The organism is Enhydrobacter aerosaccus (genome assembly GCF_900167455.1).
In the GTDB taxonomy this organism is placed as follows: Bacteria; Pseudomonadota; Alphaproteobacteria; order Reyranellales; family Reyranellaceae; genus Reyranella; species Reyranella aerosaccus.
This window is the reverse complement of record NZ_FUWJ01000001.1, coordinates 56836-171635: the sequence shown is the minus strand read 5'-3', so window position 1 is coordinate 171635 and position 114800 is coordinate 56836. Positions and strand designations below refer to the sequence as shown.

Below are 114800 nucleotides of genomic sequence, written 5' to 3'. Positions count from 1 at the left end.
CCGCCATCGATGGTCAGGACTTCGCCAGTGATGAACTTGCCCGAGGGACCGGCCAGGTAGACACAGCCTTCGACGACGTCCCAGACGTCCCCTGGGCGGCGCATGGGGTTGCTCTCGTAGAAGGTCTTGCGGCCCTCCTCGGAATACTGCGCGAAGCCGCTGCTCTCCACCGCACCGACGCCGAGGCAGTTTACCCGGATGCCAAGGGGCGCCCATTCCACTGCCACCGTCTTCGACAGGTAGATCACTCCGGCGCGCGCCGCCGTCGAATGCGCCATGTGCGGCAATCCGCGCTCGATCGTGGCCGTGATATTCACGATGTTGCCTGCTTGGTCGCGATCTCGCCAGCGCCGGGCGGCGGCCTGCATCATGTACCATGTGCCGTTCAGGTTGGTGTCGATGACGGCTTTCCAACCCTTGACGGTGAAATCGATCGCTGGCTGCGCAAACTGCCCGCCAGCGTTGTTGACGAGCACATCAAGGCGACCGTGTCTCGACCATACGCGCTCCATGAGGGATTCGACCTCGTCCGGTTCGCGAATGTTCATCGCCATGGCATCGACGTCGCTGCCAAGGCCACGCAGCAAGGCGACCGCGGCTTCGAGTTTCTCTGGCTTGCGGCCACAGAGAACGAGATGAGCACCCAACCGGGCAAACAGAACGGCGATTGCCTTGCCGATACCGCTGCCGCCCCCTGAGACAAGGACCACCTTGCCTCTGAAAAGGTCCGAAGCGAATACGGTAGGGTGCGCGACGAGCTCGACATCGGTGAAGCCGAACCGGCGATCGCCGGGAGACGTCGGGCCGGTCATGAATGCAAACGTTTAGCCGGCATGATCAAGCCGCATCTGCGAAGCGAGGCATGACTTTGGTCGCCATCAGCTCCAGCGATCGCCGGATCTGGCCGCGGTCGTGCAGGCCTTGTGGGATGAGCAGGACGATCTCGTCCTGCCCGGGTATAGCTTTCTGGACTGCCTCAAGCCGGCGCGAGATGGTATCTGGCGAGCCGACGAGGAGCTCGGGCAGGCCCTGCCCGAACGGAGTTGACCATTGGTCCCAAAACCAGCGCATGTCCTTGAGCTGGTTTTGCGCTTCGGCATCAGTGGGCGCACAAATGAAGATGCCGCCCCAGGCCGTCGCATGACCGGGCTTGATAGCTCGGCCGTGCTTCGCCGCCTCGTCGTGATATGCACGATTGAGATGACTGTAGAAGTCGAGGTTGTCCGTCAAGACGATCGGCTTGCCACCATACTTTGCCCAGAAGAGCACCGTACGCATTGAAGCCGCGAAGCCACCATAGAGCGGCGGGTGCGGCGTCTGCAGCGGACGGGGGGCGATGCCGACCTCGTCGATGCGCATATCGGAGGCGACCCCCTGTCCATAGGCCGTGTAGACGCCGTGCGGATGCGGATTGATCATGCCGACCGGCGGGAAATTCCAGTACCGGCCGCGATGGTTGAAGGTATCGTGGGTCAGCGCCTTGACCACGACATCGACGAACTCGCTGAAATACTCGCGGTTGGCTTCGTCAGCTGGCGAGTCCTTGTTCCAGGGGCCGACCGCGTGCAGGTCCTCCCGGACCTTGAAATTCTCGACCCAGCGCGCCTGGTAGCCACGCACCAGCCCCACACCGAAGCGCCCGCCCAGCATGTGGTCCATGGTGGCGATGTCCTCCGCCACCCGCAGCGGATTGTGCGTTGTCGATACGAAGCCGCAGGTGATGACCCGCAGCCTTTTTGTGTGCTTGCCCAGCCACATCGCCATCAGCCGGGGATCGTTCGAGATCTCGAAGCCCTCGATCTGCAGATGGTGTTCGGGATGGCCAAACCCGAAATAGCCGGCATCGTCGGCAAAGCGCGCATATTCAGCGATCTCTTCGAGCATTCGCTGATAGAGCTCGGGCTTGCGGCCGGCCATTCCGCCTTCGAGTTCAGCCCGCCGGCCGATCGTGCAGTAGACGAACAGGCTGAACTTCATGAGGTCCCTCGTTGCTTCCGAACTTGCTTCCGGCTCAGGAGGAGAAGCGGGGTGCGGTTAGGCCGCAAGCTTGTAGAGGTCTGCCACGTTGTCGTGCAGGACCCGTTGCCTCAAGGATGGACTGAGATGTGCGGTCTGCTCGGCGATCACGTCCTGACTCCACGGCCAGGTCGAATCGCTATGAGGAAAGTCGTTGGCCCACATCAACTGCTGAGGCGCCAGCATGTCGGCGAGCTTGAACGCAACGTAGTCGTCTTGGAACGTCAAGCTGATGTTGTTGCGGAAATACTCTGACGGCAGCCGCGCCAGCTCCTTGCCCTTCATCCAGTAGCGGTGGCGCTTGTACGCATGGTCCATGCGGTACATGAAGTGCGGCGCCCAGCCGGCATCGGCCTCGACACACACCACCTTAAGCTTGGGATGGCGTTCGAACACGCCGCTGTAGATCAGCATGCTCATGATGTCCTGACAGCCGCGGATAATCGAAAGAAATCCGCTAATCTTGGGACCGCGGTGCGAATTGATGCTGTCGGTCTTCGACGTCAGGATATGGAACGACAACGGCAGGTCCAGGGCCACGGCCGCTTCCCAGAAGGGATCGTAGGCCGGGTCATCATAGTCGAGTTCGCCTGGGTTGCCGGGCATCATGACGCCCCTAAAGCCCATTGCCTTGATGCGCTCGAGATCGGCGATACCTTCGTTGACGGTTCGAATGCCGGTCTGGCCGATGCCGATCAGGCGGTCCGGCGCGTGCGCGGTATACTGCTGGAGCCAGCGATTGTAGGCGTCGAAGCAGACCTTCTTGTAGTCCTGGTCCGGATGATTGCAGAGCACCATGCCGACGGTCGGATAGATGACTTCGGCGCCCACACCATCGCGGTCCTGGTCGGCCAGCCGGGCTGCCGGATCCCAGCCGCCGCGATGAAGGTCCTCGAAGTACGCGCCGCCGGGGCGGAGGCTGCTGGGCTCGACGCCGGCCGCAGCAACCAGGCCCATCGGGATGGTCTGCTTCATGCCTTCGACGACATAGACGTCGCCGAACTTGGGATCGCGCTCGATGTGGGGCGCGCGTTCGCGCCAAGCGGGCTCGATATGGTCGCGATAGCAATTTGCCGGCTCGGTGATGTGCGAATCTGCGGATATTGGAACGAAAGTCATGGTTGTCTCCTCGCGTAGCTGATCGTTGATGGGCGTGCCCCCTGGAGAGGATTCATGCTCCTGGAAGCCCCAGTGCCTTGTGGACGGAACGATGGAAATGTGCCAGCGCCGGCTCGTTGCGGCCGAACAGCAGGTGGTCTTGCGCGCCGGAATGGAAGCCGCGCTGCATGTTCTCCCCCAGCGGGAAGTCCTCCTGTTCTACCGTGTCGAGCAGGATCTTCATGTTGCGATCCCAATGGCGTTTCGCCTTGTCGGTGAGTGCCGGTTCCGGAATGTAGAGCGAGGCATGCATCACACTCTCGTCGGGACTGGCCCCCGGGAAGACGCGCCAGGTCTCCATGTGGTCGCCCTGCCAGACCAGCACGGTGTTCGGGAACAGCGCATAGACGACCGCCGTGTGCCTCAGCACGTCCCAGTCGCGCTCCGGCGTTTCGCGCAACGCCGCCAGCCCCGGGCGCGGCACCGCCATGCGCCCATGGCGGCCATAGGCATCGAAGGTGGTGTGCGCGCCGAGAATCAGCGGTGCGATCGTGTTCCGATGAAGGACCTTGATATGATAGCCCTCCAGGAAGGTGCCGATGACGAGCTTCCAGTTCATCGCCCGCCGCAGCGTTCGTGTCTCGTAGTGGCTGTAGCGCTCGAAGCCGTACGCCCCGAATTCCGACGTGAGATCGCCCAGGATCGCGTCGGGATCAAAGGGCGTGTCGCCGCCGGGCCGAACCCAGATGAATCCGTGGCGTTCCACCGCCGCAAGCCGCCGCAGGCCGTGCGTGGCGCGGTCGACGTCGCCGAACGCCTCAGCGTCGCGCACGCCCAGCAATTGCCCATCCAGGCCATACGCCCACCCATGGTAGGGACACGTGAAGGAGGCGCCGGCCCGCGCACAACCTTGTGCGAGATCAGCTGTCGCCAGCTTGGCGCCACGATGGCGGCAGACGTTGAGGAACGCGTTCACCTTGCCGTCTTTGCCGCGAACAACCAGGATCGGACGGCCGGTGAAATCGTTGGTAAAGAAATCGCCGGGCTTTGGAAGGTCGGCAGTCATGCCGAGGATGAGGGGATGCTCGCGGAACAACAGGTCGCGTTCGTGCGCGGCCTGACCTGAACAGATATAGTCTCGGACCGGATTGGCAAAGGGCGATACGCTACGCGCCTGCTCGCCCTTGTCGATGTATGAGAACATAGTGCGAGCCAGTTCGACTTGTGTTGCGTGCTCCATGAGTAATCCTCCTGATCGCGTACAAGGTGCACCGGACTAACTGAATTTCGGGATCCGACGGGCCTGAAAGGCGGCCAATCCTTCGGAGACGTTCTCCGATCGCAGCGCGTCGACGACGCACTCGCACTCGCGCGCCAGCCCCTCGGCCAGCGGTACGTCGAGGCCTTTGCGGGCGAGCGACTTCATCGCCGCGATGGCCTGTGGATTACGAGCCTCCAGCGTCTGCGCATACGTCATGGCGCGCTCGGCAAGCGCCGCTTCCTCGACCACAAGATTTACCAGGCCCCATTCGCGCGCTGTTACCGCGTCCAGCCACTCGGCGCTGTACATTAGGTGTAGGGCCCGCCGTAGGCCGACCATGCGAGGCAAGCGCTGAGTACCGCCCCACCCTGGGATCAGTCCGTACTGCGCATGCTGATCCCCGAAACGCGCTGAATTGGCGGCGACTACGACATCGCACGCCATCATGAGCTCAAGCCCGCCGGCGAGGCATAGGCCATGCACTACCGCCACGATTGGCAAGCGCGAGTGCTCGAGGGCAGTGAGCGCGTCGTGTCCTGCGGTGATGAAAGCTTCGAGGGTGGCGCGGGTCTCGCGCGCCGCGAGGACTTCGTCCAGATCAGCGCCGGTGCAGAAATGCTTGCCGTTGGCATTGAGCACGACGACACGACACTGAGCGTTGGCCTCCAAGGATCGCACCGCCGCAGACAGGCCGTCCGCCAGACCGCGCGATATGCAGTTGAACTTGCCGGGACGATTCAGCGTTACCACACCGATATTGCCTTGCAGCTCGGTGAGGACGGGCGACTCTTCGGCCATCGGCACCCCCCGTCTAGTACGGTACCGCCACGCGCCCGATCCTCTCGCGCGCGATGATCATCTTCTGGATCTGTTCCGTGCCGTCGCCGATTTGCAGACCCAACACGTCGCGCAGCCGCTGCTGATGCGGCAGGTCCATAGTGTAGCCCGAATGGCCGTGTGTCAGGAGGCAACGGTGGATCGTCTCGAAGGCTGTCTTGGGAGCCCACCATTTGCACATTGCGGCTTCCGCCGTGTGGGGCTTCCCTTGGTCGCGCAGCCACAGCGTTCGGTAGCAGAGAAGCCGTGCGGCCGTGAGCAGCGTTTCCGCCTCGGCGAGTGGCTCTGTTACGCCCTGGTAGCGCGCCAGCGGATGGCCGAAGGCCTGGCGCTGGGTGACGTACTGCCAAGTCTCCTCGAGCGACGCGGCGGCTGGCGCCAGCACCTGCAGCCCAATCAACGCTCTGCTATAGTCGAAACCCTGCATGACCGTGCGGAAGCCTTCGCCTTCAGCGCCGATGCGCCATTCGTCAGGCACCTTGACGTCCTGGAAGAAGACCGATCCACGGCCGACCACCTTCGAGCCCACATCGTTGAAGCTGGAGCGGCTGACGCCCGGCAAGTCGAGCGGCACATGAAAGGCAGTCACGCCACGAGCACCGGAACCTGCCTCGCCCGTGCGGGCAAAGACGACGATCGATCCAGCCTGCTCGATCATCGAAATCGAAGTCTTCTCGCCATCGAGCACGTATCCGTCGTTGGTGCGACGCGCCTTGAGCTGGAGATTCGCCGCATCGGACCCGCCACGGGGCTCGGTCAGGCCGAGCGCCACCACCGTCTCGCCGCGGCAGATCCTCGGTACCACCTCCTTCGCAACTTCGACCGGCGCGTGGTGCGCCAAGATCGAGCCCATCAGCGACCCCAGAAGCTGGACGTAAGCAATGCCGAGATCGGCCGCTGCCACGCCTTCGATCACGAGCCCAGCCGTCACCCCGTCGGCGTCGAGCCCACCGAACGTCTGTGGCAGGTCGACCCCGATCAGCCCAAGGCCGCCCATCTCCCTGATCAGTGACGGAGCGATGCGTCCGTCCTTTTCGCGAGCGATATAGCCCGGGGCGAGCTTCTCGACACCGAAGCGCCGCGCCGTCTCGCCTATCTGCTGCTGTTCGGGGGTCAGGGAAAAGTCCAACCTACAGCTCCTACTTGAGGAAATCCCGGAAGCGCGGCGGCCGCTTCTCGTTGAGGGCCTTGACCCCTTCCTGGGATTCGGCGGTTGCGTAGTAGAGCCGCAGGGCCTGCATCCCGAGCCCCCCGATACCGCGAATGCTGTCGCTGTCGGCATTGAAGGACTTCTTGGCGATGGCGATGGCCGTAGGACTGCGCTGCACCAGTTCGGCACACCAGGTCTCGACTTCGGCGTCGAGCTTGTCGTCGGGCACCACGGCGTTGACCAACCCCATCTCCATCGCCTGGCGCGCCGAGTAGCGCCTGCACATGTACCAGATCTCTCGCGCCTTTTTCTCACCAACCACACGCGCGAGATAGGCGGTGCCGAATCCGGGGTCGACGGAGCCCATTTTCGGTCCAACCTGACCGAAAATCGCGCCCTCGCCGGCAATGGTGAGATCGCAGATCGTCGCCAGAACATTGCCACCGCCAATCGCGTATCCGCGCACTTTGGCAATGACCGGCTTGGGCACGTCGCGGATGACGCTGTGCAACTCCTCGACCGGCATGCCGACCGTACCGCGCGTCGACCCGTCGCCGTATTGGCCGCTGTGATCCGACTGGTCCCCACCGGTACAGAACGCCTTGTCGCCAGCGCCGGTGAGCACGATCGCACCAATATCGCTCGCCCAGCCCGCTTTGAGGAATGCGTCCAGCAACTCGACCACCGTGCGCGGGCGGAAAGCATTGTAGACCTTTGGCCGGTTGATCGTGATCGTGGCGACCTGATTGGCCTCAGCATAGAGGATGTCCGTATAGTCCATCGGCTTACCCGTGCATTGTGAGGCCGCCGGAGACGCTGATCGTCTGGCCGGTGATGAAGCTGGCATCGTCGCTCAACAGGAAGCATACGATGCCGGGGTAATCATCGGGCTTGCCCAAGCGGCGGAGGGGGATTGCCTTTTTGAGCGCCTCCGCAAGCCCTGCCGCGGATTCGCTGACAGTCGCGAACAAAGGTGTGTCCGTCGGTCCCGGACAGACTGCGTTGACCACGATTCCTTGACGCGCAACTTCTCGTGCAACCGTCTTGCCGAACGCAGCAATGCCGCCCTTGCAAGCCGAATAGACCGCTTCGCCCGATGAGCCGACCCGACCCGCGTCGGAGGCTATGCTGACAATATGGCCCTTGCCGTGCTCGACCATCTTCTTCAGCACGACGTGCGTGACGTTGAGCGGGCCCCAGAGATTGATGTCGATCACCTTTCGCCAGAGGGCCCGGTCCGTCTCCACGAAGCGAACCGCCTTGTCCCAACCCGCGTTGTTCACCAGTCCACTGATCGGTCCGGCAGCTGCTTCAAACGCATCAACGGCCCGTGCCACCGCGTCATAATCAACAATGTCGACCTTGTACCCGAATGCACGGCCGCCGTTCTCTCGAAGCGAGTTCGCTGTGGCCTCCGCCGCTTGGCCGTTGATGTCGAAGATGCCAACCACGGCTCCTTCCACGGCCAAGCGTTCAGCGATCGCGCGGCCAATACCACTGCCACCGCCGGTCACAATGACGGGTTTGTCCTTCAGTCCGCGCATCTTGGTCACAGCCATCCCAAAAGACATACGCTGGGCGATTGGGATCGCTAGCCCACACGCATGCTTTTCAAATATACATTAGAAACCTAGGTAGATGTTATCGATGTGTCAAGCAAGTCCAATCGCCCGTGCGAATGCCTAGCGGCACGCTTCTGTCGGCGGGCATCGATGATGCTTGGCCTACAGCCTTGGGACAAGGAAGCCGTTTGCGCCAATTGACGAGATGCGTCAGAACTTCTAACGTTCATTAGAGAATATCGCCCACCGGCAAGCGTCGAAGCGGTCAATTGGGTCAGAACCGTGACGCAAGCAGACTCCTCAATGGTTTATTGGGCGCTGTGCAGGGAGGATTCTGGAGATGCCCGAGCAAAAGGTCCTTCAAGTCGTCGTCGATCCAGCGCTATGCCAGGGACACAACAGGTGCAAGGCGATAGCACCGAAATTGTTCGAACTGGATGAGTTCGGGCATGCACACGCGGTCGGCGACGGCACAGTGCCTGCCGGCCTTGAGGACAAGGCCCGGCTTGCAGAAGCCAATTGCCCCGAATTCGCTATCAAGGTGGTGCAAGCATAAAGGAGGTCACGATGACGGATCGTCCGCCTGTCCTGGATTGGACCACCGATTTTGATCATCTGGACCCACGCTGGGTCACTGAGCCCCACCAGATCTGGGACGAGTTGCGCCGGCAATGCCCAATCGCCCACACCGAAAGATATCGTGGCGTCTACTTCCCCAGTCGTTACGCCGATATCCGGGCGATTGCGTACGATACGGAACACTTTTCTTCGCGCCGTGTTGTAGTTCGCGAGATGCCACCTCGCGCATCATCTGGTTCTGAGGAGGAGAAGTCTTCTGCACCAGCGTCGACACTGGCGTCACCACCGATTACCTCTGATCCTCCGCATCACCGGCCGTCGCGCATGCTGTTGCTGCCTGCGTTCACGCCTGACGCCATAAGCCGCCTGGAACCCAAGACGCGAAAAATCTGCGGCGAGCTGATCGATCGCTTCGCATCGAACAATGGCTGCGACGCGGCAGCGGACTACGCGCAGCATGTTCCCGTCGCCGTCATAGCACACATGCTCGGACTGCCAGAGGAAGATGGCGAGACGTTTCGGCGTTGGATCCAACTGCTTCTCCACGATGGCATTGCCGAAGATGTGTCCTTCCGCAAAGCGCTTGATGAAATGGACGACTACTTCAGGCAACATATCGCCCAACGACGCTCGGCAGGCGGGGAGGATCTCATTACGTTCCTGCTCAAGGCCCGAATGGCTGATCAGCCCCTGTCCGATGAGCACATACTCGGCACGCTTCGCCTTCTGCTAATTGCGGGTATCGACACGACCTGGAGCGCCATCGGCTCATGCCTATGGCATCTGGCCCAGCATCGCGATGACCGTCGCCGGCTCCTCAGCGAACCGGCACTCATGCCGACTGCCATAGAGGAGTTTCTGCGAGCCTACGCCCCGGTGACGATGGCCCGCCAGGTCGCCAAGGAAACCACGGTTGGCGGCTGCCCGTTCAAGGAGCGCGAAATGGTGTTGCTGTCTTTTCCGGCGGCGAACCGCGATCCAGAGGTCTTTCCGCAGGCTGATCGTGTGGTGATTGATCGGACGGAGAACCGCCATGCGGCGTTCGGGCTGGGCATTCATCGTTGTATCGGCTCGAATCTGGCCCGCATGGAGATCACCGTTGCACTCGAGGAATGGCTCGCCCGCATTCCTGACTTCGAGCTCACTGATCCGGCCTCGGTGATCTGGTCGCACGGCCCGGTCCGCGGTCCTCGTAAGCTTCCATTGGTTTTTAAATGACCTTGGGAGCTTCGCCCGCTTCTTGATGCTCGTTGACACTTGCAGTTTGTGGAACGCTGCTCGCTCCCGACCGGACCGGCTCTGCTCAGCTGCTCTTCGTCGGGCACCCTAACAGCGGCGGGAACCAAGGTGGCTGCGCCATCACATGGATGAACGGCGCGTGATGGAAATTGGCGTAGCGGTGGCGGTTGGTCACGCAGGAAGGGAAGATTGGATGGTCGCACGGGTAGAGATGTTGTCAGTCGACCAAGCGAAGGCCGTTGCCCGAGAGTGCGGTATTCGGGAGTCGATGGCTAGCCTCAGCGTTTACCGAACGCTGTTGCGTCATCCGCAACTCGCGGCTGCGGTCAATCACTTGCTGACCACGCTTCTGTTCACCGGCAACAAGCTGGACGTCCGTCTTCGCGAGCTGCTGATCATGCGTATCGGGTGGATTACGGGCGCCAAGTACGAATGGACCCAGCACTGGCATTTCGCGGCACGCGTCGGGCTGCCCCCGGAGGACGTCCTCGCAGTCCGCGATTGGCGCTCGTCGACGCGGCTTGGCGCGGCCGACCGCGCGGTGCTGGCCGCAGTCGACGATACACTGGGGCATGGCAAAATCTCCGACTCCGTGTGGGCCGAGTGCGTGCGGCACGTCGGCAGTTCCGAGCAGATGCTCGAGATGGTCATCGCGATCGGAAACTGGAACATGTTCGCACAACTTCTTCGAAGCCTCGAGATCCCTTTGGAAGAAGGCGTCAAGGGCTGGCCGCCCGATGGCAAAATCCCTGAGGGAGGCGATGCCTGAGACGTGCATGCGTCTTGCCCAACCAATGCGTCGACATGTTCCGACCGTAGCATTTGGCTGGGACCTGATTTGGTTAAGTGTATGCAGGAGACGTCCATGGAAGAGTTGAGTTTGGTAGGCGTTGATGGAAATCGGCTTGCCGCCAGTGTTGTCGGGAGAGGTGATCAGCCGGCGATCCTGCTGGCCCACGGTGGCGGCCAGACCCGACACGCGTGGGGCAATACCATTAGAAAGCTGTCCGCCCGAGGTTATCGCGCCATTGCGCTCGACCTGCGCGGACATGGTGACAGCGACTGGTCGGAACATGGACGATACGAACTGGACGCATTCGCCGAGGACTTGATCGCAGTTGCTCGACATCTCGGCCGCCCGCCCGCGATAGTCGGCGCCTCTCTCGGCGGACTCGCCGCTCTTGTTGCCGAGGGAGAGAAAGCGCCGGGAACATTCTCCAGTCTGACGTTGGTTGACGTCACGCCAAGAATGGAGATGGCAGGGATAGATCGCATCGTGGGCTTCATGACCGCCCATGTTCAGAAGGGTTTCGGATCAATCGATGAAGCAGCAGACGTCATTGCTGACTACTTGCCTCATCGCCAGCGGCGCCGAAACCTGAATGGTCTCACCAAGAACCTGCGGCTCGGACCAGACGGTCGCTACCGATGGCATTGGGATCCACGTTTCATCACCAATGTGCAGCCACCAGAGCACGAACGGCGCTTCGAGCGACTGGAAAATGCCGCTCGGCGCGTTGGCTGTCCGATCCACCTAGTTCGAGGAGGAATGAGCGACCTGGTCAGCGAAGAGGTCACCAAGGCATTTCTGGAGCTTGTTCCAGGCGCAAGGTATTCGAATGTCGCGGATGCAGGGCATATGGTGGTCGGCGATCAGAACGATCGTTTCTCGGACGCCGTCCTTGGGTTCTTGGAAACCCTCTACCCGACCAAGTGAGAGACAATACTCCGGGTCATACACAGCGGCCGCCTCAGCGCAGGCGGCCTTAGAACTGGATGACTGTCCGGGCCGGTTCGCCAGTTTTGAGTTGCGCGAACGCATCGTTGATGCCGGTAAGCCGGGTGCGCCCCGAAATGAGCTTGTCGAGCTTCAGATCGCCCCGCAGATAGAAGTCAACCAACCGCGGCATATCGATCCGGAACTTGTTGGATCCCATCGCGGAGCCCTGGATGCGCTTCTCGCCAAGAAGCTCCGCCCCGGAGACCTCAAATCGGGTGCCCAGTGGCATCATGCCGATGATCGTGGCCGTGCCCCCGCGCCGCAACATGCGGAACGCCTGCTCAACCGTCGTCTTCGAGCCGACACACTCGAACGAGTATTCGACCCCACCAGCGGTCATCTCGCGAACCGCCTTGATCGGATCGGCCGCGCTCGCGTCCAACACGTCCGTCGCGCCAAACTCCTTCGCCAACTCGAGTTTTGAGGCGACCTTGTCGATCGCGATGATGCGACCGGCGCCAGCGATTGCAGCGCCGTTCACGGCCGACAGGCCAATGCCACCCAGCCCGATCACCGCAACCGTTGATCCTGGCTCGACCTTTGCAGTTCGGAACACTGCCCCCGCGCCCGTCATGACGGCACATCCAATCACCGCCGCCCGGTCCAGCGGTATGTCGGAGCGGATCTTCACGATCGAACGCTCATGCACCAGCATATATTCGGCGAACGACGAAAGATTGCTCGTGTGCGGTAACGGCGTCCCGTTCAGCATAATGCGCTGTGGCCCATTCGGATCGCGGCGCGTGCTTGGGCTCAAGCAAAGCGATAGCCGGCCAGTCATGCAGTACTCGCACTCGCCACAGAACGTAGAGATGCACGTGATCACATGATCGCCTGGTCTCACGTAGGTCACGTCGTCGCCGACCGCCTCTACCACACCGGCCGATTCGTGGCCCAGAACGCACGGGCACGGACGCGTGTAGAGGCCCTCTATGTAGTGCAGGTCACTATGGCAGACGCCCGCAAAGGCGGTGCGAATCAGCACCTCGCCGCGGGCCGGCTTGTCGAGAAGTATCTCTTCGATCCTCAACGGTTCGTTGATGGCGTACATGACGGCGGCTTGGGCTTTCACTTCGTTCCTCCCCGACGCTTATCCCGGCGCGATTGAGTTCTGCCCGATAGGCAGTGCTGTGGCAAACGCGGCTGAACTCTTCGATCGCCAAGCAGGCTGCCAGGACGTTGTTCATGCCGCCATAGTCCGTCGGAACCGGCAATGTGAACAGGCCAAGCATGTCCTGCGGATATTCGTCCTTGGCACCGGTCTCCTGGGCGCGCACGGCGATTTGCTCGCGCGCCAGGTGTCGCCCGAGTTCTGCGCCTGGCGTTGTTCGTTCGTTAGGAAATCGATCATGCGAGCGACGTCACGATTGTCGGCCGCCCCGGGAATCTGGCCGACCGGACGTACCCGGCGCTCTGCCGTGGACGGATCGTCGCAAGAGCGCCACGAAGACAAAATGCCACCAGAAAACGTCTGGCCATCGCGTTACCTCGTGCGCTTCGTGGCGCGCTACTCTGCAGCAAGCTTTGCTTTCCCGAACGCCGGCATGACATCGCGCGCGAACCAGCGCAGCTGCTCCTTGAACTCGGCTGGCGACAATCCTTCAGCCCAGTGGATCATGAAATCCTCAAGCCCCGGATACTTGGCTTCGATTGATCTGATTCCGTCAATGACCTCGGCGGGAGTGCCACAGAACCATGCCTTCTGCTTCACACCCTCGCGGATCGACGGGATCGTCGACGGCGCACCAGGAGTGCCCCACGTACGGCCCTGGTCATCGGCGTAGCGCACGAACCCGAACGGCGCGAACCACTTGTAGCGCTCGTCATGGGCCGGCTCGACGCGCCGGATCGCCTCCTCCTGGCTGCCAGCAAGGTATAAGCCCGCGCCCCAGATCATGTCCTCGCCGAGCTGCTTGGGGCGGCCGTGGCGGGCGCAGGCGGCATGGTACGCGCGCACGACATCGTCGAGTATCTTCTCGCCGTTCAAAGTCACCATGGCCTTGAGGCCGTAGCGCGCCATCATGTCGATGGTCCGGCCGCTAGCGATGGGCATCCAGATGTCGACCGGCAGGTGCTTGGGACGCGGCACCATCGTGATCTCCTTCAGCCGGTAGCCGCGGTAGTCGACCGGCGGCGGGCACTCGAAGTATTTGCCCTTGAAGTGGAAGGAGTCCTCATTGAAGCACTTCAGCAGGAGCTGGAGCTGCTCCTCGAAATACTCGCGGTTGGCCTCGGCATCGAGCAGCGGCGCGCCGAAGGTTTCCACCTCGCGGCTGTGGTAGCCGCGGCCGACGCCCATGATCACCCGGCCGTCGGTCACGATGTCGGCCATGGCATAGTCCTCGGCCAGCCGGATCGGATGCCACATCGGCAGGACATTGAAGGCGCAGCCGAACTTCAGGCGCCGGGTCTGCGTGGCGAGCCACAGGCCGAGCTGTATCAGGTTCGGCAGGCACTCGTAGCCCTCGCGCTGGAAGTGGTGCTCCGCCGCCCACAGCGCGTAGTAACCGAGATCGTCCATGGTGCGCGCCACGTCGCGAGCGGTCCCGAAGACCTCGCTCAGGCGCTGGTCCGAGTAGCGGCGGTCGTTGGCGGGCGTGCCCTTGAGACCGATATTGTCCAGCTCGATTTGTCCGACATAAAGGACATGGAAGCGTTTGATCATGTAGGTCGGTCCTGACTTGAAAGACGCCTATACCTTCAGGATCGATCGTTACATGCTCTCGAAGAGGTCAACTCGGCGGCTCGCTGCCGCACTGTCGCATAATGAGGTAATGGCTGCGACGGCCTACCGTCTCAAGATACACGAAAGTCGAAATCCTGGACATGGGCCAATTTCGAATGGCCGTTAGATACGCTAGGCACGCCGTGCCAGGAAGTCAAGGGACTGGCCGACAGAGACTGGCCGTTCGTAACCAATCGCGACAACGGATCATCCTACTATTTGGGCCGCATATCGATATGATGAGAACATCAAAATGGCGCTTCGCGCACCGAGTGCGGCGGCAAATGCTGCAATCTTGTTGGGTTTGAGCCAATCCACGCTGGCTCCAAAGGGGGTTTTGAGTGAGTCAACAGGAAGTGTCGACGCGGTCCCGTCGTACGTCCCATCCGAAATCGGCTATCACGCGGCAGCGCATTCTCGATGCGGCGGCACGCGCGTTCAGTCTCAAAGGATATGCCGCAACGACCATTAACGACATCGCAATGACTGCAGAGATGCAGGGTGGAAGCATCTACTATCACTTCGAGTCGAAGGACGATATCCTGCAGGAGGTGCTCGATGTAGGCATTACCCGAGTGTTCTCGGCGGTCCGTCTCGCCGTCGGGTCCTTGCCGGCTTCATCCGCATTCAGTGAAAAGCTCGAAGCCGCTGTGACAGCCCATCTTACGATGCTTTTGCAGCAGAGCGACTATACGTCGGCGAATATCCGAGTGTTCGAGCAGGCGCCGGCCGCCGTCAAACGGCAGAATCGAAAGCTTCGCGCCGCATATGGTGAGTATTGGGGCCGGCTGCTTTCCGAGGGACAGCGCGCCGGAGCGATTCGAAGAGATGTCGACTTGATGGTTTTGCGCTTGTTGCTGCTCGGTGCAATGAACTGGGCGGCTACGTGGTATCGTCCAGGTGATTTGGCTGTTTCCGAGCTGGCTCAGAATGTATGCGATATCGTGCTGAATGGCGCAGGCTTGGACAGCAACCATCTCGAACGTTCTTCCAAAGGGCGGCGTGCTCGTTCTTGAGTGATCAGAGGCGAGCGCGAGCTGATCGAAGACCATCAAATTTTTGCGCGCGATCATGTCGGGAAGCAGAGACTCTTTTCACCAAGAACGAGATCGCGAGATCCGGCCACTGCGGCGTCAAATCCTGCGATTCCAAATCTGCTTCCAGCGCACATTTCGTTCCCACTTCAACATTTGCGAGCTCTTCAGCGACGACTGAGTACGACAAACGAGGTCCCTATCAGGTCCGTCATCCCGGGGCGCTGGCGATAGCGCACGAGAGACGGCGTCGCTGTGTCTTACGAGCGAACCGATCATTCGGCTCAGCCGCAAAGCTGGGCCCCATTTCGGTGCGGCTGCCGGTTCTTGCGTTATCGAAGATCATGAGAGCCATCGTTTGCGGCGCTTGTAGTGCTTCGTGTCGTGGTAGGATTTGCGTGCCCCGCCTTCATTGAGGCCGAGATAGAACTCCTTGATGTCGGAGTTGCTGCGCAGCTTCTCAGCCGGGCCTTCCAGCACGATCCGGCCGTTCTCCATGACATAGCCGTGATCGGCCACCGCCAGCGCCATGGTGGCGTTCTGCTCGACCAGCAGGACCGAAAGGTTCTCCTGCTTCACCAGACGGCTGACGATGCCGAAGATCTCCTCGACCAGCATGGGCGCCAAACCCAGCGAGGGCTCGTCGAGCAGCACGACCTTGGGCTGGCTCATCAGCGCCCGGCCGATCGCCAGCATCTGCTGCTCGCCGCCGGACAGGTAGCCCGATTGCTGATGCCGCCGCTCGCGCAGCCGCGAGAAATACGAATAAACCAGCTCGATGCCCTGCTTCACCGAAGCACCGTGTTTCTGGACGTGGCCGCCGGCGATCAGGTTCTCCTCCGTGGTCAGATGCTCGAACACCCGTCTTCCCTCGAAGACCTGGGCGAGGCCCAGCCGCGTCACGTCGTGGGCACGCAGCCCGTCGATGCGTTGCTCACCAAGCTGGATCGTGCCCTTGGTGACCTCGCCGCGCTCGCTGCGCAACACGCCCGAGATGGCCTTAAGCGTGGTCGTCTTGCCGGCGCCGTTGGCGCCCAGCAATGTCGTAATCGCACCTTCGCCGACATCAATCGACACGCCCTTCAGGACGAGTATGACGCGGTCGTAGACGACCTCGATGTTATTGATTGCGAGCATGAACCAATCTGTGTGAGGTGCGAGTGGCGGGCGATTGCCGCCCGCCCTTTTCGCGTTCAGGACTTCGAGGCTTCCGCCGCGAGGTGCTTGAGGATGACCGGCCGGTAGCCCTGGAACCAGTCCTTGCTCTTGACGAGCTTGCCGCCTTTGACGGTCCAGATCTGCACCCAGCCGCCGCCCTCGTGGTCGGCCGGGGTGATCTCCATCGGTGGTACGAGGCCACCCAGGGTAAAGCCCTTGATCGACTCCATGCCTTTCTTGACCTCTTCCGAAGTCGGCGCCGCACCGCCCTTGGCCTTGATAGCGTTACGCACCGCCTCGACGTGCAACGCCGCGATGAAGACGCCGCGATTGTAGTAGACGGTCGAGTCCATCTCCTTGGGCGGGCTCTTGCCCTGCGCCTTGTACATCGCTTCGATGTCCTTGATCACCGGGAAGTCCTTGCCGACGCTGGCGAACTGGATGGTGTTGTAACCTTCGGCCACGCCGTAGCCACCGGCGGCGATGACGTCGGCCTCGGCGCCGCCCCACACGAAGGCAATCACCTTGCTGAGTGGGTAGCCCTTGCCCTTCAACTCTTTGATCGAGACCGACGGCGAGCGGCCGAACAAGTGGGTGATGATGAAGTCCGGCTTGTAGCGGCCGGTGATGTCGAGAATCTGCGCGCCCATCTCCAGGCCCGGCGCCGGCACCGCGAAGGTGCGCAGCTCGAACCCCTCGGACTTGGCGAGGTCCTCGAGGATAGGCAGTGGTTCCTTGCCCGCCGGGTTGTCGTAGAATAGATAGGCGATCTTCTTGCCCTTGAGATCGCCCAGCTTCTCCTTGGCAAAAGCCACCGCTGCACCCGCCTGCGACCAGTAGGTTGCGGCGATTGGGAAGGCATACGGAAAGCGCTTGCCGTCAGCCGCCGCAGCCGCCCCGAAGCCGGGCGACGTGCCGAGTATCTTGTCCTCTTCGAGCCTCTTAGTGAGCGCCATAACTACAGGGGTAGCGTAGAGACCCTCGATGATCGCCCCATCCTTCTTGAACCGTTCGTGCGCCTCGATGCCGGGCGGGACCTTGTACTCGTTGTCGATCTCGATGACCCTGATCTTGTGGCCCTCGACGCCGCCCTTGCTGTTCACCAGGGCGATGTAGTCGTGATAGCCGGGGCACAGCGCCGTTCCCACGGTCGCAGTCGCGCCGGTCCTGTCGCATTGCAGGCCGAATACGAGTTCCTTCTGAGCGAAGGCTTGGCCTCCGCTAAAAACGAGGGTTGCGGTGATCGCCGCGATCCCGAGCCAGCTTTTAACGAACCTTGTCATGAGTTGCTCCCTTCGCAGCTATGCCCCTCTAATAGGAGAAGGGCCATACCCGGAAATAGCTCCGGACATTCCTCCACAGACGATTGAGCCCTTCGGGCTCGACGATCAAAAAGAAGATGATCAAGGCGCCGAACAACCCCAGCCGCAGGCCCGAGATGACGTTGGCCATCTCGACTGCGGTGAAGAACAGCGATCCGACGTTCTCCATGAAAATGCGGATCACTATAGGCAGCAATGTGACGAACGTGGCGCCCAGGATCGTGCCCAGCACCGAGCCCAGCCCGCCGATGATGATCATGGCGAGGTAGTCGATCGAGACGATGAGCTGGAACTGCTCGTAGTTGGCGATGCCGAAATAGTAGGTGTAAAGCACGCCGCAGACGCCGGCATAGAAGGACGAGATGGCGAAGGCGAGCAGCTTGTAGCGGTAGATGTTGATGCCGATGATCTCGGCCGCGATGTCCTGGTCGCGCACCGCCACGAAGGCGCGGCCGATGCGGCTGCGCACCAGGTTCAGGGTCGCGATGATGGCGATCACGGCGAAGAACAGCAGGAAGAAATAGAGCCGGCCCTGGGTGTTGAAGGCAAAACCGAACAGGCTCGGCCGGTCGACCTCGATCGAGGCCTGGGCGCCGCCCGAGATCGCCGGCACGCGATTGATCGTCCATTCGATGATGAGCTGGCCGGCCAGGGTGGCGATCGCCAGGTAAAGACCCTTGATGCGGAGGCTCGGCATGCCGACCACGACGCCGATCAATGCCGCCATCAGGCCGCCCGCCGGCAAGGTCAGCCAGAACGGCAGGCCGAGCTTCACCGCGAGGTTGGCAGCGGTATAGGCGCCGACCGACATGAAGGCGCCGTGGCCGATCGAGATCTGGCCGGTGTAGCCCACCAGGATGTTCAGCCCCAGCGCGCCCACGATGGCGATGAAGATCAGGTTCAGGATCGACAGGTAATATTCGTGCACGGCCAGCGGGACGATCAGCACGAAGATCACCGCCAGCGCGATCATGGTCCACTTGGCGATCGGCAGCGGATAGAGCGCCATGTCGGCGCTGTAGGTCGTCTTGAAGACTCCGGATTCGCGGTGGAACATGGGCTACACGCGCTCGACGCTGGGGGCGCGCCACTCCAGTGGCGCGTCATGATCTTGCTGGAGCGCGGACCTCCAGGTCCGCTCATCGGTCATGATGCGGACCTGGAGGTCCGCGCTCCGAAGACGCGCCACTGGAGTGGTGCGCCCCCAGCGAAGAAGAAGGCTCCCCATCATCACACCCGCTCGATCTGGCGGCGGCCGAAGATGCCGTAGGGTCTGATCATCAGCACCAGGATCATCAGCACGTAGGGCGCGAAGTCCTTGGTGCCGCCGCCCACGAACGGATCGAGGTAGCCGGCCGCCAGGCTTTCGACGATGCCGATGATCAGCCCGCCGACCAGCGCGCCGCCGATCGAATCGAGGCCGCCCAGGATCACCACCGGGAAGACTTTTAGCCCGACCAGGGCCAGCTGCACGTCGACGCCCAGCATGGCGCCCCACACCACGCCGCCCAGCGCCGAGACGATGCCGGCCATCGCCCAGGCGAGCGCAAAGTAGCGCTCGACGTTGATGCCCATGGCCTGTGCCACCTGCTGGTTGTCGGCGACGGCGCGCATGGCCACGCCCATGCGGCTCTTCTTGAAGAACCAGCTGAAAGCGAGGAAGAACAGCAGCGCGACAGCGGCGCCCACAACCTGGATCGGCGGCAGGCTCGCCGGACCAAGGACGATCGGGTCATCGCCGACGGGCAGGGACACCGCGCGGGTTTCGCTGCCGAAGATCAGCGGCCCCAAGCCGCGCAGCACGGCTGCCAGGCCGATGGTCGCCATGATCACCGCGACGACCGGCCGCCCGAGCAAGGGTCGCAGCACGACGCGCTCGAAGCCAAAGCCGAAGCCGATCATCACGACGATGACGATGGCGATCGCCACGATCAGCGGCATGGCCTCGATCGACAGCGACACCGCCACGATCAGACCCGCCAGCATGACGAACTCGCCCTGGGCGAAGTTGATGGCGTCGGTTGCCTTGTAGACCAGCACGAACCCCAGGGCGATCAGCGAATACATTAGGCCAATCGAAGCGCCGTTCAGCGTCAGCGCCAGGAAAAACTCGAGATCTTCCGACATCGCTTCGACCTCACGCTGCCCGGCGCACTGGCTCGGCCGGCGCGAGATCATGAATGACGATATCGGAGGTGAGCGTCGACTTGCGCCCATCCTCGAAGGTGATCTCCATCGTGACCTGCACCCGCTTGGCGTCGTTGTAGAATCCCTCGATGACCTTGGCGTACTTCTCGGCGACGAACTTGCGGCGCACCTTGCGGGTGCGCGTCATCTCCGCATCGTCGGCTTCCAGCTCCTTGTTGAGCAGCAGGAAGCGCTTGACCTGCTGCACGTCCGGCAGCGTTGCATTGGCCTTGGCGATCTCGCCGCCGATCAGATCGGCCACCTCGGGCTTGCGGCTGAGGTCCATGTAGCTCGTGTAGGGCAGTCCCCTCTTCTCCGCCCAGGTGCCGACCGTTTGCATGTCGATGGCGATCATGGCGACGACGAACGGCCGCTCGTGGCCGAACGCGACGGCTTCGCGGATGAAGGGGCTGAACTTCAGCTTGTTCTCGATGAACTGCGGGGCGAACGCGGTGCCGTCAGCGAGCTTGCCCACGTCCTTGGCGCGGTCGATGATGACCAAGTGGCCCTGCTTGTCGAAGAAGCCGGCATCGCCCGTCTTCAGCCAGCCGTCGGGCGTTACGGTGTCCCGCGTCACGTCTTCCTGCTTGAAGTAGCCAGTGAAAACGTTCGCTCCCTTGAGCATGACCTCGCCGCGATCGTCGATCTTGACTTCGATACGCGGGATGGGACGGCCGACGGTATTGGGGTTGGCCTCGGCGTCGGGCTGGCAAGAGATGAGTGCCGAAGCCTCGGTGGCGCCATAGACCTGCTTGAGGTTGATGCCGAAGGAGCGGAAGAACCGGTAGGTATCCGGCCCTAATGGGGCACCGCCAGTGTAGCACCAGCGCGCATTGCGCAGTCCGAGCTGGTCGCGCACCGGTCCGTAGACCAGGATCTCGCCTAGCGCGAGGCCCAGCCGCTCGGCCGACGACAGCCCACGGCCATCGCTGCGCTGCAGCTCGCAGCGTTCGGCAAGGCCGCGGAAATACTCGAACACGCGGCGCTTCAATGGCGAAGCATCAGCCGCCTTCACCCGGATCACTGTCAGCATGTTCTCCCAGATACGCGGCGGTGCCAGCATGACGTCGGGCCCCAGCTCGCGCAGGTCGCGCTGCACGGTCTCCGGGCTTTCCGGGCAATTTGCAGTCAGACGCGCCACCATCGCCATGCCGAGCGAGAAGGACGCGTCGCCGACCCAGGCCATCGGCAGATAGGAGAGCCAGTTGTCGCCGACCTTGACGTCGTTGACCTCGGCGAAAGCCTCGGCCGTAGTGATCATGTTACGGTGGCTGAGCATGGCGCCCTTGGGGGCGCCCGTCGTTCCCGAGGTGTAGGCGATTATTGACGTGTCGTCGGGGCGACCCTTGGTGAGTTCGGTCTCGAAGTACTGCGGGTGCGCTTTGGCGAACGCGCGGCCGGCCTCTAGGACGCGTTCGTACGACTGCAGGATGGGATCGTCATACGACCACAGGCCACGAGGATCATCGAAGATGATCCAGCGCAGCTTGGGCAGCTTGTCCTTGAGCGACAGAGCCTTGTCTACCTGTTCCTGGTCCTCGGCCACGATGATCGAGGTCTCGGCATGGTTCAGCACGTAGACGAGCTCGGCGGCAATGGAGTCTTGGTAGACGGGCACCGAGACCCCGCCCAGCGCCTGCGCGGCAAGCTGCGCGAAATAGAGCTGTGGGCGGTTGTCACCCACCACCGAGAGCTTGTCACCACGTTTGAAATCGAACGAGGCGAGGCCGAGGGCAAAGTCTCGCACCTGGTCGCGATAGTCGCTCCAGCTGTAGGTCTGCCAGATGCCGCGGGTCTTCTCGCGCATACCGGCACCGCGCGGATCGGTCGCCGCATTGCGCACCACAAGCTTTGGCAGCGTGTCGGTCTGCGGGGATTCGACGAGGCTCATGCGCCGCTTCTGGACCTCGCTGTACCGAGATAGGCTTCGATCACCTTGGGATCGCGCTGCACCTTTTCCGGCGTGCCGGCGGCGATGCGCCGGCCGCGATCGAGCACGACGACATGATCGGAGATGTCCATGACTACGCCCATGTCGTGCTCGATCAGCACGACGGTGACGCCGCGCTCCTGGTTTACGTCCAGGATGTAGCGCGCCATGTCCTCCTTCTCGTCCTGGTTCATGCCTCCCATCGGCTCGTCGAGCAGCAGCACCTTCGGCTCAACGGCGAGGGCGCGTCCGAGCTCGACGCGTTTGCGCAAACCATAGGCGAGCGCCGCGGTCGGGAGTTTGCGCAGATCCTGCAGCTTCAGGAACTCGATGATCTCCTCGCAAGCCTCGCGGTGGGCAATGTCTTCCTTCTGCGCCATCCCCCAGTAGACGACGCTGGAGAGGACGCCTGCCTTCATGCGCACGTGGCGGCCCAGCATCAGGTTGTCGAGGACCGTCAGACCACTGAACAACGCGATGTTCTGGAAGGTGCGTGCCACGCCAAGCTGGGCGACCTCGCTCGGCTTGCGGTGAGTGATGTTCTTGCCCTCGAGCACGATTCGGCCGGTGTCAGGTTTGTAGAAGCCTGAGATCATGTTCAGGAGCGAAGTCTTCCCCGCTCCGTTCGGACCAATGATCGAGAGGATACCGCCACGCGGTACGTCGAGCGATACGTCCTGAACGGCGGTGACGCCACCGAACTTCTTGGACAAGGCGACAACGTCAAGGATCGGAGCGTCATCCATCTCGTTGTCCGTCCCTGTTATCGGACCTACGTAGAGACCTCTTACGCCATGCCAATTTTGAGCCACACTTTTTGAGCCGCACTTTCCGTCCCACACATTTTCTAATAGCCATTTGTTTTTTGTGACGCTATTGCTATGACCTGACGTCGTCAAGAGGGGATGCAGAACAATTGTGATGTGGATGGGTTCGGGCGATTGCATCCAGCAGGAGCACGTGAACGACTGTTTCAACGCTCATGTGGCTGCTTGGCTATGCCGCAACGTACATAGTTAGGAGCGGTTCCTGAGGGAGGAATATGATGGCGAAGAGCACCGCGATTGAACGTTGGGACGTCGCCGTCGTCGGCGCCGGCCTATCGGGTATGTACCAGCTGCTGAAACTGCGCCAGCTCGGCTTCAAGGCACGCGTCTACGAGGCGGGCGGCGATGTCGGCGGCACCTGGTACTGGAACCGCTATCCCGGCTGCCGCTTCGATTCGGAGAGCTGGAGCTACGGCTTCTCCTTCTCGCCCGAGGTGCTGAAGGAGTGGAACTGGGCCGAGCACTTCTCCAGCCAGCCCGAGAATCTGCGCTACTGTCAGTTCCTCGCCGACAAGTTCGACCTGCGCCGCGACATCACCTTCAATGCACGCGTGAAGTCGGCGTCGTGGGACGAGGCGGCGGGCGAATGGGAGGTGATGTTCGAGGACGGCAAGCGCGCGCGCTCGCGTTTCCTCATCACCGCCATCGGCCCGTTGTCGGCGCCGACCATGCCCAACATCCCGGGCGCCAACGACTTCAAGGGCGAGTGCTACCACACCGGCCTGTGGCCGCAGCACGAAGTGACCTTCGCCGGCAAGCGCGTGGCGGTGATTGGCACGGGCGCATCGGGCGTGCAGGCCATCACCGAGATCGCCAAGACGGTGGGCCATCTCACGGTGTTCCAGCGCACGCCCAACTGGTGCACGCCGCTGCGCAATTCCCGGATCTCGCCCGAGGAGATGGAGAAGATCCGCGCGCGCTACGACGACATCTTCCGGCGCTGCCGCGAGACCTGGGGCTGCTTCATCCACACCGCCGACCAGCGCAACGCCATGGATCTCACGCCCGAGGAGCGCGAGGCAGTGTTCGAGGAACTCTACAATCAGCCCGGCTTCTCCTTCTGGCAAGGCAACTTCCGGGACGCGCTGATCGACAAGGCAGCCAACGACGAGATGACCAGGTTCGTGGTCAAGAAGATCCGCGCCCGCGTGAAGGACCAGAAGATCGCCGACAAGCTGATCCCGACCAACCACGGCTATGGCACGCGCCGCGTGCCGCTCGAAAGCGGCTACTACGAGGTCTACAACCAGCCCAACGTCAGACTGGTCGATCTGCGCGAGACGCCGATCGAGCGCATCACCGCCAAGGGCGTCAAGACGTCGGACGCCGAGTACGAATTCGACATGATCATCTTCGCCACCGGCTTCGACGCCATCACCGGCGCATTCGATCGCATCGACATCCGGGGAGTCGGCGGTCGGAAACTGAAGGACAAATGGGCCGACGGCCCACACACCTATCTGGGGCTGAACATCGCCGGCTTCCCCAACTTCCTCACGCTGGTCGGCCCACACAACGCTGCCACCTTCTGCAACATCCCGCGCTGCATCGAGCAGAACGTCGACTTCGTCGGCGACATGCTGGTCTACATGCGCGACAAGGGCCTCAAGCGGCTCGAGGCGACCGCCGAGGCCGAGGACGAGTGGACCGCCCACGTCTACGACACCGGCAGCAAGCTTTTGGCCATGCAGGTCGATTCGTGGATCACCGGCGTCAACAAGAACGTCGCCGGCCGCCAGAAGCGCACCTTCATGGCCTATGCCGGCGGCGCGCCCAAGTACCGCCAGAAGTGCGAGGAGGTCGTGGCGGGCGGGTATGAAGGGTTCGCATTGCACTAATCCAGATCCGATGGCCGCATTTCGGACGCGACCTGGGCGGCCTGCTGCGAGCATCTGGCGACGGTGGAGGAGCGGATCGAACTGGTGCTATCGGGGACCGGTTCGGAGCGCAGCGGAGGACGGCGGGCCGAGTTCGGCCGAGCTCACGGAACTGCGGTACCTCGCTCAGCAGGGTGACGTTTCCTGAACTGGCTGGGGATCTGGGCTATCTTGACCGCCTGAAGCTCAAATACGTCGGCGACAGCACCGGCGGCCCGCAATCCCTCCAGGCGGTCGCCACCGGCGACGCCGACTTCGGCAGCGCCTTCAACGGCTCCCTGCTCAACCTGCGGGCGGCGTAGGTGCCGCTCAAGGCTCAAGGCCGTCGTGTCCTTTTACGCCACCGACAAGCTGACTTGGCGCGGCATCGATGAGGTTACGACTTTTTGGAAAGGAACATTCCAGGCTGAGGCGATACGCCTCTCATCCTCCTTGTCGCACGATACCGAGCGGCAACGACTAACCCATCTTATTCACCGGATGGAGCGACGGATGTAGCGCGAAGCCGCGATTTGATTGATGATTCTGGTTGCGAAGCCAAACCATCGATCGGTCGAGGAGCGCCACACCCGTCATGAGCGAGAATACTGTACATCCTTTCGATGTTCCATCGGTCTGCCGCAAGAAGGTGAGGGTGGCGTTCGACGGCGGGCGGCTGTCGTCGGATGGCGGGGTCCTGTTGCTGCGCGGGGCGGAGCGGCAGCTGGCTCTGGCGTCGCGGCTCGCAGGATGCCTGCGCGACAGGCGCGGTCCTGAGATGCTGCGGCTGCGCATGCGGCGGGGTACGAGGACGCCGACGACTGTGATTGGCTGCGGCAGGATGCGACGGTCAAGCTGGCGGTGGGGCGGCTGCCCGAGAGTGGCCAGCCGCTGTGCTCACAGCCGACCATGTCGCGGCTGGAGAACGCGCCGTCGAAGATCGAGATAGCGCGGCTGATGGCGGCGATGGTGGACCTGTTCTGCGACAGCTATCGGCGGGAGCCGGCGTTGATCGAGCAAGATGCGCAAGTTAAGCATCTCGTTGGAAGCGCTGATATCGAAAGGCGCAATAGGGCCCCGCAATAGGAATCGCCAACGACGTAGCCCTCGGCCGCGAGCAACTTCAGCGCCTCCCGTACCGGCGTGATGCTGGTCTGCAGCAACTTTGCGATATCGAGCTGCTTGAGGCGGGTGCCGCGTGGAAAGCGGCTGGCGATGATGCCTTCACGGAGGAAATCGGCGACCTGTTCCTCCTTCGTCCGGTACTCCATGATCTTGAGCCGGCGAATTCCACAGGCGTGCATCCCCTTGCTCGTGGGCTGGCATGATCGAGCGCGTGTCAAGATTATCGGCCGTGCGGCCAAGCAGCTGCGTCTGGGCAACGAGCCGAGGTCCTTCCGGACGTGGCCTCCGGCGATCAGGTTCTCCTCCGTGGTCAGATGCTCGAACACGCGTCTTCCCTCGAAGACCCGGGCAAGGTCGAGCCGCGTAACGTCGTGAGCGCGCAGCCCGTCGCAGATGCCGGCGTAGAAGGACGAGATGGCGAAGGCGAGCAGTCGCTCATGCCCGAAGGCGATGGCTTCGCGGATGAAGGGGGCCGATCCTGGTCGTCCTACCGCCGTTTTCTGCTGGATGGAGCCGGTGCACTCCTCTTGTGGCAAAGTCTCCTCTGCTGATAATATACAATGCTTATTATCGATGGAGACGGTCCGAGATATGCGCGACCCTGACCAAAGCGTCGGCTTCCTAGTGAACGACGTGGCGCGGCTGCTACGGCGGAACTTCAACCGGCGGGCACAAGAACTCGGGCTATCTCTAGCCCAATGGCAGGCGCTGGCGTACTTGTCCCGACAGGAGGGCGTGAACCAGGTCACTTTGGCCGAGAGTCTGGAGGTCCAGCCAATGACACTGGCCCGCCTGATCGACCGGCTGCAGGAGGCCGGCTTGGTCGCACGCCGACCCGATCTCGACGACCGCCGGGCTTTCCGTCTCTATCTGACCGCTGCCGCCCAACCGCTTCTCGACCGAATGTGGGCTCTCGCGACCGAGACCCGTGAAGAAGCCATGGCCGGAATGCGTGACCGCACGAAACAGGTGCTCATCGATGCGCTGCGCCATATGAAGCGCAACCTCATTGAGGTCGAGAGCGAAGGCGACAGCATTGGCAGGAGACCAGAGAAAGCCTTCTCGGATGCAGCAGAACGCAGCTGAGCGTTCACGCCGTGCCCACGGCTTGGACAAGACGATCCCCTCAGGGCAGCAGGCCGGGTTGAGCTGGCGGCCTCCTCGATTGGCCGCGCCACGCCGCTGGCTGCGGCGCTCCCTGCTACTCCTCGGCCCGCTGATCGTGGCGATTATCGGCGGCTACTTTTATGTGACGGGCGGCCGCTACGTCAGCACGGAGAATGCCTACGTGAAGGCAGACAAGGTGATGATCGCCGCGGAAGTCTCCGGCCTTATCGCTGAGGTCTCGGTGCGCGAGAATCAGCGTGTGGCCATGGGCGATGTGTTATTCCACATCGACGATCGGCCCTATCATATTGCGTTGGCCGAGGCGGAGGCGCGGCTTGCCGGCCTGCGCGACGAGATCGAAAGCCTGAAGGGCAGCTACCGGCAGAAGCAGGAGGAGCTGGCGCTTGCCCGGACCAACCTGGCTTTCGCCGAGACCGAGTTCGAGCGGCAGTCCAAGCTGGTCGTCAGCGCCGTCGTCTCCCGCAGCAAGCACGATGCTGCCCGCCACGACTTCGACGTGGCGGGCAGCCGTATTCGGGTCACGGAGCAGGAGATGGCGCAGATCCGGGCACAGCTTGCCGGCGACCCGGACATCCCGGCGGAGCGCCACCCGCGATTCCTGGCAGCGAAGGCGGCGGTCGATCGTGCCGCTCTCGACCTCAAACGAACCATCGTGCGCGCGCCCTTCGCGGGCATCGCGAGTAATACGCCGCAGGTTGGCCAGCAGGTCATCGGAAACGGCCCGATGAGCAGCCCGGTGATGAGCCTCGTCGCCGACACCGGCCTCTGGATCGAGGCGAACTTCAAGGAAACCGATCTGGCCCACGTCCGCCCCGGCCAGCCGGTGACGATCCATGTGGACACCTACCCCGACCACGAGTGGCACGGGACGGTGGCAAGCCTCAGCCAGGCGACCGGCGCGGAGTTCTCCGTCATCCCGCCCCAGAACGCCACCGGCAACTGGGTCAAGGTGGTGCAGCGTATCCCCGTGCGTATCGCCGTCGAGACGAACGGCCGGGATCCGCGGTTGCGCTCCGGCATGAGCACGACAGTCGAAATCGACACCGGGCACCGCCGGCCGCTCCCCGGCTACGTGCGGACGGCGCTCTCTTGGTTCGGCGTCTCGCGCAACGTCGCTGCCCAGGCGGAACCGAGCCGATGAAGGAGGCCGGCGCCGCGAGCAGGCCGTTCGAACGCGGCCTGATCACTGTCTCCATCATGCTGGCGACGATCATGCAGGCGCTGGACACCACCATCGCAAACGTCGCGCTGCCACACATGCAGGGCAGCATGTCCGCTACCCAAGACCAGATCTCGTGGGTCTTGACCTCCTACATCGTCGCGGCCGCGATCATGACCCCGCCTACCGGCGTGCTGGCCGCTCGCCTGGGGCGCAAGCGGCTGTTTGCGGTCATGGTGACCGGCTTCACTATCGCCTCGATGCTATGCGGTGCGGCTTCGTCGCTCGTCGAGATCGTGCTCTATCGCCTGTTGCAGGGCGCCTTCGGTGCCGGGCTTGTACCACTCTCGCAGGCCGTCCTGCTCGACACCTACCCGCGCGAGAAGCATGGTTCAGCCATGGCCATGTGGGGCGTCGGAGTAATGGTGGGCCCCATCCTCGGGCCCACCCTCGGCGGCTACCTTACCGAGACCTACGACTGGCGTTGGGTTTTCTACATCAATCTACCGTTCGGCATCCTGGCGCTCATCGGCATTCTCGCCTTCGTACCGGAGACGCCCCGTGACCGGCGCCGCGGCTTTGACTTCTTCGGCTTCGCGGTCTTGAGCCTCGCCATCGCCGCGTTGCAGCTGATGCTCGATCGGGGCGAGTCCCAGGACTGGTTCGCCTCGACTGAGATCGTGGCCGAGGCGATGCTCGCGGGTCTTTTCCTCTACATGTTCCTGGTGCATATGTTCACGGCGCGCGAGCCGTTCCTCGAGCCCGCTCTGTTCCGCGACCGCAACCTCGCGGTGGGGCTCTTCCTCATTTTCATGGTCGGCGTGGTCCTCCTCGCCACCCTCGCCCTCCTGCCGCCCTTCCTCCAGAACCTGATGGGCTTCCCCGTGCTGACCACCGGCTACGTGCTCGCGCCGCGGGGGGTCGGCACCATGATTGCGATGGTCCTGGTCGGCCGACTGATCGGCAAGCTGGACACCCGCCTGCTGATCCTGCTCGGCATCGGCTTGACCGCGCTCTCCCTGTGGGAGATGTCCGGCTTCACCACCGAGGTGCCGGTCTCGACCATCGTCTGGACCGGCATCATCCAGGGGCTGGGGCTCGGCTTCATCTTCGTGCCGCTCAGCACCGTGACGTTCTCGACCCTCGCCCCGCATTACCGGAACGAGGGCACGGCCATGTACAGCCTGATGCGCAACATCGGCAGCAGCATCGGCATCTCGATCGTGGTCACGCTGCTCGCCCAGAACACCCAGGTCAACCATGCTGACATCGCCAACGTCATGACCCCATTTCGCACCATGCTGCAGTCGCCCTGGCTGCCGCAAGCGTGGAACTGGCACACGATGTCGGGCGTCACGGCCCTCAACGGCGAAGTAACACGCCAGGCAGCGACCATCGCCTATCTCAACGACTTCACTTTCATGATGTGGGTTACGCTGCTGTCGGCGCCGCTGCTACTACTGCTCCGCAAACCGCGAGTGCCGGCGGTCGTGGAGCCTGCTGCGACGGAGTAAGGTCGAAATAAGAGCGGAGGTCGCCTCCGATCGCGCACCATTAGAAAGGTCAAACATAGTTTCAGTTAGGAGAGTCAAAATGAAGGAACTCGATCTGAAGCGCGCGGCCGACGCTTATGCGAAGGCGTGGGCCGAAGCAAAGAAGCATGGAGACGATGCAGCAGAGGCTTTGATGATGTCGGACTTGGTATCGTCCCAAAGTGCGAAGAAGCTGTTTACGGCTCGTGCCGAGCGAGCGCTCGCTGCTTCTGAGAATTATCGGAAGGCGGCGGATCTTTGCTTGAAGGTGATAGACGAAATGGATCGTAAACGGCTTCGTCCGCGACGCAGCAGCTAAAACCGCGTCGAAACCACGAAACGCTGGCATCCATGGCCAGCGTGTCACTGATTGACCTATTCTTCGAGGTGCCCAGTAATCACAAGCAGCGATGACGGGCTCCGACAGTCGGTGCACGGAATTGCTCACTTTGGCCGCTCGCTGTAGTCAACCGCCGCACGAACCGCCAAATCGGGGCCATTGACAGTTACAGGGCCCCGTACCGAAATCCGTCGAGACTTGCTGTCTCCCTGAAAGGCCACGTGAACACAGTGTCGCCCCACCGATATTGGATGCAGTCGTGGTGGGCGAGATCATCCGGAGTGCGCAGGGCGGGTCTGCGCGCAAAGTACGTTGGCGGCATCGCGCTATGTCGCGCAACTTGATTTCGTCGTAAGGCCTCTGAGAAGCGCACGACTGCTGCACAAACAATCCGCTGCCGGGTAATCTGACCGGAACGCCATTTGGCAGTTTTCATGGCGAACCTCGGCGCGAGCGTAGGTGTCAACGCGCGTTGACGGTGCTTCTAACCCGCGAAACTCAAACAGTAGTCGCGTACCAGCTGAAGGGGGATGCGGGCATGGCTCTGGATGATTATGAACTTGCCGCCTGGTGTGCTCCCAGTCGGCAGCTTGGCCAGCCGCTCGAAGTCATCGGCGTCCCACACGCAGGTGCGTTCCGAGAAAAGCTGCGTCTCCGAGAAGTAACAGGGATCCCAGTGGAGGTGATAGTCGAGCAAGTTGCCCTTGCGCTCGGCTACGGCGGTGTAGAGCGAATATTCCGTCCAGGGGATCGAGCCAAGCTTGCGCAAGACCCGCAGGCTGAGCGTCGCCAATGGATCGCCGCCATCTCGACGAAAATAGTCCAGCGTCTGCGCGGAAAGGTCGCCGTGAAGGATGTTCGGCGTGACCGACAGACCATGCGCCTTAGTGTCGTATGGCAGGTCCACCATCTCCGACGCGCCTCGCCACCAGTCATGGCAGCGCTTGGGCTCCCAACGCGACAACGCGCGCCGGTCGTGAACGAAGGTGGAGGCATCGAAGTCGGCCACACAACAGACATCGGAGTCGAGCGTCAGGTAGCCGCTGAAACCCAGCACCGCCGGTACGTGCAGCTTGATCAGCTGCTGCCGATACCAGCCGGTCAACAGGTAGAAGGGGCTGAAGGCCGGGAAGAACTCACTCTCGGAGCGCACCGAAACGTCGATGTTCCTAGAGCGTGGCAGCTTGGTTCGCAGGAGACCTACATCGCGCGCCGGCGACACGATCAACAGCTGGAAAGGCATGCTATCTCGCCAGTGCCTCGTCAGCGATTCGATCAGCAGGCCGGTACGCTCGAGATCGCCCCGGCGCGTCAGCTTGCGCAACGCCAGGGGCAGAATTGCTTGCCGCACTTCGCAGAACATCTATTTGAATTTATCTGCGACGGCATGTTAAGTCAACAACCGTTGACTGGGAGACCGATATGTGCCGCCGGAATTCATCAGCTGGGATCGCGAGCAGATCAACAAGGAGCTGAAGGCGGCAGAGGAAGCTTTCCGCACCGAGCCTCAGGCGCAAGTTTACGACCGTGGAATAGAGATCGACGGTCGTCACTTAAGGCTCAATGCCGACTATGTGGCCGAGCAAATGCGCGCTGCTGACCTTTTGATTACGACGGCCAAGGAAGGCGGTGCCTTGCTCGACAGGAGCCGACACGTCAGCGTGACCGAAGCTAGTCGCTTATCGTTGACGCGAGCCATCGCGACGGCGGCGATCGACAGAAGCGTGCCCCCAGACAGTAGTCGGTGGCCCGTATCCCGCGGTTCGGCACAATGGCGTTGATGGCATCGAGCGCAGCCAAGACGCCCATGCGGCGGTAGTCGTCCATCGCGAGATCGCCGTCCTCGGCGCCCGGACTGCGCCAGGAAATGCAGAACACCGTGTAGCCCTGCTCGACTAGATAGCGGACGAGCGAATCCTCTGAAGAAAGATCCAGAATGTAGTACTTCACGATCCAGGCGGGCACGATGAGCACTGGCTCGGCGATCACTGTCTTCGTCGTCGGCGCATACTGGATCCACTCGATCAAGTGGTTGCGGTACACGACCTTTCCGGTCGTCACAGCGACATCGCGGCCGACGATGAAGTTGTCGGTTCCGACAGGAGGACATCCTGTCGCCACTCGACCAAAATCCTCGAGCCAGTTCCGAAATCCCTGGACCAGATTGGTTCCGCCAGTTTCGGTGATCCTTTGGAGCACCTTGGGATTGGCAAAGGGGATATTCGACGGCGAGAATATATCGAGGACTTGGCGAGTGACGAAAAAGACCACGTCCTCATGGTGCGGCATGACGCCAGGAATCTCATGGGTGACGTTGTGCCACCACTGATGAGTCAGCAGGAAAGCCTGGGATAAAGATCGAACGGAGCCTTTTGCCACGGTTCTGCGGAGAAGCAATGGTCGCCTGGCAAGGGTTCGATACATGGCGACATCTCGGATCCGGCAGCCGTTGCCAAGACATGAGTGCCGAAGCGTCTCGCCTTGCGCCATGCCTTTCACGCGCGTTCGGCCTGCTTGCCCGGCGCGGACGCCAGATGGATCGACCAGTCGAAATAGGCCAGCGCCAATGCCACCAGCGAAATGCCACCGGTCGCCTGCCCCGTAAGGGCTTTGTGCATCCGGTCCACGGGGCGGAAGGCTTTAATGCCAACGCTCTCATCCCCGGGGCAGAGGCACTGCCCGGCTTTGAACCACTGCACTGGGTGTTGCCGCATCCATCATTGTCTCCTTTTGCCGGGCGCCTTACCCCGCTCACTCGTGGTAGTCGCGTGCATCGTGGTTGTAATGGTACCTAAGATGAGCTTCTCGAGTTGACCCCCTTCGGTCTCAAGGAGTGGCTTGATAGAAAGCACGTTCCTGAGAATGCCGATTCCGGCCAAGAAGGCGGCAATCACGGCAGCCCGGAGCAGCGCTGGCTGCTCGAGTTTCGTGGCAAGCGGGCCGATGAAGTCCTGCACGATGAACTCGCGCAGGACGCGGGCCGCATCGGGGTTCGTCAGCGAGCGAACGATAATATCGAGCGGGTTGATGTCTTCGTCAGTGTCATGGGCGAAGAGCTGCTTCGCGAGTGCCTGAGCGACACTGTCACTCGAGCCCGTGAGGAGGCGATCAGGTCGAGCCGTCGCCGCCAGGGCCTGCGCGAAAAGTCGCTCCTTCGAGCCAAAACAGCGGTGCACATAGGCGACATCGACGCCTGCATCTGCGGCGATGTCTCGCAGTCCGGTCGCATCATATGAGTGTTTCGAGAAGCACCGAGACGCGGCTTCAAGAATGCGGTCCCGCGTGGGGAGCGCTTGTTTTATTGCTGGCGTGCGGCGCATGTGGTCTCGCAAATCATTGCATCACAATCAAATAGGCCATCTGTCGCCCTAGTCAACAACGGTTGACATGGATCAAGGCATCATCAAACGTTTGAAAGTACTTAGCTTACAATTTACATTTAAGGAGCTTTTCGATGCCAGCCGAACAGCGGACGACGACCGAGCAAATCGGATTGATGTTCCTCCCTGCTACGTTCGCCAGGTTAGACTGGACGAAACCGTTCACGGACACATCGGTGAAAATAGTTGGCGGCTTTTGCAGGGAAGCGCTGAAGTTCACCTCCCGCCGCCTCCAGGAGCAGACTGACTATTTCAAGGAGCTCGCGGAGTGCGATAATCCTGCGAAGTTTCTCAGCTGCAATGGTGAATTCCTTCGGAAGTCGTTGGTGAACTCGGTCGAGGATTCGCAACGAGCGTTTGCGGCGATTCAAGGTTCTTTGGCCGGTTCGAAGAGCAGCTGATCGACACGCGTCTGCAACGGCGGGTTAAGGTCTGTCGACATTCATTTGAGGGCAAGGACAATTGCAACAAGATGGATAGCGGCTCGGAAGCTGGTGTCAGTCTTGTCGTATCTGGTGGCGATACGGCGAAACTCCTTGATCCTCTGGAAGAAGTTCTCGACCAGATGGCGCCATTTGTAGAGTTCGGCGTCATACGGGATGGCGCTGGCGCGGCTGGCGTTGGGTGGGATGACGGCCAGGGTGCCGCGCTGATTAAGCTGGAGGCGTAGCCAGTCGCTGTCAAAGGCCTTGTCGCCGATCAGCGCCCCCGGCGCGATGCCGTCCAGCAGCGGCTCTGAGCCAACGCAGTCGTGGCGCTGACCTGGCAGAAGGACGACGCGGGCGAGATTGCCGAGCGCGTCGACGTGGCCAATACTGCGTTCCTCCATTCCGAGGAAGACAGTGCACCATCAAAGCCCGGGATCAAACACCTAGACACCATGAGCTTCTCCTGACGCACTTCAAATCTTGGGCAGGATTTGAACCTACAGACCGCTCATGACAGGTTGCGAGGACAGCACTTGCCGCGAGTTTGTTGCCGACGTCATGACCGTCGCCTGCTCCACACCAATCGAGCCGAGATGCCATCGGCCGCCGCGATCATCGCTCCGCTCAACGGCTGCGACAGGCTAGGATCATCAAGACGCACGTGAAGATACTTTCCTCCACGATCGCTGCTCCTCCGATCTCGCCAAGCTGCGCCGATTTCGCTGGCGCCTACGTATATTCGGTAATCTGGCGCCTGATCGCTATTGCGATTGTCGTTGGGAACGAAGCGGACCCTGGTATTGATCGTCAGCGTGCGTATACGGCCGACCCATCCCCCGTCCTTCGCAGGGGTGAGCATCCCAATGATCGCCATCCAGACCTCCCTCAGCTCTCGGGTGGTGACGCATCGCCCAAACGCTGCTTCCGTCGTGTTGACTTCAGGCCATCGACTCGAGTTGCCTCGTCAGGCTGGTTCTTGAGCGCCTTGGCGTAGTTGCGATCGCTAGCCAGGAAGCTTTCAAGCATGTAGGGAATGAGCTCGACTACTGGCTCGGCTTGGCCGTAGGTCTCGCGGTAAAGCTCCGCATAGGCCTGAAGCGCGCGGTTGAGGCTCGGCGCAATCGTGATCGTGAGCTTGACCGGGGTGCGGTCAGGCAGCTTGCCCAGCTTGAGATCGCCCATGGATCGCCTCCCTCATGGCTGATAGGGTCGCAACACCAAATCCTTGTGCACGATGACGCGCAGCGGCCAGCCGGGACGCACGGTGATGGTGGGCTGGATGTTGAGATCCTTCTGCACGATGCGCTGGCCGGCTTGATTGGCGCTTTGCTGGGTCGACTCGCGGATAGCTCGGATCAGATCGCTTTCGGAGCCGCCGAAGCCGATCTGGCTGCCGACGCCCAGCAAGGTCGAGAGCGCGACGCCCTTGAGCAGGGTCCAGGTGTGATAGTCGACCTCGTCCTCGAGGCCGGCATAGCCCGCCTGGTCGGTGGCCGGCAGGTTGTCGATTTGGATCGAGGTGCCGTTGGGCATGACGATGCGCTGCCAGACTAGCAGCGCGCGCTTCTGGCCGAAGGCGACGACGCTGTCGTAGGAGCCGACGAGCCGCGATCCCTGCGGGATCAGCAGCGTGCGGCCGGTGACTGTGTCGTAGACGTTCTCCGTCACCTGGGCCACGACCAGTCCCGGCAAGTCGCTGTTCACGCCTGTGAGGAGGCTCGCCGAGATCACGCTGCCCGCCAGGACCTGATAGGGCGACACCGGCTCCTGAAGGCTGTGCGGATTGTAGATGCCGGCCTCTGTCCGCTGATTGAGGAAGTCGAGCTTGCGCTGCTGGTAGTTCTGGTCGCGATCCGGATCCAGCGCGAGGCGCGATCCGTTCTGGCTTGCGGTCGATGCCGGCGATAGCGCCGGCGCTCTCCCTGACGATGGTGTTGTCGAGGGACTCGGGCTCTGTGCTGCTGTAGCGGTGCGGGAGAGCTGGTACAGGACGCCCGCCTCTTTCGCCTGCCGCGCCTGCTGGGCAAGCCGCATGCGCTCGGCACGCTCGGCGTCTTCGTCCGGGTTGGGCCGCACGCTGGGAGTGATCCCGAGACTCTTCTCCTTCTGCACGATGGCGGGCCCGAGATCGCCCGGCAGCGGCGGGCCGAGCTTGGGCACCGGCTTCTTGAGCTGGTCGTAGCTGCCGGGCAGCGACGACAGACTGTCCGGCGTGGACCTGCGTCCGCCGCCCGCCACCTCCTGATCGCCCGTACGCGTCCACTTCGATCCGTAAAGCGCCAGCCAGAGCGCCGCGAACAGCGCGACGCAGAGCAATGCCGCCACCGCGATGATCAGCCGGCGCTTGAAGCGGATCACGCGGCGCGGTCGCGCCCGCAAGACGAAGCTCGCGGGATCGGCTTTAGGAGGATCAGCGCGGGAAGGATCGTCGCTCATGGTCATCGATGCCCTGAGATCTCCGGTCAGCGCTTGGCGTCGGAGCGTGCGACATCGGTGCGGCTGATGCGTACGACCTGCTGTGGGCTGGTGCCGAGCCGGAGCTCGGCCGCGGCAAAGAGGCGATCGACGATGTAGTAGTTGGAGCGTACGCGATAGTTGACGAGCTGGTTGTCGCCGTCAGGCCCGACCACGAACAAAGGCGGTGTCTCGCCCTGATCGATGCGGGCGGGGAACTCGATGTAGACCTTAGATCCGTCGTCGAAGGCACGCACCGGCCGCCACGGCGGCCGGTCGCCGGTGATGTCGTAGCGAAAGCGCAGGTTCTCGAGGGCGACCGCGTTGGCAACAGGGGCCGCCGCTTCGGCCTGCGCATTCTGCTTCTTCAGCGCTACAAGCGCATCCTGAGGATAGGTCCAGGATATCGCCGCCATCGCCGTTTTTTCCGTGCTCTCCATCGCCAGGTGATAGGTGCGCCTATCGGTGGTGATGACGAGGTTCGTCTTGAGCCCCGCCGCAAACGGTTTCACCAGCACATGGACCTGCTTCGATGACCCGGTGCCGCTCAGCGTATCGCCCACGACCCAGCGCACCGTGTCGCCCGAGGAGATCGCGACAAGGCTTTCGCCCGGCTGCAAGGCGACGTCAGTGACCTCCTCGGGGGCTGCATAAAGGCGGTAGAGCGCCCCCTCGCTGAAGGGATAGACTTGGACTGCATTGATGTAGCCGTCCTTGCTGGGCTCGCGCAGGGCCGCCTGGTTGGCGGCGTCGACGCGCGCCTGCGGCGGCCGCGGATCGGGCCCCGGCGATGACGGTGGCGGCTTCAACTGCCCCGGCAGCGGCAGCGGCTTGGGCACCTCGACGATCTTCACCGGTTTGGGCGGATCGGGTTGGACTTGGGCCGGCTGGAACGATGCAGAGTCGTAGGAGATCGATGGCGGTTTCTTGGCACAGGCGACCAGGGCCAAGGTGGAGGTCGAAAGCAGCAGAGCCGATCTCAGGAATCGTGTCATGGCGTCTCGAGTCATGGTCCTTCTCCGGGGTTGAGTTCGCGCGACCAGCTGAGGCCGTTGACGTAGATGCCGAGCGGGTTCTTGCGCAGGACGTCGGCTGAGCGGGGTTGCTGCACGACGATGGTCAGGATGGCGGTCCAGCGCTCGGTGCGGGCGAGGCTTTCGTGCTCGTAGGCCTGCTCGGTCCACTTCACCTGGAAGGAATCTCCCGAGACGCGCACGACGCTGGTCACCTGCACCGAGACCGTGCGCTCGCCGATCGACTTGAACGGATCGTTGGTGCGGGCGTAGTCGCTGAGCAGGGCGGCCGTGCGCTCGGTCACGTAGTCGTACGCTTCCAGCCAGTTGCGGCGCACGATCACGGGATCGATGGAGAGCGAGCGCAGGTCGGTGACGAAACGACTGAGATACCAGCCGATCTGCGCGTCGGTCGGGTTATAGGGCTCGATCGCGGGACCGACGGCGCGCACCTGGCCGAGCTTGTCGACCTCGACCACGTAGGGCGTGACGCGGCTTTGCGCGGCGAGCCAGAGGACGCCACCGGCCAGGCCAACGCTGAGCGCCAATGAGCCAAAGGCCATGAGCCGCCAGTTGTGGGCCTGCACGCGGGCCGAGCCCAGACGCTCGTCCCACAGCTGGCCGGCACGCTGATAAGGCGTGACGGGCTCTGGAGTCAGGCCATAGCGTTGCACGGGGCGTCGGAACAACCGCATGGGTCACTCCCCGAGATCGAGCGACAGCCCTGAACCGGACTTGTCGCCTTCGCGCAGCACCTGGGCCATGGTTCGCGCCTGGCGGCGACGTCGCGCAGCCCGGAGCTGGCGCGCCCAGCCGGGCTCGCTACCGGCTGCCGCAGATGGCCCCTCTCCCGTCGGCGGCGCGCTGCGAACCGAAGGACCTGCGCCCCCAGTGGGCGTCGATGGACCAGACGGCCCTGACGGCGAAGAGGATCGTGAGCCAAGCGCCGTGGCAGCCCGAACGGCCGTGAGACCGCCAACGCCGGCGAGCCGCGCGGCAGACCAGGCAGTGCCACCGACCAGCAACGCCCCTGACGCCAATGCACTAGCGGTTCCGACGGCAGCCCCCGCTCCCAGTTGCGGCCCGCCCGAGACCAGGCCTGCAGCGATGCCAGGACCGAAGATGCCGAGCCCGAACAGCGCGATCGATGCAAGGACGAGCGACATCGCCTGTGACAGCGTCACGGAGCCTTGCAGGGCGTTGGTGAAGTCGCCGAAGAAGCTGGCACCGATGCCGACAATGACGGCGAGCACCATCACCTTGACGCCGGAGGCCACCACGTGGCCCAGCGCCCGTTCGGCCAGGAACGCCGTCTTGGTCCAAAGCGCGAAGGGCACCAAGACGAAGCCGGCCAATGTGCTCAGCTTGAACTCGATCACGGTGACGAAGAGCTGGACGGCCAGGATGAAGAAGGACAGGACCACCACGACCCAGGCGAACAGCAGGACCAGCATGATCGCGAAGTTGGTGAGGATGTTGGTTAATCCGACCTGCGCGCCGGCCTGTTGCAAGAGCGGCCAGGCGGCCTGGAAGCCCACGCCAGCCAGCCGGCCGGGGCGCAGCAGATCCTGGGCGTTCAGCCCGTTGTTGGTGACTCGCAGCCCCAGCGTGGAGAACGACGCGAATATCGCGTCCGCAAGGCCCGCGAAGTTGTTGAGGATGAAGGCGAAGCTTCCGACATACAGCGTCTTGCGCACGAGCTGGGCGAGCACGTTGGCCTCGCCGTCGAGCAGCCAGAACAGCGCGGCGAGAGTCACGTCGATCACCACCAGGATCGAGGTGAGCGCGGCCACGTCACCGCTTAAAAGGCCGAATCCGCTGTCGATGTAGCGGATGAAGACCTGCATGAAGCGGTCGATGACGTTGAGATTGTCCATCGTGCGCGCTCTCCCGGCCGTTCTATTGCGCGGTGTAGGCGGAGTCGGTGCCGAGGAAGCGGTCATAAGCGGCGCGTGCCGCCTCCTCCGTCTCGGCCTGGCGCGCGTGCTCGAGCGCTGTGGCGCGGTATTGCGCCGCCATGAGATCCTGCACCTGGAGCTGCTGCTTGACTGAGAGCGCCACCAGCTGGGCGACTGCCTGCTGCGCCTGGAGATTGCCAACAGCCCCTTGCGAGGCCGTCACCAGCGACGACAGCGTGGCGGTATCCGCCTGGACGTTCTGGGCGACCTGCGCCTGCACGGTCATGGTCTGGCCGAACGCCTCGCGCGCCGCCTGCCAGCGCTGACGCGCATCCGCGACGAGCTGCGGGACGGTGACCGAGGCGCCGTACTGCTGGGGAAAGAGCTGGTTAAAGGCGGCCTGGCTGGCGCCGACGCTGAAACCGATGCTCTGCGCCTGGTTCATCAGCCCGCCGACCTGGGTCAAGGCGGAGACCATGCTGTCGAGCTGCGAGACGTCGAGACTCGCGAGGTTCCTGGCCATGTTCTCCAGCATCAGGACCTGGTTCTGCAGCCCCTGGATCTGGTTGTTGATCTGCTGAAGCTGCCGCGCGGCCTGCAGCACGTTCTCGGCGTAGTTCTGGGCATCGAACACCGCAAACTGCGCCCGCGCCGGCACGCTGGCGCCGGCAGCGCCCACGGCGAGGACGACGAGAAGAGCACGCGCGAAGCGAGTCATGGCGATGGCTCCAAAGGAGGGGATGGGAACTGGTCCAAGAGCTCGGCCGCCCAGTCGAGGCCGCGCGCGGCGAGGAAGCGGGCGGCAAAACCGGCGTCGCCTTCGGCGAGCAGACGGTCGATCAGGGCCTGGGTCGCAGGATCGGAGGTGCCGCAGAGGACCAGCGCCACCGGGCCCAACCCGAACTCGAACAGGCGGTTGCCGCGCCGGGAGTTGAGGTAGTACTGCCGCTTGGGCGTCGCCCGGCTCAGAATCTCGATCTGGCGGTCGTTGAGGCCGAAGCGTTCGTAGGCCGCACGCGCCTGCGGCTCGATCGCGCGGTCGTTGGGCAGGAAGATGCGCTGGGGGCAGCTCTCGATCAGGACCGGGGCGATGCTGCTGCCGGTGACGTCGCTCAGCGACTGGGTGGCGAACACCACGGCCACGTTCTTCTTGCGCATCACTTTCAGCCATTCGCGGATGCGGGCGGCGAACAGCGGCTGGTCGAGAAAGACCCAGGCCTCGTCCAGGATCAAAAGTGTCGGCCGGCCATCGAACCGCTCCTCCAGCCGGTGGAACAGATAAGTGAGCACCGGCGCGACTACGGCGGTCTCGTGCAGCAGCGACTCGGTCTCGAAGCACTGCACCTCCGACAGCGCCAGCCAGTCCTGCGCCGCGTCGAGCAGCCGGCCGAACGGGCCCTCCAGGGTGTAAGGCAGCAGCGCCGACTTCAGCGCATTGGATTGCAGGAGAAGCGAGAGCCCGGTGAGCGTGCGCTCCTCGATCGGCGCAGACGCGAGACTGAGAAGCGCGCTCCACACGGCTTCCTTGATTTCGGGGGTGACATTGACCTTCTCGTGCGCGAGCAAGTCTCCGACCCACTCTGCCGCCCAGCTGGCTTCGGCCGGCTCGTCGATACGGGCGAGCGGCTGGAAGGCAAACGAGCCATCGGCGCCCAGGACGTGATGGATCCCACGCATCGCCAGCACGGCGGCGCGGGCAGAGTTGCCCTTGTCGAAGATGTAAACCTGCGAGCCTGGATAGCGGCGGAACTGCAGCGCCATCAGCGCCAGCAGCACGGACTTGCCCGCACCGGTGGGCCCCACGATCAGCGTGTGGCCGACGTCGCCGACATGGGTCGAGAACCGAAACGGCGTCGACCCGCTGGTCTCGCCATAGAAGAGCGGCGGGCCGTCGAGATGATCGTTCCGTAGCGGCCCCGCCCAGACGGAACTGACCGGCACCAGGTGGGCCAGATTGAGCGTATGGACCAGCGGCTGACGAACATTGGCGTAGACGTGCCCGGGCAAGGTACCGAGCCAGGCTTCGACGGCGTTGAGGCTCTCGCGAATGGTGGTGAAGCCTGCGCCGTTGACGACGCGCTCGACGGCCCGGACCTTGTCGTCGACGGCTTGCCGGTCATGATCGAGCAGCACGACGGTGGTGCTCAGGTACCCGAACGCGACGTGGTCGCCACCCAGCGCCTGCAAGGCCAGGTCGGTGTCCAACACCTTGTTTTCGGCGTCGGAATCGATCAGCTGGACGGGCTCGTTGTACAAAACCTCGCGCAGGAGCGCGGTGATGGACTTGCGCTTGGCGAACCATTGGCGCCGCAGGCGCGTGAGCTCCCGGCGAGCATCGGTCTTGTCCAGGGCCAGAAAACGTGTGGCCCAGCGATAGGGGAAGCCAAGGTGATTGAGGGCGTCCAGCAGGCCGGGATGGGTATTGTTGGGGAAACCCAGCACCGACACAGCCCGCAGATGACGGTCGCCCAGCATCGGCTCGAGGCCGCCGGTGAGCGGCTCGTCGACCAGCAGGCCATCGAGATACATGGGAGTGTCGGAAACGCCGAGGCGATGGCGGTGGGGCGAGATGGTGCCGTGCAGATAGGTTAGCGTTCCGGCATCGTCCAACGCCTCAACCTCCGGCAAGAGGCCGGTGAGCAGATCCAGCGCCCGCTCGCTCTCGGCGATGAAGCCCGCCAGCTCCTGCCGCCAGTCACGCTGCGAGTCTTCACGCCCCGTCTCGAGGAAGGCACGCGCAAGCCGGCTGACGCGGTCAGCCGGGGGCAGGTAGAGAAGTGTGAGATGGTAGGCGCTCTCGAAGGGGCTCGAGCGTTGCTGTTCCCCCTCTCGATCGGCCTGCTGCTCGAACGCGGCTCTCCGCTCGCGGTCGACCAGCCAGGAGGCCGCGTCGGGGAAGCGCGAATCGGGATAGCCCAGCGCTTCGAACCGCTCGGCCTCGAAGAACAGCGCCCAGCCCGAGCCGAAGCGGCGCAAGAGGTTGTTGAGACGGGCGGAGGTCGCCAGAAGCTCCGCCTCGGTGGCGCTCTCGAGGTCGGGCCCGCGGAAGCGCAACGTGCGCTGGAAGCTGCCGTCCTTGTTCACCACTACGCCGGGCGCCACCAGGGCAGCCCACGGCAGATGGTCGGCGAGGCGATCGGCGCGACGGCGATACTCGGCGAGGTTCAGCATGACAGCCACCCCCGCTGCCGCAGATGCCGCGCTAGCACGTCGGCAAAGTGAGGATCGCGCTTGGCCGCAAACACCGCGAGCGAGTGGCCGACCACCCACAGCACCAGGCCGGCGAGCCAAAGCCTAAGCCCCAAGCCTAAAGCCGCCGCCACGGTGCCGTTGACGATCGCGACGGTGCGCGGCGCGCCGGCGAGCAGGATGGGCTCGCAGAGCGCGCGATGCAGGGGCACCTCGAAGCCTTCGGCGCTCATGACACCAGCGCTCCGCCCGAGAAGGAGAAGAAGGAGAGAAAGAAGGAGGAGGCGGCAAAGGCAATCGAGATGCCGAAGACGATCTGGATCAGCCGCCGGAATCCCCCGTGGGTCTCGCCGAAGGCAAGGCTCAAGCCCGTGACGATGATGATGATGACGGCGACGATCTTGGCCACCGGTCCCTGCACCGACTCCAGGATCTGCTGCAGCGGCTGCTCCCAGGGCATGTTGGAGCCGGCCGCCCAGGCCGGGCTCGCCAGGGTCAGCAGCAGGAGAGCAAGCGGGGTTCTCAATGGTCGGATGATGGGCATGGAACACTCTCCTCGGCTCAAAGGGCGTGCAGGCGATGGGGGGCGAGCTCGGTGACCTGGTAGTCGCCGTTGGCGTCTAGCCCGGTCACCTCGGCAATGGCCTCGACACGGCGCGCGAGCCCGCGGCCCTGGATGAACACGACGTAGTCGATGGCCTCGGCGATCAGCCGCCGCGGCACGGCCATCACTGTCTCCTGGATCAGCTGCTCGAGCCGGTAGAGGGCGGCGCGCGCGGAGTTGGCGTGCACCGTGGCGATGCCGCCGGGATGCCCGGTGTTCCAGGCCTTCAACAAGTCAAGCGCCTCCGGCCCGCGCACCTCGCCCACGATGATGCGGTCGGGCCTGAGCCGCAGGGTCGAGCGCACGAGGTCGGCCAGGCTCACAACGCCCGGCTTCGTGCGCAGGGCAACACAGTCAGGAGCGGCGCACTGCAGCTCGCGCGTGTCCTCGATCAGGATCACGCGATCGTCGAGCCGCGCGACCTCTGCCAGCAGCGCGTTGGCGAGTGTCGTCTTGCCCGAGCTGGTGCCGCCGGCGATCAGGAGGTTGCGGCGGTCGGCAACGGCACGGCGCAGCGCTTCCGCCTGCAAGGGCAAGAGGATGTTGTCGGCGATGTAGTCGTCGAGAGTGAAGACCTTGGCGGCGGGCTTGCGGATCGAGAAGCAGGGCGCCGTCGAGACCGGCGGCAGGATGCCTTCAAAGCGCTCGCCCGTCTCGGGGAGTTCGGCACTGACCACGGGATTGTTGGCGTGCACCTCGACGCGCACATGCGAAGCCACCAAGCGGATGATGCGCTCGACGTCGGCGACGCTGAGCCGCGTGTCGGTCACAACCCTGCCCTCCCCCAGCCGATCCAGGCGCAGGCTGCCGTCGGGGTTCACCATGACCTCGATCACGCCTGGATCGGCCAGAGCCGCAGCAATGGCAGGGCCCATGGCGGTGCGCAGCATGGCGCGACGGCGGCCGCGGGCTTCGGACTGACCCATTCCGCTCATGGGGCACTCTCCGAAGGCCGCTGGTGCAACACGTCCTCGATGGTGCCTACGCCGCCCGCGAGCCTGCGGCTCACCTGCTGAATGAAGGACTCGTAGCGTGCCTGGCCCAAGGCGCGGGCCGCGCGGTCGGCCTCGGGGATCGGCGCCGTGACAGTGAGCTGGAAGCGCACGAACAGGGCCAGCATCTCGGCGATCACCTGCTGGTCGCGTTCGATGCGGCCCAGTTGCATGGAGAGTCTGTCGAGGCGGGCGCGAAAGCGCTGGTCGAGCTCGTTGGCGCCGCGCCGCTCGAGGTAGGCCCGCAGGGCGTCGCTCATGATCGCGGTCTTCGACGCCCCGGGCTTGGCGGCAAGCGCGTTGAGCTGCTCGGAGACGTCCGCGTCGAGGTAGAACTCGTGGCGCCGCTTCATCGCCTGCCCCCTCAGAACGACGGCAACAGGTCGTCGCGGTGACGGCCCTGGCCCTGGTTCACGCCATAAGCCCGGCGCATCGCACGGGACGACCGCGCGCGATCGAGGCTCGTGTCATCGACGGCGTTCTCGTCCAGGCCGAGGTCGGTCTCGTGCTCGGCCGCCATTGGCCGCACGACCTCCGTCTGGGCGACGTCAGGATGGCGGTTGCGCTGCAGGCCGCCCTCGTCCTCATCGGCCCACCGCGGATCAAGCGGCGCCTCCTTGAGCCGGACGTCGATGGCGCGCACCTGGCCCGTCCAGTCGTCGGATCGCGCCGGCGGGCGATCGCGATAGGCCGTCTCCGACAGTGCCGGGCTTGGCTTCACTCGGCCCAAGAAATTGCGGTCCTCGTAGTAGTGCAGCTTCTTCGCGCGGATCGGCGGCAGGCCCGAGACTAAGACTAGTTCGTCGGCGGCCGGCAGCTGCATCACCTCGCCCGGCGTCAGCAGCGAGCGGGCGCTCTCCTGGCGCGACACCATGATGTGGCTGAGCCACGGCGCCAGCCGGTGGCCCGCATAGTTGCGCTGCATGCGCAGTTCGGTCGCCGTGCCCAGCGCATCGGAAATGCGCTTGGCCGTGCGCTCATCGTTGGACGAGAACGCAATCCGCACATGGCAGTTGTCGAGGATGGCGTTGCTCTCGCCGTAGGCCTTGGAGATCTGGTTGAGCGACTGGGCGATCAGGTAGGCCCGGATGCCGTAGCCGGCCATGAAGGCGAGCGCGGTCTCGAAAAAGTCGAGGCGGCCTAGCGCGGGGAACTCGTCCAGCATCATCAGCAGCTGGTGCCGCCGCCGCTTGCCGGGATCGCCCTCGAGCCGTTCCGTCAAGCGGCGCCCGATCTGGTTCAGGACCAGGCGCACCAGCGGCTTGGTGCGGGAGATGTCGGAGGGCGGGATAACGAGGTAGAGCGTTACCGGCCGCTCGGCATCGACCAGGTCAGCGATGCGCCAGTCACAGGCAGCCGTGGTCGCGGCCACCACGGGATCACGATAGAGGCCCAAGAACGACATCGCCGTCGACAGCACGCCCGAGCGCTCGTTCTCCGACTTGTTCAGGACCTCCCGCGCGGCGGAGGCCACGACGGGATGCACCACCGGCTGCCGCGCCGTGCCGAGGTGGTTGGTCTCCATCATCCGACGCAGGGTGTGCTCGAAAGAGCGCAGCGGGTCCGACAGGAAGGTGGCGACGCGGGCCAGTGTCTTGTCCGGCTCGGCATAGAGCACGTGCAGGATGGCGCCGACCAGGAGCGCGTGACTGGTCTTCTCCCAGTGATTGCGCCTTTCCAGCGCCCCTTCCGGGTCGACCAGGATGTCGGCAATGTTCTGGACGTCGCGCACCTCGTCCGGTCCCTTGCGAACCTCGAGCAGTGGGTTGTAGCGGGCCGAGCGCGGATCGGTGGGATTGAACAGCAGGCAGTGCGAGAAGCGGTTGCGCCAGCCGGCGGTGAGCTGCCAGTTCTCCCCCTTGATGTCGTGGACGACGGCGCTCTCGGTCCACGATAGAAGCGTCGGGATGACGAGGCCCACGCCCTTGCCGGAGCGGGTCGGGGCGAAGGCGATGACGTGCTCGGGGCCGTCGTGGCGCAGATACCGATCGTCGAGGCGGCCGAGGAACACGCCCATCGCACGGAACAGCCCTGCGCGGTCGATCTCGCGCCGGCTGGCCCAGCGCGAGGAGCCGTAGGTGGTGACGAGCCGCGCCTGGCGGGCGCGCCACAGCGATCCAATCACGGCGACGATGACGCCGAGGAAGCCACCGGAGGCTGCGATCACGCCGGCTTCGTCGAACAGGTGGGGCGCGTAGGCGTCGTAGGCGTACCACCATTCGAACAGGCGCCAAGGGTGATAGACCGGCAGGGCGAGTGCCGTGAACCATGGCTCGCCCAGGCGCGGCTGGTAGGCGAGCTCGGCCGCCGCCCATTGCGTTGCCACCCACAAGCCACCGATCACGATGGCAAAGACGATGGCGATCTGGCCGATGAGAAAGCGGGTCGGGGTCATGGGCGGCCGGCTGGATTACTGGGCGGCAGGTGCGCCGCCGGACCGCGATAGGAATCGTCAAAACGCTGAAAGGAGAAACGGCCCTTACCTGCGCGGGTCTGCGCTCACGCTCGCGCCATGAGTGCGAAGCGCGTTAGAGCGTGCGTTGGCGCAACTGAAGCTGGTCATGCCGGGAGGCGATGCGTTGGGAGCAATTGAGCTATGTCACATCGCAGTTCCAAGGTTCGAGGCGTGCCCGAGTACCATCTCAAGTTGTTGCAACAGAGCGGCGGCGACTCCACATCGTCCATCGGTGGAGGATGCGATGATTGGCTTGATCGGCCTGATGGCCCTCCTGGCGTTCTGTACGCTGCTCTACTTCTGCGCCGTCTACATCGTGCCCTTCGCCGTAGGGGTGTGGGTCTCGTTTTGGGCGATCCACGCAGGCAGTGGCGAGATCGGCGGATTTGCGATCGGTGCCGTGGCCGGTGTAGCGCTGTTCTTGATAGGCAAAGTGACGTTCCAGAACAGTCGGTCACCCGCCGTTCGGTCGCTGATCGCAATGGCGTTTGCGATACCGGCAGCAATCGCCGGATTCAGCCTTGTCCAGCAAGTTTGGCCACTCATCATGACGCCTACGACTTGGGAGTACGTCGTTGGCGTGATGGTCGGAGTTGCTACAGGCGTCACGGTGATCGCACGGCTTGGTAGATTTGCGCTTGGAGGGCAGCCGCTTTTCAACGGTGAACTCACCGAGCCGCGCACGCCAGTTGCTGAGCCAAAGTAGGACTGGTGCGCTCCGGCAAGAGATATTCTGCCCAAGGTCGCCGGACGGGATCCAACAGCTTCGGCGTCTCCTGCCAGGCCATGTCGAGGCGCGCTAGCGACTCGAGCGATTCTGGAGCCAATATTTTTCTCTAACGCGATCAGGCGAGCATGTCACGCGCAGTCATAGACGAAGGCCCTTTGTCGCCCTGCATAGATCAGACGAAAGCGGAGATTGAGGCCTACTACCGGAATGCACCAATTGCAGCGGCGGCCGTTGTGCGGCATACGCAGGGCCACCTACTGCAATACGTGGTCACGGAGATCGAGGGCAGAAATCTCAAGCGCGGACGGGTCTACATTCGGGGTGCGGGTGCCTTCTACATGAAGAGTGGCGCGAACTGCTTCCATCCCAAAGGCCAAACGACGCTGGTCGTTCCAACAGACGCAGTCTTGGCATGGGCGAAGGAGCATCCGAGGGGTGAACTGGATATCAGTACCATTCGTACCGGCCGCGTCAGTTGATCATGTCAAGCCGGTGCGACTGGTTAGCCGCCGTGGCTGTATCCGTCATGGCGTTGTTCCTCCCGTCTGGGACTGGCGCAATGTCTTGAGCCAAGCGAGAAACGCACGCGCGTCGTCTTTCGGTGCACTTGTCTCTCCATATTTGTCCAGCGTCAAACTGCTCAATCGCAGCATATCGAAGCTGAGCAGCTCAACATCGGCACGTTGGGCCTCCACATTTTCTGCCAGCGTGGAAAAAGTGCCATGGAGCACGCGGGACCGCGCCGTCACAATGTTAATTACATACTTGGCAACGGTCATGGTGGGATCGGTGGGCAGTGGGTCATTTGGTGCGAGCCCGTAAAACGCCCAGATAGCGTCACATAGCCGGTTCTTGCACTCTGTGGGATTTCCGGCGGCGAACAGCACTTCGATCGACGTTTCGAGCTTGGCGACGGCGATCGTGGCTTGCGGTTCGGCTAAGCCCTCGTGGAACCAGTACGCGGCGTCACTCCAAGCTCTTTCGAGCTTTTCGAGCTTGGCGCTTTGGTCAATGAAGTTCGCGACGCGTCGGCCCACAGACTCCAAAATCGTCGATTGCGTTGCAATGAACTGTTCGAAGACCTCGACGGATAGACCATATCCTGGAAAGCGATTGTGCGTTGAGAAGCGTGGCACGGCCTCGCTTATGTGAACGCTGCCGACGGTGGGAGGCAAGGTCCGGGCGGTGATGCGTGACATGTGACGCGAGTAGTACTTGGGAACAGCGAACTGGACGGCCACCAACGCCAAGTCAGTCGCGAGGCTCGCCATCTCTTCGGCGCGCTCGAACTCGCAGCCTTCAATTTCGACTTCGGCAACCCATTTGGCGGACCGCGCTTCCATCGTTTGCAGGAGGGGGCCGTAGGCCAGTTGACTCACGAACTCGTTAACGCCCGTCGTCCTCCGTTTGATGAAATCGCTCACATAGGAGAACTGAACGGGGGCCGACTTCGAAGGATTTGGCCGCATTCAACAGAATGGCGCACGGCACGACGTGTGTTCGCGTTGCTATCTTCGATGCAAACCAGTCGGAAACAGCTCCCTCCAGGGCGGCAAAGTCCGCCTTGGTGATCGTGTCTTCCGTTCTGCCAGCGAACGCGCCAAGGGCGGCGTTAGCGATCGCAGTCGCAAGGACATTCCTTCGCGTACCGCGGCCGTAAGCGGATTTGCTCTTCTGGAGCGAGGCGGCCAGCGCCAATGCTGCGGCGACGCCTGCATGTCGCAGTCCAATGCGCGCGCCAGTCGCAGGGTCCATTTGCTGAAAGACCATCTGCGGATTCTGAAGCCACTGAAGCGTCTCGTCTCCGTCCAGTTGCCTGCCGGGACCCGGCACGGCAACGATATCGCCGACGATCGCACGTAGAAAGGATAGGTCATTGGTCAAGGAAGAATTCCTGGCAGGCGTAGAGACGCGGTCGTGAGGTCAGGAAGCGGCGCGGGATCGCTGCCGCAACGGCGTGTCGACAAAGTCAGGCGCCCTGCCGATGTAGTCGGACGCGGCGCGACGCCCTTCTTCCGAAAGGCCTTGTATGTACTCCATAGCGGCGTCGATAGAGAACGGCTTGCCTGTCTTCTCCAGGAAGTTGCTCTGCAAGTCAGTCCAGACGACGGCATTGAAATTCTTCGCTTTGGCCCAGGCCGCGATGCGCGATTTCGTGTAGCCGTCGCGCGACTTGCCCTCTCCATTGGGTCGAACGTAGCCGACGTTCGCGTTACTTGTGCCTTCTCGCTTGCAGAGGTCTTCGATGGCAAGCGACAGGCTGCTCCGCAAGCTCAAAGCGCAGGCAACCTGAATATCAGCGCCATCCCGCGCATCCAGTACGAGCGTCAAGGCGCCGGACCGTGTCATCGAGATGCGCGAGAACTCAATCTTCAGCATAGGCCCATCGTGCTGCCATGCGCCGTGCAATTGGTCGAAGTCCGGGCGTGCGTCCCACAGTAGCGAGCCCCAACCGAGGATGGCGATTGGGTCACGCATGAGGATTCCTGACGCTCTCAGGTTCGTTGTCCAGATAGGCCAGAACAGGCCATTGCGGCACCGCGCCGGTGAACGGCTTGCCCTTGCCGTTGCGTTTGGTGAAGCGGGTGAGGGACAGCGGGTGATCCAACAGCCGAATGCCGGTCACTTCCAGAAATGAAATGAACGCGCTGTCGCCTTCCTCCGCCGTGAGCGGCCGGACTGTGCTGTCCGGGTGCTTTCCGGAGCGCGGACCACGTTCAACGGCACGTTCAATCCTGTCCACCATGCCGGTCCATGTGACGACGCCGGGAACATGCCGTTCATGCGCAGGCCCGGAGGCATAGATGAAGATCGGCAAGCCGGCGTATTCCTCTGTCACGGCGAGGCTGCTCGTACCGAAGGCGACACGATCTTTGAGGCGCGGTTCTTTCTCGATTGCCTCCAGGTGAATCCATGGCACCGGCGCTAGGACGACTTGGCTATGCATGGCCGGTTTCCTCTCTTCTCATTATTCGCGGTGCACTTCGGCAAGACGCTGGATGTACGCTTTGCGCTTGTTCTTGGCGAACTTGTCGAAATTTTTCTACTACCACTCAACGCAACAGTGTCGGGCCGTCTTTGTCATCGGCTCGTATCTTGCGACGCTCGAGACGCGCGACGCCGGCAAGTCCGTCCAAATAGCAGATCAATTGGTTTACACCGACTTTGAAGATATCTCGCGGCGTGGCGTCTGACGGCGCTTTCATCATCATGGAAAATTCGTGCCACCTCAGGGAAAGACACCACCCACGCAGTGGTTCGAGGTCGAAGGATGCCTGCAATTCGTGAGCAAACTTGTTACGTATCCTCCCGACTATTCGAAGATCATCCCGAACAGTCTTGCAGATTAATCCGAGGCAATACGCGGCAGTCACGCGGCTGGAAAAGGTTCCCAGCGGGCGGTCCAAACCCAGCAACTTGCTCACTTCCTTCTCGTCGTCGATCATGAAGTTGATGAGCGTATGCTCAAGAATTGAATCGAGAAAGGTCACTCCCACGATTGCAATCGCCCGTTCGTCTACGACGCCTTGCTCGTTAAAGAGTTTATGGAACTCCTCTAAAGCGTCGCGACGTTGCCAGTACCGATCCAAGTCTTTGCCGGCGATGACGTGCGCTTCTTCCACCATTTGCCCCCCTTCTGCCAAGGCGGTCGTTTCGCCGCTGCGAATATCGCGGCACAATCTATGCGGTCTATTGCTCAAGCACTTCAGCCAGGCGCTTCACCAATTCGTCTCGCTTCTTCCGAGTGAGCTTGTCGAGGTTCTCCTGGCGCCACTTGACGGCTAGAAGCATGGCGGCCTCCTGCAGGCCAAGCAACGGCCACTCGGGCGTTCCCCGTTTGAAGGAAATCAGGAACGCCCGATGATCTTGCGGCATGTCGCCGACCACGGCCCGGATGATTGACTCCCGGGCGGCGACCAGTTCATCGAGGCTGACAGGCTTTTCGGTCATGCCCTCGAAACCTCGCAGGAATTCCTCCTGGATCGGCTTTCGCGTCGGGGCCAGCACTTCCGACATGGGCCGACCGTGGCTTAGCAGGTAGACGATGAACGCACGACGCAGGTCGTCACTGATTCCTTCGTTGGCCAGCAGGTCGCGCACGTCGAAGAGGTCGCGCGGATGTTGGCGGTCGAGGGCAGCAACGATCTTTCCGGCATAGAGATCGGCCAAAGAGACGACCTGCATCTCGGCGAAGCCAAATGTCTCTTCCACAGCGGCAGAGACGGCGCGGAGTTCCGGCTCGTAGACGCAACCGCGTAGCACCGGTGTCACTTCAATCTTAATCTGCGCCCCCTCTGCACGGAGTAAAAGCTTCAGGATCGCGCTTTCGGCCCTCGATGGCGTGACCCGCGCGCCGGGGATGGTCTTGATGATGCGATCCGAGATACGCGTCATCGCCGCGTCGATGGTTTTGAGGGATTTGTCACGGGGCTGGACCGGCAGATAGGTCAAGTCAATGTCGACGGACAACCTCGGCATGTTGCGAATGAAGAGGTTGATGGCCGTCCCTCCCTTGAGTGCGAAGCAATCTTCCGCCGCCACCAGCGGGATGGTCCTAAGAAGCAAGGCGACCTGGCGCCGATACTGTTCTTCAAACGGCACCCAGATCCTCCGGCACGGTGATCTGGTAGGTGCGGTCGAGCTTACCGCCTTCGACGAGCATCCGGTTGCCGGTGCCGAAGTCGATTTCCTTCTTCTTCAACTGCTTGAGCCAGGCGTGCTTGTGACGATCGGCAAAGAAGAAGAAAAGCCGCTTGACCTTCACGCTGTGGCAATCGACCAGCAGCTTTTGCAGGCGGCGCGGACTGAGGTTGGGTAGTCCTTCCATCAGTTTGTCGACCTGATGGAAGCTTTCATGCTGAGGCAGCTCGTCGAGCAGCTCCAAGATGGCGCGTTCAGGCGTCGACAGCGTGAGCGGCCAATCCCATTGGCCCCACGGCTGATAAGTCAGTCCCCTTTGCAGAGGGTCATTGCTGGTGCTCGCATTCGTGAGCACGTTCAGCTTAAGACTGCTGATGCCGTAGGTGATTGGATCGTTCCTGAACAGCTTCCGGCTATTGTGATGCTCGAAGCGTACATCCAGGGGCAGCTTGGCAACCCATGTGGGCAGGGGACTGGGTCCGTACAGATGAACTTCCTGCGTCTTCTGCGGAAGGAAGTGCGCGTAGCCTTGCAGCTCAAGGGCTGTGCGTCCGCCAACGATATGCGGATCGCCAAGAAGAATAGTCTGAAGCGAGATGACGACCTGTTGCCACGTCAGGGCCTCGCGCGGTCGGCGATAGACACGCCGCGCGGGCTGTTCAAGCCATCCGGCCGCCACGTATTGAGTGCGCAGTGATGTAGAGTACCCGCGCTTTTGGAGCCATGCCGCATCTACCAGCAATCCCTCGGGGAGGGTCTGTTCTAGTTGGTTTAGCTTTCCCTTGATTCGCTTAGTCATACTCAGCAAAATAGCACATTGCCAAACAAGAGACCAGTTTGTAGATATGAGGAAACGCTAAGTACACCTTAGCGTTCTGCCGGTTGCCTAAATTATGGATCGAAAAAAAGTTCACTAATTCAATGGTCTAAGTAGATCGCATGGAGAGGGCCGCAACTGCCGCCGCCCAGTCGCTTCCAATGCAGCCCCTCAGCGCCAGAGGGCCGCCCATGGCCGCAGCATTTGCCAATGCGTGACCGGCGTCAGAACACGAATTCCCAATTTACGCGCGATATATGCCGCGTTACGCGGCAGACGCCGCTCCATCGTCAGGAAAGCTTCACAACGAAAGGCAACCGCCTCCTCCAACAGCAGCCGGTCCTTGGTGCCCAGATATCCGAACCTCGGCTCTCACAGCCGGGCGGACCGCGCGATGCTTTCTTTGGTCGCGCCCTCCATCGCGAGACAGACCGCCGAGTGATGGGCGATGTCCCAGACCCAGCGCAGATGGCCTGGATCACGGAGCGGTAATTCGCCGGCACGACCGGCAAATCGGCGCTCACCTCCGAAAGGGCCGAACCGCCGTTAAAGCGCGCCGAAATTGAAGCGGCCGACGTCTTCTTCGGCGACTCACGGAAGCGCACCCGCAGATGCGGGTCTTTGTGCACTTCTCTTCAGTCATCGCGCCGTGGCGCACTTGGATGGCTGCTTCCTGGTGAGTCACATCATCAGCCGAACCGCAGGTGCCACTTTCGGTATAGTCACAACCAATAGGACTACCAGGCGGCTTTTAGTGTAGACTTACCTGAACCAGTGTGGACGCCTGAAGACAGCGCAAAGACACTGCGGTCGGCTTGGGGAACCAGCGGGGGAATGCAGACGAAGACGACGCCTAGGTCAGACGTGACGCACGGAGCCGCGTTGAATCGGCGCGTGTCCGATTTGCGCCGCATCGCCGCGAGACTGAAGCGCACGAAGATGAGCCCGCTTCAAGTGTGCGAGGCAATCATCGAGGGGCGTCTCGTCGAGCGCGGCGTCCGTTCGTTCTTTGCCGGTCTCCCAAACGCCGAACGACACTATTGGATAGCCAGTCTCTACACCCTTCTCATGCCTCAAGCGCGGCGCCGCAAGCTTGCCGCGTATTTCACACCTCCCCACCTCGCGCGGTACGCTATCGAGATGCTCGTCGCCAGCGGCATACGCCTTGGCGAGCATCGTATACTCGATCCGGCATCAGGCGGCGCTGCGTTTCTAGTACCGCTCGCTACCCAAATTGCCGAGAAAGGCCGCAGGCGCGGAGAACCTACGAGGAAGATCCTTCACTCGATCACGAGCACCCTCCACGGGATCGAAATTGATCCTGGCCTCGGCAGCCTGTCCCAAGCTCTGCTCAACGACCTCTTCAAGGCCGAAGTACAATCAACCAAAGCGAACTTTTCTGCGTTGGTCGAAACTGCTGATACCCTAAGTCTGGATGCACCCGAAGAGCTCTATGATGCCGTGATTGGCAACCCACCGTACGGACGCATCTTCAGGCCAACGCGAAAGCTAAAGAAGCAATACGACGCCGTCATCTCCGAGGGGTATGTAAACCTCTACGCCCTCTTCGTGGAACAAGCGCTTCGTTGGGTACGCCCCGGCGGCATCGTCTGCCTCATCATTCCAATCTCCTTCGTTGGCGGCCCTTATTTCGCCGCGTTGCGGCAGCGCATTCTGCAGGGAGCGTCGGTTCTCCGCATCGATCTCATCGACCAACGAAGCGACGTCTTTCTCGATGTGCTACATGACCTCAGTGTCGTCGTGCTCCGCCGCCATAACGGCAGCGCCGAGGCAGGATCGCCGCAAAGCGCTCTGCTCCTGGTCAACGAAGACCGGCCACTCGGCACTATAGAACTCCCGACAAAAGCCACGCGGGACGTATGGGCGCTACCTGATGGGGAAGACCGCGCTCCCGTCTTCCAAACAGGTCTGTCCACGCTCGCGGACTATGGCTACATCGCGAAAACGGGCTACTTCGTCTGGAATCGCGAACAGCATCGATACCGTGTTGGAAAGAAACCGCGCCCAACCGAGATTCCTCTGTTTTGGGCGCACAATGTCCGCGCAAACAAGCCCTGCCTCCCTCAGGCCGAAGATGGAGAGGAAATCGTCTTTGCGAAGATTCCGCACGATTGCCCTGGCATCATCCGTTCAGACGCCATCATCCTCCAGCGCACGAGCAACCGGCGTCAAAAGAGACGCCTGATCGCAGGCACAGTCCGCCATGACGACATCATAGGCGGCCGGGGTTTCATCACCGAAAACCACACGATTGTCATTCTGCCTGATCCGTCGAAAGACCAGCTTCTGTCCCCCAAGAAACTCTGCCGCCTTCTCAATACGTCCGCGGTCGACGCGCGCTTCCGCCGAATGTCGGGCTCAGTCAGCATATCGACGAAGGCGTTGCGTCAGCTTCCCCTGCCGTCTCCCCACGACATCAAGACGCTATTGAGGGCAACCGAGCGCACCGACGATGAAGCGGCGGTTGCAGCCTACGCTGCTTCCGTACGACGTTCGAAAGACAGCACCAGGGACACTCCCACCATCATCTCCAAGGGGCGGAGGGGCTGATGGCGCGGCCGCCAGATCGTCTCGATCGCATGCGGGAAGCCCAGAAGTTCAGCCGCATGCGCGAGGCTCAGGAACAGGCAGCAGCCGAGAAGCGACGCCTCCTCGAACGAATGAAGGAGACGCAAACCGCCGCCGAAGAACAACGCCAAGCTCGCGAAGAGGCACGAAACGTCCAGCGTAGTCGCTTCACAACAATCAACATCGCAGAAGCACTCGCAGCCGCCACGCGACTGCGATTCATCGATCTCGAAGCGGATACAGCACGCGTAGCGGTCGCGCTCAACCGCCCAACACTCACGCTTCTCGACATGTTCCTCAAAGTTCTCGTTGGGAGAACCTCCGTCGCTGTCCTGCAATGGCCACGCGGCATCCGGGACATTTCGGTTCTCCATCCTCTCGCGGAGTTGGCAGCTCTCACTTCCGCCACGGTCCGCGAAACGGATGGCTACTCCTGGTGTGACCCCGTTCCGGACTTCCGCACACTGTATTTTCCCTGGCGCGGCGGCGGAACGGGAACAACTCAGCGGCGCATTCTCATTGACCGCACCGAACTCCTGAAGCGCAACCAGTTTCACCTGACGCGCAAGCACGTAGGACAGCAAGAGCTGTCCGCGCAGCTCGAAAAGCTCCACGTCACCATTGCCCATCTCTGCAATCTCAAGCAACGGGACACCACCAAGCCGCATCTCGCTCATCCGACGCTTGGTGAACTCTATCCGACGTTCGGAGCGCTCGGCGGTGACGATGCGCCCCGTCCTTTCGGCTCGATCGTCTATGAACTCTTTGGCCGCGTCGCGCACGGCGCCGCACTCAGCAAGCAACTCGACCATCGCCCATTTCTGTCCGTACCAGCAAACGCGCCGTTTGCCTTCTTTGGAATGTGCCCACGATCTAACGTGAAAGGCGCGCTGCAGCTTCCCGTGCTCGCGTCCGAGCGTCGCCCCGACGTTTGCATCCTTGATCTCGGCACACCGGGGCTGTCGCGTCTCGGCGCCGATTGGGAGGAACTCCTTGAGAACTTTCTGGAACTCCTCACTCGCCATCATCCGGAAACACCCGTATTCGCCATCACGCATGACATCTACGTGCATCGCCGACTCGTTTTCCTTCTCAAGAAGTTCGGCCTCACAAAGGGTGTCACGGCCGAACCTCAGTCCTCCCGCATCCTTGTCCGTACGACGGAAGACTGCTTCTCTCCCGATGCCGAGATCGGCGCGGTTACCGATGTCGACATTCGCTTTCATTCAGCTGGCGGCGCCGGTGCCGCCGCCCTGAGGGCTCTTTCGGAGGCCGCCCGGAAAGCCGATCCGAGCACCGCAGGTGCACTTCGGCAGGCCATGGGGAATGTTCGGCGCGCAATGAGCCTCCCCTGCGGAATTGGCACCGCGCATTCTGCGCTCGGCGACGCTGATGCTGGGGCGAGCGCTTTCCTCGAGCGACGCTCCGCGGGAACAGTCCTTGTCGTTGTCAAACGGCAACTGGCACTCACCACGGATGGCGGTGAGCGCCAAGCCCTTGAGGACGCCGAAAAGGCCCTCAACACTGCGTTCGATGATTTTCAGACCGACACGCCGATCGGCTCGATGCTCGCTGATGTCGCCGTGACACTTGCGAGGAAGTCGAGCCCAAGTGTCATTGCGTTCGCAACCGAGTACGAGCAATTGCTGGGCCGCCTTCGTCTTTGTTCGAACGACGAGCAAGGACGGCGACTTAAGGAGCGCATTGACGACGGGTTCATCCGACTTGTGACCCTTCAGGCCCTCGACGCAGAACTCACCCAGATCGAAAGCGGCAAGAGCCGCAATGCATGGAAGCGATTGCTCGTCGTCGCTCCTCCACGCGACGCATTCGCGGTCCTGCTCGGCCGCCGATGGTTGCCCGAGGAAATCGCGGTTCTTTCCGATCGCGAATTCGTCGACAGGATCGCCGCGACGTATGCCTCCCTCGCCGCTCATCCTGATTTGGCGGGCGATGGAAGGATCGGCTCCCGTCTCGCCAAAGCCGCGGCAGCCGCCAAAGCCGAAGCCCAGGCACGCAACGTAGCGCCGGTCGATCTCGACCTTGCCCTTCAAGCACCCATTCTGGTCAGCGATTCCATGATCGATCTCACGTCCAGCGACGATGAGGGAGATCAGGACGTGATCGAATTCGCGCTTGAGAGCGGACGGACGATGCGTGCCCGGCCTGGCAGCCTGGTCATTCGCTACAATCGTCTGGCGGACATCAATCCATTCGAACGAACAACTGCGCGCGACGTCCGCGCCACCGACATGATCGTCGTGCCCAGCCAAGCCTTCATCGACGAAGCTCGTTCCGTATTGCCGGTACGAATTTTGTCGCAGAGCCGCGTGAAGATGTATCACCTTGCGGTCGAAAATGCCTATGCGGGCCTTGCCGGCGACACGCGCGCGGCCAAGGCACGCCACGTCATCCAGCGCATGCGAAAGCTTGGAGCCCGCGACCGGGGAGAAGCCACGGTGATGGACTGGCTCAACGCCGCCGAGCACAAGCTCTTGCCGGAAGACAAGATCAGGCCTCACGCGCCTCAGCACTGGCGCGAATTTCGCGCCTTCATGGAGATTGTCGGCATACCGGAGCCTCTCGCCGCAGCAATTTGGTGTGAAGGGGTCGAGCAGCTCCGTATTGGCCGCAGGCGAGCCGGTACCCTTATGGCGCAAGCCTTCGTGTCCGTACTGGTCGACACACATGGAACCTCTGCTTCCATGCCGCCGAGCGTGAAAGAAGGCATCTCCCGCCTGCGCAAACAGGCGATGGAGTACCTCGACGGCGTTCTGGCAGGTCAGACCCATGCCCTCCGTGAGGCCGAACGCGCATGACCGATCTGTCGAACGCAACAACACCACCGCCGTCTTTGCTGAGCGTCGACCTCGATGCCGAAGAGCGCAGATTGCGCTCCGCATCGGGAGTAGATTTGACCGAAGCCAAAGAGGCTGTCGTCGATGCCCTCCTGGCGCTCACGATCCAGAAGTGCACAGGGGCCGGTCCTTCGGGTGACTACGTCTTCGGCGCAAAACCTTCAGCAAAGTTTGTCAGCGGCTTTCTCCTGCCGCGCTTCGACGCTTCCGGTTTCGATGACGAAACATCCGACATTCACTTGTCAACGATGGGCCTGGACCTGCAGGTCGCGGCAGGACGGACGGGCGCGGTCACCGTGGCGCCAGATCTATCGATCTATGTGCGGCAGCTGCCCACATGGGAAGACATCAGCGATGCCCGGCATGACATGGCGCCTCGTGCCGAACTTTCGCGCGAAACACGGCAAGCTGTGGAAGACCGAGCGCGCCAGTACATCATCCAGGCTCGTGCGGCGCTTCCTCCACTTGAGGAACCAGCCGAGCCTGATGAACGCCCAGGTGACGACGCGGCACAAGCAAGGCAACTCCTTGATCAGGCGGATCAAGCCGCCGAAAGCGCCGGTACCGATGCTGACAGCCGAGGCCAAGCCCAGGCAGCCCGTGAGGCCGCCCAGCGCGCCGAGCGGGTTGCGGCAGCTCGACAACAGCGCACGCTGGACAGATTGGCCGCGCGCCGCGAGCGGAACGCAGCCATAGCCGCCATTCGTCGCGAAGCCTTCAATCGCGCATTTGTTGAACTTGGGATTCAATTGCGGCCAGGTACTGGCGGACCAGTCGACCAGCGCGCACTCACAGCGGGTGATCTCGCCGCGCCAATTGAGAATGACGAGGATCAAGCCGCGACAGGCACGCCAGAAGAGACCCCTCAACCGCAAGCGGAAGCGGTCGCAGGAGAGGCGGATGGCACGGCTAATGCAGTCGCCGCAGGTGCCGTCCTCGCGGTCAGGCAAGAAGCAGGCGTCCTTGATGACGCGGTAGCCGAACCTCAGCCAATTCCGATGAAATGGCGGCGCTTCCGCCTAAGCCTCAGTGAGTTTCAGTTCGAATGCCACGATGAAGCGGCGCGCGCCGCCGCAGCATCCTCATTCACGAACCGCCTCCTGGAAGAGGTGCGCACCGTCCTGACCAATTGGCTCGCCACGCCCGAAGGCCAGCGAGATGCCTATCGACCACGCGAGAGAATTCTGCCGAGCCACTTCGCAAGCGAAGCAAGCTGGAATGCGTATCTGGCCGCTCTTAGGCAACGACGGCTCGCCACCCTCGGCGACGTCATGCCCGATCTGTCGGCCGTTGCGCTCGTCCTGGACATGGCGCCGGACTTCGTTGACCCACTCCGCATCAATTTTCGCATCGCCCTCGAGAATGGCGGTCAGGCCCCTGGACGCCGCGAGTTCGCAGACTACGAACCGAGCCTGTTCCAAGTCAGCCTAGGTGTCGCCCTTCCGCAGGGGTTACATCTCCGCCTGCAGCTCGATCGCGTCCAACCTTCGTATCGGTTCAGAGATTGGCTCACTTATCCGGCAATGGGTCTTAACTGTGGCGTCGAACTGCTACCGGCGAACGAGGACATCGTACGCATCGGGACCACATGGGCTCCACGCTACTCCCAACCGCGGATTGATCCGACCGCCATTGAAGGACTCCCCGTCAGCTACACCAATCTCGCAGATCCCACTGGTGACGTCGACCGTCTGTTCCGACTTCCAGATCACTACGACACGTGGATTCAAGCCCAAACTCTTGTCGATGCAGGACAAGGCCTACCCGACGACATTGCCGAAAGAGAGCGGCAGGCGCACGCGGTTGACCTGGAGGCCTATCGCAGGGAGAGCGGCTACATACGCGCCGGCATCCAGCTCCTATTGGACTCCTGCAACGCTGCTCGCGCGCTTGGTCCCGACGCGCCGCTCGGCTCCTGGTCGTCTCGCGACCGGCGCGCCGCGCCTTGGGAAGCCTGGTTACTGACCAACGAAGCCTTCGCCCGGTACGGCGGTGAGCGCTACACTGAATGGCGATTGTTCCAGCTTGCCTTCATCTTGGCCCATGTCCCAACGCTCGCTTCGCGCATGCCAGAGTTTGCCGACAGATTCGACGCACACCGCGACGAGATGTCCGCCAGCCTTCTCTATTTTGCCACCGGCGGCGGAAAGTCCGAGGCGTTTTTCGGACTTCTGATCTTCAACATTTTCCTCGACCGGCTCCGGGGGAAGCAACGAGGCGTAACCGCACTCGTCCGGTACCCTCTTCGTCTCCTGACTCTCCAGCAAGCGCGCCGCCTTATGCGCATTCTCACACAGGCGGAACTCGTCCGGCTTCGCCGTAGGGTCGCGGGCGCTCCTTTCGAGATCGGCTTCTGGGTCGGCTCCGGGAACACGCCCAACCGCGCCGCACAGGGGTTCGGTGGAGTGCCGATCATCACCCGTACGACTCATTCGAACGACCAAACGCTGCTCAATCCTCCAAGCGGCGACACGGATGCCGCACGCACCGCACGACGCGCCGCTGATCGCTATCAAGAGGCGCTCGAATCTTATGACAAGCTCCGCGTCTGTCCCTGCTGCGGGCAAGCCACCGGGATGCGCCGTTACCCGTTCCAAGATGGACGCGTGGGCATTGTCTGCTTCAACGATGGCTGCGAATGGAACCGCGAGAACCCGCCGTCGCCGCATCGGGTGCCGCTCCCCTTTCTCCTCACCGACGATACGATCTACCAGCGCACACCATCGGTGATCCTCGGAACCATCGACAAGCTCGCGCTGATCGGCCAGCACGACAAAACCATCAATGCCATTGTCGGCATGCTGGGAGCCGCCCGATACATGGACCCAGCCAACAGGCATCTCTACATGCCTCGCGGAGCGCGGGCTCTCACGCGCGCCGCGGATGAGGGCTGGACTCGTCTCAAACCTCCTTTCTCCAATGGCGCTGAAGTCTTCCAAGACCCCTTTCCCAGCCTCGTCATCCAGGACGAAGGCCATCTGCTGGAAGAAAGCCTGGGGACGTTTTCCGGGCTCTTTGAGACATCGTTCGAGTCCATTCTCCTACGCCTTGGCAGCGGCATTTTGCGGGATTACGTCGCCACATGGCGTCCCGATCCTCAGTCGGAAACACGCCGGCCCCGGCTAGCGAAGGTGATCGCCGCCACTGCCACAATCTCAGATCCCGATCGCCAGCTTCGCGTCCTCTACCAGCGCGAACCGCTGCGCTTCCCTTGCCCAGGTCCCAGCATCTACGAGTCCTTCTACGCTATGCCGCGCACCGCTCGCCGTGTCGAACGGCGCGGTCTCGCGGCACAGGCGCCTGCTCAATCGCGAACCGAGCAGTTCACTCCGCGAATGCGGAGCTACGTCTCAATCATGACGAACGGACGGTCGCATACAATGACCACGTCCGCCGTTGTATCGGCATATCATTTTGCAATAACGGAGCTTTGGCGCGCACTCATTGAGGACGGACGCACGGATGATGCCATCGGGACATTGAGCGCGGCATTGCCTCCGGATGATCCGCTGACCCCACTTCGCCGGATGGCGCTGCAGGAGTTGGCCGCCACGCCCCTTGGCGTCAGGACACTCGAAAACCTCCTTGATCTCCTACGTATCTCCCTCACCTACGTCACCAACAAGAAGGGCGGAGATCAGATCATCGAAACCCTTCAGACGCAGGTGGAGCGCGACCAGCGGGCCGCCGCCGTCGGCGACCTGCCGTTTGCGACGGAACTGATTTCCGGGGGCGTCACCATCGCCGAGATTCAGGCTGTGATGCAGAGAGCCGAGGGCAGCGTCCAACCCGGCGAGCCCTTCCCCTCTCTTGGCGACAGTCTACGCAACATCGTCGCGACCTCAGCCATCAGTCACGGCGTTGATGTGGACAAGTTCAATGCCATGTTCTTTGCCGGTCTTCCTTCCGATATTGCCGAATATATTCAGGCTTCAAGCCGCATCGGCCGCACACATGTGGGCTTCAGTCTTCTCATTCCGACGCCCCACAGCCGCAGGGATCGTTATGTGGTCGAGACGCACGATCAATTTCATCGCTTCCTGGAGCGCATGATCCCGCCGCCCGCCGTCCAACGCTGGGCGGAGCGCGCTATTCGCCGTGCCATGCCTAGCATCTTGCAGGCCTATCTCTGCGCGGTCGTCGAGCAGGAAACCTTCGCCAGCGCCGGCGGCGATAAGGCGACGGCACGCACCTTCACCACCGCCTCCCAGGTCAAATCGTGGGCGGATCTATCCGCGGGTGGTAACCCCGGCGCTATTCGCGCGGCCACCGAATTTGCACTCGAGGCGATCGGCATTGACGGGCGTGGCCCGCGCCGCGCCGGGGCCGCCATACATAGCGACCACTACCGAACTTTCGTGGAAGATCGTGTCCGTGAGATTCTCGACATCTTCACGCGGCGGACCGATGGCAGCCGTCTGTCGAATTTCTGGGAGAGTCATCAGACGCGCGACATGCGCAAGCCAATGACTTCTTTGCGCGATGTCGACGAGGGCGGAGTGATCCTTGCGGCAACCCGCGACCCCATGCGGGGTCGCAACGTCAACCTTGAGACCACGCGACAGGTCATGCGCATCATTCGCGGCCAACGTTTGGCGGCGCGTTCGGATGTCGACGCTGATCCTCCGCCAGTCGATGCGGAGGACTGAGATGGCTCAAGCACCCACAGACGGCGGCAACGCCCCGGCGCGGCAGTATCCGCCCCGAATGACCCGCTCTCAGCCTCAACTCGCCACGGCCTATGCACCGGGCTCGGTCTTTACCTGGGAGGGCGGCAAAGGAGCGTGCCTCTCTGTACCAATCGAAGGTGCCGCCATTGACTTTTCGGGCAGGCCTACCCGACGAGAGCAAATCATCGAGAGCCTTCAAGAGTTTTGCCAGAACTGGCTCGCCCGCGGCATGCAGATCACGCGCGGCACGCCCAACGTCCCTGTCTACGAGACCCAACTCCTCGACGGCTGTTTCCACAACCCCATGCGGCAGGGGCACGCCTCCGTTGATATCGCGACCGACCGCTTCGACTTTCTGCGACCCGAGCGCATAGGCTACCTGCCCGGACCTCTGGTCTATCGATGCGACACATGCGCGATCGTTCGGGAATACGTATCCCCAGCCCATCAAGTGGCCGAGCCCCTGGCGCAAACGTGCCCAGCCGAGGGAAATCATCCGGCGCATGACTCGCGCTGGCGCCAGCTCGACGTCGTCTATGCTCATTGGTCCGGCGCGATCGAGGGTCTATCGCCATACCGAAACACCATGGATGCCAATGGCGAGGTCCGCAAAATCCCACGTTGCCAATGCGGTGCGGAGAACTTCCGGCTCATCAAGCAAGGCAATCAGTTTTCGCGTTGGCGCTTCGTCTGCACAGGCTGTAGCGCGCAGAAGGAAGTCTATCAGACCGACCCCTTTAGCTTGACATTGCTCAAGCCGCGCATTGACGCGGGAGTTCCGCATCAATGGAGCGAGATCAACATGATCCCGGTCTCCTACCGGGCCTCGCCTGTCTACTACGTGCAGACAGCTAGATTCATCGTCTTCGATAATGACCCCGAGGTCATTACGCTCATGAGTCCAACGCGCGAGGACGAGCTCGCCTCGCGTGTAGCGTTGTTGCACGGCTTTGCCGGCACCGATCCCAGCGACGACAGCATACGCGAGCAGCTGCAGCGCAATGGCCAGGGCGCCATCTTCGGCACCTACCAATCATTCCGTGCGCAGGAAGTCGATGCACGCGCGCGTGACGACGCAACTGCGTCCGTTTGGTCGGATGCAGCACGTAACTTGCTCCAGTCCTGGTACGACACGGGTCTCGTGGCCCGTGAAGTCAGTGCAAGCCCCGAACTCGCGGCCCGCGTCCACGAGCGCAGCCATTATGCGCGACGCTATGATCCGATCCGTAGCACGATTGAGCACGACGCTCTCCGCCGCCGCAAGGTCAACCTCGCCGGAGAAGCCGCCAATCTCAAGGTCGCCCATGCCGACCTATGCGCGGAGTATGAGTCGGCGGATTTGCAGCGCGCTTATGAGAGGCGTGTGACGGACGACCTGAGCCGGGCCGGCGTCGAAGAAGCGCGGCTTATCCGGAGTCTCGACATGGTCGAGTTCTCGTTCGGCTATTCCCGCGTCTCGTCGACGCCCGAGACGACGCAGAAGGACAGGCGCATGCCTGTTCGCCTCATGGGGTTTCCACCGCTTCCCAACAATCGACGGCCCATCTACGTCATCGAACAGCAGAACGAAGCGCTCTACATCCAGCTCAATGCGCAAATGGTAGGCGCCTTCCTGCAACAAAACGGCGTTCTCGCTCAGCTACCGCCGGCTCCGCGCACCATTGGCAGCCAGCTGATCGAGTCTTACACGGACTTCGGCCTGTTCCTCCGCGACTTTTCGGTGCGCGACGAGGCCTCGCGCACGCGAGCTCGCGACATCGCATCCCTGACGTACCTCCTTCTCCATTCCATGGCTCATCATGTAATGCATGGAATTGCGCGGTTCTCCGGCCTGGATCTTGGCTCTTTGAGCGAAGTGATGTTTCCGGCCGATCTCGCCTTCGTGGTCCATCGCCGGGGGATGACCGAAGACCTCGGCAACATCTCGTCCATGTGGCGTGACCAGAACGCTGCTTTTCTCAGGCATCTCGTCGCGCGCCGCGAACTACGGTGCGGCTCCGGCACGCTCTGCGACCATCGCGGGGGCGCTTGCCCAGCCTGCATCATGATCCCCGAGACCTCCTGCATCGCGGGCAATCAACTTTTGTCCCGTGCAGCGCTTGTCGGCGGCCGCGCGCCGCTATGGGACATGAACCAGACACCGCTTGTCGGCTACTACCAAGTTGTTCAGGAAGTGCGCCAGCAGGCTCAGCGGCCCGCCCAAGGGTGATGGCTACCGACTCCGAGATCGTTCGTTTCGCGGCTCCCTGGCCTGGAACGGCCGCGCGACTTCTCGAAGGTCTTGCCGATCTAGGGCCGGGAACCTGGTCCCTTGAAGTCATCTGCCGCGCGGCAGGCTCCGGTACTGAGCCGGGCCACGCCTCGCAAATCCTTGCCGGCCTCGCGATGACCGGACTTTGCGTCCCCACAGCGGTTGACGACTCCTGGCTCTGCGAATACGCGCCCGCCGAGCTGAAGCGGCTGGCGAACATTCTCGATGGCGCCGAGCATTTTCGGCGCATGCGGTTGAGCCCCTCGGCCATCGAGTTCGCCGTGACCATGCCGATGTCGCCGAGCTATCTCGAAACGGAATTGTCGGCCATGCTCGGGCGGCCCGGTGGCTACCTCACAACTTCGGACGCCTTTGCGCGGCTGGCGCGGGCCGCGGCCCGCCGACTCGTTATCATGACGCCATTCATCGACGCAGGCGGCTTTCGCTGGATTCGCCGCGTATTCGAAGCTGCCCGCACGGACTGCCGCAAGATTCTCGTCCTTCGGGACTCCGATCGATATGCCGTTGAACTTGGCGTTCTTCATGCCTCCTGGCTCCAGGCACTTCGCGTCGAAGTGTGCGACTACCATCTTTCCCACGACACGACCTCCGGAAGATCGCTGCCGATCGAGACCTTTCACGCAAAACTTGTCGTCGCCGATGAGTCGCTCGCCTACGTCGGTTCGGCGAATCTTCTCAGCTCAAGTGAAGGCGTGTCGCTCGAAACAGGTTTGGTCGTTGAAGGCGCTCCGGCGTCTCAGGCCGCCCGCCTCATCGATGCTGTTCTTCGGGTATCCCGCGTGCTGTAGCAGAATCGCTTGCGGGAAGAGCTACACGTTTACGTTTGGGGAAGCGCCGTCGGGCAACCCCACGAAAGTCATCCAATACGCGACCCGAGGCCTCTTTCCTGAGCTCAAAAGCGTTCCTTTCTTTGTCGATCGCGAGCTGAAGGGCAAGCTCAAGAAGATCATGCCTTGCGCCTTCGTCACTGAACCGGCTCGACCGTCCAGCTTCCGAAGTCGGGCGCGATGTGGACGCGCCATACGGGCGAATGTGTCCGTTCGAGGCGCGTCACCCCGTACGTGTAGCCCCCATCAACGACGCCTTGTAGGCACACCACCCACACTGCATCGAAGTCCAGCGGCTCGGGCAAAGCCCGCCCGACGCGGTTCGGATACCACTCACCGCCGCGGGCGTTCGAGAACACGACGAGCGTCTTGCCGGACGCATAGGCCCGGCCGCCTTTGTTCTGCTTGTCCTGAATGGCCTTCTGGATCAGCGCCGTCTCGTCCTGTGCGGAGCCGTCGCGTGAGGCCGGCACGATTACATGCTCCATGTCCCATGTTGTGCCGCCCTCCGTATCCTGAATGATCCCGTCGCCGCCGCGCGGATCGCTGCTGAAGATCAGCCGGTCTCGAACGAACCCGTGATTGACGGCGGCGCACAGGAGCCAGTTGCCCAACGCTTCACGCGACCGAAGGTCGTGCATCTGCCGCAACGGCTTGCCCGTTTGAAGATGCTCGCCGTCGCGGATGAAGCGCTCGAGCTCCTTCAGCGCGATGTGCATGGATTTGAAGCGGGTGACTTCAAGCTGCATCACCAAGAAACCTAGTTTGTCGGTGCGTGATTCACAACCCGTCGCACGATTTCCCCTCGTTCTCGACGAAGGTCATGCATGCCGGCAAAGAGCGGTTCAACGCATCTAAGCCTCCTACCGTTGTTTTCCTTTAGGACACTGACAGCGCACGTCGCTGCCGCCCAATGGTCCAAGAAATCGTCTCACCATGCGCCACACCGGACACTTCCTTGCCGACATGACGCTCAAGCACCGGCCGCCAAGGAACCAGGGTGAATTCCCGCCCCTTGTCGATGAGGGCGAACCGACCGCTCGCAAGGTCCAGCCGGCGGCGATAGGTGCCCTCGATGCGCCCGCCTGGCTGAGCTTCGGCGTAAGGAAGTTCGAGTTCACTTGAGAGCCGAGCGCCGACGCGCACTAGCTCGCGACGGCGTAGCAGGCCCAGCAGGTTGGCGCGATAGATCACCCGATCTTGCTCGGCGCGTGCCAGCTCCTGCTCGATCAACCATTGCCGGCGGCGGGCAAGCGCCTCGCGCACCTCGCGTCCGAAGCCGGCGTCTCGGGTGATCGTCGGCGCATCGACGAGGAGCTCGCGGTCGAGCCACGTCGCGCCCTCGGCGACGCCCTGGCGCTCCAGCGGTACGGTCGACATCGTCTCGATGACTACCGGCACCCGCCGAGCCTGCGCGCGCTCGAAAGCTACAGCGCGCTCGAGGTGCTCGGGCGCAATGATCCAAGCGCCATCCTTCTCGCGGGTGACATCCACGCCAGCCCGACGCATCGCCTCAAGCCGGCGCACATGAGCTTCGGCAAACGCCTGCCGGGCCGTGGGATCGTGGTGAAGATGAAGGTCGACGCTGTAGCGGCCATCATGTGCTGCTGCGATCTCGGCCACGGTCCGATCGACCGCGCGAGGCTCCGCCCGCTTGGGCTCGATGGCGACGATACCGCCGACCGGAATCGGTTCTGCCTCGCCGGCTTGGCCGATATCGACATAGTGGGTGCGGCCATCGACGCCATCGACGATCACATAGCGTCGGTCGTTCAACTCGTTCGACAGGCCGCGCGCGACGACCCGGCCCACGAGTCGCTGAGCATTGTCCTCGGCTGGCTCGTAGATGATGTAGTCAGCCACCGAGCGGGCCAGCCCCTGGCGGGCAAGCTCATGATGCAGGGTCTTGATGATGTCGCCCCGCTCTCCAAGCCGCCGCAAGACCAGCTCCAGATCGCTGGCGAGCTTCCATTGTCCCGATCCAATCTCCTGCGCCAGGCCCAGATGCCGTAGCTTCTGCAGCCGGCCGGCGCGCAGCGTCTGTTGGAAGGCATCGCCTACGGTCGTTCCGGATCGCAAGAGCCCCTGCTCTCCCACCTCCTTGAGCAAAGCGCGATCGAGGGATGTGAACCGCTCCTGCTCGACCTCAGCCCGCAATCGGGCTTCGATCTCGCGGTCGCTGCGCGGGCCAAGATCCAAGCTGATGATCTCGGCGGCGCGCTCACGCGTGCCATGGCTGAGATACTCACGAGCGATGATCAGGTCCCGGCCGCGGTCGTCCTTCCCGCGCAAGACGATGTGGGTGTGAGGATGACCGGTGTTGTAGTGGTCGACCGCTACCCAGTCGAGCTTCGAGCCGAGGTCCTGTTCCATCTGCTGCATCAGCCGTCGCGTGAAATCCTTGAGGTCGGCGAATTCGGTCGCGTCCTCGGCCGAGACGATGAATCGGAACTGATGGCGGTCACCCTCGCCGCGGCCCAGGAAGGCATCGCCGTCGGCCCGGTCGTGGGCAGCATCGTAGAGGTCGCCGGGCTGGCCCTCGCGCGTGACGCCGTCGCGCTGCAGGTAGCGCAGGTGCGCGCGGGCCGGAGTTGTGCCGCGACCGGCGAGCTTGATCAGGCGTGTCTTGACGATGACGCGACGCCGGCGGAAGGCGGCGTAGCGGTCGCGTGTACCAAGCACACGGCCAACGCCCGCCCCACGGCCGATCCGGCCGAGCTGGCCGGCTCGGCGCGACAAGGCATGGCTGCGCCCGCCTGCCCGTGCGACCGCCTGTGCAACGTCACGTAGGAAGGCACTGCGTACGCCCCGATTGCCGATGCGACCCAGCTTCGGTTCGAACTCATGGCCATGGATGGCAGGGAGCTTCATGGAAACCTCGGGACGATAACGCTGGTTCGTAACCGATTGCTGGCATGGAGGCTTCAACCTCAACCAAATCAAGGGTTTGTCGCCGCATTGGAGGGACACTGGCGCCCTTCCCTCCTCAAAACCGATGTGCAGACAAGGACTTGGCGACCGTTGGAGGGAGCCTTTTATCTTGCCTACGCGCGATTGTGGTTCTCTCCACCATCCGATCTTCGTCCACGCACGCTTTGCTGCGATTGGCTCGCGCACCGGGCCATTCAAGCCGAACTGTGTTGCGGCCTAATATTGGCAATCGTGATGCGGTGTACGCGTGATCAGGGCGGTCCCTGATCGTCAACTGGCGCCGCAGGTTTGCTGTCGCCAGTCGGTGCACGTAGGCCTCGATCCGCTTCCGGTTCGAGCGGCAACTTGCCTCTGGATTGATCAGCTCGAGAAGCCGATTCATCGTGGTTCACGAACAGAGTCGAGGGTCGCCCCGGCGCGAAAAAAAGCAGAGGATTGAGGCTGCGGCCGCGCTCTGGCGCAGCAGGTACCGATGAAAGCTGTTGGGCCGCGGCACCATCGTCGCTCCCGTTTGTGAGCTCCGTTCCGATTTGAGCGATATAGGCGCGCGTCTCCGCTGGTAGCGGTTGCTCTCCCCGGCGGTAGGCCGCAAAGCGTTCTGGGCCGGCATTGTAGGCTGCAAAGAGGTGCGGGTAGCCAAACCGGTCGAGCATCTCGCGTAGATAGGCGGCGCCGGCCAAAATGTTGTCGTGCGGATCGGCAGGATTAGGCCCTAGGCCGTGGCGACGCTGCATCTCCGCATAAGTCTCGGGTAGCACTTGCATGAGGCCGATGGCACCTGCGGGCGACGTGATCGGCCGGCCATCAACCGTAGCCTGGCCGTCGCTTTCGGCGCGCATCACGGCGCGGATCCAGGCCTCCGGAATGCCAAAACGCAGAGCCGCTTCAGCGATGAATATCTGCCATTGCCCAACATTCGTGGCGCCTGGCGTGTCAGCCACGCGAATAATATCGGCTGGCGCCAAGGCCCGTTGCACACCAGCCTCGACAGAGATTGCGCGGCTGATCGCTGTCGTGGGGCAATCCCTAGAGCTCATGGGTGGCTGCGCAAACGGCGAGCTACACAGCAACAGCGCGATCAGCGGGTCCATATCGGCACCAGCTTGCCCAAGATCGAAGTGGTCGGGATCGGTCCGAAATAGCGGCTGTCGAAGGAGTCCCAGACCTCCGCCATCAGCAGCAAAACCTCGCCGGGCCCGAGCACACGACACCCCGTCCAGGGCGTCAGCGGACGGCCTTGCGGGTCAGCTGGCAACTGGATTGCAGCGACCCATCCATTGATGAGGAGGAGGCTATGGCGGCCGCACACGGTGTCGCCAGAGACGGCCACGATGCGCTTGGTGAGCGGCACGGATTCGGGAAGATAGCCGCGCTCGGCGGCCATTCGGCGCGCACTGTCGGGCGCCCACGCGAGAACGAGATCCCCTTTGCCCAAGGCCGCCGTTTGCTCGACAAGGTAAAGACCAAGCGGTGCACTGGCGCTGGCGTTCCAGACGAAGCGGGGCGTCGAGGGGCCAAAAGCGAGCGCGGCCAGACCGAGCCCCGCAAGGGCGCCGACGCGAAGGACGGTCCCCCTACGCATCGCCGTCGACCTTGGTATGAGCGCGGCCCTCCGACCAAGCGTCGAGGTCGACGATGTGGTAGCGCACATAGCGGCCGTGCTTGCGAAAGCGCGGGCCGCGGCCAGTGCGCCGCATGCGCTCGAACGTGCGCGGCGACAAGCCGACATAGTGCGCAGCCTGGGCCGTATTGAGAAATGGGCTGCCCTTCTTGGCGTTGGCAGCTCGGGCGGCATCGTCGTCCATGCGTGCCCTCATCGAAGTGGTCGGAAGACGACGACGCAGGTCGTCTCCTTCGTGGGCAGCATGAGCGGGCAAGCGATGGCCTAGGACTGGCGAAGACCCTTGGGGACGTTTTCGCCACCCAAGCGCTGCCTCAGACGGCGAAGACATCGTTGCCGCGCCTGATCCAGCGAAGGCAGCAGCCAGCCGTTCAGGCGGCGTGTTTTGCTGTGAATCGATGCAGCGCCGACGACGCAAGAGGCGTCAAATCAGGAAACTTCGATACCCGCCGTTCATGAGGTAGCGTCCCCGCCGGACCGCTCGGCGCACTTGGTCGAAGAGATGGCGCCGAGGGTCCGACCAGTCGGCGAGAACACGCGCTTCGCCGAACAAAGCGACGGCGATGTCGCGATAGGTAGCGCCGGCCAGAAAGCCGTCCAAGGATTGCAGAACATGACGCAGCCGCCGTGACCTTGGGTCGATTGGGAAGAGATGATCGGGCAAGCTCTGCTTGCTGATCAGAGCGTTGAGGCCTTCCAGCGCCGTGAGCCGAGGCCGCAAGTGTCGCGCATCGAAGATCGCATCAGTGCGCAGGCTGACGGGCTCAAGCAGGCTTGAACCCCGGACCGCCAACTGCAAACTGCGGCTGCTATCGCGCGCCAAGAGATGCTGGGTTCCATCCGGCAGGACCAGGAGTGCCGTAGGATGGTGCAGTTCGGCAAGCGAGAACGGAGCCGTCGAGACGGCCGGAACGGCCGTCACCGGCAGGACGTGAGGGCATGCCTCGGGCCGCCAGAACACCGTGGCGGCAGTCGCATCGTGGTCGGGTGGATCTGCGAAAAAACACGCCCCATGGCGCCAGATCATCGAGCGGCCGGTTGGCAGTCAGAAGGGTCAAATGCCGTCGCTGTTCGACAGAAACTGCGGGGCCAAGAGCGGCCCATTCGCGCTGATACTCAGGATCCCGGCGTAGGAATTCCCATCCCCAGCCGCGCTTCGGCAGTAAATCGGTGTAGTCATAGGCGTCGGCACGACGCCATGGCTGTTCGTCTTGGGATGGGGGACGGCTGACCATCGTGGGCTCCTCGCGCTGTGGCAAGGCAGACCGTCAGCCGCCCCCTGATGTAGTTGGACGGTCCCGTCTCGCCGAGAATGCTTCCTTTCCGCTGCCAACGAGGCTGCTCTAGGCTGTGGCCATCGTGACCGGCGCCCAGAGAACTGGCTGTTCGAGACCACCCTCGCGCCGCAGGCGAGCGAGGGCGTCGCGCGAGACCTCGAGGTAGCCCGCAATGGCTCGGGTCGTACCGATTGCGTGAGGGACGCCGATGCGCTTCAGCGGCCAACTGGCCCGCCGCAGGATGCGCTCCATTCTGAGGTCCGTGACCGTGACGATAGAGCTGAGACCCCGTGCCAGGCCAAACTCGACCATGCCGATGAACAGCTCAAAGGTCGCCCTTGCGATGCCGCTGACTGCCGCAGCCGCATCGTGGCGCAGATCGAGAGCGAAGCGGCTGCTCTCCCAGATGCTCGGACTGGCCGGCGGCGATTCGCCGTTCAGGAGAACACCGAACGCGTCCCGCAGCATGGTGGGACCGGTCGACGGCAGCAGGCGGACACAGCCTTGAACACGGCCGTCGCGGCCGCGTTGGAGGAGGTAAATGGGGTGAAAGGCGTCGAAGTCGTCGACCTCTAGATCGCCACTGACTTGGACGTCCCAATCGAGCCGCTGCTTGAAGACGCGATAGCGCAAGCGGTGCATGTCGGCGAGCTCTTCCACGAATTCACCATAGTGATCCTGGCTGATGAGCTGCATCATGGTCGCCTCCTGGATGAACAGGCAGCGACAATGAAAGGGTCAAAATTGGCCCAGCGCACCCTGTATACCTGAACAGGGTTGACAGGGGGCCAGTCGTGTCAGGGCGTGGTGCGCATCGAGGCCGAGTAGCGCGCGACAGCTTGGGAGATGGTGCGGACGCCAAGCTTTTGCTTGGCATTCTCGAGGTGGAAAACCGTCGTGCGGCGCTTGATACCCAGGATGTCTGCGGTGTCTCCGGCAGACTTTCCCAAGGCGGCCCACCGCAGGCAGTCGAACTCGCGCGGCGAGAGCGCCACGCCGGCGATGATGCGATCGCCGGACAACTTTTGACGCACCTGGGCGTGGTAGTGGAGCGCCATGAATTGCAGGACTTCCCCGTGTCGCTCGACGCCGCGGCTGAACACCGGGTGACGCTCGTGGGCGGCGAAGGTGATCGCCGCCACCGGACCGCGGCCATCGTGAATGGGGATGGTGAAGCCGCAGCGGATATCGAACTGGGCCGCTTCGTCAAAGAACTGCTGTTGCCGCTTGGAGAGAGTCATGCTCCCGGCGCCGAAGCCCCATTCAAACGGGTCGGTGCCACGCTGGGCCTGAAGGATCACGGGATCGAGCCGCTCGTAGCGGCTTTGCAGATAGTGCGTCGTCCACTGGGTTGGATAGGTGGATATGAGGAGCGCCTTGTCATCCGGCCGAGGCGGCAAGGACAAGTACGCGAAGCAGTGTAGGCCGAATGCGGCTGCCGCATCGGCCAAGGTAGACTGCAAGTCAGCGCGATCGACGCTTTCCGACAGCCGGTCGATGAAGGTCTGGAAGACCCGGTGCATCGCTTGGCCCCAATGACGCGAGACCCAGCGATCTTTTCAGGCATGCCAGCGCGCTCTTGCCAGTGACAACATGAGGCTGCATTCGTGCCATGCAGCCATGACGGTAAGACTCTTGCCGATTGCGGGCATTCGCCCGGGAAAGCGCACGCGCGGCACCCGAATTTTACAGTTACATGTCAGGCTAATTGAGATCAGACAAGTTGGCCGGCTCAGCCACGCAGGAGATGACGGTAGCCAACTCGGCTCATCCAGCGGGCACGGCGCAGGTGGCTGTCGACCACGCGCTCGGCCCGCTGGGGCTCCTTGGCCGGATCGATGCCAAGGATGATCTTGGCCATTTCGTTCTTGCTTGCGCCGTCGGCGGTCGCGTCCAACAGGCGAAGGTAAACCACCAGATGCGCCTCGTCGTAGGCGGTGATCGAGTCTGACCAAGGGACGTCGTCGGCAATGGGTTGATTGTGACGCCGAGCCACCATTGCGCCCTGCCCTCCTGCTGATGTTCGCCAAGCGCCGTGGCCTTCAATTTACGGAGTCAGAGTCGAGAGGCCAGTGACATGCGCCGGGCCGGATGTGGATAGAAGTGGTGGTGAACTACGCCAGTTCTTCTCCGTGCAGATCGGCCGATACATAATATAGTTGATAAACTTTATAGTTTGTATCCCGCTGACTTCGGCGCATGGACATGCGCAAGCTGGTGGGGCGGAATGTTCGACGCATCAGGCTGAAGAAGGGCCTGACTCAGGAGAAGCTCGTGGACATTTCGGGCTTCAGCCAGCAGTACATCAGCGGCCTCGAACAGGGGAATCGTAACCCGACGGTCGTCACGGTTTACGAAATCGCCAACGCGCTGGGCGTCAGCCATCTTGATCTCTTGCGGCCGCCCAAGCGTCGTTAATGGGTCATTTCCCAGCGTCAATGCCCGACGAGTGGCGAACGAGCGGGCCAAAGGGCGTACAATGACCTCGCTCGGTCAGGAAGACTGATCAATTCGTTCGTCTGGCCATGGAGATGATCGGTAGCTCTGGCGGCCTACGGCGCAGCTCTGCGCAGATACGGGCCGTTTTGTAAGCAGGAAGGTCCCCCTAAGCTCATGCATTATGACTCATGAGCGTCTCACACTCGCCGAGGTTGCAAAGCAACAACGGTGGTCAATTCGCACGTTGCGCCGCTTGCTCACTCGGCATGGAATTGCCACCATTGGGAGCGGCCGTCTGGCACGGCTGAGCCCTGAGGACGTCGAGGAACTGGAGCGAAAGGAGCGCGAGCGGTGCCGTACAAGATTCCCGGTGTCGGCGGAACCTTCTACGCTCCAGGCGAACGCAAGGCTAATCGGTGGGTCGTCTGGCGTGGCCGTGACGATGCCGGGACCAAGCTCGAGCTCGCTACAGACGCGCGAGATCCAGCGGGCGCTAAGGCGTACGTCAAGAAGCATCTCGCCGAGCGAGCCTGTCGTCGCCCTCCCGCCGCGGGCGCGGCGAGCGTAACGCTCGGAATTGTCAGTGCCCACTACAAGGCGGATCGCGGTCTGGACGAAACGCATGCCGACTGGCGGCGGCTTGCTTTCATCGAAGCCCGCGACGGCAAGCTCGAAGTGCGCGGCATTAACAACGCCGTGACCAAGGGCACGGCTGAGGCTTGGCTGGCGAAGCGTCGCAGCGAAGTCGCCTCGGCCAACACTGAGCTGATTGCCAAGCAAAAGCGGCCACGTCACAAGGTTCCGACCTTCGCCGCGGCCAACCGCGAGGTGATCACCCCGTATCGTGCGCTGCTGAAATTTGGCGCCGAGCAAGATTGGCGTGGCGAGATTGTCGTCCGGAGCCTCAAGGCGCCAGAGGGAAGCCTGCCGCCCGACCCGCCGCGGATCGCCGATGATGAGACAGTGTTTGCGTTGCTTGACGCGATCGAGGAGAGGATCAGGTCGGCACCCACGCCCTGGACGCTGCAAAAGCACCTTGAAAAGCGCGCGTTCGTTTGGCTCTGCCATGAGCGGGGCTACCGCATCGGCGAGTGGCTGCGCTTTGATTGGGAATGGGTCGATCTGCCCAGTGCGCGCGGCCGGATGGCCATCACCAAGAATAAGAAAGATCTGCGCTGGGAGGAGTTCGAACTCAGCCCAACAGCCGTCGCCTACCTTGCAGTCCTGGGCGCGCGGAAGGCCGGGAAGGTCTTCCCGTGGCATTCACGCAGCAACGTCTACCGCTGGGCCGATCAGCTGATCGGGCCGGACAAGAAATGGCGGCCGCACGAGTCGAGGCGCGCCATCGTCAGCGACATCGTCGCCCGCACCGGCGATTACAAACAGGCCGGCAAATATGTCGGCCATTCCAACGAGAAGACGACATTCCGCTATCGGATCCTGCGCCGGCCGGAGCTGGCGCCAGACGTACGATTCGGCGCCAAGAAGGCCGGGTGAACCCGGGTGAGACATCATCGGCGGCAGTGTCCGACTGTGGTGAAGCTGACAAAGCGCCGAAATCGGTACTATATGTAGGTGTTGATGGGGAACTGTGGGGAGGGGGTGCTGCCTCACGCAGAAAATCCCGCAACTGTCGTCCCTTGGTAAGGGAGAGGTCGACAGTTCAATCCTGTCCGGCAGCACCATTCATCCGATCCCCGAAATCGTGGCCCGCTTGAATTATCATGGCGCCAGGACGTGCAATGGCCTGTGGATAGTCGCCGGTCTGCACACTGGGGAACAGCAATCGACCACGAAATCCGCAGAAAATGCCGAGCAAGTTGGTGGGCAAACGTTCGCCTGACGTTCACGCCTTCCTAATTGGCTGCGAAGAGTAGACCTGCGACGGTAGTGGGCAGGCGAAATGAACAGGCAATGCTCTTCAATCTGGCCGCAGAGGATCGGCCGATTAACCCGCCGAAATGCCCGCCGACCTCGCCCATGACGTGCGCAACGCGCTGGAAGCCTACATCCACGACGAGTCCAAATAAGCTTCGACGACATCAAGACGGGGACCGGGATCAAGTGTCCCTACCTCTGGAAGCGCGAGCACGACGCTCTGGAGACCGAAGATCGGAAACCTCGAAAGACTGCTGTCGCCTTGCGACTTGCTCGCTCCCAAAGAGGGCGACGTGCTCATGCTGCTCCCGACCATGTCCCGCGAGCAGCAGCAAGGGAAGCTGACAATCGGCTCCCTGACCTCGAGAAACGTCGAGCCGGCCTTGAAGCGGAAAGCCCTTGGTGTTGATGCACGCGCCACACTGTCAGCACGTCGCGATTATTGATTCGATCGCACTTCACGGACGCCACTTGGCGTGCGCAACGCCGGCTCGAGGCAGCGATCGCCGAGGCGCCATTTCCGAGAGGCGGATGGTCGACATCGCTTGTCCCTACCGTGCCCGCTCCCGCGATCATTGTGGAATTCTCTGGACTGCCAGATGCGATGTGATCACATTTGACCACTCGTTTGCTTGGAGCGTTTCTATGCCACGATGGCCGGATCCTGATACTAAGTCGAGGAGCCTGTACGATCGGGCATTGAATGTCCTTCCTGGCGGCGTCACGCGGGTGGCGCCGTGGCAGCCGCCCTATCCGGTTTACGCTCAGAGCTGCAAGGGCGCGTGGATCACCGACGTCGACGGCAACCAGATATTCGATCTCATCAACAATTTCGCCTCGCTAATCCATGGCCATGCCCATCCGGCGATCATCGACGCCGTAACAGCTCAGCTGTCGCATGGCACCGCCTGCACCATGCCGACTGAACGGGAAGTAGCGTTGGCTGAATTACTGTGCGAGCGCGTCCCTGCCTTCGACAAGGTCCGCTTCTGCAACTCGGGAACCGAGGCAGTTATGCTCGCTGTCAAGGCAGCGCGCGCCTTCACGGGACGCCCCGCACTAGCCAAGGTCGAAGGTGCCTACCATGGCACCTATGATCACGTTGAGGTCAGTCTCGATTCTCGACCGGAAAACTGGGGAAACGACCCTAACCCCGTCGCCTTTGTGGCGGGCACTCCCAAAGCCGTACTCGACGACACCGTCATCCTACCGTTCAACCAGCCCGAGGCTGCCGCGCGAATCATTCGCGAGCAGGGAGCGCGGCTTGCAGCAGTTTTGATCGATCTGATGCCAATTTATACGGGGTGCGTGCCGGCGACACCGGAGTTCCTCAAGGCGATCACCGAGGCCGCGCGAGCCACCGGCGCGATCGTTATCCTGGACGAGGTGATCTCCTTTCGCTTTGGCTATAGCGGAGGTCAGGGCGTATTCGGCATCGAGCCAGATCTCACGACACTGGCCAAGATCATCGGCGGCGGCTTTCCCGTAGGCGCCGTCGCCGGCAAGGAGAAGATCATGGCCGTATTCGACCACCGAAGCGGCAAGCCTGCGGTGGCCTCCACAGGAACCTTCACCGCGAACATGGTGACCATGACAGCCGGCCTCGTGGGCATGGAACTGATGACGGAAGAGGCATTCGACCGATTGAATGCGCTGGGCGACCGAACGCGCTCTAAGCTCTCGGATGCCGTCCGTCGCAGTCAGTATCCCGCACAGATCACCGGTCATGGCTCGATCTTCAAGATCCATACTCATAGTCGACCGGTGAACGATTACCGCAGTGCCTGGTCGACACCCGAGGAACTCGCCGATCTGGCCGCTCTGCAGGCGGGCCTCTTGCGCCGCGGCTTCCTGATCAGCACGAAGGGTAACGGCTTTCTGTCGACCGTCATGACGGAGGCAGAGCTCGATAGTTTTGTCGACGCTGTCGAAGGCGAGCTACGGATATTGGCTACGCAACGCCTCCTCGCCTGAACAACGTCCGCTTTGTGATCACATATTGACGTTTCGGCACGATCCTTGCTGCCGATCCACCGACCCCGCAAATGATGTGGTGAGGGATCGGCTATGGGTTTCAGGATCTCCGTCGACACCGGCGGCACGTTTACCGATATCGTCGTAATGGATGAGAGTGGCCGCCAGACCATCGGAAAGGCTCTCACCACCAAGGAACGTATCTTCCGGGGGATGAGCGAGGCGATCGAGGTTGCGGCTCGAGAGCTTGGCCTCACCATGAAGGGGCTGCTGGACCAGACCGATCTGCTGATTTACGGCACCACGCGCGCGACCAACGCCATCGTCACGCGCAACGTCGCCAAGACCGCCTTCCTCACCACCATGGGATTTCCGGACACGCTGGTGCTGAAGGAAGGCGGCAAGGTCAATCCGCACGATTTCACCCAGGACTACCCGGAACCCTACATCCCCCGCCGCTACACGTTCGAGATCGAGGAGCGCATGAGCGCCGAGGGAACAGCTTCGGTGCCGTTCAACGAGGCGCAGGCGCGTTCCGTGCTGGAGGTGCTGAAGGCGCGCGGATTCGAAGCGGTGGCGGTCTGCTTCCTGTGGTCGATCGCCAATCCAGACCACGAGCTACGCATGGGCGAACTCATCAACGAGATGCTGCCCGGCGTGCCGTTTACCTTGTCACACAAATTGGTGCCCATCGTCCGCGAGTACCGCCGCGCCTCCGCCACCGCCATCGATGCATCTCTGAAACCCTTGATGCAGGATCATCTGCGCGGCCTGGAAGCCGATCTGCGCGCCACCGGCTACCGGAACGACATCCTCGTTTCGACCAGCGTCGGTGGCGTCATGCTCGTCGATGAGCTTGTCGATGCGCCGATCCACACCGCGAAATCGGGACCTGCAATGGCTCCCGTGGCTGCCCTCACCTACTCGACGATCGAGAATCTCGGCGACAATGTCATCGTCTGCGACACCGGCGGCACGACCTTCGACGTCGGCCTGGTGCGCGATGGCCGCCTCACCTACAGCCGGGATACCTGGCTCGGCGGTCAATGGACCGGACACCTGCTCGGCATCTCCTCGGTCGACGTGCGTTCGATCGGGGCCGGCGGCGGGTCGATCGCCTGGATCGACGAGGGCGGCCTGATGCGGGTCGGCCCGCAGTCGGCCGGCGCCGACCCCGGCCCCGCCTGCTACGGCCGCGGCGGCACCCAGCCCACGGTGTCCGACGCCGCCTGCGTGCTGGGATATTTCGATCCCGCATTCTTCCTCGGCGGACGCATGACGCTCGACACCGAAGCCGCCCGCCGCGCGATCGGCACCGTGGCCGAACGGATCGGCCGGCCGATCGAGGAAACCGCCTGGAACATCCTGAATCTGGCGACCGAGTTGATGATCAAGGCGATCCAGGAGATCACCATCGCCGAAGGCGTCAATCCGCGCGAAAGCACCATCGTCGCCGGTGGCGGCGCCGCCGGGATCAATATCCTCCCCATCGCCCAGGAACTCGGCTGCGAGCGGCTGGTGCTGCCCAAGGTCGCCTCGGCCCTGTCGGCATCGGGCATGCAGTTCGCCGACATCGTCAAGGAGGAGACCGCCAGCCTGGTGACCACATCCGATCGCTTCAATCTCGAAGGCGTGAACCGCGTGCTCTCGACCCTCGAGCGGAAGCTAAAGGAGTTCCTCGCCACCCTGGGTCCTCGTGCCCAGGCCGCGCACCGTATCGAATTCCTGACCGAGGCTCGCTATCTCGCCCAAGTATGGGAACTGGAGACGCCGCTGGAATTCTCCCGCTTCGCCACCGAAGCCGACGTCGAAGGGCTCGTCGAGAGCTTCCACAAGGTCCATGAGCGCGTCTTTGCCATGCGCGACGAAGGCAGCCCGGTCGAATGCGTGAACTGGAAGGCTCGCCTGATCGTGAAGCTGGCCCCCGAAGTGACGGGCGAGGCCGGCCCGGCGATCACCGCCCTGGCCGCCCCCACGCCGTCGACAACCCGGTCCTGCTATTTCGGCGGTACCACACCGGTGCCGACGCCGATCTACAAGTCGGGCGACCTCAAGCCCGGCTACAAGATCGTGGGGCCCGCCATCGTCGAGGAGCCGACCACAACGCTCGTCGTTTTCCCCCAGACCTCGACCACCGTATCGGGCGTTGGGAATTACGTTTTCGGGATTGGCTGATCCTTTCACTTGAGGAGATCGCACATGGACAGAGTGCAGGCGTCATCGGCCATCGATCCAGTCATCACGGCAGTGATCGCCAATCGCATCGACGGCGTTGTCCGCGAGATGACCAATACGCTGCTACGCGCGGCACGTTCGGCGGTGATCAACAGCGCGCGCGACTTCTCCTGCGCCATCGTTACGGGCGACAACCAGCTCCTTGCCTGCGCTGAAGGCCTGCCGATCCATATCTTCGGCGTCCACAACCAGGCACGTGCCATGACGGAATTCCACGCCGATCTCGCCGAAGGCGATGCCTTCCTGCACAACGATCCCTACTCCGGCAATACGCATCCAGCGGATCATTGCTTCCTGGTGCCGGTGTTCTTCGAAGGCGAACATCTGTTCACGGCGGCCGCCAAGGCGCACCAGGCTGATATCGGCAACTCCATCCCGACGACCTATCACGCCGCGGCAAAGGACGTGTACGAGGAAGGCTCTCTCATCTTCCCGGCGGTCCGCATCCAGCGGAACTTCGAGACTGTCGAGGACGTGGTCCGCATGTGCCGCAGCCGCATCCGCGTGGCCGGGCAGTGGTACGGCGACTTCCTGGCCGGCATCGGCGCCGCGCGTGTCGCCGAGCGGCGCCTGAAGGAGCTTTGCGCCAAGTACGGCAAGGACACGATCAAGACCTTCATGCGCGACTGGCTCGATTACTCCGAGCAGCGCATGATCCATGGCATCGCCAAGCTGCCCAAGGCCAAGCTCGTCAACACCGGCCGCCACGATCCATTCGAACCGCTTCTCCCCGAAGGTATCCCGCTCAAGGTCGAACTCGACATAGATCCGCAGGCGGCGACCATCACCGTGGACCTGCGCGACAACATCGACAATATCGACTGCGGGTTCAACGAAAGCGAAGCCTGCACCGTATCGTCCGTCATGGCCGGCATATTCAACTCTCTCGACCCGGAGATCCCGCGCAACTCCGGCTCGTTCCGCCGCGTCAAGCTGCTGATGCGCGAGGGCGCCGTGGTCGGCAAGCCGAGGTTCCCACACAGCTGCTCCGTCGCCACCACCAATGTCGCCGACCGGCTCGTCAACTGCACCGGAGCGGCCTTCGCCCAGCTCGGCGACGGCTATGGCCTGGCCGAAGGCGGTGTCGGCATGGGCGTCGCCTTCTCCGTGGTGTCCGGGAAGGACCATCGGTACGGCGATAGTCCCTATGTCAACCAGCTCATCATCGCCAACAACGGCGGTCCGGCCAGCGCCAGGGCCGACGGGTGGCTGACCTACGGTCTGCCCGTCGTCGGCGGCTTGATGTATCGCGATTCGGTGGAGATCGACGAGCTCAAGCATCCGATGGAGTTCAAGCACATGCGGCTGATCCCGGGTTCGGGCGGCGCCGGCCGGTTCCGCGGCGCGCCCGGCTGCGATATCGCCTTCGGTCCCAAGGAACATCCGGTCACGGTCATCTATCCCTGCGACGGCCAGCACTTCGCGCCCAAGGGCGTGCGCGGTGGCGCCGACGGCACCTGCGCCGAAGGCTGGCATGTCAGTGCCAACGGACTGGAGACCAAGCTGCCCAACGTCACCCAGATCGAGGTCAAGAAGGGCGAACTGATCCGCGGGCTCGATGCGTCCGGGGCCGGCTATGGCGATCCCCTGAAACGCGACCCGCGCCGGGTGCTGCACGACGTGCTGGAGAAGTGGGAAACCGTCACGCGAGCACAGGCCGTCTACGGCGTGGTGTTCAAAGGCTCTCTCGACGACGAGACGCTGGCCGTGGATGTCACCGCAACCACCTCACTGCGGGCGGCCCGAGCGGCAGAAGCGACGACTGCCTGACGATGCGCCCGGCAGCGGGCCCCGCGATCGACCCGGTGGTGACGGCCGTCATCGCCAGCCGCATCGACGGGATCGTGCGCGAGATGACGAACACCCTGCTGCGCGCGGCGCGTTCAGCCGTGATCAGCAGTGCCCGCGACTTCTCCTGCGGCATCTGCACGGGCGACAACCAATTGCTGGCGTGCGTGGAGGGGCTGCCGATCCACATCTTCGGCGTCCATGAGCAGGCGCGCGCCATGACGCTCGCCCACCCGACTCTGTCCGAGGGCGACGCCTTCCTCCACAACGATCCCTACACCGGCAACACCCACCCGGCTGACCATACCTTCCTGGTCCCGGTCTTCGTCGACGGCGAGCATCTGTTCACGACGGTTGCCAAGGCGCATCAAGCCGACATCGGCAACTCGATCCCGAGCACCTATCACGCTGGCGCCGCCGACGTGTATCAGGAGGGCGCACTGATCTTCCCGTCGGTTCGCATCCAGCGCGACTATCGGATGATCGAGGACGTGGTGCGCATGGCGCGCAGCCGGATCCGCGTTCCCGGCCAGTGGTACGGCGATTTCCTCGCTGGCTTGGGCGCCGCCCGCATCGGCGAACGGCGCCTGAAGGAACTCTGCGCAAAGTTCGGCACCGACACGATCAAGCGCTTCGTCGTGGACTGGCTGGACTATTCCGAGCAGCGCATGGCAACAGCCCTGCGCCGCCTGCCGGCGGCCCGACTGGTCAACAGCGGCAGGCACGACCCGTTCATGCCGATGCTGCCGGACGGCATCGCCCTTCACGTCGACATCGATATCGATCCGCAGGAAGCGCGGGTCACGGTCGACCTTCGCGACAACCCCGACAACGTCGAAGCCGGACTCAACCTCAGCGAAGCTTGCACGACATCGGCCGTCCTGACCGGCGTGTTCAACTCGCTCGATCCCGGCATCCCGAAGAACTCCGGTTCGTTCCGGCGCGTCGAGGTGCTGATGCGTACAGGATCGGTGGTCGGACGGCCGCGCTTTCCTCATTCCTGCTCTCTTGCCACCACCAACGTGGCCGACCGGCTGGTCAACTGCACGGGGGCGGCCTTCGCGCAACTGGGCGACTCGCATGGCATCGCCGAAGGCGGCCTCGGCATGGGCGTCGCCTTCGCGGTGATCTCCGGCAAGGACCATCGGGCCGGCGACGACGCCTACATCAACCAGCTGATCATCGCCAATAATGGCGGCCCTGCCAGCCCTCAGGCCGACGGGTGGCCGAACTACGGCCTCCCCGTCGACAGTGGTGTCGTCTTCCGCGACTCCGTCGAGATCGACGAGCTGAAGCATCCGATCGAATTCCGTCACCTGCGCCTGATACCGGGTTCCGGCGGGGCCGGGCGCTTCCGCGGCGCGCCTGGCGGCGACGTCGCCTTCGGTCCCAAGGAGCATCCAATCACCGTGATCTATCCCTGCGACGGCCAGCATGTCCCGCCGAGGGGCGTGCGCGGCGGCCAGGATGGTCAGCTTGCCGAGGGATGGCGCATCAGCGCCAACGGCCACACCGAGAAGCTCGACAACGTCGTGCAGATCGAGATCGCCAAGGGCGAGACCATCAGGGGGATCGACTGTTCTGGCGGCGGCTATGGCGATCCGCTGACGCGCGATCCGCGACGTGTTCTGCACGACGTGCTGGAGCGGTGGGAGACGAGTGATCGGGCCCGCACGATTTACGGCGTCGTCCTTACCGGCAGCATCGAGACGGAAACCCTTGCCGTCGATGGAGAGGCGACGCTGCGTCTGCGCAGGGAGCTGCAGGCGGCCCGCCCGTCTTAAAGCGCGATGACTTTTACTTCGGCCGTCGCCCTGACGCCCGCAGCATGGCAGCGCATGCGTCAGGGCGACGGCTTGATTCCATGAAAAGTCATCGCGCTGTAGTCACTCGGAAATGCACAGGCGTCCGGCACTGAACCGGACGCCTGTCACCGATGATCTCGATCTACTTCTTCAGGCGATAAAGCACATCGTTGGGCACGGCCTCGCTGATGCGCCACGAGTCCACCACCTTGCCCTTCTTGTCCCCGATCTCGACGACCATGTAGGGCGCGCGATCCTGGATGTGCAGCTTGCTGGTGAAGCTGCGCGGTCCGAGGACCGTCGGCTCGTCATGGGCATTGTTCATCACGGCCACGACCTTGGCCGCGTCGACCGTTCCCGCCTTCTCGACCGCCTTGGCCCAGACTTGCAGGATCGAGTAGATCGGGAACGCATACTGCGTCACCGGGGCTTCGTTAAACTTGGCCTTGTAACGCGCGATCAGCTCCGCGATCTCCGGCCGCGGGTCGTCGCCATAGATCGATGCCTGCACCGGAACGTAGAAATTCGACAGGTTCGGGACAGCATCGAGCCAGTAGGTGCCGTCCAAGGAACTGCCGTTGAAGATCGGCAGATCGATGCCGGCTGCGCGCAGCTGCCGTGTCGCCGATCCACCGCCCGGCAGATAGGTGCATAGCATCACCATATCGACCTTCTGCGACTGCATCGTGCTGCGCAGCCTGCTGATTTGCGAGGCGATCGAGGAGTCGCTGTTCTTGAACGTGTCGCGCCCGACGATCTTTCCGCCCTTGGCGGGGAACATCCAGTCGAAGCCGGCGCAGACGGACTTGTCATATTCGATGCTGTCGTCGAGCAGGACATAGGCCGTCTTCCAGCCCTTCTTCGCGTAGCCCCATTCGGCGCCGACCGCTCCCTGCACCTGGGCTGCGATCGAGGAGGTGAAGGAATAGGGTCCGATGCCGATGATCCCCGCCTTGGGGTCTTCGGCACAGAGGAAGATCGAAATCTTGCCGGCCTTCTGCGCCTGGAGCAGCGCCGGTGCACCATAATCGTAATCGCAGGTGCCGAAGACGACATCGGCTCCCTGGCGCAGCACTTCCTGCCCTGCCTTGGCGCCTTCCGCCCGATCGGACTTGGTATCGGCGAAGACCGCCTTGATCTTCCGGCCAAGCAGTCCGCCCTTGGCGTTGATGTCGTCGATGAACACCTGGGCCATCTTCGTGCTGTTGTCGTCGTACGCGGCCATCGGTCCCGACATCGCGACCGAGAAGCCGAACACGATGTCGTCGGCAGCTCGCGCTGGCAGCGAGAAGAGCGAGGAAAGCAGCAGACAGAGTCCTGCGGCGGTGAGCAAACGGGTCCGCATGTTCCGGAGCCTCCATTATGTGATCACATAAGAGCTGCGGACCTAGGGCGGTTCGCATTGCACATACACCAAGCAAATGTTGTTCCATCGACAAGGAAGCGAACCGGCCGCCCCTGTTGCACGCTTCTTGCTTGGCTCCGATCACCGCCACTGTGATCACGGGTGCCTTATGAACACACAGGCCGTACCCCGCACAATCTCTGCAGCACGACAACCGTCACGGGCGGGATCGTAATCCGTGTCCCTTCGTAGCCTGTCCGCGCCGCCCCCTCCTGGATTGAAGCCGGCAACGGCTGCCATGCTCACCGCCGAGGACGTCGTCGTACAGTTCGACGGCCTGACCGCGATTGGTAACGTCAGCCTGTCGATGGGGCGGCACGAGGTCTTCGGACTGATCGGCCCCAACGGTGCCGGAAAGACGACGCTGGTGAACTGCCTCACGGGTTTCCAGGTCCCCAGCAGCGGACGCATCCTGTTGGGAGGCGAAGAGACGGCAGGCTGGAAGTCGGAGCGCTTTCGCAAGGCCGGGATCGGGCGGACGTTCCAGGCCGGGCGTCTCTTCCGCGAGATGACGGTCGTCGAGAACGTCGAGGTCACCGGTGTAGGCCTGGGTCTGACACGGCGGCAGGCACGCGCCCAGGCAATGGACCTGCTGGAGTGGGTCGGCATTGCCGGCAAGGCGGAGACCGTGGCGGGAACCCTACCCTACACGGACGAGCGCCGGGTCGGCATGGCTCGTGCCCTGATGCTCGGGCCCGCCTTCGTGCTGCTCGACGAACCCGCCGCCGGCATGTCCGACGCCGAGTGCGACGACCTCATGCATCTGGTGGCCGCGATCCCCAGGATCTTCACCTGCGGCGTGCTGCTGATCGAACACAACATGCGGGTCGTGATGGGGGTGTGCGATCGCATCCACGTCCTGGACGGCGGCCGGACCATCGCCGAGGGCACACCTCAGGAAATTCAGCGGAATGAAACGGTGATCGCCGCCTACCTCGGCGGCGAGGCCTGATCGGCAGCGGCAAGGGAGCGAACAGATGCTCGAGGTGGACAACATCCACGTCAACTATGGTCGTCTCCAGGCGCTGCGAGGCGTCTCCCTTTCGGTCCGGGAGGGCGAGATCGTCTGCGTCGTCGGACCGAATGGCGCCGGCAAGTCGACAACCCTCGGCGCGATCGCCGGCGGTGTGACGCCCCACGCAGGCCGCATCACGTTGCGCGGCCAGAGCCTCGGTGGGCTTCCTCCCGAAGCGGTTGCGCGGCTGGGCGTATCGCTGGTCCCCGAGGGGCGCCATGTCTTCGGCTCGCTCACCGTTGCCGAGAATCTGCGCATCGGCACCTTCCAGCGGCGCGATCGGGCCGCCGTCGCCGCGGATTTCGAACGCATCCTCGAGCACTTCCCGCGGCTTCGCGAGCGTCTCCAGCAGCCGGCCGGACGGCTATCGGGCGGTGAACAGCAGATGCTCGTCATCGGCCGCGCCCTCATGACGCGCCCGAGGCTGGTGATGGTGGACGAGCCGTCGCTGGGACTGGCGCCCAAGATCGTTGATCAGGTCTATGACATCCTGATCAAGCTGCGCCACGCCGCGAACCTCACCTTGCTCATCAACGAACAATCTTCGGAGCGTGTGCTCAAATTCGCGGACCGCATCTATGTCATGCGTGGCGGCCGCATCCATCTGGAGGACCGGGCGGCAAACCTGCAGGACGGCAAGGCGATCATGCAGGCCTATTTCGGGTTCGCCGACGGCACTGGTGCACCGCCGCCCCTGTCTCCAGCACCGACCATGAAGAGGGCCGCCGAATGATCGGCTTCCTGCAGAATCTGATCGATGCCCTCAGCTTGGGCAGCCTGTATGCGCTTGCGGCACTCGGCATCGGGTTGCTGTTCGGCATCCTTAGGCTGACCAATTTCGCCCACGGCGACTTCATCTCGTTCGGCGCCTATGCGTTGATCGTTCCCTCGCTCGAAGTCACGGCCACCAAGTTCATCGGCAACTGGCCGTGGTATCTGACGCTGCCCGCCATTGCGGCGCTCGTCGTGCTTCTGGCCCTGTTGAGCGACTTCCTGGTGTTCCGCAAACTGCGCCAGGCCTCGGCCCCGACCCTGATGATCGCCTCGTTCGCCGTGGGCTATGTGATCCAGAACGTCATCCTCATGGTCTACGGCGCCCGCCCCAAGGCGATCGACGTATGGTCGAGCCTGCAGCAGCAGGTCGTGATTGGCGAGCTGCGCGTGCCCCAGCTGCAGCTGGTGACGATCGGCATCACGATCGTCCTGATGCTCGGACTGAGCCTGTTCCTGAACCGGACGTCCTATGGCGTGCAGATGCGGGCCGCCGCCGAGGATTTCCGCATGGCAAGGTATCTCGGCGTCAAGGCGAACTTCGTGATCGGCCTCGCCTTCGCGATCTCCGGGTTGCTGGCCGCCATGGTCTCGCTGCTGTTCGTCTCCCAGACTGGCACGCTCAGCTACGTGATGGGCGTGCCGTTGATGCTGTTCGCCTTCATCGCCACGGTCATCGGCGGCATGGGCAGCCTGATCGGAGCCGTGATCGGCGGCTTTGCCGTCGGCTTCGTGTCGGTGATGTGCCAGGCCTACCTGCCCGAGGAGCTCCGCTCCTTCCGCGATGCGTTCGTGTTCGCCATCGTGATCGCGGTGCTCATCTTCCGCCCCTCCGGCCTGATCCCGACCAAGGCGCTGGTCCAACGCGTATGAGGTTTCAGCAATGAACAGCCCGCTCGTTATGCGCCAGATACGCGAATGGTGGCCCGTGCTGTCCCTCGCGGCAATCGTGACGCTGGTCACGGCAATCGCCATCTGGATGGGCGGGGACGAAATCAAGGTGACCCTGACCGAAATGCTGATCCGCATGACGGTGGTGATCGCCACCTACCTGTTCATCGGCAACTCGGGCATCCTGTCGTTCGGCCATATCGGCTTCATGTGCATCGGCGCCTACGCCGCCGGCTGGGCCACGTGCAATCCGGCGTGGAAGCAGTTGATGCTGACCGGACTGCCGGCATTCCTGCAGGAGAACGAATATCCGTTCCTGCTCGCCGTCGGCGGCGGCGGCCTTCTGGCGGCCATCGTCGCGCTGATCTTCGGCGCCGCCGTCATCCGCCTGTCCGGTATCGCCGCCTCGATCGCCACCTTCGCCTTCCTCGCCATCGTCAACAGCGTCTACTCGAACTGGGACTCGGTCACCGCCGGCACGAGCTCGATCATCGGCATCCCGCAGGTGGTCGGCCCCTGGGAAGCGCTGGCCTTCGCCCTGGTGAGCATGGTGGTTGCCTACGTCTTTCAGCAGTCGCGATATGGATTGATGCTGAAGGCCTCACGCGACGACGAGGTGGCCGCCAAGGCATCCGCGATCGATATCGTGAAGGTCCGCCTGATCGCCTTTGTCGCCAGCGCGTTCCTGGTTGGGGTGGGCGGCGCTCTCTACGGGCACTTCCTGGGCGTGTTGACCGTCGACATCTTCTATATGGGCCTGACTTTCGTGACGCTGTCGATGCTGGTCGTCGGCGGGATCGGCAGCCTGTTCGGCGCCGTCTCCGGCGTGCTGATCGTCACACTGATCGTGCAGGTCCTGCGCGCGTTCGAAGCCGGCTTCAAAATCGGCGGCGCCACTGTCGCGCTTCCCCAGGGCTCACAGGAGATCGGCCTCGGCGTCATCATGGCGCTGATCCTGCTTTTCCGTCCCTCCGGGCTGACGAAAAGCCGCGAAGTGCCCTGGCCCTTCACGACGCGCGACGCGAGGCCGACGGCGGCCGAACAGGCTCAGCCAGCCGAATAGGCCGGATCGGCACGCAGTCGCGTCGTCGCCCCAGCATCGAGGCGGCCGGCCTCGTCGACGACCACCCTGTAGACGGAGGCGGCGCGATCCCGGCTTATCCAGCCCTCGCGGACATCGATCGCCACGCGCTCCGGATCGCGGTCGCTGGCGGGTCCATACCCACCCCCGCCTGTGGTCTCGGTCAGGATCCTCTCGCCATCCTGCAAGGTGACGACCCCGCAGGTCGGCACCTCGTGCATCTGCCCGGCTTGGTCGATCCGCACCTGCCGCGCCTGCGCACCGTCTCCACCGCCACGGACTCCGCGGGCGGCGTTCAGCGTGCCGTCGCTCACATAGGCGACGTCGAGACTGGCCCCGACCGGCCCGTAGACGACTCTGAGGCTCGACGCCCCGAGATGCCGGCCGGCTCCCTCGCGATCGACCAGGAACCGGCGCTCGTGAACGCGCAGCGGTTGGCGTAGCTCGTCGAGTTCGACGCTGTCGATGTAGCAAAGGCCTGCGTTTCCGACGTGGCAGATGGTCTGCCAGGCGTCGGCGGCAGGGGCGGCGGCGCCACCCGACAGGCCGAGGAAGAGTTGGTTGACGAAGGGTCGGTTGCTTCCGGGATGCACGCCCGACACCACTGCCGAAGAAGGCGGGATGATGCCGCCGCATTCCGCCAGCCCGGCGCCCTCGCTGATGTCGGCAATCGCGCACTGCACGGGATTGGCGACACGATCGGCAAGGTTCGTGGTGGCGACCGAGCAGCTGACCGGATGGCGGGGAATGCCGACAATGCAGCCTTCCCGCAGCAGGACCTTTATCCGCCGGTGCGCGCCGGCATTCTTGGGCACGCCGGGGTCGATGCTGTTGTAGACGCCGACCATGGCCGCCGTCCGTGCGCAGGCCTCCGACAGGTTCAGGCCGCAGGGGAGATTGTCGGGGTTGTCGCGCAGATCGACTTCTATGTTCGCGCCTTCGGTGTCGATCGTGACCGCAACCTTGATCTCGATGCCTTCCGCCGGCGTGCCCGGGACCGCATCGTGACGCGAGGTCCGCACCGCATGGCCGGGGCTCAACTTGCGGATCGCCTCGACCATTCGCTGCTCCGAATAGTCGAACCAGCGCTCGGTATGCCGGTGCAGCGCCTCCCAGCCGACATCGGCGGCCAGCGACAGCAGTTCGCGTTCGCCGACGCGGGCCGCGCCGACCATCGCAAGGTAGTCACCCCACCATTGCTCGGGCACACGGATCCGCATCTGGCACATGCGCACGACATCCTCGATATCCTGGAAGTCGCGCTGGATCTGCACCGCCGGGAAGATCAGGGCGCCTTCCTCGTAGACGTCCCGCGCCGCCCCCATGTAGGTGGTCGGAATGGAATTGCCGCAGTCGGCCTGATGCGCCTTCGCGAGCACGGTGAAATGGTGTGTGCCGGCATCGTCGATGACGGGAACCAGCAGCGTGTGGTCCGCCGGATGCGAGCAGCCGTGATAGGGCGAATTGTGCAGAAAGGCATCGCCGCGCCGGAGCACCGGATGGAAGCGCTGCATCGCGGCACACATCAGATCCGGCCCCGACAGGACATGGATCGGAAGGCTGTCGGCCGCGGCCAGGAGTCGGTTGTCGCGGGTGACGATACAGCAGGAGAAGTCGCGGGCGATGTTGAGCACGCCAGACCGGCCTGTCCGCAGAAGCGTGTTGGCCATCTTCTTGGCCACCCCCTGCAGGCGGTTGCTCAGGATGGCGAGGCTGACGCCGTCGGTCGGACGTTCGATCGCAAGCTGATCCATCACATGCTCCCCTTCACCAGGCGGTCCAGCCACCGTCGACGCACAGCACTTGACCATGCATTTTGCGCGCGCCGTCGCCAACCAGGAAGAGGACCGAACCGACCAGGTCGTCGACGGACAGGAAATCATCGCCCGACGGCGTGCGCTCGCGCATCCTGGCGCGCCAGCCATCGTCCTCCCGCAACGCCGCATTCATTGCGGTTGCGACATTGCCCGGCGCCAGGACATTGACGTTGATGTTGCGGCCGGCCAGTTCCAGCGCAAGCGCCCGACTGAGATTGGTGAGACCGCCCTTGCTTGCGCAGTAGGCCGCGGCATTGGGGAATCCCGCTTCCCCGGCGATCGAGCTCACATTGACGATCTTGCCGCCGCCCCGTCGCCCCATATGCGGCACGACGCTGCGGGCGAAGAAGAAGGCTCCCTTCAGGTTGAGGTCGAGCTGGGTATCCCAGATCTCCTCGGTGGTCTCCTCGATCGGCACCGGCCGGAAGATGCCGGCATTGTTCACCAGGATGTCGATGCCACCGAAATGCCGGCTGATCGCGTCGACGACGGCCTCGATCGAGGACACTTCGCTGCAATCGGCCTGGAAGGCGGCGGCAGTGCCTCCTGCAGACACAATGGCGCTCACAACGGCGGCGGCGCGTTCTGGATGGCTGCGATTGACGATCGCCACGGCGGCGCCACTTGCCGCCAGGCCGCGCGCGATGGCCGCACCAATCCCTTCCGAGCCCCCCGTCACGATGGCGATCCTGCCAGCCAGCCCCGTCATGACTTGCTCCCTATGTGATCACATCTGCTCATTTTGTGCCCATCTGCGCCGGCGCTGGGCGGCTGTTCGCCACCGAGAGCAACACGATACCCAGCACCATCAGGACGAGCGCCAGGATGGTCGTGGCCTGCACGGGTTCGAGGAAGATGATCCAGCCCCACCCCAGCCCGGCGACGATCGCGAGGTAGTTGAATTGCGCAAAGAAGGTCGGCCCCGCCATGCGGACGATCTCCAGGAACAACCACGTGAAACCGGCATAGATGAAGATCGAGAGACCGATCGCGATCTCCGCATCACCCACCCCGTGCGGCATCCAGGCGAGTTGGCCCGAGAGCGCCGCGAGCGGCAGCAGGCCTGCCGCGGCCCCCAGCAGGATCCCGGCGGCGAGGGCGACGGAGTCGGCGCTCGGCGGCTGGAACACCGCGGCGGAGACATTGGCGGTGGCATACAGGCAGGGGGCAATGAGGCACAGGGCGAACCAACCCAGCGCCTCCGACGACGGCAGCGCCGTGCTGCCGGGCGCCACCAGCACCAGGATGCCGGCAAATCCCAGGGCGACGCCACCGAGGCCCAGCCAGAGGAACGCCTGGAGGCGGAAGGCCACGGCCAGCAGGAACGTGATCGGGGGCGAAAGCGCCAGGACCAGGGTGACGAGCCCGGCCGGCAGGTGCGGCGCCACGAAGGTCAGGAGCGCCGCCGGCAAGCCGAGGCCGAGAACACCGACCAGCACATAGACCTTGAGCGCGTTCGCATTGCGCGGCACACGATGACCGCGCGCCAACGCAATGACCAGCAGCAGCAAACCCGACAGTCCGGTTTGCCAGAACGCATAGGCAAGAGGTGGAATGCCACCTTCGGCCGCCAGCTTGTTGAGGCAGAAAGTGGCCCCGAAGGAGACGGCGGCAAGGACGAGATAGGCGATCGGCAAGGCACGCATCGGTTCGGTTCCCCCGTCGCACGGCTCTTGCAACGGTCGAGCCAGGACGATGGTAAGCTGGCTTGCGATCGATGTGATCACAAAAGGGGCAAGGTATGCGGTTCGCAGTCGATACGGGGGGCACCTTCACGGATCTGGTGATCGAGGACGACGCTGGGCGGCTGCGCATGTTCAAGGCGCAGACGACGCCGCTCGATCCCATCGCGGGGGTGCTCGACAGCCTGCAGGTCGCCGCCGATGCGCTGGGCGAGCCGCGCGCCGACCTCCTCGCCCGCGGCAGCATGTTCATCCATGGCACGACACGGGCGATCAACGCCATCATCACCGGCAATACCGCCCGCACGGCCCTGCTGGTCACGCAGGGCCATCCGGATGTGCTGGTGCTGCGCGAGGGCGGCCGCAACGAAGTCTTCAACTTCGCCGTCCCCTTTCCGCAGCCCTATATTCCGCGGTCCCTGACCTTCGAGATTCCCGAACGGACCGGACCGGACAGAGCGGTCATCACCGCACTCGACGAGGCGGCCGTGATCGAAATCCTGCTGAAACTGCCGCCGATGAAAGTCGAGGCGATCGCCGTGTGCCTGCTGTGGTCGATCGTCAACCCGGAGCACGAACGGCGCATCGGCGCATTGATCGAGCAATACCTTCCCGGCATGCCCTTCACCCTTTCCCATGCTCTGAACCCCTGCCTCCGCGAGTATCGTCGGGCCTCTTCAGCGGCGATCGACGCGTCGCTGAAGCCGCTGATGAGCAGTTACATGCGTGATCTCGAGGCGCGGTTGCGCGAGGCCGGCTTCGGCGGCCGCGTCTTCGTGGTCACTTCCCAGGCCGGCGTCATCGACGCCGCGGAAGGCGCCGAGACGCCGATCCATCTCATCAACTCCGGCCCCGCAATGGCCCCCGTCGCCGGCCATCACTATGTCGGCACCGATACAAGCGCAGCGACGGCGGTGGTCGCCGATACCGGCGGCACCACCTATGACATCAGCCTGGTGCGCGACGGGCGTATCCCCTGGACCCGCGAGACCTGGATCGGCACGCCCTATGTCGGCCACATGACCGGCTTTCCGTCGGTCGATGTACGCTCGATCGGTGCCGGCGGCGGCTCGATCGCAGCCGTCGATCGCGGCGGACTGCTCACGGTCGGGCCGCGGAGCGCGGGCGCGATGCCCGGCCCCGCCTGCTACGGCAAGGGCGGTACGGACCCTACCGTCACCGACTGCGCGTTGGTGCTGGGGCATCTCGATCCGACACACTTCCTCGGCGGCGCGATCCGGCTCGATGCGAAGGCGGCCCATGCTGCGGTGGAAGGCGCCGTGGCGCGGCCACTCGGCCTTTCCGTCGAGCAGGCAGCGGCCTCGGTGATCGCCGTCGCGACCGAGAACATGGTGCAGGCGATCCTCGATATCACGGTCAACCAGGGCATCGATCCCGCGACCGCGGTTCTGATCGCAGGCGGCGGCGCCGCCGGCCTCAACTCCACCATGATCGGCCGCCGGCTGGGCAGCCGGGCGGTGCTGGTGCCGTCGCTGGGCGCGGCCTTGAGTGCCGCGGGCGCCTTGATGTCGGAGCTGACGCAGCTCTATCGGGCGACGCGATTCGTCACTACCGAGGCATTCGACTTCGCCGCCGCCAACGACGTGCTTGGGAATCTGGTGGAGCGTGGCCGGCAATTCATCGCGAGCGCGGGGCTGGGCGAAGGGCGCATCGAGTGCGCCGTCGAGGCCCGTTATGCCAATCAGGTATGGGAGATCGAAGTGCCCCTCGGCGTCGAGCGCTTCGAGGACCAGGCCGATATCGAGCGGTTCGTTGAGCTCTTCCATGCCACGCATGAGTCGGTGTTCGCCATCCGCGACCCGCAATCGCCCGTCGAGATCGTCGGTTGGACCGTGCGGGCCGCCTGCCGGTTGAGCGCGGCGTCGGGTTTCAGCCTTGCCGGAAGTCCCCGGAACGGCGGGCTGCCGGCAACGCGGCGGGCCTACTTCGGCCATGGCTTCGTCGACGCTTCCCTGTACGATTTCGGCACCCTCGTCGACGGGCAGTCAATCGCGGGTCCGGCAATCGTCGAATCCCCCTTCACGACGATCGTCGTCGATCCGGGGGCTACCGCGCGCAAGCTGGCCTCCGGCAGCCTGCTTATCGAACCAGGTCGATAGAGGAGCTCCCCGAATTGCCGATTGTGTGCGAATCCAGTAACAAGCGCCGTCATCCGCAGATTCGCCACCGATCATGATCGCCGCCAAGTCGCTTCGCCGTATCGATTCCGCCCGCAAGTCCTCCGCGGCGACCCTGACCCAGCGTGCGCATCATGAGCTTCGGGCGGCGCTGCTGAGAGGCGACTTCCTGCCCGGTACGGCCCTGACGCTGCGGGCCCTGGCGGAGCGTCTGGGCACCAGCGTCATGCCGGTCCGCGAAGCGGTGAGCCGGCTGGCGGCCGAGCAGGCCCTGGAACTGCAACCCAATCGCGCCATCGTCGTCCCCGAACTCGGGCGTCGCGAGATCGATGAACTGTGGCGGATCCGCTGGCTGATCGAGGGCGACGCCGCGGCACTGGCGGCCGAAGTCGCGACGCCCGAGGACATCGACAGCCTGGTCGAGGTTACCGCAGAGATGTGGCAGGCCGTCCGTGACGGCGATGCGCGCACCTTCGTCAAGGACACAGGCATATGGGCCATGCATCTGGCCAAAGCCAGTCATTCGAGCCCTTTCATGGGCTACATATCGAACGTACGGCTGCGCTGCGCACCGCATATCGCACAGGCCTTCGGTGGCCGCGTCTCGGCCGACGATCCGTTCTTCCGCTTCAGCCTTCAGCTCCAGGAGCAGATCACGGATGCCATCCGCGATCGCGACGGCGACCGCGCCCGCGATCTGCGGGCCGCCGATGTTCGCACCTTCCAGAGTTTCATCTACAAGCGGCTCGGCTGGGTCTGACGGCGCGGAGGCGGTTCGGTTCAGCCGCGCATCAGTTCGGCCGCAGCGTCATCGAGGGCTGCGCGCAGGCGGCGGAACAGCTCGTCGATCTCGGACTCCTGAATGATCAGAGGGGGCGCGATGACGGCGTTGTCCCCAGTGATGCGCACGATCAGCCCGTGATCGAGCATGACACGTCCGAGGATGCGGCCCACCGCGCCCATCATGGCAACGCCTCCGGCAGCCGAACCCGCGCCGATGCCGCCGATCCTGGCGGTCGTCAGCGTGAGGGCGCCGGCCAGGCCGAACGCCCGAACGGCTCCCACCAGAGGATGATCGGCCAGGGCATGGACATGGCGATGCAACGACGGAATGCGGGCCTGGACCTGCTCCAGCAGCCGGTCCTCCTTCACGATGCGCAGCATCTCGAGGGCCACGGCGGCGCCCACGGGATGACCCGATGCCGTCGTGGCATGGGCAAAGGTGCCGCGCTGCTCGCTTCCCCGCTCCAGCCAGTCGTACAGTTCGCCGCTAATGATGGTGGCCGAGACTGGGAAGTATCCGCTCGTCATTCCCTTGGCCAGACTCATCATGTCGGGCTTCAGGCCCAGCGGTTCGGCGGCGAACAGATGACCGGTGCGGCCATAACCGCAGATCACCTCGTCGTCGAGGTAAAGGATGCCATGACGGTCGAGCACCTCGCGCACGCCAGCGAAATATCCTGCCGGGGGAGGAAAGAAACCGCAGGAGAAACTGATCGGCTCCGCCACGAATCCGGCGACAGTCTCCGGCCCCGCTGCCTCGATCGTCTGCTCGAGCTCGGCGATGAGCCTGCCGACATACTGGGCTTCACTTTCTCCAGGCTCCGCCCCCGCCGGCCAGTTGGGCTGGCTGACGAACAGGAAGTCGTCCATCGGCAGGGCAAAGGCATCGTGAACGTCGCGTCCGCCGCCCAAGGCGGCAGAGGCGATCGTCCCGCCATGATAGCTGCCCCAGCGCGAGATGACCTTGCGTCGCTGCGGCTCGCCGCGCGCCACGTTGCGATAGCGCATGAACTTCAGCGCGAAATCCACTGCCTCTGACCCGGTGCAGTAGATGGCGACATGCGCGTCGGCGATCGGTACCAGCGGCTTCAGCTTCTCCGCAAGCTCCAAGGCGACGTCGACCGTGCGATGCATGCCGGTGGTGTAGAACGGCAACTGGCCCAGCTGCCGTCGGGCCGCTTCCACCAGCCTGGTGTCGCTGTAGCCGAGGGCGGCGCAGTAGAAAGAGGACGAGGCATCGAGGATTTCCCGCCCGTCCTCATCAGCGATGAAAACGCCACGCCCCTTTGTGATCACAAGAGGCCGTTCGCCGCGCGCGCGCCTGAGATTGCTGAAGCCGATCAGCAAAGACCCGGACCCGGCATTTGTCAGCGTATTTTCTACATCCATAACATACGCCCGCGATCGACGATGGGAGTGCCATCGTGTCGCCGGCATGCTGCATTGTCAATCACACAGAGCCTCATGTGATCACATCCGTCAGGAAATGACGACCGCGACGATCCCCGCTTCGAGCCCTTCCTCGCCTTCGCTCACCCTGACCTCGGTGACGGTGCCATCGATCCCGGCGACATGCGGCACTTCCGTCTTCATGACTTCCATGATGAAGAGGACATCCCCCGCCTTCACGGCGTCGCCCTTCTTCACCATCACCTTCCACATGTTCCCGGGAACCTGGGTCTCGATCCGTTCGCTCATGTCCTTCCTCTCGTTCCGTCGATGGGGCGCGAGTCCCTCATGCGAGACTGTCCATGCTGCAGATCGCATCCTGCCGACGCCGCAGGGCCTGGGCTTCCTCGACCGAAACCGCCTTGAAGCGATAGATGTCGCCGGGCCGCGATTGGCCGAGTTTCCAGAAGGCGGCCGACGGCACGGTGTAGGGATTGATGAAGCCGCCCATGCTGGGTCCGTCGCTGACCAGAATGATGGGAGTCTGTCCGGCGAGGTTGATGGCCCCGAGGGGATAGCCGTGGTCGATGATGTTGGACGGCTCCGAACCGTTTTCCGGCAACTTGTCGTAGGCCTTGGCGGTGAAGGTCCATTGCGGCCCGTCGAGCCTGAACCCCGTGCGATCGCTCTTGCCCGACAACTTCCAGTCGCTGCCCAGGAACCGCTCCTGCCCGGCCGCGTCGATCCAGTCGTCGTCGGGCCCTGGCACGACCTCGATCTCCCAGCGCTTGTCGGTCGAGAACACTGGCCTGCAGTCCGGTTTGACGCTTCGTCCGGGCGTCCCGGAGGTGTAGGCAACGGGGATGCGTGAATCCTTCTTCAGGGCACTGCCGTCCAATCCACCCACACCCGCTTTATGGAATGTCGACCGCGATCCCAGCCACGGCACGGTATCGATGCCACCGGCAATGGCGATGTAGGCTCGCGTCCCAGCCTTCGCCGGCCCCATCTTCAGGACCTGCCCCGCTGTCACCGCAACGCTCTGCCACAGCAGGACTGGCGTGCCGTCGAGCGTCGCCGCCATATCGGCGCCGGTGATGGCGATCACGGTCGCCTCGCCGAAGCGCAATGTCGGCCCGATATACTGACACTCGAGCCCGGCGGCACCGACGGGATTGCCGACCAGCAGGTTGGCGAGGCGGAACGACCAGGCATCGAACGGCCCGGAAGGCGGAAATCCCTGGTTCCAGAAGCCAATGCGGCCCGGATAATCCTGTACCGACGTTTCGAGGCCCGGCGTGATCACATCGATCATGAGGCGCTCCTAAAGCCGCTTGCCGGCGTCGATCGTCACCAGCCACTCGTTGTACTGGCGCACGGAGAATTTCTGATAGCCGACGACGTTGTAGGTATAGGTGCCGGCGGAAACCTCGGCCTCGATCTCGTTGAACTCCTCGACCGAGCAAGGCACGAACTTGATGCGATCGCCGGGCCTGAACAGGCAGATCGAGTTCTCGAATTCGGGGAACCGTCTCTTGGTGTCCCAGATCGGCACCGGAGTGCGCGCGAAGATCTGGTAGCCGCCCGGCGTCGCCACCGGGTAGATCGCCGATGCCGCGCCGCCCATGCCAATCGTACCCTGCGGCGTCCAGGTGCGCGGCGGATTGTACTTCGGTGCCGTCAGCCGCGAGCGCGGATCGAGGGGCATCAGGAACGGCAGGCCGGGCCAGAAACCCAGCGAGGCAACCCAGTATTCGCTGCCCGAATGGACCCGGACCAGCTGGGCCGGACCGCTCAGCCCGTTGATCTCGGCAACGTACTCGGCATCCCATTTCTTGGGCGTGATCTTGGCCGAATAGTCCTCGACGCAGGCCTTGGTCCAGGGATCGAGATAGCAGGTCGGAAAGTAGAATAGTCGGCTGGGCAGCTCGATGTCGTCCGACGGACCGAGCGCTGCGATCAGCGAGGCCATCTCCCGTTTCAGATCGGCGAAGCCGATCAGGTCGGGATCGTAGTGCACCAGCAGCGACGCGAAGCAGGGAGCGGTCTCGACCACCGCCTTCATGCCGGCCTGGGCAATCGCGTCGGCCAGTCCGTTCGCGGTGAAGTTCAGCGCCAGGTTCAGCTCGTCGCCCAGTTCGATCAGCAGATAACGGTCGCCGCCCGGCTTGAAGACGGGTTTGTCGTAGATCACGTGTGCTTCCCCGCTTGTTTGCGCTCTATGTGACGGCGCGCCTAGTCCGCGGCCTTGGCCGGCTGCAACGCCTCGAACACCGCCTTGGCGACTGCCAGCGATCCCGGCGTATCGGAATGAACGCAGACCGACTGAGCGCGCACCGGCACGTCGTGCCCGTCGAGCGCCGTCACCTTGCCTTCGTGGAGCGCCCGCAGGACCCGGCGTGCCGCGTCCTGCGGGTCCACCGCCGCATGTTCACGGGTGATGACCAGGAATCCGTCCGGGCCATAATCCAGATCCGCATAGAATTCGCCGACGAAGGGCAGTCCGCGCGCAGGATAGACGGCCTCGTGCTGCGTGCCGCTCATGCCGTAGAGGGGCACGCCGAAGACGGCAGCCGCATCGGCTATGGCAGCCGCGACGGCTGCATCCTTGGCGGCCATGCCGTACAGCGATCCGTGCGGCTTGATGTGATTGAGTGCAAGGCCTTCGGCATCGAGGAAGCCCTTAAGCGCCCCCACCTGGTAGATCACCGTGTTCGTGATCTCTTCCGGTCGCATCTTCATCTCGCGTCGACCGAAGCCCTCGCGGTCCGGCAGTGACGGATGGGCGCCGACCTTGACACCGAAGCGCTTGGCCATCGCCACGGTCTGACGCATGACCATGGGATCCGCCGCATGAAAACCACAGGCGACATTGGCAACGGTAATGAAGGGCATGATGCCTTCGTCGTCGCCCATTTTGTAGAGGCTGAACGCCTCACCCATGTCGCAATTGATGTCCCACGTCATGGCGACCTCGCACGTCGACAAAGATCGTCGAAGATAGCAGGCCGATACGATGCAAGATCAAGGCCATTGCCGCCTCGTGACGCCGCTGCATGCAGCTGGCACGACGGTTGCTGGATTTCCGCCATGGCGAAAAAAATCGTTCTCATCACAGGCGGCGGCATCGGCATCGGACGGGCAACCGCAATGGCGTTCGCCGATGCCGATCACCACGTCGTCGTCACCGACGTGTTGGACTCGGAAGGCCAGGCGGTTGTCGAGGCGATCCGTGCCAGGGGCGGCGCCGCGGACTTCCGCCACCTCGACGTCACCGACGCGGCCCAGGCCACAACCGTCGTGGCGGAGACCGAGGCACGTCTCGGCCGTATCGATGTCGTCGTCGCCAATGCCGGCATCGCCCATCGCGTCCCGCTCCCCGCCCTGACGGACGAAGCTTGGGATCACACGTTCAACGTCGACCTCAAGGGAATCTTCCACGTCGTGAGACCGGCGCTATCCGGAATGTGCGCCCGCCGATCCGGCGCCATCGTGGCGCTCTCCTCGATCATGGGCGTGGCCTATGGTTGGGACGAGCACGTGCATTATTCGGCGGCAAAGGCCGGTGTTGTCGGGCTCGTCCGCGGTCTCGCCGTCGAACTGGCGCGCAGCGGTGTTCGGGTCAACGCCGTGGCACCTGGCTACATCCGGACGGCGCAACTTCTGTCGAAAGAACATTCGCTGGGGCCGGAGGGTGCGGAGGCCGCCGCTTCCTTCATCCCGATGGGCCGACTGGGCGAACCGGAAGATATCGCCGATGTCATCGTCTTCCTCGCCTCGACCAAGGCCCGTTACATGACGGGACAGACGGTTGTCGTCGACGGCGGTCTGCTGGTGGGCCGGTATTGAGCAGACCCCCTCCAGGCAGACGGCGCAGCAGATGCCCAGGACGGCCATCGTCGTCCACTCAGATCATATAGTCGCCGCCATTCATGTTGACCGTGCTGCCGATGAAGTAGGAGCCCTGCTCTGAAGCGAGCAGAACAAAGGCAGGGGCCACTTCCTCGACCCGACCGAAGCGGCCGATGGGCAGTTCGGCGCGCTTCTTGTCGAGCCAGGCCTGCGGTAGCGCCTGCAATAATGGCGTATCGATCGGCCCAGGGCAGACCGCATTCACGGTGACGCCGCTGGCGGCGACCTCATAGGCCAGGGCGCGCGTGAACCCAATGACGCCGGCCTTGGCAGCACAGTAGTGGACCATGTCGGCCGCGCCCTTGTGCCCGAGCTGCGAGGCGGTGTTGATAATCCGGCCCCACTTTCTGGCGATCATGCCCGGCAGCACCTCCCGCGTCGTCAGGAAGACGCTGCGCAGGTTGACGGCCATCATCTCGTCCCACATCTGCGTCGGCATATCGACCAGGCGGCTGGTGGTGTCGATGCCGGCATTGTTGACCAGGATATCCGGCTCGCCGAGCTGCTCCCGGATCTTCCTGAAAGCCGACTGGACCGAGGCCTCGTCGCGCAGGTCCACCGCAATGGGAAGGACCTCATGCCCGCCTCGCGCGAGTTCTTCCTGTATGGGGGCCAGCAGTTCGACTGACCGGTCGACGAGCGCAAGGCGCCCTCCCTGCTCCGCATAGGCGCGGGCCACGGCACTGCCGATACCTCCAGCCGCGCCGGTAATCACGGCAATGCGGTTACGAAGTGCACCTTGCGGCTTTGTCATACATCCACTCCAATTTCGGTATCCAGGCAGCAGGAACGGAAAAGTTCATTCGAGGACCGGCCCGCCCGGCGCATTCGGACACTGGGGACGGGCGGGACACGACGCTCGAAAGCCTTGTCTTATCGGTATCCGACCTGTCCCGGCCCCCCGGGACAGGCGCGGGACGGCGGGAGCGGTCAGCCGGCCATGGCACGGCGATAGGTCTCCAGCAGCCACAAGTTGAACTGCGGCAGGGTCGTTTCCAGCGGACCGTAGATGCCGTCGGGCGAGAACCGCGAATGCTTCGAAGCCTGCATGCCGCGATTCATCGGCACGTCCTGGGCCCAGATCTTCGAACCGCCCGCGCTGACGGCGGCGCAGCGTTCCATCAGGTCCGGCAGATCGAGCGTGCTCTGCGGCAGCAGCCAGCCGCCATAGGTCACGCGGTCGCTGCCCGCCAGTGTGGCCTCCGCACCGGCCGGCCGGATCAGCGTATAGGCGATCGTTCCCGGCGCCATCATCAGCAGGAGGCTGGGCGGCAGCATCGCGAAGGTGATGCGTTCGCGCTGCTCGGGCGGCAGCGTGGCGATCGCCGGGAACGCCGAGTCCTCGCTCCAGCCGCCGCTGTTCATGCCGCCGCCGGGCTTGCGCATCGGCACGCTGCGCACGATCGCGTTGTCGCCGGGCTTCATGTCCATGTAGCGCACGCCGTCATCGCCGAGCACGCTCGGCGCGAAATCGTGCGTGCCGATATGCACATACTCGGTGTGATAGGCGTCGGTGAAGTTCTCGACATGCACCTTCCAGTTCCACGGCAGCGGCGTGTCGCTCATCACCGGCGGCATCGCCTTGAGGCCGGTGGCCTCGTAGCCCGCCCACAGCGGCTCGAGCTTGGCGAGGCTCGGCGCCAGCGGCGCGGCCTTCTCGTCGAGATTGACGAAGATGAAGCCGTGCCAGAGTTCCAGCCGCAGCGACGGCAGACGCACGGCCTGGCGCAGCCGCTGGACCGCCTCGGCATCGCCCATGCGCGGCGCGCCGACGAGACGGCCCTGGAAATCATAGGTCCAGTAATGCAGCGGGCAGCGCAGCACCTTCTTGCCCGCCTCGGCGCATGGGATGACCTCGCCGCGATGCCGACAGATCGCGCTCAGGGCGCGGATGTCGCCATCGTCGCCGCGCACGACCAGCACCGGTTCACTCGCGACTTCGGTCGCCAGGCAATCTCCAGGCTGCGCCACCTGTTCGACGCGCCCGACGCAAATCCAGGTGCGGCTGAAGACCTCCGCCTGCTCGAAGGCGAAGAACGCCGGTGAGGTATAGCAGCCGGCGGGCAGCATCTTCTCCTGCGCCGTCTTTTCATCCAGGCGGTCGATCTGCTCCAGCAGGCCCTCGACCTCCGGCGTCCGGGTGACGGCGTGTCGGGTCCGGCTCGGTGTGTACGTATCCATATTCCCTCCTCAATCCGCGGCGACGCGGTCCCAGTCGAGCTGGAACTGCTCGACGTCATAGGCTTGCAGCGAGGCCCAGTGCCGCTCCAGGTCGGCGGCGAACAGGCCGCGTGTCAGGCCGGCCACCAGTTTGGGAACGGCCGAGGTGATCGCGTTGATGCTGCTGCCCGACGGGCCGAAGCTCATCGTCGAAGCGATGCTGAACATATGGACATCGGCGAGCCACGGCGCCTCGCCGGGGCGCTTCTCGAGGAAGGCATAGTCCGGCCCCAGATAGGGGAAGGCCGCCAGCGCCGCATCCTCCTCACCCGGCGGCGGCGTATAGCGATCGCCCCAGAGCGCGATCTTGTCGGCAAAGCCGGCCAGTTCCTTCCGCTTGGTCAGGTCTTGGCGGATGCCGGTGCCGCAGATCACAAAGTCCGCCATGAACGGTCCGCGCTCGGTTTCTATATGGACACGCCCGTCCTCGATGCGCGCGCCGGTCCAGGCGCGGCCCACATGCATGGTGAAGTCGGCATGCGCCATCACGCGCCGGTACGTATCGATCGGGAAGCCCTCGCGGGCGCGCAGGATGGTGCCGATCATGCGCCAGCGCCACGCATCCGGCATGTCGCCGATGTGCCTGAGAAAGCCGGCGAAGGTGAGCCAGCGATAGCGCTGCACCGTCGAGGGCTGCGCGCGGCGGCAGAACAAGTGGACGTCGGCGCCGTGCTCCAGCGCCACGGCGGCATTGTCCATCGCCGACGAGCCGGCGCCCAGCACCGCGACGGTGCGGCCGCGCAGCCGTTCGAAGTCGATATCGCGATCGCAGGTATGGGCGCGATAGCCGGCCGGCAGGGCGTCCACGAAATCCGGCATCCACCATTCGCCGCCGCCGTCCTGCCCAGTGGCGAGCACCAGCTTGCGCGTTGCCAGCACTTCACCCGTCGAGAGCGTGACGAGCAGGCATCGGCCCCCATCGTCGAGCGTGCCCGGTCCGGCAGTGACGACCTCGACATCGTTGCGGACCGGAAAGTCGAGGAGGTTCCGGTACCACATGAGATAGGCGTGCCACATCTCGCGCGGGATCAGCCCCATGTCAGCAAAGGCCTGGCCGCCGTACTGCGCTTCGTACCAGGCCTGGAAGGTGAGGCTGGGGATGCCGAGATCGGGCCCGCTGTAGTCCTTGGGGCTGCGCAGCGTCGCCATGCGCGCGAAGGTGATCCACGGTCCTTCCTTGCCGGCCGGCGCGCGGTCGACAATCAGGACATTGCGCACCCGCTCGCGCCGCAGCGCGAAGGCGATGGTGAGGCCGGACTGGCCGGCACCGACGATCAGCACATCGAGCGCCGGAACGCCGCCATGAAAGCGAGGCGTCATCCAGTCGAGGCGCGGATGGGCAATCAGCTCGAGATCGCGCCGAATCCGAGCTTCGAGCGCCGGCAGCCCTTCGGGGACATGCATGTCATCTCAGCTCAGCAATCGCTATGCCACCGGCGGCAACTGGAGATCCTTGGCATGCATGTTGCGAGTTTGCTGCTGTCGACCGGACGGAGGCAATCATGGGCAAGGGCGCGAAGGCAAACGCACTGACGCGGCGGTCGCTGGTGGCGGCCGCTTCGGCGAGCGCAGTGGCGACCATCGGCGGGTTCACGCCCAAGCGCGTCCATGCTCAGAGAAAAATAAGTGTAAAATATACGCTCGGCTGGCTGCCCGAAGGCGCCAACATCTGGTCGTACGCGGCGAAGCAATTCTGGACCAAGTCGGGCATCGACGTCACGATCGAGAAAGGCAGCGGCTCAGCCGCCGCTACGCAGGCGATCGCCCAGGGCCAGTACGAGTTCGGCATTCCCGCCGCGCCCAATTCGATCCAACAGGCGCTGAAGGGACTGCCGCTGCTCTCGCTCGGCTGCTTCAACTACGACACCACCATGGGCATCGCGGTCCGTCCCGAATCGGACATCGCCAAGCCGGAACAGCTCAAGGGCAAGAAGGTCGGCTCGACACTGACCTCGGGCGAATATCCCTTCCTGCCGCTGTTCCTCAAAAATGTCGGGCTCACCATGGGCGACATCCAGTCGATCGCGCTCGACAGCAAGGTGCGCGAGGTCGCGCTGATCGAGAAGCAGTGCGACGCCATCACCTGCTTCGTCGCCAGCGCGCTGCCGAAGCTGATCGCCTCGAAGGTCAATCCGCGCGTGTTCCTCTACAAGAACTACGGCCTGCCCTTCTATGCGCACTCGCTCACGACCACGAACGCCTTCTACGCCAAGGAGAAGGCGCTGTGCGCCGACATGACGGCCGGCCTTGCCGAAGGCGTGAAGTTCGCCCTGCTGCATCCCGACGAGACGATCGAGATCCTGTTCAAGGAAGTGCCGGAGATGAAGCTCGCCTCGACCGCCAAGGAACAGCTTGCCATCGGCATGGGCGTCTGGTCGGCGAACTACGTCACCAAGGAGGCGATGGACAAGGGCATCGGCTGGGCCGATCCGGCCATCTACGCGAAGATGACCGATGTCGTGTTCGCCACCTCCGCCGCGGCCGGCGACAAGAAGCCCGATCCGGCCTCGCTGTTCACCAACGAGTTCGTCGGCAAGCTGCAGCTCAGCGCCGACGAATGGAAGACGGTGAAGGCGTCGACCGCCAAATACGCGCTCGGATGACCGCCGCCTCCGACTACGTCGTGATCGACCGGGTGGCGAAGACCTACAACCCGGGCAGCCGCCAGCAGGTCGATGCGGTGACGGCCACGTCGTTCTCGGTGAAGGCCGGCGAGTTCGTGACCCTGCTCGGCCCGTCGGGCTGTGGCAAGAGCACCCTGCTGATGATGGTGGCCGGCCTCGACACGCCCAGCACCGGCACGATCAACGTCGCTGGCCAGCCGATGGCGGCGCCACGCGCCGAGACCGGCATCATGTTCCAGGACCCGACCCTGCTGCCGTGGAAATCGGCACTCGAGAACGTGCTGTTTCCCTTCCGGGCGATGAACCGGCCGGTCGCCCCGTTCGAAGGCCGAGCCGCGCAGCTCCTCGACCAGGTCGGACTCGCCGGCTTCCACGACCACAAGCCGCGCCAGCTGTCGGGCGGCATGCGGCAGCGCGTGGCGATCTGCCGGGCCCTCGTCTACGAGCCCGACCTGCTGCTGATGGACGAACCCTTCAGCGCCCTCGATGCCATCACGCGCGACGAGATGAACCTCGTGCTGATGAAGATGTGGCACGACCATCGGCGCACGGCGCTGTTCGTGACCCACAGCATCCGCGAGGCCGTGTTCCTGTCCGACCGCGTGCTGGTGATGAGTCCGCGCCCCGGGCGGGTGGTCGAGGATGTCGCCATTCCGTTCGACCGGCCGCGCACGCTGGAGATCGGCGAGACGGCGGAGTTCAATCGCATCTGCGCCCATCTGCGCAACCGGATCTCGCACTGATGACGGTGATCGACACCGTGACGGCGACGGCGGCGCGGGCACCGGTCCGCCTGCGCCTCGTGACTCTCGACCGCCTGCGTTCGGCGGCGCTGCCGATCGGCTTCGCCGCCGCCGTGCTGCTGCTGTGGCAGGTGGCGGTCGATATCGGCGGCTATCCGAAGGTGATCCTGCCGGCGCCGTCCGATATCGCCAGCGCGCTGGCGGCCAACTTCTCCGAGATCTGCCGGCAGGCGGTTCCGACCACGCGCGACACGCTGGCGGGCTTCTGCATCGCCGCCGTGCTGGGCATCGGCCTCGCCTCCCTGCTGACCGTCAACCGCCTGCTGCGCGATGCCATCTATCCGCTGGTGATCGTGATCCAGCTGGTCCCGAAGATCGCCTGGACGCCGCTCTTCATCGTGTGGGCGGGGATCGGCTGGCCGTCGCGACTGACGATCGCGACCTTCATCGCCTTCTTCCCGATCTTCATGGCGATGCTGGCCGGGCTCGAATCGACGGACGGCTCGCTGGTCCGGCTCTGCCGCGCCCTCACCGCGACGCCATGGCGGACCTTCTGGCTGGTCCGCTTTCCGGCCTCGATGCCCTACCTCTTCTCCGGCCTCAAGATCGGCATCACCCTGTCGGTGATCGGCGTCGTCGTCGCCGAGTTCATCTCCTCCTCGGAAGGGCTCGGCTTCTTCATCCTGAAGAGCGCGGCATTGCTGCAGACCGACGTGATCCTGGCCGCCATCTTGGTGCTGTGCCTGGTCGGGCTGGCGAGCTTCGGCCTCGTGCATCTGGGCGAGCTGGCCGTGCGGCGGTGGCGGGGCGATTGAGCAACAGCCTCACCCTCCGGCGCACCGTGCCGCCGCTGGCGACGGCGCTCCTGCTGATCGGCCTGTGGGAGACCATGAGCCGGTCGGGCCTGGTCAGCCCGCGCCTCCTGCCCGCTCCCACCCTGGTATGGGACACGCTACAACGCTCGTTCGGCATCCTGCTCGAACAGGCCGTACCCACCCTCACCGGCGCGCTTGCCGGCATCCTGCTGGCTGCCGCCTCCGGCATCCTGCTCGGCATCGCAGTGACGCTGTCGCGCACCGCCATGCAGGCGATCTATCCCACCATCGTCTTCTTCCAGCTCATTCCCAAGGTGGCGCTGGCGCCGGTGTTCCTGATCTGGTTCGGCACCGGCATGACGGCGAACATCCTGTTCTCCGTCTTCATCGCCTTCTTCCCGGTGCTGGTCGCCACCATCACCGGCCTCGACGCCGCGCCGGACAACTACGAGCGGCTGTGCCGGTCGCTCGGCATGTCGCGCTGGCGCAGCCTGCTCGCCGTGCGCCTGCCGTTCGCACTGCCGCACATCTTCAGCGGCCTGCGCATCGGCGTCACCTTCGCCGTGATCGGCGTCGTGCTGGGCGAGTTCATCACCGCGCAGATAGGCCTCGGCTACATCATCCTGTTCTCGGCCAACAACTTCGAGACGGCGCTGCTGCTGGCCGCGATCGTCCTGCTGTGCGGCGTCGGCATCCTGCTGTTCGCCGCCTTCGTCGCCCTCGAATGGCTGGTCATGCGCTTCTACGACAGCTGCGTCCTCTAGCGAGTGACGCCTGCATAAAAGGCACTCGTGGGTTTCGGCGCCTGGGGCGCCTGCAACGTCCGCGCCTGGCGCGGCCCTGCGGCGAGCGCGGACGTTCGACCCGCGACCGGTCCGGTTCGCCTCGGAGGGCGAGGCCGAGGTCTGCGAGCCGACCTTAGCCGATGCCTTCGCCCTCTATGACGTGGCGGTGCTCGATGAGGGTCGGCCGTCGACGTGTGGCTGCCCAACTTCCTCGACTTCTATAGAGCCTGCGAGGCCATGGTCTCGCTGGGCACGACCCTGGCGCTTTGGGGACCGCCACGGCCGTTCTGATCTGTCCCCTCTCTCCTGCCTCTCCCCCGAGCGGGGGGAGAGGAATTTGACGGGGACCTTGGTGCTGCCTACCGCTTGGGTGGCGTTGCCGGCCACGACTTGATCAACGTGTCGTAGTCGATTGTCTCGCCCTTGGGCTTCTCATTGGCGAGCTTGCGCTGCGGGGCGATGGTGCCATCCTTCTCGGCCTTGGCGAACCAATAGTCGGCCGTCTGCTTGGGATTGAGCTTGGGCCCGCAGGCGCCCTGCACGCCCGACTTCTCGAGGCGTTCGAGGACGGAGTCCTGCGCCGCCGCGAGAGCGTCCATCGCCTGCTGCGGCGTCTTGGCCCCGGATGAGGCATCGCCGATGTTCTGCCACCAGAGCTGCGCGAGCTTGGGATAGTCGGGCACGTTGACGCCGGTCGGGGTCCACTGCACGCGCGCCGGCGAGCGGTAGAACTCGATCAGGCCGCCGAGCTTGGGCGCCCGCTCGGTGAAGCTCTTGTCCCAGATGTCGCTTTCGCGGATGAAGGTCAGGCCGACATGGCTCTTCTTCAGCGAGGTCGTCTTGGAGACGATGAACTGCATGTAGAGCCACGCCGCCTTGCGCCGGTCGACGGGCGTCGACTTCAGGAGCGTGAGCGACCCTGCATCCTGGTAGCCAAGCTTCATGCCCTCCTTCCAATATGGTCCATGCGGCGACGGCGCCATGCGCCACTTGGGGGTGCCGTCGGCGTTCACCACCGGCAGGCCGGGTTTCACCATGTCGGCGGTGAAGGCGGTGTACCAGAAGATCTGCTGCGCGACGGCGCCCTGGGCCGGGACCGGTCCGGACTCGGAGAAGGTCATGCCACGGGCGTTGGGCGGGGCATACTTGTTCAGCCAGTCGACGTACTTGGTGACGGCGTAGACTGCGGCCGGCCCGTTGACGTCGCCGCCACGCTCGACGGACGAGCCGACCGGACGACAGCCTTCCATGCGGATGCCCCACTCGTCGACCGGTTTGCCGTTGGGGATGCCCTTGTCACCGTTGCCGGCCATCGACAGCCAGGCATCGGTGAAGCGCCAACCGAGCGATGGATCCTTCTTGCCGTAGTCCATGTGGCCATAGACTTTGACGCCGTCGATCTCCTTGATGTCGTTGGTGAAGAACTCGGCGATGTCCTCATACGCCGACCAGTTCACCGGCACGCCGAGATCGTAGCCGTACTTGGCCTTGAACCTGGCCTTGTAGTCTGGATTGGTGAACCAGTCGTAACGGAACCAGTAGAGGTTGGCGAACTGCTGATCGGGCAACTGGAACAGCTTGCCGTCGATCCAGGTGCCGAACGACTTGCCGATGAAGTCGTCGACGTCGAGGGTCGGCGAGGTAACGTCCTTGCCCTCACCATTCATCCAGTCCGTCAGGTTGACGGTCTGATTATAGCGCGGATGCGTGCCGATGAAGTCCGAATCGTTGATCCAGCCGTCGTAAATGTTCTTGCCCGACTGCATCTGGGTCTGGATCTTCTCGACGACGTCACCCTCCTGGATGATGTCGTGCTTCACCTTGATGCCGGTAATCTCGGTGAACGCCTTGGCCAGCACCTTGGATTCGTACTCATGCGTGGTAATGGTCTCAGACACCACGCTGATGTCCATGCCAACAAACGGCTTGGCGGCATTGATGAACCATTGCATCTCCTTCATCTGCTCATCCTTGCTGAGCGTAGAAGGCTGGAACTCGGTGTCGATCCAACGCTTGGCGGCCGCCTCGTCGGCGTACGCCGGGGCGCCAATCGCCCCCAAACACGCCGCCATCGCGAGGGCGCTCGCCATCGTCGACAGTCGGACCTTGACTCTGTTGCGTCTCATGGTTTCCTCCATATGGAGCGCGAGTGCATAGCCCGGCCGGTTGTCCCAGCTCTGTCTTGATCTCGTAGGCCTCAAACGACGCGAAATACGACCACAGCAGCGACCAACGAAATAGCGGTAGCGAGCCACAGGCTCGATATCTCAATGCCCTCGCCGATCGGCAGCGCGGCGATCGGCGCCGTGCCGATCAGTCCAATCCAGGCGAGATGAATGACGGCCGCGAGCACCAGCGACAGGAACAGCCGGTCGCCGCGCGTCGTGGCAATGCCCAGGATGCCCACCCGCTCAGGTTGCGGTCGGGCGAGCGCGAACCAGCTCATGGCGCCGAGCGCAAGGGCCACCGCGACGAAGAGCGCGGCGGTGACTGGCGTCCAGGCCATCCAGGCGATACCTTCCATACCCGCCTCCCTTCAGACCCGGCCGAGCGCGAAGCCGCGCGCGATGTAGTTGCGGACGTACCAGATCACGATCGCGCCCGGCACGATGGTGAGCACGCCGGCCGCCGCCAGCACGCCCCAGTCCATGCCGGCGGCCGACACCGTGCGCGTCATGGTAGCGGCGATCGGTTTGGCGTTGACAGAGGTGAGCGTGCGGGCGAGCAGAAGCTCGACCCACGAGAACATGAAGCAGAAGAAGGCGGCGACGCCGATGCCGGCCGCGATCAGCGGCATCAGGATCTTGAGGAAGAAGCGTAGGAAGGAGTAGCCGTCGAGGAAGGCGGTCTCGTCGATCTCACGCGGCACTCCCGAGATGAAGCCTTCCAAGATCCAGACCGCCAGCGGAATGTTGAACAGGCAATGGGCCAGCGCCACCGCCCACGGCGTGTCGAACAGGCCGATCGCCGAATAGAGGTTGAAGAACGGCAGCGCGAATACCGCGGCCGGCGCCATGCGGTTGGACAGGAGCCAGAAGAACAGATGCTTGTCGCCGAGGAAGCGATAGCGCGAGAAGGCATAGGCCGCCGGCAGCGCGAAGCTGATCGACAGGAGTGTGTTCAGAACCACGTAGGTGAGCGAATTGATGTAGCCCGAGTACCAGCTGGGGTCGGTGAAGATGACGCGGTAGTTGTCGAGCGTCGGATGCTGCGGCCATAGCGACATGGTCGAGGTGATCTCGACGTTGGTTTTGAAGCTCATGTTGACGAGCCAGTAGATCGGCAGCAGCAGGAAGACGAGGAACAGGCCGAGCACCGCCCGTCTTCCGGGGAGCGTGTACATCATGGCTCGCCTCCCGCCCCGCGGCGCTCCTGACCTGCGTTGGTCATGACGGTGAAGAAAACCCAGCAGACGATGATGATGATCAACATGTAGACCAGCGACATGGCCGCGGCCTTGCCGAGATCGAATTGGCCGAGGGCCAGCTTCACCAGCTCGATCGAGATGAATGTGGTGGAGTTGCCGGGGCCGCCGCCGGTGACGACGAACGGCTCAGTGTAGATCATGAACGAGTCCATGAACCGCAGCAGGGCGGCGATCACCAGCACGTGCCGCATCTTGGGCAGCTGGATCGCCTTGAACACCGCCCAGCGCGACGCGCCGTCGATGCTCGCCGCCTGGTAGTACGCATCGGGGATAGACTTCAGGCCGGCATAGCAGAGCAGCGCCACCAGGCTCGACCAGTGCCAGACGTCCATGACGATGATGGTGAGCCAGGCATCGATCGGGTTGGCGACGTAGTTGTAGTCGAAGCCCAGGCGATTGACTGCCCAGCCCATCAGCCCGATGTCGGATCGACCGAAGATCTGCCAGATCGTGCCGACGACGTTCCATGGGATGAGCAGCGGCAACGCCAGTACGACCAGCGAGAAGGCGACGCCCCAGCCCTCGCGCGGCATGGCGAGCGCGATCACGATGCCGAGCGGAATCTCGATCGCGAGCACGATCCCGGAGAAGGCGAGGTTGCGCCACAGCGAGGCGAAGAAGCGGCCGCCGAGCTCGGTCCCGGGATCGAGCAGTTCCTGGTACCAGCCGACGCCGTTCCAGAAGAACTTGTTGTTGCCGAAAGTGTCCTGCACCGAATAGTTCACCACGGTCATCAGCGGGATGACCGCCGAGAAAGCGACGATCGCGAACACCGGCAGGACCAGGAACCAGGCCTTCTGGTTGGGGATCTTCTCCATCACGCCGCTCCCTCGACGCGCCGCTGATCGGCATAGACGTGGATCTGCGCCGGCTCGAACGCGAGCGCCATCTCGGGTTCGATCGACAGGCCGCGCGGTACGCGGGCAGCGATCCTGAGGTCGCCCACCCGGACATGTGCGAACCGACTACGGCCGAGATCGTCGATGCGCTCGACCTTGGCACCGAGCAGGCCGGGACTGGGCGGTGCGAGCCGCACGAACTCCGGGCGGATGCCGATCTCCAAGCGCGCACCGATCGGCAGCCCGCAATAGCTTCTCTCGAGCTGCACCACGTGGCCGGCAATGCGCGCCTGCCGTCCCTGCACCTCCGCCGGCAGAACGTTCATGCCCGGCGAGCCGATAAAGTAACCCACGAAGGTGTGGTCGGGGCGCAAGAACAGCTCTTCCGGCGTACCGGTCTGCACCACGCTCCCTTCGTGCATTACCACGACGGTGTCGGCGAAGGTCAGCGCCTCGGTCTGGTCGTGGGTGACATAGATCATCGTCAGATCGAGGTCGCGGTGCAGCACTTTCAGCTTGGAGCGCAGCTCCCATTTGAGCGCGGGGTCGATCACGGTGAGTGGCTCGTCGAACAGGACCGCCGCGACGTCGGCACGGACCAGGCCGCGGCCGAGCGAGATCTTCTGCTTGGCGTCGGCGGTCAGCCGGCTCGCCTTGCGGCCGAGATGCGGCACGAGGTCGAGCAGCTCGGCGATCTGCCTCACGCGCGCCTCGATCTCGGCGCTCGGCATGCGGCGGTTCCTGAGCGGAAAGGCGAGGTTCTCGCCCACCGTCATGGTGTCGTAGATCACCGGGAACTGGAAAACCTGGGCAATGTTGCGCTGCTGCGTGGTGAGCGGCATGACATCGCGGCCGTCGAACAGCACCGTGCCGCGCGACGGTTTCACAATCCCCGAGATGATGTTGAGCAAGGTGGTCTTGCCGCAGCCCGACGGCCCGAGCAGCGCGTAGGCACCGCCCTGACGCCAGGTCATCGAGGTCGGCTTCAGGGCGAAATTCGCCGGATCGACCCCGGTGCCGTGGTAGGAATGCGCAAGCTCGACCAGGTCGATCCGGGCCATGGCGCGCCTCAGCTCCCTGCCGGACCGGCAACCAGCCGGCCCTCGATGTCGAAGATGAAGACGTCGTCGGGATCGAGGGCCGCCTCGAGCGTCTGGCCGGGCAGAAACTCGTGCACGCCGGGCAGCACGGCAACCCAGTTGGCACCGTCGCGCCGCAGATGCAGGAAGCTCTCCGAGCCGGTGATTTCGGTCAGCGCGACCATGGCCGGGAACACATGATGGCCATTCGCTGCGGTCGCCGCGGTCTTCCCTGTACCGTCAGCGACCGCGAGCTGATGGGCGCGGAAGCCGACCCGATACGGACCGTCCTGCAGCGCGGCGTAGAGCCCATTCGCCGGCGCAGTGCCGCCGCCGTGGTAGGCGACCGAGCCGTCGCGCTTCTCGACCGCCACCGTATTGAGCGGCGGATCGGAGAACAGCTCGGCCACCCGCAGGCTTTTCGGGCGGTGATAGACGGCGGGGGTTTCGCCGGTCTGCAGCGCTCGACCTTCGGACAGGCAGATGGTGCGGCCGCCCAGCAGCAGCGCCTCCGAAGGCTCGGTCGTGGCATAGACGAAGATGGCGCCGGACAGCTCGAAGATGCGCGGCAGCTCGGCGCGCAGCTCCTCGCGCAGCTTGTAGTCGAGATTGGCCAGCGGCTCGTCGAGCAGCACGAGGTCGGCGCCCTTCACCAGCGCGCGGGCGATCGCCGTGCGCTGCTGCTGACCACCCGACAACGCGAGCGGCGTGCGGCCGAGATACGGCTCGAGCTTCAGGAGTCGGGCGGTCTCGCGCACGCGCCGCTCGATCTCCTCCTGCGGCCGGCCCTGGACCCGCAACGGCGAGGCGATGTTCTCGAACAGGGTGAGCGAGGGGTAGTTGATGAACTGCTGGTAGACCATCGCCACCGAGCGCTTGCGCACGTCGATGCCGGTGACGTCGCGGCCGTCGACCAGCACGCGGCCGGTGGTCGGCGCGTCGAGCCCGGCCATGACACGCATCAGCGACGTCTTGCCCGAGAGTGTCGGGCCGAGCAGGACATTCAGCGAGCCCCGCGCGAGGGTGAGCGAGACGTCGCGCAGGTGATCGACCGCACCGCGCACCAGCGAGACGTTTTCGAGGCCGAGCGTCATGACGCGAGCCTCGCCGAGCGGCCGCCGGCCAGCGCCGCGCGTCGCGCAGTCATCCAGTTGTCGAGTTCGGCTGTCTCGGCCGCGGTCAGGCGCAGGCCGAGCTTGGAGCGGCGCCACACGACGTCACCCGCCGTCTCGGCCCATTCGTGGTCCATCAGGAAGGCGACCTCGCGCTCGGTCAGATCGGCGCCGAACCGCCGGCCGAGATCGGGCAAGCCGTGGGTGTCCTCGAGCAGCGTCGCGGCGCGCGTTCCATAGGCGCGGGCCAGCCGCTCGGCGTGGTCGACGGCGAGATAGGAATAGCGACGGCGCAGGTCGGCCGCGAGTTCGCCGAGGCCGTTCACGGGGAAGTCCCCGCCTGGCAGGGTGCCGGTTTCGGCGGATTCTCCGCCCGCCGGGAGCGCCGACGCGAGCTTGTCGAGCGCCGCTTCGGCCAGCCGGCGGAAGGTGGTGATCTTGCCGCCGATGATGTTCAGCAGGGCGGCACTTCCCGACGGGGCGTCGAGCGCCAGGACATAGTCGCGAGTCACGGCCTGGGCTTCCGAGACGCCGTCGTCGTAGAGGGGACGTACGCCGGAATAGGTCCACACGACGTCGGCCTGGGTAACCGCCTGCCGGAAGTACATGCTGGCGACGCTGCAGAGATAGTCGATCTCCGCGCCGCTGGCCGCTACCGCCGC

Annotated in this window: 108 protein-coding genes, 1 tRNA gene and 2 pseudogenes (3 of these 111 cut by a window edge); 38 read left to right on the top strand and 73 right to left on the bottom strand. The window is 63.5% G+C overall.

All coding sequences use genetic code 11. The features are described from left to right. Positions 1-7, bottom strand: the 5' portion of a protein-coding gene (locus B5D62_RS00790; RefSeq protein ID WP_218190893.1) for a zinc-dependent alcohol dehydrogenase. The gene continues 1193 nt to the left of window position 1, outside the view; the window shows 7 of its 1200 coding nt (coding positions 1-7); it begins with the start codon at positions 5-7; its stop codon lies off the left edge, out of view. Continuing rightward, positions 1-812, bottom strand: the 5' portion of a protein-coding gene (locus B5D62_RS00785; RefSeq protein ID WP_085931936.1) for an SDR family oxidoreductase. The gene continues 61 nt to the left of window position 1, outside the view; only the first 812 of its 873 coding nucleotides appear in the window; the start codon lies at positions 810-812; its stop codon lies off the left edge, out of view. The genes B5D62_RS00790 and B5D62_RS00785 overlap by 68 nt, the downstream gene beginning before the upstream one ends. 25 nt (positions 813-837) lie before the next feature. Next, a complete protein-coding gene (locus B5D62_RS00780) occupies positions 838-1977 on the bottom strand; it encodes an LLM class flavin-dependent oxidoreductase (RefSeq protein ID WP_085931935.1) in 1140 nt (379 codons plus the stop codon). Positions 1978-2034: 57 nt separating this feature from the next. Continuing rightward, positions 2035-3135 (bottom strand): amidohydrolase family protein, encoded by a 1101-nt coding sequence (locus B5D62_RS00775; RefSeq protein WP_085931934.1) that lies wholly within the window; start codon positions 3133-3135, stop codon positions 2035-2037. Positions 3136-3187: 52 nt separating this feature from the next. Continuing rightward, positions 3188-4354 carry an aromatic ring-hydroxylating oxygenase subunit alpha gene (locus B5D62_RS00770; protein ID WP_085931933.1) on the bottom strand — a complete coding sequence of 389 codons (1167 nt, stop codon included), beginning with the start codon at positions 4352-4354 and terminating at the stop codon, positions 3188-3190. Between the two features lie 36 nt (positions 4355-4390). After that, a complete protein-coding gene (locus tag B5D62_RS00765) occupies positions 4391-5173 on the bottom strand; it encodes an enoyl-CoA hydratase/isomerase family protein (protein ID WP_085931932.1) in 783 nt (260 codons plus the stop codon). A 13-nt stretch (positions 5174-5186) separates the two neighbouring features. Next, positions 5187-6341: an acyl-CoA dehydrogenase family protein gene (locus B5D62_RS00760; RefSeq protein WP_085931931.1), complete on the bottom strand. Its 1155-nt coding sequence runs from the start codon at positions 6339-6341 to the stop codon at positions 5187-5189. 10 nt (positions 6342-6351) lie between these two features. Continuing rightward, complete coding sequence (locus tag B5D62_RS00755; RefSeq protein ID WP_085931930.1) at positions 6352-7143, bottom strand: enoyl-CoA hydratase-related protein; 792 nt, start codon at positions 7141-7143, stop codon at positions 6352-6354. A 4-nt stretch (positions 7144-7147) separates the two neighbouring features. Beyond that, positions 7148-7921: an SDR family oxidoreductase gene (locus tag B5D62_RS00750; protein WP_218190891.1), complete on the bottom strand. Its 774-nt coding sequence runs from the start codon at positions 7919-7921 to the stop codon at positions 7148-7150. A 343-nt stretch (positions 7922-8264) separates the two neighbouring features. Here B5D62_RS00750 and B5D62_RS00745 point away from each other — a divergent pair, with 343 nt between their 5' ends. The 4 genes from B5D62_RS00745 to B5D62_RS00730 all read left to right on the top strand — a co-directional run bounded on the left by B5D62_RS00745 (position 8265) and on the right by B5D62_RS00730 (position 11459). Then, positions 8265-8480 (top strand): ferredoxin, encoded by a 216-nt coding sequence (locus B5D62_RS00745; protein ID WP_085931929.1) that lies wholly within the window; start codon positions 8265-8267, stop codon positions 8478-8480. A gap of 11 nt (positions 8481-8491) precedes the next feature. Then, a complete protein-coding gene (locus B5D62_RS00740; RefSeq protein WP_085931928.1) occupies positions 8492-9721 on the top strand; it encodes a cytochrome P450 in 1230 nt (409 codons plus the stop codon). Between the two features lie 145 nt (positions 9722-9866). Further along, positions 9867-10511: a carboxymuconolactone decarboxylase family protein gene (locus B5D62_RS00735; RefSeq protein ID WP_218190890.1), complete on the top strand. Its 645-nt coding sequence runs from the start codon at positions 9867-9869 to the stop codon at positions 10509-10511. Between the two features lie 96 nt (positions 10512-10607). Continuing rightward, positions 10608-11459, top strand: a complete 852-nt coding sequence (locus B5D62_RS00730; RefSeq protein WP_085931926.1) for an alpha/beta fold hydrolase — start codon at positions 10608-10610, stop codon at positions 11457-11459. A gap of 49 nt (positions 11460-11508) precedes the next feature. Here B5D62_RS00730 and B5D62_RS00725 read toward each other — a convergent pair whose 3' ends face one another. The 3 genes from B5D62_RS00725 to B5D62_RS00715 form a co-directional block, all read right to left on the bottom strand. Further along, the gene (locus tag B5D62_RS00725) at positions 11509-12573 is read right to left on the bottom strand and encodes a Zn-dependent alcohol dehydrogenase (RefSeq protein ID WP_085931925.1); all 1065 of its coding nucleotides are present in this window, start codon (positions 12571-12573) and stop codon (positions 11509-11511) included. Further along, positions 12470-12820, bottom strand: coding sequence for an acyl-CoA dehydrogenase family protein (locus B5D62_RS34305; protein WP_139373783.1), 351 nt, complete (start codon positions 12818-12820; stop codon positions 12470-12472). Before B5D62_RS34305 ends, B5D62_RS00725 begins: the two co-directional genes overlap by 104 nt. A gap of 209 nt (positions 12821-13029) precedes the next feature. Beyond that, complete coding sequence (locus tag B5D62_RS00715) at positions 13030-14187, bottom strand: LLM class flavin-dependent oxidoreductase (RefSeq protein ID WP_085931924.1); 1158 nt, start codon at positions 14185-14187, stop codon at positions 13030-13032. A 401-nt stretch (positions 14188-14588) separates the two neighbouring features. On the opposite strand from B5D62_RS00715, the gene B5D62_RS00710 reads away from it, so the two are divergent. Beyond that, the gene (locus B5D62_RS00710; RefSeq protein WP_218190888.1) at positions 14589-15263 is read left to right on the top strand and encodes a TetR/AcrR family transcriptional regulator; all 675 of its coding nucleotides are present in this window, start codon (positions 14589-14591) and stop codon (positions 15261-15263) included. Between the two features lie 360 nt (positions 15264-15623). Here the strand turns inward: B5D62_RS00710 and B5D62_RS00705 are convergent, their stop codons facing one another. From B5D62_RS00705 to B5D62_RS00680, 6 genes are all read right to left on the bottom strand, one after another. Beyond that, entirely contained in the window at positions 15624-16418 is a 795-nt protein-coding gene (locus B5D62_RS00705; protein WP_085931922.1) for an ABC transporter ATP-binding protein, read from the bottom strand. 56 nt (positions 16419-16474) lie between these two features. Then, positions 16475-17722, bottom strand: coding sequence for an ABC transporter substrate-binding protein (locus tag B5D62_RS00700; RefSeq protein WP_085931921.1), 1248 nt, complete (start codon positions 17720-17722; stop codon positions 16475-16477). Positions 17723-17750: 28 nt separating this feature from the next. Further along, a complete protein-coding gene (locus tag B5D62_RS00695) occupies positions 17751-18818 on the bottom strand; it encodes a branched-chain amino acid ABC transporter permease (RefSeq protein WP_085931920.1) in 1068 nt (355 codons plus the stop codon). A gap of 173 nt (positions 18819-18991) precedes the next feature. Next, the gene (locus B5D62_RS00690; RefSeq protein WP_170920722.1) at positions 18992-19888 is read right to left on the bottom strand and encodes a branched-chain amino acid ABC transporter permease; all 897 of its coding nucleotides are present in this window, start codon (positions 19886-19888) and stop codon (positions 18992-18994) included. A 10-nt stretch (positions 19889-19898) separates the two neighbouring features. After that, positions 19899-21839 carry an AMP-binding protein gene (locus B5D62_RS00685; protein ID WP_085931918.1) on the bottom strand — a complete coding sequence of 647 codons (1941 nt, stop codon included), beginning with the start codon at positions 21837-21839 and terminating at the stop codon, positions 19899-19901. Then, entirely contained in the window at positions 21836-22624 is a 789-nt protein-coding gene (locus tag B5D62_RS00680) for an ABC transporter ATP-binding protein (protein WP_085931917.1), read from the bottom strand. Before B5D62_RS00680 ends, B5D62_RS00685 begins: the two co-directional genes overlap by 4 nt. 299 nt (positions 22625-22923) lie before the next feature. On the opposite strand from B5D62_RS00680, the gene B5D62_RS00675 reads away from it, so the two are divergent. The 4 genes from B5D62_RS00675 to B5D62_RS34465 all read left to right on the top strand — a co-directional run bounded on the left by B5D62_RS00675 (position 22924) and on the right by B5D62_RS34465 (position 25647). Then, positions 22924-24543: a flavin-containing monooxygenase gene (locus B5D62_RS00675; protein ID WP_085931916.1), complete on the top strand. Its 1620-nt coding sequence runs from the start codon at positions 22924-22926 to the stop codon at positions 24541-24543. 173 nt (positions 24544-24716) lie between these two features. Beyond that, positions 24717-24884, top strand: coding sequence for a hypothetical protein (locus B5D62_RS33210; protein WP_170920721.1), 168 nt, complete (start codon positions 24717-24719; stop codon positions 24882-24884). 272 nt (positions 24885-25156) lie between these two features. After that, the gene (locus B5D62_RS00670; RefSeq protein ID WP_085931915.1) at positions 25157-25510 is read left to right on the top strand and encodes a transposase; all 354 of its coding nucleotides are present in this window, start codon (positions 25157-25159) and stop codon (positions 25508-25510) included. Continuing rightward, entirely contained in the window at positions 25393-25647 is a 255-nt protein-coding gene (locus B5D62_RS34465) for a transposase (RefSeq protein ID WP_218190990.1), read from the top strand. Before B5D62_RS00670 ends, B5D62_RS34465 begins: the two co-directional genes overlap by 118 nt. Here B5D62_RS34465 and B5D62_RS34300 read toward each other — a convergent pair. Next, positions 25551-26012, bottom strand: a complete 462-nt coding sequence (locus tag B5D62_RS34300) for a GntR family transcriptional regulator (RefSeq protein ID WP_218190887.1) — start codon at positions 26010-26012, stop codon at positions 25551-25553. The genes B5D62_RS34465 and B5D62_RS34300 overlap by 97 nt on opposite strands. 265 nt (positions 26013-26277) lie before the next feature. On the opposite strand from B5D62_RS34300, the gene B5D62_RS00660 reads away from it, so the two are divergent. The 4 genes from B5D62_RS00660 (at position 26278) to B5D62_RS00645 (ending at position 29824) form a co-directional block, all read left to right on the top strand. After that, positions 26278-26772 carry a MarR family winged helix-turn-helix transcriptional regulator gene (locus tag B5D62_RS00660; RefSeq protein ID WP_085931914.1) on the top strand — a complete coding sequence of 165 codons (495 nt, stop codon included), beginning with the start codon at positions 26278-26280 and terminating at the stop codon, positions 26770-26772. Positions 26773-26794: 22 nt separating this feature from the next. Then, positions 26795-27955 (top strand): HlyD family secretion protein, encoded by a 1161-nt coding sequence (locus B5D62_RS00655; protein WP_218190886.1) that lies wholly within the window; start codon positions 26795-26797, stop codon positions 27953-27955. Further along, on the top strand, positions 27952-29487 hold the full coding sequence (locus B5D62_RS00650; protein WP_139373682.1) for a DHA2 family efflux MFS transporter permease subunit: 1536 nt from the start codon (positions 27952-27954) through the stop codon (positions 29485-29487). The genes B5D62_RS00655 and B5D62_RS00650 overlap by 4 nt, the downstream gene beginning before the upstream one ends. A 79-nt stretch (positions 29488-29566) precedes the next feature. Further along, positions 29567-29824: a hypothetical protein gene (locus B5D62_RS00645; protein ID WP_085931912.1), complete on the top strand. Its 258-nt coding sequence runs from the start codon at positions 29567-29569 to the stop codon at positions 29822-29824. Positions 29825-30329: 505 nt separating this feature from the next. On the opposite strand, the gene B5D62_RS00640 is transcribed toward B5D62_RS00645, so the two are convergent. The 4 genes from B5D62_RS00640 to B5D62_RS00630 all read right to left on the bottom strand — a co-directional run bounded on the left by B5D62_RS00640 (position 30330) and on the right by B5D62_RS00630 (position 33165). After that, entirely contained in the window at positions 30330-31208 is an 879-nt protein-coding gene (locus tag B5D62_RS00640) for a DUF6492 family protein (RefSeq protein ID WP_085931911.1), read from the bottom strand. Between the two features lie 308 nt (positions 31209-31516). Beyond that, positions 31517-32269 carry a class I poly(R)-hydroxyalkanoic acid synthase gene (locus B5D62_RS00635; RefSeq protein ID WP_218190885.1) on the bottom strand — a complete coding sequence of 251 codons (753 nt, stop codon included), beginning with the start codon at positions 32267-32269 and terminating at the stop codon, positions 31517-31519. Positions 32270-32340: 71 nt separating this feature from the next. Continuing rightward, positions 32341-32463: a poly-beta-hydroxybutyrate polymerase N-terminal domain-containing protein gene (locus B5D62_RS34245; RefSeq protein ID WP_218190884.1), complete on the bottom strand. Its 123-nt coding sequence runs from the start codon at positions 32461-32463 to the stop codon at positions 32341-32343. Between the two features lie 99 nt (positions 32464-32562). Next, a complete protein-coding gene (locus tag B5D62_RS00630; RefSeq protein ID WP_085931910.1) occupies positions 32563-33165 on the bottom strand; it encodes a TetR/AcrR family transcriptional regulator in 603 nt (200 codons plus the stop codon). A 134-nt stretch (positions 33166-33299) separates the two neighbouring features. Here B5D62_RS00630 and B5D62_RS00625 point away from each other — a divergent pair, with 134 nt between their 5' ends. Beyond that, a complete protein-coding gene (locus B5D62_RS00625; protein WP_085931909.1) occupies positions 33300-33626 on the top strand; it encodes a phasin family protein in 327 nt (108 codons plus the stop codon). A gap of 41 nt (positions 33627-33667) precedes the next feature. Here the strand turns inward: B5D62_RS00625 and B5D62_RS00620 are convergent. The 14 genes and pseudogenes from B5D62_RS00620 to B5D62_RS00555 all read right to left on the bottom strand — a co-directional run. Beyond that, positions 33668-34033, bottom strand: a pseudogene (locus B5D62_RS00620) (IS5 family transposase); the annotation flags it as partial. 176 nt (positions 34034-34209) lie between these two features. Beyond that, positions 34210-34527: a DUF736 domain-containing protein gene (locus tag B5D62_RS00615; RefSeq protein WP_085931907.1), complete on the bottom strand. Its 318-nt coding sequence runs from the start codon at positions 34525-34527 to the stop codon at positions 34210-34212. Positions 34528-34538: 11 nt separating this feature from the next. Further along, a complete protein-coding gene (locus B5D62_RS00610; RefSeq protein ID WP_085931906.1) occupies positions 34539-34835 on the bottom strand; it encodes a DUF2274 domain-containing protein in 297 nt (98 codons plus the stop codon). 12 nt (positions 34836-34847) lie between these two features. Then, entirely contained in the window at positions 34848-36095 is a 1248-nt protein-coding gene (locus B5D62_RS00605) for a TraB/TrbI/VirB10 family type IV secretion system protein (RefSeq protein WP_336470137.1), read from the bottom strand. Positions 36096-36115: 20 nt separating this feature from the next. Further along, positions 36116-37117 carry a P-type conjugative transfer protein TrbG gene (trbG, locus tag B5D62_RS00600; protein ID WP_085931905.1) on the bottom strand — a complete coding sequence of 334 codons (1002 nt, stop codon included), beginning with the start codon at positions 37115-37117 and terminating at the stop codon, positions 36116-36118. Next, the gene (trbF, locus tag B5D62_RS00595; RefSeq protein WP_085931904.1) at positions 37114-37815 is read right to left on the bottom strand and encodes a conjugal transfer protein TrbF; all 702 of its coding nucleotides are present in this window, start codon (positions 37813-37815) and stop codon (positions 37114-37116) included. The genes trbG and trbF overlap by 4 nt, the downstream gene beginning before the upstream one ends. A 3-nt stretch (positions 37816-37818) precedes the next feature. Further along, entirely contained in the window at positions 37819-38997 is a 1179-nt protein-coding gene (gene trbL / locus B5D62_RS00590; protein ID WP_085931902.1) for a P-type conjugative transfer protein TrbL, read from the bottom strand. A gap of 22 nt (positions 38998-39019) precedes the next feature. After that, positions 39020-39736, bottom strand: coding sequence for a P-type conjugative transfer protein TrbJ (trbJ, locus tag B5D62_RS00585; protein ID WP_085931900.1), 717 nt, complete (start codon positions 39734-39736; stop codon positions 39020-39022). Next, positions 39733-42189, bottom strand: coding sequence for a conjugal transfer protein TrbE (trbE, locus tag B5D62_RS00580; protein ID WP_085931898.1), 2457 nt, complete (start codon positions 42187-42189; stop codon positions 39733-39735). The genes trbJ and trbE overlap by 4 nt, the downstream gene beginning before the upstream one ends. Further along, positions 42183-42440 carry a VirB3 family type IV secretion system protein gene (locus B5D62_RS00575; protein ID WP_085931897.1) on the bottom strand — a complete coding sequence of 86 codons (258 nt, stop codon included), beginning with the start codon at positions 42438-42440 and terminating at the stop codon, positions 42183-42185. Before B5D62_RS00575 ends, trbE begins: the two co-directional genes overlap by 7 nt. Next, the gene (locus B5D62_RS00570) at positions 42437-42751 is read right to left on the bottom strand and encodes a TrbC/VirB2 family type IV secretion system protein (protein ID WP_085931895.1); all 315 of its coding nucleotides are present in this window, start codon (positions 42749-42751) and stop codon (positions 42437-42439) included. Before B5D62_RS00570 ends, B5D62_RS00575 begins: the two co-directional genes overlap by 4 nt. Before the next feature lie 17 nt (positions 42752-42768). Next, positions 42769-43746 carry a P-type conjugative transfer ATPase TrbB gene (gene trbB / locus B5D62_RS00565; RefSeq protein ID WP_085931894.1) on the bottom strand — a complete coding sequence of 326 codons (978 nt, stop codon included), beginning with the start codon at positions 43744-43746 and terminating at the stop codon, positions 42769-42771. Next, positions 43743-44156: a ribbon-helix-helix domain-containing protein gene (locus B5D62_RS00560; RefSeq protein WP_085931893.1), complete on the bottom strand. Its 414-nt coding sequence runs from the start codon at positions 44154-44156 to the stop codon at positions 43743-43745. The genes trbB and B5D62_RS00560 overlap by 4 nt, the downstream gene beginning before the upstream one ends. An 11-nt stretch (positions 44157-44167) precedes the next feature. Further along, positions 44168-46198, bottom strand: a complete 2031-nt coding sequence (locus B5D62_RS00555; protein WP_085931891.1) for a conjugal transfer protein TraG — start codon at positions 46196-46198, stop codon at positions 44168-44170. 304 nt (positions 46199-46502) lie between these two features. On the opposite strand from B5D62_RS00555, the gene B5D62_RS00550 reads away from it, so the two are divergent. Continuing rightward, complete coding sequence (locus B5D62_RS00550) at positions 46503-46964, top strand: hypothetical protein (protein ID WP_085931890.1); 462 nt, start codon at positions 46503-46505, stop codon at positions 46962-46964. A 548-nt stretch (positions 46965-47512) separates the two neighbouring features. Here the strand turns inward: B5D62_RS00550 and B5D62_RS00540 are convergent. The 7 genes from B5D62_RS00540 to B5D62_RS00515 all read right to left on the bottom strand — a co-directional run bounded on the left by B5D62_RS00540 (position 47513) and on the right by B5D62_RS00515 (position 52428). Beyond that, a complete protein-coding gene (locus B5D62_RS00540) occupies positions 47513-48367 on the bottom strand; it encodes a hypothetical protein (RefSeq protein WP_139373680.1) in 855 nt (284 codons plus the stop codon). A gap of 7 nt (positions 48368-48374) precedes the next feature. After that, complete coding sequence (locus tag B5D62_RS32775) at positions 48375-48872, bottom strand: hypothetical protein (RefSeq protein ID WP_139373679.1); 498 nt, start codon at positions 48870-48872, stop codon at positions 48375-48377. Between the two features lie 39 nt (positions 48873-48911). Beyond that, positions 48912-49466 carry a hypothetical protein gene (locus tag B5D62_RS00535; protein ID WP_085931888.1) on the bottom strand — a complete coding sequence of 185 codons (555 nt, stop codon included), beginning with the start codon at positions 49464-49466 and terminating at the stop codon, positions 48912-48914. Next, complete coding sequence (locus B5D62_RS00530; RefSeq protein WP_085931887.1) at positions 49459-49935, bottom strand: hypothetical protein; 477 nt, start codon at positions 49933-49935, stop codon at positions 49459-49461. The genes B5D62_RS00535 and B5D62_RS00530 overlap by 8 nt, the downstream gene beginning before the upstream one ends. A 106-nt stretch (positions 49936-50041) precedes the next feature. Further along, on the bottom strand, positions 50042-50689 hold the full coding sequence (locus B5D62_RS00525) for a hypothetical protein (protein WP_218190883.1): 648 nt from the start codon (positions 50687-50689) through the stop codon (positions 50042-50044). Next, positions 50679-51590 (bottom strand): nucleotidyl transferase AbiEii/AbiGii toxin family protein, encoded by a 912-nt coding sequence (locus B5D62_RS00520; RefSeq protein WP_085931884.1) that lies wholly within the window; start codon positions 51588-51590, stop codon positions 50679-50681. The genes B5D62_RS00525 and B5D62_RS00520 overlap by 11 nt, the downstream gene beginning before the upstream one ends. Next, positions 51580-52428: a type IV toxin-antitoxin system AbiEi family antitoxin domain-containing protein gene (locus B5D62_RS00515; RefSeq protein ID WP_085931882.1), complete on the bottom strand. Its 849-nt coding sequence runs from the start codon at positions 52426-52428 to the stop codon at positions 51580-51582. Before B5D62_RS00515 ends, B5D62_RS00520 begins: the two co-directional genes overlap by 11 nt. Positions 52429-53280: 852 nt before the next feature. On the opposite strand from B5D62_RS00515, the gene B5D62_RS00510 reads away from it, so the two are divergent. From B5D62_RS00510 to B5D62_RS00490, 5 genes are read left to right on the top strand one after another with little or no spacing between them, the layout of a single operon-like run. Continuing rightward, positions 53281-55017 carry an HsdM family class I SAM-dependent methyltransferase gene (locus tag B5D62_RS00510; protein WP_085931881.1) on the top strand — a complete coding sequence of 579 codons (1737 nt, stop codon included), beginning with the start codon at positions 53281-53283 and terminating at the stop codon, positions 55015-55017. Beyond that, positions 55017-57854, top strand: coding sequence for a hypothetical protein (locus B5D62_RS00505; protein WP_085931880.1), 2838 nt, complete (start codon positions 55017-55019; stop codon positions 57852-57854). The genes B5D62_RS00510 and B5D62_RS00505 overlap by 1 nt, the downstream gene beginning before the upstream one ends. Beyond that, a complete protein-coding gene (locus tag B5D62_RS00500) occupies positions 57851-62542 on the top strand; it encodes a helicase-related protein (protein ID WP_085931878.1) in 4692 nt (1563 codons plus the stop codon). Before B5D62_RS00505 ends, B5D62_RS00500 begins: the two co-directional genes overlap by 4 nt. Position 62543: 1 nt before the next feature. Then, a complete protein-coding gene (locus B5D62_RS00495) occupies positions 62544-64772 on the top strand; it encodes a hypothetical protein (protein ID WP_139373678.1) in 2229 nt (742 codons plus the stop codon). Further along, positions 64772-65623, top strand: coding sequence for a phospholipase D-like domain-containing protein (locus B5D62_RS00490; protein WP_170920719.1), 852 nt, complete (start codon positions 64772-64774; stop codon positions 65621-65623). The genes B5D62_RS00495 and B5D62_RS00490 overlap by 1 nt, the downstream gene beginning before the upstream one ends. A gap of 176 nt (positions 65624-65799) precedes the next feature. Here B5D62_RS00490 and B5D62_RS00485 read toward each other — a convergent pair whose 3' ends face one another. From B5D62_RS00485 to B5D62_RS00445, 10 genes and pseudogenes are all read right to left on the bottom strand, one after another. Next, positions 65800-66411, bottom strand: coding sequence for a hypothetical protein (locus B5D62_RS00485; RefSeq protein WP_085931873.1), 612 nt, complete (start codon positions 66409-66411; stop codon positions 65800-65802). A gap of 130 nt (positions 66412-66541) precedes the next feature. Further along, positions 66542-68533: a relaxase/mobilization nuclease RlxS gene (gene rlxS, locus B5D62_RS00480; protein WP_085931872.1), complete on the bottom strand. Its 1992-nt coding sequence runs from the start codon at positions 68531-68533 to the stop codon at positions 66542-66544. A gap of 311 nt (positions 68534-68844) precedes the next feature. Further along, positions 68845-69684, bottom strand: a complete 840-nt coding sequence (locus B5D62_RS00475) for a lytic transglycosylase domain-containing protein (protein ID WP_231714680.1) — start codon at positions 69682-69684, stop codon at positions 68845-68847. Next, positions 69672-70175, bottom strand: a complete 504-nt coding sequence (locus B5D62_RS00470; protein WP_085931871.1) for a S26 family signal peptidase — start codon at positions 70173-70175, stop codon at positions 69672-69674. Before B5D62_RS00470 ends, B5D62_RS00475 begins: the two co-directional genes overlap by 13 nt. Further along, positions 70168-70398 carry a helix-turn-helix transcriptional regulator gene (locus B5D62_RS00465; protein ID WP_085931870.1) on the bottom strand — a complete coding sequence of 77 codons (231 nt, stop codon included), beginning with the start codon at positions 70396-70398 and terminating at the stop codon, positions 70168-70170. Before B5D62_RS00465 ends, B5D62_RS00470 begins: the two co-directional genes overlap by 8 nt. Positions 70399-70638: 240 nt before the next feature. Next, positions 70639-71241, bottom strand: a complete 603-nt coding sequence (locus tag B5D62_RS00460; RefSeq protein WP_170920718.1) for a DUF2285 domain-containing protein — start codon at positions 71239-71241, stop codon at positions 70639-70641. A gap of 28 nt (positions 71242-71269) precedes the next feature. Then, a pseudogene (locus B5D62_RS34295) lies at positions 71270-71449 on the bottom strand (transcriptional regulator domain-containing protein); the annotation flags it as partial. Between the two features lie 108 nt (positions 71450-71557). Further along, the gene (locus B5D62_RS00455) at positions 71558-72190 is read right to left on the bottom strand and encodes an acyl-homoserine-lactone synthase (protein ID WP_085931869.1); all 633 of its coding nucleotides are present in this window, start codon (positions 72188-72190) and stop codon (positions 71558-71560) included. Positions 72191-72288: 98 nt separating this feature from the next. Continuing rightward, positions 72289-73014 (bottom strand): helix-turn-helix transcriptional regulator, encoded by a 726-nt coding sequence (locus B5D62_RS00450; RefSeq protein WP_085931868.1) that lies wholly within the window; start codon positions 73012-73014, stop codon positions 72289-72291. Positions 73015-73223: 209 nt separating this feature from the next. Next, positions 73224-73490: a DNA -binding domain-containing protein gene (locus B5D62_RS00445; RefSeq protein WP_085931867.1), complete on the bottom strand. Its 267-nt coding sequence runs from the start codon at positions 73488-73490 to the stop codon at positions 73224-73226. Between the two features lie 200 nt (positions 73491-73690). Between B5D62_RS00445 and B5D62_RS00440 the strand changes: the two genes are divergently transcribed. From B5D62_RS00440 to B5D62_RS00415, 7 genes are all read left to right on the top strand, one after another. Next, positions 73691-73909, top strand: a complete 219-nt coding sequence (locus B5D62_RS00440) for a helix-turn-helix domain-containing protein (protein WP_085931866.1) — start codon at positions 73691-73693, stop codon at positions 73907-73909. Positions 73910-74281: 372 nt separating this feature from the next. Continuing rightward, complete coding sequence (locus B5D62_RS00435; protein WP_085931865.1) at positions 74282-75427, top strand: tyrosine-type recombinase/integrase; 1146 nt, start codon at positions 74282-74284, stop codon at positions 75425-75427. Between the two features lie 107 nt (positions 75428-75534). Beyond that, positions 75535-75615: transfer RNA gene (locus B5D62_RS33205), tRNA-Thr, on the top strand. Between the two features lie 724 nt (positions 75616-76339). Then, entirely contained in the window at positions 76340-77782 is a 1443-nt protein-coding gene (locus B5D62_RS00430; RefSeq protein WP_218190882.1) for an aspartate aminotransferase family protein, read from the top strand. A 93-nt stretch (positions 77783-77875) separates the two neighbouring features. Beyond that, entirely contained in the window at positions 77876-79957 is a 2082-nt protein-coding gene (locus B5D62_RS00425; protein ID WP_085931863.1) for a hydantoinase/oxoprolinase family protein, read from the top strand. 24 nt (positions 79958-79981) lie between these two features. Next, on the top strand, positions 79982-81787 hold the full coding sequence (locus B5D62_RS00420) for a hydantoinase B/oxoprolinase family protein (RefSeq protein ID WP_085931862.1): 1806 nt from the start codon (positions 79982-79984) through the stop codon (positions 81785-81787). A 2-nt stretch (positions 81788-81789) separates the two neighbouring features. After that, a complete protein-coding gene (locus B5D62_RS00415; RefSeq protein ID WP_085931861.1) occupies positions 81790-83589 on the top strand; it encodes a hydantoinase B/oxoprolinase family protein in 1800 nt (599 codons plus the stop codon). A gap of 163 nt (positions 83590-83752) precedes the next feature. Here B5D62_RS00415 and B5D62_RS00410 read toward each other — a convergent pair whose 3' ends face one another. Further along, a complete protein-coding gene (locus B5D62_RS00410; RefSeq protein ID WP_085931860.1) occupies positions 83753-84955 on the bottom strand; it encodes an ABC transporter substrate-binding protein in 1203 nt (400 codons plus the stop codon). Positions 84956-85253: 298 nt separating this feature from the next. Here B5D62_RS00410 and B5D62_RS00405 point away from each other — a divergent pair, with 298 nt between their 5' ends. The 4 genes from B5D62_RS00405 to B5D62_RS00390 are packed head-to-tail and all read left to right on the top strand — an operon-like array spanning position 85254 to position 88755. Next, positions 85254-85967 carry an ABC transporter ATP-binding protein gene (locus B5D62_RS00405; RefSeq protein WP_085931859.1) on the top strand — a complete coding sequence of 238 codons (714 nt, stop codon included), beginning with the start codon at positions 85254-85256 and terminating at the stop codon, positions 85965-85967. 25 nt (positions 85968-85992) lie between these two features. Next, a complete protein-coding gene (locus B5D62_RS00400) occupies positions 85993-86763 on the top strand; it encodes an ABC transporter ATP-binding protein (RefSeq protein WP_085931858.1) in 771 nt (256 codons plus the stop codon). After that, entirely contained in the window at positions 86760-87674 is a 915-nt protein-coding gene (locus B5D62_RS00395) for a branched-chain amino acid ABC transporter permease (RefSeq protein ID WP_085931857.1), read from the top strand. The genes B5D62_RS00400 and B5D62_RS00395 overlap by 4 nt, the downstream gene beginning before the upstream one ends. 10 nt (positions 87675-87684) lie before the next feature. Beyond that, complete coding sequence (locus B5D62_RS00390; RefSeq protein WP_085931856.1) at positions 87685-88755, top strand: branched-chain amino acid ABC transporter permease; 1071 nt, start codon at positions 87685-87687, stop codon at positions 88753-88755. On the opposite strand, the gene B5D62_RS00385 is transcribed toward B5D62_RS00390, so the two are convergent. Genes B5D62_RS00385 through B5D62_RS00375 form a run of 3 tightly spaced genes read right to left on the bottom strand, consistent with a single transcriptional unit; the run spans position 88740 to position 92236 of the window. Beyond that, positions 88740-90527 (bottom strand): hydantoinase B/oxoprolinase family protein, encoded by a 1788-nt coding sequence (locus B5D62_RS00385; RefSeq protein ID WP_085931855.1) that lies wholly within the window; start codon positions 90525-90527, stop codon positions 88740-88742. The two genes, B5D62_RS00390 and B5D62_RS00385, sit on opposite strands and share 16 nt — an antisense overlap. Before the next feature lie 13 nt (positions 90528-90540). Next, the gene (locus B5D62_RS00380) at positions 90541-91299 is read right to left on the bottom strand and encodes an SDR family NAD(P)-dependent oxidoreductase (RefSeq protein ID WP_085931854.1); all 759 of its coding nucleotides are present in this window, start codon (positions 91297-91299) and stop codon (positions 90541-90543) included. A 28-nt stretch (positions 91300-91327) separates the two neighbouring features. Then, a complete protein-coding gene (locus tag B5D62_RS00375) occupies positions 91328-92236 on the bottom strand; it encodes a DMT family transporter (RefSeq protein ID WP_085931853.1) in 909 nt (302 codons plus the stop codon). A gap of 95 nt (positions 92237-92331) precedes the next feature. Here B5D62_RS00375 and B5D62_RS00370 point away from each other — a divergent pair, with 95 nt between their 5' ends. Together B5D62_RS00370 and B5D62_RS00365 are read left to right on the top strand one after the other, a co-directional pair. Then, positions 92332-94392, top strand: coding sequence for a hydantoinase/oxoprolinase family protein (locus B5D62_RS00370; RefSeq protein WP_085931852.1), 2061 nt, complete (start codon positions 92332-92334; stop codon positions 94390-94392). A 73-nt stretch (positions 94393-94465) separates the two neighbouring features. Then, on the top strand, positions 94466-95170 hold the full coding sequence (locus B5D62_RS00365; protein ID WP_085931851.1) for a GntR family transcriptional regulator: 705 nt from the start codon (positions 94466-94468) through the stop codon (positions 95168-95170). Positions 95171-95190: 20 nt separating this feature from the next. Here the strand turns inward: B5D62_RS00365 and B5D62_RS00360 are convergent, their stop codons facing one another. The 5 genes from B5D62_RS00360 to pxpA all read right to left on the bottom strand — a co-directional run bounded on the left by B5D62_RS00360 (position 95191) and on the right by pxpA (position 99549). Beyond that, positions 95191-96582 carry an aminotransferase family protein gene (locus B5D62_RS00360; protein WP_170920717.1) on the bottom strand — a complete coding sequence of 464 codons (1392 nt, stop codon included), beginning with the start codon at positions 96580-96582 and terminating at the stop codon, positions 95191-95193. 90 nt (positions 96583-96672) lie between these two features. Further along, positions 96673-96891, bottom strand: coding sequence for a biotin/lipoyl-containing protein (locus B5D62_RS00355; RefSeq protein WP_085931849.1), 219 nt, complete (start codon positions 96889-96891; stop codon positions 96673-96675). A gap of 37 nt (positions 96892-96928) precedes the next feature. Continuing rightward, entirely contained in the window at positions 96929-97897 is a 969-nt protein-coding gene (locus B5D62_RS00350; protein ID WP_085931848.1) for a 5-oxoprolinase subunit C family protein, read from the bottom strand. A 9-nt stretch (positions 97898-97906) separates the two neighbouring features. Next, entirely contained in the window at positions 97907-98776 is an 870-nt protein-coding gene (locus tag B5D62_RS00345; protein WP_085931847.1) for a 5-oxoprolinase subunit B family protein, read from the bottom strand. 41 nt (positions 98777-98817) lie between these two features. Further along, positions 98818-99549 (bottom strand): 5-oxoprolinase subunit PxpA, encoded by a 732-nt coding sequence (gene pxpA, locus B5D62_RS00340; RefSeq protein ID WP_085931846.1) that lies wholly within the window; start codon positions 99547-99549, stop codon positions 98818-98820. A gap of 123 nt (positions 99550-99672) precedes the next feature. On the opposite strand from pxpA, the gene B5D62_RS00335 reads away from it, so the two are divergent. Continuing rightward, positions 99673-100431, top strand: coding sequence for an SDR family NAD(P)-dependent oxidoreductase (locus tag B5D62_RS00335; RefSeq protein WP_085931845.1), 759 nt, complete (start codon positions 99673-99675; stop codon positions 100429-100431). Positions 100432-100489: 58 nt separating this feature from the next. Here B5D62_RS00335 and B5D62_RS00330 read toward each other — a convergent pair whose 3' ends face one another. The 3 genes from B5D62_RS00330 to B5D62_RS00320 all read right to left on the bottom strand — a co-directional run bounded on the left by B5D62_RS00330 (position 100490) and on the right by B5D62_RS00320 (position 104118). Beyond that, positions 100490-101248, bottom strand: a complete 759-nt coding sequence (locus B5D62_RS00330; protein ID WP_085931844.1) for an SDR family NAD(P)-dependent oxidoreductase — start codon at positions 101246-101248, stop codon at positions 100490-100492. A 176-nt stretch (positions 101249-101424) separates the two neighbouring features. Beyond that, entirely contained in the window at positions 101425-102675 is a 1251-nt protein-coding gene (locus B5D62_RS00325; protein WP_085931843.1) for an aromatic ring-hydroxylating oxygenase subunit alpha, read from the bottom strand. Positions 102676-102684: 9 nt separating this feature from the next. Next, on the bottom strand, positions 102685-104118 hold the full coding sequence (locus tag B5D62_RS00320) for an FAD/NAD(P)-binding protein (protein WP_085931842.1): 1434 nt from the start codon (positions 104116-104118) through the stop codon (positions 102685-102687). A gap of 98 nt (positions 104119-104216) precedes the next feature. Here B5D62_RS00320 and B5D62_RS00315 point away from each other — a divergent pair, with 98 nt between their 5' ends. Genes B5D62_RS00315 through B5D62_RS00300 form a run of 4 tightly spaced genes read left to right on the top strand, consistent with a single transcriptional unit; the run spans position 104217 to position 107660 of the window. After that, positions 104217-105317 (top strand): ABC transporter substrate-binding protein, encoded by a 1101-nt coding sequence (locus B5D62_RS00315; protein WP_170920716.1) that lies wholly within the window; start codon positions 104217-104219, stop codon positions 105315-105317. Beyond that, entirely contained in the window at positions 105314-106081 is a 768-nt protein-coding gene (locus B5D62_RS00310; RefSeq protein WP_085931840.1) for an ABC transporter ATP-binding protein, read from the top strand. The genes B5D62_RS00315 and B5D62_RS00310 overlap by 4 nt, the downstream gene beginning before the upstream one ends. After that, entirely contained in the window at positions 106081-106896 is an 816-nt protein-coding gene (locus B5D62_RS00305) for an ABC transporter permease (protein WP_085931839.1), read from the top strand. The genes B5D62_RS00310 and B5D62_RS00305 overlap by 1 nt, the downstream gene beginning before the upstream one ends. Continuing rightward, complete coding sequence (locus B5D62_RS00300; protein WP_085931838.1) at positions 106893-107660, top strand: ABC transporter permease; 768 nt, start codon at positions 106893-106895, stop codon at positions 107658-107660. Before B5D62_RS00305 ends, B5D62_RS00300 begins: the two co-directional genes overlap by 4 nt. A gap of 380 nt (positions 107661-108040) precedes the next feature. Here the strand turns inward: B5D62_RS00300 and B5D62_RS00295 are convergent, their stop codons facing one another. The 7 genes from B5D62_RS00295 to glpD form a co-directional block, all read right to left on the bottom strand. Beyond that, entirely contained in the window at positions 108041-109807 is a 1767-nt protein-coding gene (locus tag B5D62_RS00295) for an ABC transporter substrate-binding protein (protein WP_139373677.1), read from the bottom strand. Positions 109808-109878: 71 nt separating this feature from the next. Continuing rightward, the gene (locus B5D62_RS00290) at positions 109879-110205 is read right to left on the bottom strand and encodes a DUF2160 family membrane protein (protein WP_085931836.1); all 327 of its coding nucleotides are present in this window, start codon (positions 110203-110205) and stop codon (positions 109879-109881) included. 12 nt (positions 110206-110217) lie between these two features. Beyond that, positions 110218-111024, bottom strand: coding sequence for a carbohydrate ABC transporter permease (locus B5D62_RS00285; RefSeq protein ID WP_085931835.1), 807 nt, complete (start codon positions 111022-111024; stop codon positions 110218-110220). Continuing rightward, positions 111024-111926, bottom strand: coding sequence for a carbohydrate ABC transporter permease (locus tag B5D62_RS00280; protein WP_085931834.1), 903 nt, complete (start codon positions 111924-111926; stop codon positions 111024-111026). Before B5D62_RS00280 ends, B5D62_RS00285 begins: the two co-directional genes overlap by 1 nt. After that, positions 111926-113008 (bottom strand): ABC transporter ATP-binding protein, encoded by a 1083-nt coding sequence (locus tag B5D62_RS00275; RefSeq protein WP_085931832.1) that lies wholly within the window; start codon positions 113006-113008, stop codon positions 111926-111928. The genes B5D62_RS00280 and B5D62_RS00275 overlap by 1 nt, the downstream gene beginning before the upstream one ends. Positions 113009-113016: 8 nt before the next feature. Continuing rightward, positions 113017-114120, bottom strand: coding sequence for an ABC transporter ATP-binding protein (locus B5D62_RS00270; protein WP_085931831.1), 1104 nt, complete (start codon positions 114118-114120; stop codon positions 113017-113019). Further along, positions 114117-114800, bottom strand: partial view of a glycerol-3-phosphate dehydrogenase gene (gene glpD, locus B5D62_RS00265; RefSeq protein WP_085931830.1) — the end only. Its footprint extends 849 nt past the window's final position; only the last 684 of its 1533 coding nucleotides appear in the window; its start codon lies off the right edge, out of view; it ends in the stop codon at positions 114117-114119. The genes B5D62_RS00270 and glpD overlap by 4 nt, the downstream gene beginning before the upstream one ends.

Coding starts and splice junctions, on each gene's coding strand:
- B5D62_RS00355 (WP_085931849.1), bottom strand. CDS start 96,891: ATGAGCGAACGGATCGAGACCCAGGTTCCCGGGAACATGTGGAAGGTG.
- B5D62_RS00405 (WP_085931859.1), top strand. CDS start 85,254: ATGCTCACCGCCGAGGACGTCGTCGTACAGTTCGACGGCCTGACCGCG.
- B5D62_RS00755 (WP_085931930.1), bottom strand. CDS start 7,143: ATGGACTATACGGACATCCTCTATGCTGAGGCCAATCAGGTCGCCACG.
- B5D62_RS00510 (WP_085931881.1), top strand. CDS start 53,281: ATGCAGACGAAGACGACGCCTAGGTCAGACGTGACGCACGGAGCCGCG.
- B5D62_RS00685 (WP_085931918.1), bottom strand. CDS start 21,839: ATGAGCCTCGTCGAATCCCCGCAGACCGACACGCTGCCAAAGCTTGTG.
- B5D62_RS00560 (WP_085931893.1), bottom strand. CDS start 44,156: ATGAAGCGGCGCCACGAGTTCTACCTCGACGCGGACGTCTCCGAGCAG.
- B5D62_RS00295 (WP_139373677.1), bottom strand. CDS start 109,807: ATGAGACGCAACAGAGTCAAGGTCCGACTGTCGACGATGGCGAGCGCC.
- B5D62_RS00675 (WP_085931916.1), top strand. CDS start 22,924: ATGGCGAAGAGCACCGCGATTGAACGTTGGGACGTCGCCGTCGTCGGC.
- B5D62_RS00695 (WP_085931920.1), bottom strand. CDS start 18,818: ATGTTCCACCGCGAATCCGGAGTCTTCAAGACGACCTACAGCGCCGAC.
- B5D62_RS00625 (WP_085931909.1), top strand. CDS start 33,300: ATGCCAGCCGAACAGCGGACGACGACCGAGCAAATCGGATTGATGTTC.
- B5D62_RS00770 (WP_085931933.1), bottom strand. CDS start 4,354: ATGGAGCACGCAACACAAGTCGAACTGGCTCGCACTATGTTCTCATAC.
- B5D62_RS00605 (WP_336470137.1), bottom strand. CDS start 36,095: ATGACCATGAGCGACGATCCTTCCCGCGCTGATCCTCCTAAAGCCGAT.
- B5D62_RS00750 (WP_218190891.1), bottom strand. CDS start 7,921: ATGGCTGTGACCAAGATGCGCGGACTGAAGGACAAACCCGTCATTGTG.
- B5D62_RS00285 (WP_085931835.1), bottom strand. CDS start 111,024: ATGTACACGCTCCCCGGAAGACGGGCGGTGCTCGGCCTGTTCCTCGTC.
- B5D62_RS00640 (WP_085931911.1), bottom strand. CDS start 31,208: ATGTTCTGCGAAGTGCGGCAAGCAATTCTGCCCCTGGCGTTGCGCAAG.
- B5D62_RS00350 (WP_085931848.1), bottom strand. CDS start 97,897: ATGATCGATGTGATCACGCCGGGCCTCGAAACGTCGGTACAGGATTAT.
- B5D62_RS00660 (WP_085931914.1), top strand. CDS start 26,278: ATGCGCGACCCTGACCAAAGCGTCGGCTTCCTAGTGAACGACGTGGCG.
- B5D62_RS00780 (WP_085931935.1), bottom strand. CDS start 1,977: ATGAAGTTCAGCCTGTTCGTCTACTGCACGATCGGCCGGCGGGCTGAA.
- B5D62_RS00505 (WP_085931880.1), top strand. CDS start 55,017: ATGGCGCGGCCGCCAGATCGTCTCGATCGCATGCGGGAAGCCCAGAAG.
- B5D62_RS00275 (WP_085931832.1), bottom strand. CDS start 113,008: ATGGCCCGGATCGACCTGGTCGAGCTTGCGCATTCCTACCACGGCACC.
- B5D62_RS00365 (WP_085931851.1), top strand. CDS start 94,466: ATGATCGCCGCCAAGTCGCTTCGCCGTATCGATTCCGCCCGCAAGTCC.
- B5D62_RS00575 (WP_085931897.1), bottom strand. CDS start 42,440: ATGAGCGCCGAAGGCTTCGAGGTGCCCCTGCATCGCGCGCTCTGCGAG.
- B5D62_RS00335 (WP_085931845.1), top strand. CDS start 99,673: ATGGCGAAAAAAATCGTTCTCATCACAGGCGGCGGCATCGGCATCGGA.
- trbL (WP_085931902.1), bottom strand. CDS start 38,997: ATGGACAATCTCAACGTCATCGACCGCTTCATGCAGGTCTTCATCCGC.
- B5D62_RS00615 (WP_085931907.1), bottom strand. CDS start 34,527: ATGGCGATCATTGGGATGCTCACCCCTGCGAAGGACGGGGGATGGGTC.
- B5D62_RS00765 (WP_085931932.1), bottom strand. CDS start 5,173: ATGGCCGAAGAGTCGCCCGTCCTCACCGAGCTGCAAGGCAATATCGGT.
- rlxS (WP_085931872.1), bottom strand. CDS start 68,533: ATGAAGCTCCCTGCCATCCATGGCCATGAGTTCGAACCGAAGCTGGGT.
- B5D62_RS00550 (WP_085931890.1), top strand. CDS start 46,503: ATGATTGGCTTGATCGGCCTGATGGCCCTCCTGGCGTTCTGTACGCTG.
- B5D62_RS00445 (WP_085931867.1), bottom strand. CDS start 73,490: ATGGTGGCTCGGCGTCACAATCAACCCATTGCCGACGACGTCCCTTGG.
- B5D62_RS00290 (WP_085931836.1), bottom strand. CDS start 110,205: ATGGAAGGTATCGCCTGGATGGCCTGGACGCCAGTCACCGCCGCGCTC.
- B5D62_RS00330 (WP_085931844.1), bottom strand. CDS start 101,248: ATGACAAAGCCGCAAGGTGCACTTCGTAACCGCATTGCCGTGATTACC.
- B5D62_RS00400 (WP_085931858.1), top strand. CDS start 85,993: ATGCTCGAGGTGGACAACATCCACGTCAACTATGGTCGTCTCCAGGCG.
- B5D62_RS00325 (WP_085931843.1), bottom strand. CDS start 102,675: ATGGATACGTACACACCGAGCCGGACCCGACACGCCGTCACCCGGACG.
- B5D62_RS00380 (WP_085931854.1), bottom strand. CDS start 91,299: ATGACGGGGCTGGCTGGCAGGATCGCCATCGTGACGGGGGGCTCGGAA.
- B5D62_RS00280 (WP_085931834.1), bottom strand. CDS start 111,926: ATGGAGAAGATCCCCAACCAGAAGGCCTGGTTCCTGGTCCTGCCGGTG.
- B5D62_RS00670 (WP_085931915.1), top strand. CDS start 25,157: ATGAGCGAGAATACTGTACATCCTTTCGATGTTCCATCGGTCTGCCGC.
- B5D62_RS00430 (WP_218190882.1), top strand. CDS start 76,340: ATGGTCGACATCGCTTGTCCCTACCGTGCCCGCTCCCGCGATCATTGT.
- B5D62_RS00645 (WP_085931912.1), top strand. CDS start 29,567: ATGAAGGAACTCGATCTGAAGCGCGCGGCCGACGCTTATGCGAAGGCG.
- B5D62_RS00680 (WP_085931917.1), bottom strand. CDS start 22,624: ATGGATGACGCTCCGATCCTTGACGTTGTCGCCTTGTCCAAGAAGTTC.
- B5D62_RS00700 (WP_085931921.1), bottom strand. CDS start 17,722: ATGACAAGGTTCGTTAAAAGCTGGCTCGGGATCGCGGCGATCACCGCA.
- B5D62_RS00570 (WP_085931895.1), bottom strand. CDS start 42,751: ATGCCCATCATCCGACCATTGAGAACCCCGCTTGCTCTCCTGCTGCTG.
- B5D62_RS00410 (WP_085931860.1), bottom strand. CDS start 84,955: ATGCGGACCCGTTTGCTCACCGCCGCAGGACTCTGTCTGCTGCTTTCC.
- B5D62_RS00420 (WP_085931862.1), top strand. CDS start 79,982: ATGGACAGAGTGCAGGCGTCATCGGCCATCGATCCAGTCATCACGGCA.
- B5D62_RS00690 (WP_170920722.1), bottom strand. CDS start 19,888: ATGTCGGAAGATCTCGAGTTTTTCCTGGCGCTGACGCTGAACGGCGCT.
- B5D62_RS00735 (WP_218190890.1), top strand. CDS start 9,867: ATGGATGAACGGCGCGTGATGGAAATTGGCGTAGCGGTGGCGGTTGGT.
- B5D62_RS00610 (WP_085931906.1), bottom strand. CDS start 34,835: ATGGGCGATCTCAAGCTGGGCAAGCTGCCTGACCGCACCCCGGTCAAG.
- B5D62_RS00485 (WP_085931873.1), bottom strand. CDS start 66,411: ATGCAGCTTGAAGTCACCCGCTTCAAATCCATGCACATCGCGCTGAAG.
- pxpA (WP_085931846.1), bottom strand. CDS start 99,549: ATGACGTGGGACATCAATTGCGACATGGGTGAGGCGTTCAGCCTCTAC.
- B5D62_RS00515 (WP_085931882.1), bottom strand. CDS start 52,428: ATGACTAAGCGAATCAAGGGAAAGCTAAACCAACTAGAACAGACCCTC.
- B5D62_RS00730 (WP_085931926.1), top strand. CDS start 10,608: ATGGAAGAGTTGAGTTTGGTAGGCGTTGATGGAAATCGGCTTGCCGCC.
- B5D62_RS00475 (WP_231714680.1), bottom strand. CDS start 69,684: ATGGACCCGCTGATCGCGCTGTTGCTGTGTAGCTCGCCGTTTGCGCAG.
- B5D62_RS00530 (WP_085931887.1), bottom strand. CDS start 49,935: ATGCATAGCCAAGTCGTCCTAGCGCCGGTGCCATGGATTCACCTGGAG.
- B5D62_RS00725 (WP_085931925.1), bottom strand. CDS start 12,573: ATGTACGCCATCAACGAACCGTTGAGGATCGAAGAGATACTTCTCGAC.
- B5D62_RS00385 (WP_085931855.1), bottom strand. CDS start 90,527: ATGGATCAGCTTGCGATCGAACGTCCGACCGACGGCGTCAGCCTCGCC.
- B5D62_RS00360 (WP_170920717.1), bottom strand. CDS start 96,582: ATGGATGTAGAAAATACGCTGACAAATGCCGGGTCCGGGTCTTTGCTG.
- B5D62_RS00305 (WP_085931839.1), top strand. CDS start 106,081: ATGACGGTGATCGACACCGTGACGGCGACGGCGGCGCGGGCACCGGTC.
- B5D62_RS00425 (WP_085931863.1), top strand. CDS start 77,876: ATGGGTTTCAGGATCTCCGTCGACACCGGCGGCACGTTTACCGATATC.
- B5D62_RS00535 (WP_085931888.1), bottom strand. CDS start 49,466: ATGCGTGACCCAATCGCCATCCTCGGTTGGGGCTCGCTACTGTGGGAC.
- B5D62_RS00470 (WP_085931871.1), bottom strand. CDS start 70,175: ATGCGTAGGGGGACCGTCCTTCGCGTCGGCGCCCTTGCGGGGCTCGGT.
- B5D62_RS00715 (WP_085931924.1), bottom strand. CDS start 14,187: ATGATCAAACGCTTCCATGTCCTTTATGTCGGACAAATCGAGCTGGAC.
- B5D62_RS00745 (WP_085931929.1), top strand. CDS start 8,265: ATGCCCGAGCAAAAGGTCCTTCAAGTCGTCGTCGATCCAGCGCTATGC.
- B5D62_RS00775 (WP_085931934.1), bottom strand. CDS start 3,135: ATGACTTTCGTTCCAATATCCGCAGATTCGCACATCACCGAGCCGGCA.
- trbE (WP_085931898.1), bottom strand. CDS start 42,189: ATGCTGAACCTCGCCGAGTATCGCCGTCGCGCCGATCGCCTCGCCGAC.
- B5D62_RS00635 (WP_218190885.1), bottom strand. CDS start 32,269: ATGTATCGAACCCTTGCCAGGCGACCATTGCTTCTCCGCAGAACCGTG.
- B5D62_RS00650 (WP_139373682.1), top strand. CDS start 27,952: ATGAAGGAGGCCGGCGCCGCGAGCAGGCCGTTCGAACGCGGCCTGATC.
- B5D62_RS00415 (WP_085931861.1), top strand. CDS start 81,790: ATGCGCCCGGCAGCGGGCCCCGCGATCGACCCGGTGGTGACGGCCGTC.
- B5D62_RS00375 (WP_085931853.1), bottom strand. CDS start 92,236: ATGCGTGCCTTGCCGATCGCCTATCTCGTCCTTGCCGCCGTCTCCTTC.
- B5D62_RS00555 (WP_085931891.1), bottom strand. CDS start 46,198: ATGACCCCGACCCGCTTTCTCATCGGCCAGATCGCCATCGTCTTTGCC.
- B5D62_RS00440 (WP_085931866.1), top strand. CDS start 73,691: ATGGACATGCGCAAGCTGGTGGGGCGGAATGTTCGACGCATCAGGCTG.
- trbB (WP_085931894.1), bottom strand. CDS start 43,746: ATGAGCGGAATGGGTCAGTCCGAAGCCCGCGGCCGCCGTCGCGCCATG.
- B5D62_RS00310 (WP_085931840.1), top strand. CDS start 105,314: ATGACCGCCGCCTCCGACTACGTCGTGATCGACCGGGTGGCGAAGACC.
- trbJ (WP_085931900.1), bottom strand. CDS start 39,736: ATGACTCGCTTCGCGCGTGCTCTTCTCGTCGTCCTCGCCGTGGGCGCT.
- B5D62_RS00495 (WP_139373678.1), top strand. CDS start 62,544: ATGGCTCAAGCACCCACAGACGGCGGCAACGCCCCGGCGCGGCAGTAT.
- B5D62_RS00315 (WP_170920716.1), top strand. CDS start 104,217: ATGGGCAAGGGCGCGAAGGCAAACGCACTGACGCGGCGGTCGCTGGTG.
- B5D62_RS00500 (WP_085931878.1), top strand. CDS start 57,851: ATGACCGATCTGTCGAACGCAACAACACCACCGCCGTCTTTGCTGAGC.
- B5D62_RS00455 (WP_085931869.1), bottom strand. CDS start 72,190: ATGATGCAGCTCATCAGCCAGGATCACTATGGTGAATTCGTGGAAGAG.
- B5D62_RS00460 (WP_170920718.1), bottom strand. CDS start 71,241: ATGATCTGGCGCCATGGGGCGTGTTTTTTCGCAGATCCACCCGACCAC.
- B5D62_RS00320 (WP_085931842.1), bottom strand. CDS start 104,118: ATGCATGTCCCCGAAGGGCTGCCGGCGCTCGAAGCTCGGATTCGGCGC.
- B5D62_RS00395 (WP_085931857.1), top strand. CDS start 86,760: ATGATCGGCTTCCTGCAGAATCTGATCGATGCCCTCAGCTTGGGCAGC.
- B5D62_RS00630 (WP_085931910.1), bottom strand. CDS start 33,165: ATGCGCCGCACGCCAGCAATAAAACAAGCGCTCCCCACGCGGGACCGC.
- trbF (WP_085931904.1), bottom strand. CDS start 37,815: ATGCGGTTGTTCCGACGCCCCGTGCAACGCTATGGCCTGACTCCAGAG.
- B5D62_RS00740 (WP_085931928.1), top strand. CDS start 8,492: ATGACGGATCGTCCGCCTGTCCTGGATTGGACCACCGATTTTGATCAT.
- B5D62_RS00465 (WP_085931870.1), bottom strand. CDS start 70,398: ATGGACGACGATGCCGCCCGAGCTGCCAACGCCAAGAAGGGCAGCCCA.
- B5D62_RS34245 (WP_218190884.1), bottom strand. CDS start 32,463: ATGCACAAAGCCCTTACGGGGCAGGCGACCGGTGGCATTTCGCTGGTG.
- B5D62_RS00390 (WP_085931856.1), top strand. CDS start 87,685: ATGAACAGCCCGCTCGTTATGCGCCAGATACGCGAATGGTGGCCCGTG.
- B5D62_RS00450 (WP_085931868.1), bottom strand. CDS start 73,014: ATGCACCGGGTCTTCCAGACCTTCATCGACCGGCTGTCGGAAAGCGTC.
- trbG (WP_085931905.1), bottom strand. CDS start 37,117: ATGACTCGAGACGCCATGACACGATTCCTGAGATCGGCTCTGCTGCTT.
- B5D62_RS00705 (WP_085931922.1), bottom strand. CDS start 16,418: ATGCTCGCAATCAATAACATCGAGGTCGTCTACGACCGCGTCATACTC.
- B5D62_RS00370 (WP_085931852.1), top strand. CDS start 92,332: ATGCGGTTCGCAGTCGATACGGGGGGCACCTTCACGGATCTGGTGATC.
- B5D62_RS00490 (WP_170920719.1), top strand. CDS start 64,772: ATGGCTACCGACTCCGAGATCGTTCGTTTCGCGGCTCCCTGGCCTGGA.
- B5D62_RS00270 (WP_085931831.1), bottom strand. CDS start 114,120: ATGACGCTCGGCCTCGAAAACGTCTCGCTGGTGCGCGGTGCGGTCGAT.